The organism is Candidatus Zixiibacteriota bacterium (assembly GCA_016933955.1).
In the GTDB taxonomy this organism is placed as follows: domain Bacteria; phylum Zixibacteria; class MSB-5A5; order GN15; family PGXB01; genus JAFGTT01.
Genome location: JAFGTT010000036.1, coordinates 115,344 through 230,686, shown reverse-complemented (window position 1 = coordinate 230,686; position 115,343 = coordinate 115,344). Strand labels below are relative to the sequence as shown.

Annotated in this window: 104 protein-coding genes, 2 tRNA genes and 2 pseudogenes (1 of these 108 only partly in view); 60 read left to right on the top strand and 48 right to left on the bottom strand. The window is 48.6% G+C overall.

Annotated features, from left to right (window positions below; all coding sequences use genetic code 11):
* The 10 genes from JXQ28_13750 to JXQ28_13705 all read right to left on the bottom strand — a co-directional run.
* Window positions 1-99, bottom strand: partial view of a hypothetical protein gene (locus tag JXQ28_13750; GenBank protein MBN2278797.1) — the start only. Its footprint begins 387 nt before the window's first position; 99 of the gene's 486 nt are visible here — the first part of the coding sequence; the start codon lies at window positions 97-99; its stop codon lies beyond the left edge, outside the window.
* 76 nt (window positions 100-175) lie between these two features.
* Entirely contained in the window at window positions 176-808 is a 633-nt protein-coding gene (locus JXQ28_13745) for a hypothetical protein (protein MBN2278796.1), read from the bottom strand.
* Between the two features lie 112 nt (window positions 809-920).
* Window positions 921-2,372, bottom strand: a complete 1,452-nt coding sequence (locus JXQ28_13740) for an OmpA family protein (GenBank protein ID MBN2278795.1) — start codon at window positions 2,370-2,372, stop codon at window positions 921-923.
* A 158-nt stretch (window positions 2,373-2,530) separates the two neighbouring features.
* Window positions 2,531-2,806, bottom strand: a complete 276-nt coding sequence (locus tag JXQ28_13735; protein ID MBN2278794.1) for a coiled coil domain-containing protein — start codon at window positions 2,804-2,806, stop codon at window positions 2,531-2,533.
* 58 nt (window positions 2,807-2,864) lie between these two features.
* Window positions 2,865-3,278, bottom strand: a complete 414-nt coding sequence (locus JXQ28_13730; GenBank protein ID MBN2278793.1) for a LapA family protein — start codon at window positions 3,276-3,278, stop codon at window positions 2,865-2,867.
* 119 nt (window positions 3,279-3,397) lie between these two features.
* Window positions 3,398-4,099, bottom strand: coding sequence for a hypothetical protein (locus JXQ28_13725; GenBank protein ID MBN2278792.1), 702 nt, complete (start codon window positions 4,097-4,099; stop codon window positions 3,398-3,400).
* Window positions 4,100-4,478: 379 nt separating this feature from the next.
* Window positions 4,479-4,850: an HPF/RaiA family ribosome-associated protein gene (locus JXQ28_13720; GenBank protein MBN2278791.1), complete on the bottom strand. Its 372-nt coding sequence runs from the start codon at window positions 4,848-4,850 to the stop codon at window positions 4,479-4,481.
* A 236-nt stretch (window positions 4,851-5,086) separates the two neighbouring features.
* Entirely contained in the window at window positions 5,087-5,923 is an 837-nt protein-coding gene (locus tag JXQ28_13715; GenBank protein MBN2278790.1) for a PRC-barrel domain-containing protein, read from the bottom strand.
* A gap of 152 nt (window positions 5,924-6,075) precedes the next feature.
* Window positions 6,076-6,306 carry a response regulator transcription factor gene (locus JXQ28_13710; GenBank protein MBN2278789.1) on the bottom strand — a complete coding sequence of 77 codons (231 nt, stop codon included), beginning with the start codon at window positions 6,304-6,306 and terminating at the stop codon, window positions 6,076-6,078.
* Between the two features lie 66 nt (window positions 6,307-6,372).
* Entirely contained in the window at window positions 6,373-6,759 is a 387-nt protein-coding gene (locus JXQ28_13705) for a response regulator transcription factor (GenBank protein ID MBN2278788.1), read from the bottom strand.
* A 375-nt stretch (window positions 6,760-7,134) separates the two neighbouring features.
* On the opposite strand from JXQ28_13705, the gene JXQ28_13700 reads away from it, so the two are divergent.
* The 14 genes from JXQ28_13700 (at window position 7,135) to JXQ28_13635 (ending at window position 18,219) form a co-directional block, all read left to right on the top strand.
* On the top strand, window positions 7,135-7,368 hold the full coding sequence (locus tag JXQ28_13700; protein MBN2278787.1) for an RNA-binding protein: 234 nt from the start codon (window positions 7,135-7,137) through the stop codon (window positions 7,366-7,368).
* A 260-nt stretch (window positions 7,369-7,628) separates the two neighbouring features.
* Window positions 7,629-7,982, top strand: a complete 354-nt coding sequence (locus tag JXQ28_13695) for an antibiotic biosynthesis monooxygenase (GenBank protein MBN2278786.1) — start codon at window positions 7,629-7,631, stop codon at window positions 7,980-7,982.
* A gap of 640 nt (window positions 7,983-8,622) precedes the next feature.
* The gene (locus JXQ28_13690; protein ID MBN2278785.1) at window positions 8,623-8,868 is read left to right on the top strand and encodes a hypothetical protein; all 246 of its coding nucleotides are present in this window, start codon (window positions 8,623-8,625) and stop codon (window positions 8,866-8,868) included.
* 110 nt (window positions 8,869-8,978) lie between these two features.
* Window positions 8,979-9,911, top strand: a complete 933-nt coding sequence (locus JXQ28_13685) for an NTP transferase domain-containing protein (protein MBN2278784.1) — start codon at window positions 8,979-8,981, stop codon at window positions 9,909-9,911.
* Window positions 9,912-9,991: 80 nt separating this feature from the next.
* Window positions 9,992-10,192, top strand: a complete 201-nt coding sequence (locus tag JXQ28_13680; GenBank protein MBN2278783.1) for a winged helix-turn-helix domain-containing protein — start codon at window positions 9,992-9,994, stop codon at window positions 10,190-10,192.
* Window positions 10,193-10,436: 244 nt separating this feature from the next.
* Entirely contained in the window at window positions 10,437-11,075 is a 639-nt protein-coding gene (locus tag JXQ28_13675) for a VCBS repeat-containing protein (GenBank protein MBN2278782.1), read from the top strand.
* A 237-nt stretch (window positions 11,076-11,312) separates the two neighbouring features.
* Window positions 11,313-11,918, top strand: a complete 606-nt coding sequence (locus JXQ28_13670) for a nucleotidyltransferase domain-containing protein (protein ID MBN2278781.1) — start codon at window positions 11,313-11,315, stop codon at window positions 11,916-11,918.
* A complete protein-coding gene (locus JXQ28_13665) occupies window positions 11,893-12,336 on the top strand; it encodes a HEPN domain-containing protein (protein MBN2278780.1) in 444 nt (147 codons plus the stop codon). The genes JXQ28_13670 and JXQ28_13665 overlap by 26 nt, the downstream gene beginning before the upstream one ends.
* A gap of 5 nt (window positions 12,337-12,341) precedes the next feature.
* The gene (locus JXQ28_13660; protein ID MBN2278779.1) at window positions 12,342-12,983 is read left to right on the top strand and encodes a hypothetical protein; all 642 of its coding nucleotides are present in this window, start codon (window positions 12,342-12,344) and stop codon (window positions 12,981-12,983) included.
* Between the two features lie 240 nt (window positions 12,984-13,223).
* Window positions 13,224-13,568 carry a hypothetical protein gene (locus JXQ28_13655; protein ID MBN2278778.1) on the top strand — a complete coding sequence of 115 codons (345 nt, stop codon included), beginning with the start codon at window positions 13,224-13,226 and terminating at the stop codon, window positions 13,566-13,568.
* A 432-nt stretch (window positions 13,569-14,000) separates the two neighbouring features.
* Complete coding sequence (locus JXQ28_13650) at window positions 14,001-15,041, top strand: fibrobacter succinogenes major paralogous domain-containing protein (protein ID MBN2278777.1); 1,041 nt, start codon at window positions 14,001-14,003, stop codon at window positions 15,039-15,041.
* Between the two features lie 224 nt (window positions 15,042-15,265).
* The gene (locus JXQ28_13645) at window positions 15,266-15,742 is read left to right on the top strand and encodes a hypothetical protein (GenBank protein MBN2278776.1); all 477 of its coding nucleotides are present in this window, start codon (window positions 15,266-15,268) and stop codon (window positions 15,740-15,742) included.
* Window positions 15,743-15,783: 41 nt separating this feature from the next.
* The gene (locus JXQ28_13640; GenBank protein ID MBN2278775.1) at window positions 15,784-16,923 is read left to right on the top strand and encodes a hypothetical protein; all 1,140 of its coding nucleotides are present in this window, start codon (window positions 15,784-15,786) and stop codon (window positions 16,921-16,923) included.
* A 99-nt stretch (window positions 16,924-17,022) separates the two neighbouring features.
* A complete protein-coding gene (locus tag JXQ28_13635) occupies window positions 17,023-18,219 on the top strand; it encodes a hypothetical protein (GenBank protein ID MBN2278774.1) in 1,197 nt (398 codons plus the stop codon).
* Window positions 18,220-18,399: 180 nt separating this feature from the next.
* Here the strand turns inward: JXQ28_13635 and JXQ28_13630 are convergent, their stop codons facing one another.
* Window positions 18,400-19,515, bottom strand: a complete 1,116-nt coding sequence (locus JXQ28_13630; GenBank protein MBN2278773.1) for a hypothetical protein — start codon at window positions 19,513-19,515, stop codon at window positions 18,400-18,402.
* 482 nt (window positions 19,516-19,997) lie between these two features.
* Between JXQ28_13630 and JXQ28_13625 the strand changes: the two genes are divergently transcribed.
* Window positions 19,998-20,747 carry a class I SAM-dependent methyltransferase gene (locus JXQ28_13625; GenBank protein ID MBN2278772.1) on the top strand — a complete coding sequence of 250 codons (750 nt, stop codon included), beginning with the start codon at window positions 19,998-20,000 and terminating at the stop codon, window positions 20,745-20,747.
* A gap of 213 nt (window positions 20,748-20,960) precedes the next feature.
* Here JXQ28_13625 and JXQ28_13620 read toward each other — a convergent pair whose 3' ends face one another.
* The 6 genes from JXQ28_13620 to JXQ28_13595 all read right to left on the bottom strand — a co-directional run bounded on the left by JXQ28_13620 (window position 20,961) and on the right by JXQ28_13595 (window position 26,407).
* Window positions 20,961-21,698 (bottom strand): ABC transporter permease, encoded by a 738-nt coding sequence (locus JXQ28_13620; GenBank protein MBN2278771.1) that lies wholly within the window; start codon window positions 21,696-21,698, stop codon window positions 20,961-20,963.
* Window positions 21,695-22,669 (bottom strand): ATP-binding cassette domain-containing protein, encoded by a 975-nt coding sequence (locus tag JXQ28_13615; protein ID MBN2278770.1) that lies wholly within the window; start codon window positions 22,667-22,669, stop codon window positions 21,695-21,697. Before JXQ28_13615 ends, JXQ28_13620 begins: the two co-directional genes overlap by 4 nt.
* A 163-nt stretch (window positions 22,670-22,832) precedes the next feature.
* Window positions 22,833-23,114 (bottom strand): winged helix-turn-helix transcriptional regulator, encoded by a 282-nt coding sequence (locus tag JXQ28_13610; protein MBN2278769.1) that lies wholly within the window; start codon window positions 23,112-23,114, stop codon window positions 22,833-22,835.
* 249 nt (window positions 23,115-23,363) lie between these two features.
* The gene (locus JXQ28_13605) at window positions 23,364-24,029 is read right to left on the bottom strand and encodes a methyltransferase domain-containing protein (GenBank protein MBN2278768.1); all 666 of its coding nucleotides are present in this window, start codon (window positions 24,027-24,029) and stop codon (window positions 23,364-23,366) included.
* A gap of 49 nt (window positions 24,030-24,078) precedes the next feature.
* Entirely contained in the window at window positions 24,079-24,432 is a 354-nt protein-coding gene (locus JXQ28_13600; protein ID MBN2278767.1) for a DsrE family protein, read from the bottom strand.
* A gap of 214 nt (window positions 24,433-24,646) precedes the next feature.
* Window positions 24,647-26,407 (bottom strand): thiol-activated cytolysin family protein, encoded by a 1,761-nt coding sequence (locus JXQ28_13595; protein MBN2278766.1) that lies wholly within the window; start codon window positions 26,405-26,407, stop codon window positions 24,647-24,649.
* 336 nt (window positions 26,408-26,743) lie between these two features.
* Between JXQ28_13595 and JXQ28_13590 the strand changes: the two genes are divergently transcribed.
* Both JXQ28_13590 and JXQ28_13585 read left to right on the top strand, forming a co-directional pair.
* Window positions 26,744-27,331 carry a tail fiber domain-containing protein gene (locus JXQ28_13590; GenBank protein ID MBN2278765.1) on the top strand — a complete coding sequence of 196 codons (588 nt, stop codon included), beginning with the start codon at window positions 26,744-26,746 and terminating at the stop codon, window positions 27,329-27,331.
* Between the two features lie 232 nt (window positions 27,332-27,563).
* Window positions 27,564-27,824 (top strand): hypothetical protein, encoded by a 261-nt coding sequence (locus JXQ28_13585; GenBank protein ID MBN2278764.1) that lies wholly within the window; start codon window positions 27,564-27,566, stop codon window positions 27,822-27,824.
* 306 nt (window positions 27,825-28,130) lie between these two features.
* On the opposite strand, the gene JXQ28_13580 is transcribed toward JXQ28_13585, so the two are convergent.
* Window positions 28,131-28,598, bottom strand: a complete 468-nt coding sequence (locus JXQ28_13580; protein MBN2278763.1) for a hypothetical protein — start codon at window positions 28,596-28,598, stop codon at window positions 28,131-28,133.
* 354 nt (window positions 28,599-28,952) lie between these two features.
* Between JXQ28_13580 and JXQ28_13575 the strand changes: the two genes are divergently transcribed.
* The gene (locus JXQ28_13575) at window positions 28,953-29,600 is read left to right on the top strand and encodes a class I SAM-dependent methyltransferase (protein MBN2278762.1); all 648 of its coding nucleotides are present in this window, start codon (window positions 28,953-28,955) and stop codon (window positions 29,598-29,600) included.
* Between the two features lie 453 nt (window positions 29,601-30,053).
* Here JXQ28_13575 and JXQ28_13570 read toward each other — a convergent pair whose 3' ends face one another.
* Together JXQ28_13570 and JXQ28_13565 are read right to left on the bottom strand one after the other, a co-directional pair.
* The gene (locus JXQ28_13570; GenBank protein ID MBN2278761.1) at window positions 30,054-30,224 is read right to left on the bottom strand and encodes a hypothetical protein; all 171 of its coding nucleotides are present in this window, start codon (window positions 30,222-30,224) and stop codon (window positions 30,054-30,056) included.
* Between the two features lie 47 nt (window positions 30,225-30,271).
* A complete protein-coding gene (locus JXQ28_13565; protein ID MBN2278760.1) occupies window positions 30,272-32,911 on the bottom strand; it encodes a cation-translocating P-type ATPase in 2,640 nt (879 codons plus the stop codon).
* 593 nt (window positions 32,912-33,504) lie between these two features.
* On the opposite strand from JXQ28_13565, the gene JXQ28_13560 reads away from it, so the two are divergent.
* Together JXQ28_13560 and JXQ28_13555 are read left to right on the top strand one after the other, a co-directional pair.
* A complete protein-coding gene (locus JXQ28_13560; protein MBN2278759.1) occupies window positions 33,505-34,047 on the top strand; it encodes a hypothetical protein in 543 nt (180 codons plus the stop codon).
* Between the two features lie 985 nt (window positions 34,048-35,032).
* Window positions 35,033-36,046: a methyltransferase domain-containing protein gene (locus JXQ28_13555; GenBank protein MBN2278758.1), complete on the top strand. Its 1,014-nt coding sequence runs from the start codon at window positions 35,033-35,035 to the stop codon at window positions 36,044-36,046.
* Window positions 36,047-36,389: 343 nt separating this feature from the next.
* Here JXQ28_13555 and nrfD read toward each other — a convergent pair whose 3' ends face one another.
* The 4 genes from nrfD to JXQ28_13535 are packed head-to-tail and all read right to left on the bottom strand — an operon-like array spanning window position 36,390 to window position 41,294.
* Window positions 36,390-38,321 carry a polysulfide reductase NrfD gene (gene nrfD, locus JXQ28_13550; protein MBN2278757.1) on the bottom strand — a complete coding sequence of 644 codons (1,932 nt, stop codon included), beginning with the start codon at window positions 38,319-38,321 and terminating at the stop codon, window positions 36,390-36,392.
* Window positions 38,314-39,117: a 4Fe-4S dicluster domain-containing protein gene (locus JXQ28_13545; protein MBN2278756.1), complete on the bottom strand. Its 804-nt coding sequence runs from the start codon at window positions 39,115-39,117 to the stop codon at window positions 38,314-38,316. The genes nrfD and JXQ28_13545 overlap by 8 nt, the downstream gene beginning before the upstream one ends.
* A complete protein-coding gene (locus tag JXQ28_13540; protein MBN2278755.1) occupies window positions 39,117-39,815 on the bottom strand; it encodes a hypothetical protein in 699 nt (232 codons plus the stop codon). Before JXQ28_13540 ends, JXQ28_13545 begins: the two co-directional genes overlap by 1 nt.
* A gap of 39 nt (window positions 39,816-39,854) precedes the next feature.
* A complete protein-coding gene (locus JXQ28_13535) occupies window positions 39,855-41,294 on the bottom strand; it encodes a (Fe-S)-binding protein (GenBank protein MBN2278754.1) in 1,440 nt (479 codons plus the stop codon).
* 522 nt (window positions 41,295-41,816) lie between these two features.
* On the opposite strand from JXQ28_13535, the gene JXQ28_13530 reads away from it, so the two are divergent.
* The 9 genes from JXQ28_13530 to JXQ28_13490 all read left to right on the top strand — a co-directional run bounded on the left by JXQ28_13530 (window position 41,817) and on the right by JXQ28_13490 (window position 50,135).
* The gene (locus JXQ28_13530; protein MBN2278753.1) at window positions 41,817-42,857 is read left to right on the top strand and encodes a DUF1847 domain-containing protein; all 1,041 of its coding nucleotides are present in this window, start codon (window positions 41,817-41,819) and stop codon (window positions 42,855-42,857) included.
* Between the two features lie 61 nt (window positions 42,858-42,918).
* Complete coding sequence (locus tag JXQ28_13525; protein ID MBN2278752.1) at window positions 42,919-43,455, top strand: universal stress protein; 537 nt, start codon at window positions 42,919-42,921, stop codon at window positions 43,453-43,455.
* A 121-nt stretch (window positions 43,456-43,576) separates the two neighbouring features.
* Entirely contained in the window at window positions 43,577-44,893 is a 1,317-nt protein-coding gene (locus JXQ28_13520; GenBank protein MBN2278751.1) for a sigma 54-interacting transcriptional regulator, read from the top strand.
* 167 nt (window positions 44,894-45,060) lie between these two features.
* On the top strand, window positions 45,061-45,630 hold the full coding sequence (locus tag JXQ28_13515; protein ID MBN2278750.1) for a GNAT family N-acetyltransferase: 570 nt from the start codon (window positions 45,061-45,063) through the stop codon (window positions 45,628-45,630).
* Window positions 45,627-46,229 carry a GNAT family N-acetyltransferase gene (locus tag JXQ28_13510; protein MBN2278749.1) on the top strand — a complete coding sequence of 201 codons (603 nt, stop codon included), beginning with the start codon at window positions 45,627-45,629 and terminating at the stop codon, window positions 46,227-46,229. The genes JXQ28_13515 and JXQ28_13510 overlap by 4 nt, the downstream gene beginning before the upstream one ends.
* A gap of 306 nt (window positions 46,230-46,535) precedes the next feature.
* On the top strand, window positions 46,536-47,291 hold the full coding sequence (locus JXQ28_13505; GenBank protein MBN2278748.1) for a class I SAM-dependent methyltransferase: 756 nt from the start codon (window positions 46,536-46,538) through the stop codon (window positions 47,289-47,291).
* A gap of 199 nt (window positions 47,292-47,490) precedes the next feature.
* Window positions 47,491-48,189, top strand: coding sequence for a DUF4332 domain-containing protein (locus JXQ28_13500; GenBank protein MBN2278747.1), 699 nt, complete (start codon window positions 47,491-47,493; stop codon window positions 48,187-48,189).
* 89 nt (window positions 48,190-48,278) lie between these two features.
* A complete protein-coding gene (locus JXQ28_13495; protein ID MBN2278746.1) occupies window positions 48,279-49,244 on the top strand; it encodes a hypothetical protein in 966 nt (321 codons plus the stop codon).
* A 180-nt stretch (window positions 49,245-49,424) separates the two neighbouring features.
* Window positions 49,425-50,135, top strand: a complete 711-nt coding sequence (locus tag JXQ28_13490; GenBank protein MBN2278745.1) for a DUF4386 domain-containing protein — start codon at window positions 49,425-49,427, stop codon at window positions 50,133-50,135.
* A 35-nt stretch (window positions 50,136-50,170) separates the two neighbouring features.
* On the opposite strand, the gene JXQ28_13485 is transcribed toward JXQ28_13490, so the two are convergent.
* The gene (locus JXQ28_13485) at window positions 50,171-50,926 is read right to left on the bottom strand and encodes a phospholipase A (protein ID MBN2278744.1); all 756 of its coding nucleotides are present in this window, start codon (window positions 50,924-50,926) and stop codon (window positions 50,171-50,173) included.
* 783 nt (window positions 50,927-51,709) lie between these two features.
* Here JXQ28_13485 and JXQ28_13480 point away from each other — a divergent pair.
* From JXQ28_13480 to JXQ28_13470, 3 genes are read left to right on the top strand one after another with little or no spacing between them, the layout of a single operon-like run.
* Window positions 51,710-52,684: a terpene cyclase/mutase family protein gene (locus JXQ28_13480; protein MBN2278743.1), complete on the top strand. Its 975-nt coding sequence runs from the start codon at window positions 51,710-51,712 to the stop codon at window positions 52,682-52,684.
* Between the two features lie 47 nt (window positions 52,685-52,731).
* Window positions 52,732-53,133, top strand: a complete 402-nt coding sequence (locus tag JXQ28_13475) for a hypothetical protein (protein ID MBN2278742.1) — start codon at window positions 52,732-52,734, stop codon at window positions 53,131-53,133.
* Between the two features lie 3 nt (window positions 53,134-53,136).
* Complete coding sequence (locus JXQ28_13470) at window positions 53,137-53,454, top strand: antibiotic biosynthesis monooxygenase (GenBank protein MBN2278741.1); 318 nt, start codon at window positions 53,137-53,139, stop codon at window positions 53,452-53,454.
* Between the two features lie 129 nt (window positions 53,455-53,583).
* Here JXQ28_13470 and JXQ28_13465 read toward each other — a convergent pair whose 3' ends face one another.
* Window positions 53,584-55,224, bottom strand: coding sequence for an NAD(P)/FAD-dependent oxidoreductase (locus JXQ28_13465; protein MBN2278740.1), 1,641 nt, complete (start codon window positions 55,222-55,224; stop codon window positions 53,584-53,586).
* 319 nt (window positions 55,225-55,543) lie between these two features.
* Here JXQ28_13465 and JXQ28_13460 point away from each other — a divergent pair, with 319 nt between their 5' ends.
* The 3 genes from JXQ28_13460 (at window position 55,544) to JXQ28_13450 (ending at window position 58,204) form a co-directional block, all read left to right on the top strand.
* Window positions 55,544-56,017 (top strand): GNAT family N-acetyltransferase, encoded by a 474-nt coding sequence (locus tag JXQ28_13460; GenBank protein MBN2278739.1) that lies wholly within the window; start codon window positions 55,544-55,546, stop codon window positions 56,015-56,017.
* A 54-nt stretch (window positions 56,018-56,071) separates the two neighbouring features.
* On the top strand, window positions 56,072-56,710 hold the full coding sequence (locus tag JXQ28_13455) for a class I SAM-dependent methyltransferase (GenBank protein MBN2278738.1): 639 nt from the start codon (window positions 56,072-56,074) through the stop codon (window positions 56,708-56,710).
* A gap of 156 nt (window positions 56,711-56,866) precedes the next feature.
* Window positions 56,867-58,204, top strand: coding sequence for an MFS transporter (locus JXQ28_13450; GenBank protein MBN2278737.1), 1,338 nt, complete (start codon window positions 56,867-56,869; stop codon window positions 58,202-58,204).
* A 172-nt stretch (window positions 58,205-58,376) separates the two neighbouring features.
* On the opposite strand, the gene JXQ28_13445 is transcribed toward JXQ28_13450, so the two are convergent.
* The 3 genes from JXQ28_13445 to JXQ28_13435 are packed head-to-tail and all read right to left on the bottom strand — an operon-like array spanning window position 58,377 to window position 60,341.
* A complete protein-coding gene (locus JXQ28_13445) occupies window positions 58,377-59,099 on the bottom strand; it encodes a DUF1573 domain-containing protein (protein ID MBN2278736.1) in 723 nt (240 codons plus the stop codon).
* Window positions 59,100-59,108: 9 nt separating this feature from the next.
* Window positions 59,109-59,804 (bottom strand): hypothetical protein, encoded by a 696-nt coding sequence (locus JXQ28_13440; GenBank protein MBN2278735.1) that lies wholly within the window; start codon window positions 59,802-59,804, stop codon window positions 59,109-59,111.
* Window positions 59,805-59,807: 3 nt separating this feature from the next.
* Window positions 59,808-60,341 carry an RNA polymerase sigma factor gene (locus tag JXQ28_13435; GenBank protein ID MBN2278734.1) on the bottom strand — a complete coding sequence of 178 codons (534 nt, stop codon included), beginning with the start codon at window positions 60,339-60,341 and terminating at the stop codon, window positions 59,808-59,810.
* 213 nt (window positions 60,342-60,554) lie between these two features.
* Between JXQ28_13435 and JXQ28_13430 the strand changes: the two genes are divergently transcribed.
* Window positions 60,555-61,091 (top strand): cob(I)yrinic acid a,c-diamide adenosyltransferase, encoded by a 537-nt coding sequence (locus tag JXQ28_13430; protein ID MBN2278733.1) that lies wholly within the window; start codon window positions 60,555-60,557, stop codon window positions 61,089-61,091.
* 109 nt (window positions 61,092-61,200) lie between these two features.
* Window positions 61,201-62,028: a nucleotidyltransferase domain-containing protein gene (locus JXQ28_13425; protein MBN2278732.1), complete on the top strand. Its 828-nt coding sequence runs from the start codon at window positions 61,201-61,203 to the stop codon at window positions 62,026-62,028.
* Between the two features lie 42 nt (window positions 62,029-62,070).
* Here JXQ28_13425 and JXQ28_13420 read toward each other — a convergent pair whose 3' ends face one another.
* Window positions 62,071-63,099 (bottom strand): hypothetical protein, encoded by a 1,029-nt coding sequence (locus JXQ28_13420; protein ID MBN2278731.1) that lies wholly within the window; start codon window positions 63,097-63,099, stop codon window positions 62,071-62,073.
* 348 nt (window positions 63,100-63,447) lie between these two features.
* Here JXQ28_13420 and JXQ28_13415 point away from each other — a divergent pair, with 348 nt between their 5' ends.
* The 5 genes from JXQ28_13415 (at window position 63,448) to JXQ28_13395 (ending at window position 66,564) form a co-directional block, all read left to right on the top strand.
* Window positions 63,448-64,431, top strand: a complete 984-nt coding sequence (locus tag JXQ28_13415) for an NAD-dependent epimerase/dehydratase family protein (GenBank protein ID MBN2278730.1) — start codon at window positions 63,448-63,450, stop codon at window positions 64,429-64,431.
* Between the two features lie 61 nt (window positions 64,432-64,492).
* Entirely contained in the window at window positions 64,493-65,296 is an 804-nt protein-coding gene (locus JXQ28_13410) for a DUF3052 family protein (GenBank protein MBN2278729.1), read from the top strand.
* Between the two features lie 218 nt (window positions 65,297-65,514).
* Complete coding sequence (locus JXQ28_13405; GenBank protein ID MBN2278728.1) at window positions 65,515-65,886, top strand: DUF2089 domain-containing protein; 372 nt, start codon at window positions 65,515-65,517, stop codon at window positions 65,884-65,886.
* 18 nt (window positions 65,887-65,904) lie between these two features.
* Window positions 65,905-66,135, top strand: coding sequence for a hypothetical protein (locus JXQ28_13400; protein MBN2278727.1), 231 nt, complete (start codon window positions 65,905-65,907; stop codon window positions 66,133-66,135).
* 12 nt (window positions 66,136-66,147) lie between these two features.
* A complete protein-coding gene (locus JXQ28_13395) occupies window positions 66,148-66,564 on the top strand; it encodes a hypothetical protein (protein ID MBN2278726.1) in 417 nt (138 codons plus the stop codon).
* A 13-nt stretch (window positions 66,565-66,577) separates the two neighbouring features.
* Here the strand turns inward: JXQ28_13395 and JXQ28_13390 are convergent, their stop codons facing one another.
* Complete coding sequence (locus tag JXQ28_13390; GenBank protein ID MBN2278725.1) at window positions 66,578-71,740, bottom strand: PAS domain S-box protein; 5,163 nt, start codon at window positions 71,738-71,740, stop codon at window positions 66,578-66,580.
* Window positions 71,741-72,083: 343 nt separating this feature from the next.
* Between JXQ28_13390 and JXQ28_13385 the strand changes: the two genes are divergently transcribed.
* The 6 genes from JXQ28_13385 to JXQ28_13360 all read left to right on the top strand — a co-directional run bounded on the left by JXQ28_13385 (window position 72,084) and on the right by JXQ28_13360 (window position 78,781).
* The gene (locus JXQ28_13385; GenBank protein ID MBN2278724.1) at window positions 72,084-73,016 is read left to right on the top strand and encodes a flippase-like domain-containing protein; all 933 of its coding nucleotides are present in this window, start codon (window positions 72,084-72,086) and stop codon (window positions 73,014-73,016) included.
* Between the two features lie 156 nt (window positions 73,017-73,172).
* Window positions 73,173-73,883, top strand: a complete 711-nt coding sequence (locus tag JXQ28_13380; GenBank protein MBN2278723.1) for a hypothetical protein — start codon at window positions 73,173-73,175, stop codon at window positions 73,881-73,883.
* Window positions 73,880-75,118: a glycosyltransferase gene (locus tag JXQ28_13375; protein ID MBN2278722.1), complete on the top strand. Its 1,239-nt coding sequence runs from the start codon at window positions 73,880-73,882 to the stop codon at window positions 75,116-75,118. The genes JXQ28_13380 and JXQ28_13375 overlap by 4 nt, the downstream gene beginning before the upstream one ends.
* Window positions 75,119-75,146: 28 nt before the next feature.
* Window positions 75,147-75,917 (top strand): trehalose-phosphatase, encoded by a 771-nt coding sequence (otsB, locus tag JXQ28_13370; protein ID MBN2278721.1) that lies wholly within the window; start codon window positions 75,147-75,149, stop codon window positions 75,915-75,917.
* Window positions 75,910-77,403 (top strand): trehalose-6-phosphate synthase, encoded by a 1,494-nt coding sequence (locus JXQ28_13365; GenBank protein MBN2278720.1) that lies wholly within the window; start codon window positions 75,910-75,912, stop codon window positions 77,401-77,403. Before otsB ends, JXQ28_13365 begins: the two co-directional genes overlap by 8 nt.
* A 97-nt stretch (window positions 77,404-77,500) precedes the next feature.
* Window positions 77,501-78,781, top strand: a complete 1,281-nt coding sequence (locus JXQ28_13360) for an aspartate aminotransferase family protein (GenBank protein ID MBN2278719.1) — start codon at window positions 77,501-77,503, stop codon at window positions 78,779-78,781.
* A 331-nt stretch (window positions 78,782-79,112) separates the two neighbouring features.
* Here the strand turns inward: JXQ28_13360 and JXQ28_13355 are convergent, their stop codons facing one another.
* The 5 genes from JXQ28_13355 to JXQ28_13335 all read right to left on the bottom strand — a co-directional run bounded on the left by JXQ28_13355 (window position 79,113) and on the right by JXQ28_13335 (window position 83,055).
* A complete protein-coding gene (locus tag JXQ28_13355; GenBank protein MBN2278718.1) occupies window positions 79,113-79,571 on the bottom strand; it encodes a hypothetical protein in 459 nt (152 codons plus the stop codon).
* Window positions 79,572-79,700: 129 nt separating this feature from the next.
* Window positions 79,701-80,948 carry an ATP-dependent Clp protease ATP-binding subunit ClpX gene (gene clpX / locus JXQ28_13350; GenBank protein MBN2278717.1) on the bottom strand — a complete coding sequence of 416 codons (1,248 nt, stop codon included), beginning with the start codon at window positions 80,946-80,948 and terminating at the stop codon, window positions 79,701-79,703.
* Between the two features lie 55 nt (window positions 80,949-81,003).
* Complete coding sequence (clpP, locus tag JXQ28_13345; GenBank protein MBN2278716.1) at window positions 81,004-81,600, bottom strand: ATP-dependent Clp endopeptidase proteolytic subunit ClpP; 597 nt, start codon at window positions 81,598-81,600, stop codon at window positions 81,004-81,006.
* On the bottom strand, window positions 81,601-82,941 hold the full coding sequence (gene tig, locus JXQ28_13340; GenBank protein ID MBN2278715.1) for a trigger factor: 1,341 nt from the start codon (window positions 82,939-82,941) through the stop codon (window positions 81,601-81,603).
* Between the two features lie 32 nt (window positions 82,942-82,973).
* Window positions 82,974-83,055 (bottom strand) — tRNA-Leu (locus tag JXQ28_13335).
* 155 nt (window positions 83,056-83,210) lie between these two features.
* Here JXQ28_13335 and ruvX point away from each other — a divergent pair.
* A complete protein-coding gene (gene ruvX, locus JXQ28_13330) occupies window positions 83,211-83,648 on the top strand; it encodes a Holliday junction resolvase RuvX (GenBank protein ID MBN2278714.1) in 438 nt (145 codons plus the stop codon).
* Entirely contained in the window at window positions 83,620-84,774 is a 1,155-nt protein-coding gene (gene mltG, locus JXQ28_13325; protein ID MBN2278713.1) for an endolytic transglycosylase MltG, read from the top strand. Before ruvX ends, mltG begins: the two co-directional genes overlap by 29 nt.
* Here mltG and JXQ28_13320 read toward each other — a convergent pair.
* The 3 genes from JXQ28_13320 to JXQ28_13310 are packed head-to-tail and all read right to left on the bottom strand — an operon-like array spanning window position 84,771 to window position 88,229.
* Window positions 84,771-85,352: a hypothetical protein gene (locus JXQ28_13320; protein ID MBN2278712.1), complete on the bottom strand. Its 582-nt coding sequence runs from the start codon at window positions 85,350-85,352 to the stop codon at window positions 84,771-84,773. The genes mltG and JXQ28_13320 overlap by 4 nt on opposite strands.
* Window positions 85,353-85,387: 35 nt before the next feature.
* Window positions 85,388-86,764 (bottom strand): sigma-54-dependent Fis family transcriptional regulator, encoded by a 1,377-nt coding sequence (locus tag JXQ28_13315; protein ID MBN2278711.1) that lies wholly within the window; start codon window positions 86,762-86,764, stop codon window positions 85,388-85,390.
* The gene (locus JXQ28_13310; protein MBN2278710.1) at window positions 86,757-88,229 is read right to left on the bottom strand and encodes a hypothetical protein; all 1,473 of its coding nucleotides are present in this window, start codon (window positions 88,227-88,229) and stop codon (window positions 86,757-86,759) included. The genes JXQ28_13315 and JXQ28_13310 overlap by 8 nt, the downstream gene beginning before the upstream one ends.
* 325 nt (window positions 88,230-88,554) lie before the next feature.
* Between JXQ28_13310 and kdsB the strand changes: the two genes are divergently transcribed.
* The 6 genes from kdsB (at window position 88,555) to JXQ28_13280 (ending at window position 94,543) form a co-directional block, all read left to right on the top strand.
* The gene (gene kdsB, locus JXQ28_13305; protein ID MBN2278709.1) at window positions 88,555-89,295 is read left to right on the top strand and encodes a 3-deoxy-manno-octulosonate cytidylyltransferase; all 741 of its coding nucleotides are present in this window, start codon (window positions 88,555-88,557) and stop codon (window positions 89,293-89,295) included.
* Between the two features lie 25 nt (window positions 89,296-89,320).
* A complete protein-coding gene (locus JXQ28_13300) occupies window positions 89,321-91,000 on the top strand; it encodes a CTP synthase (GenBank protein MBN2278708.1) in 1,680 nt (559 codons plus the stop codon).
* A gap of 391 nt (window positions 91,001-91,391) precedes the next feature.
* Entirely contained in the window at window positions 91,392-91,934 is a 543-nt protein-coding gene (locus tag JXQ28_13295) for a cation transporter (protein ID MBN2278707.1), read from the top strand.
* A 219-nt stretch (window positions 91,935-92,153) separates the two neighbouring features.
* A complete protein-coding gene (locus JXQ28_13290; protein MBN2278706.1) occupies window positions 92,154-92,609 on the top strand; it encodes a heavy-metal-associated domain-containing protein in 456 nt (151 codons plus the stop codon).
* Between the two features lie 143 nt (window positions 92,610-92,752).
* Window positions 92,753-93,697: a PorV/PorQ family protein gene (locus JXQ28_13285; GenBank protein ID MBN2278705.1), complete on the top strand. Its 945-nt coding sequence runs from the start codon at window positions 92,753-92,755 to the stop codon at window positions 93,695-93,697.
* A gap of 108 nt (window positions 93,698-93,805) precedes the next feature.
* The gene (locus JXQ28_13280) at window positions 93,806-94,543 is read left to right on the top strand and encodes a CPBP family intramembrane metalloprotease (GenBank protein ID MBN2278704.1); all 738 of its coding nucleotides are present in this window, start codon (window positions 93,806-93,808) and stop codon (window positions 94,541-94,543) included.
* 136 nt (window positions 94,544-94,679) lie between these two features.
* On the opposite strand, the gene JXQ28_13275 is transcribed toward JXQ28_13280, so the two are convergent.
* Together JXQ28_13275 and aqpZ are read right to left on the bottom strand one after the other, a co-directional pair.
* Entirely contained in the window at window positions 94,680-96,176 is a 1,497-nt protein-coding gene (locus JXQ28_13275; GenBank protein MBN2278703.1) for an OmpA family protein, read from the bottom strand.
* 18 nt (window positions 96,177-96,194) lie between these two features.
* The gene (gene aqpZ / locus JXQ28_13270) at window positions 96,195-96,893 is read right to left on the bottom strand and encodes an aquaporin Z (GenBank protein ID MBN2278702.1); all 699 of its coding nucleotides are present in this window, start codon (window positions 96,891-96,893) and stop codon (window positions 96,195-96,197) included.
* Between the two features lie 613 nt (window positions 96,894-97,506).
* Here aqpZ and JXQ28_13265 point away from each other — a divergent pair.
* A tRNA-Met gene (locus tag JXQ28_13265) sits at window positions 97,507-97,583 on the top strand.
* Between the two features lie 201 nt (window positions 97,584-97,784).
* Here JXQ28_13265 and JXQ28_13260 read toward each other — a convergent pair.
* The 6 genes and pseudogenes from JXQ28_13260 to JXQ28_13235 form a co-directional block, all read right to left on the bottom strand.
* On the bottom strand, window positions 97,785-102,431 hold the full coding sequence (locus JXQ28_13260) for a T9SS type A sorting domain-containing protein (GenBank protein ID MBN2278701.1): 4,647 nt from the start codon (window positions 102,429-102,431) through the stop codon (window positions 97,785-97,787).
* A 420-nt stretch (window positions 102,432-102,851) separates the two neighbouring features.
* Window positions 102,852-103,031, bottom strand: coding sequence for a DUF1634 domain-containing protein (locus JXQ28_13255; protein MBN2278700.1), 180 nt, complete (start codon window positions 103,029-103,031; stop codon window positions 102,852-102,854).
* Window positions 103,032-103,034: 3 nt separating this feature from the next.
* Window positions 103,035-103,241, bottom strand: coding sequence for a DUF1634 domain-containing protein (locus tag JXQ28_13250; GenBank protein MBN2278699.1), 207 nt, complete (start codon window positions 103,239-103,241; stop codon window positions 103,035-103,037).
* Window position 103,242: 1 nt separating this feature from the next.
* Window positions 103,243-104,080: pseudogene (locus JXQ28_13245) on the bottom strand (sulfite exporter TauE/SafE family protein).
* Window positions 104,081-104,383: 303 nt separating this feature from the next.
* On the bottom strand, window positions 104,384-106,588 hold the full coding sequence (katG, locus tag JXQ28_13240) for a catalase/peroxidase HPI (protein ID MBN2278698.1): 2,205 nt from the start codon (window positions 106,586-106,588) through the stop codon (window positions 104,384-104,386).
* A gap of 58 nt (window positions 106,589-106,646) precedes the next feature.
* A complete protein-coding gene (locus tag JXQ28_13235; protein ID MBN2278697.1) occupies window positions 106,647-107,099 on the bottom strand; it encodes a transcriptional repressor in 453 nt (150 codons plus the stop codon).
* Window positions 107,100-107,390: 291 nt separating this feature from the next.
* On the opposite strand from JXQ28_13235, the gene JXQ28_13230 reads away from it, so the two are divergent.
* The 3 genes and pseudogenes from JXQ28_13230 (at window position 107,391) to JXQ28_13220 (ending at window position 111,165) form a co-directional block, all read left to right on the top strand.
* Window positions 107,391-108,323 carry a cysteine synthase family protein gene (locus JXQ28_13230; GenBank protein ID MBN2278696.1) on the top strand — a complete coding sequence of 311 codons (933 nt, stop codon included), beginning with the start codon at window positions 107,391-107,393 and terminating at the stop codon, window positions 108,321-108,323.
* Between the two features lie 147 nt (window positions 108,324-108,470).
* Window positions 108,471-109,811, top strand: a pseudogene (locus JXQ28_13225) (IS1380 family transposase).
* A 319-nt stretch (window positions 109,812-110,130) separates the two neighbouring features.
* The gene (locus JXQ28_13220; GenBank protein MBN2278695.1) at window positions 110,131-111,165 is read left to right on the top strand and encodes a hypothetical protein; all 1,035 of its coding nucleotides are present in this window, start codon (window positions 110,131-110,133) and stop codon (window positions 111,163-111,165) included.
* A 313-nt stretch (window positions 111,166-111,478) separates the two neighbouring features.
* Here the strand turns inward: JXQ28_13220 and mfd are convergent, their stop codons facing one another.
* Window positions 111,479-114,898: a transcription-repair coupling factor gene (mfd, locus tag JXQ28_13215; protein ID MBN2278694.1), complete on the bottom strand. Its 3,420-nt coding sequence runs from the start codon at window positions 114,896-114,898 to the stop codon at window positions 111,479-111,481.
* Window positions 114,899-115,343: the final 445 nt, after the last annotated feature.

Genomic DNA, 115,343 nt, shown 5'->3' with positions numbered 1-115,343 from the left:
CGGTCCAATACCGTGGAATCCGGCAGAGCGTTGACCCGCAGTAGCCGTCAGGCCGCAAAGCAGGATGAATAGAAGTGAAGAAAAAATAATTTTAGACATTTGTAATCCTTTCGAATTGAAATTTTGAAATTAACCCAATTGGCTTTTTACTTCATGTTAGTACCTGTATCCGTTATTACAGTGCAATCTGCATTGCTTGACTCGAGTAAAATGTTATCTCACTGCCAACCCCATAGAAGATGTCCTGCTTGCCGGTTGCGGCAGCTAAACCTGTGCCGGCAGCGGCACCCGCAGCGGCGCCGATTTCGGTGCTGCCATCCTTATTAATTATCTTACCGATAATTCCGCCTACTATGGCTCCACCGCCAATCATGGCGACCTCTCTGTTGGTATGTGACCCTTTTGTTTCCGTTATCATAATTGTACCGACATCGATCCAGTGTTCATTGGCATCCTGGATGGCTGTTATGCTGAAGCTTAATTCAGCCGGAGTCTTGAGATGACCGGATTCTACCATATTGTTCAATATCCCTCTCGCCATGGTGCCGCTTGTAAACAGAGTTTGTCCATTCACAACGATGGCATCAATTAATTCAGCGCGGAAGGCTGAGCCGGTCACATGTACATCGGTGTCGATCGAATCGACGAGTCTAACTTTTATCGGAGTACTTGCGGGCATTGTAACAAAAGTAGCGGCCGCTTGAACTGCCGGTACTCCTGCTCCTTTATCGGCATCACCAGTGGCGCCACATGACATTAAGATGAGCGTCAGCGGTAAAATTAATAACAGACTAATATTTCTTAACATGCTTTTCACCTTTTTTTAGATACTTTTAATTGTTCAATTGTGTCATAATGATCGGTTTCTTTTAAATCAGCTCTATATCTCTTGATATAATGGTGCTTGAAACATGAGCAATCTAAAATATGGGTTCGATTACCAAATCAACTCGTCGGTTCTTTGCACGTCCTTCGGGCGTCTCATTGTTGGCAATAGGCAAAGTCTCGCCATAGCCAACGGCATCGATATCGCCTGAATTGACACTCGTCATATTGGCGAGCAGATAGTCGCGGATCGCGTCGGCCCGGTTTTGCGACAATTCAAGATTTGTGATATCACCGCCATAGGAATCAGTGTAACCCTGAATATGTAGGGCGTAATCAGGAAATATGTTGATCGCATCTCTTACGATAGTCAACAGGGCGAAGTTCTTTGGTTCAATCTCGGATTTCCCTGAAGCAAAGTTCAATCCTACCAGTCGAATCAGGATATCGTCACCATGCCGGAGAACGATTGCCTGTTCCGGCTGAAAACGTCTTTCGATATCGAGAAACATATCCCGTATCTTTGATCGCTGCTCAAGCTGGTCGGTCAAGGTGGTCCTTTCTTTGCCCGCGTCTCCCAACTGATCTTCCAGCTCGGTGATCCTGGCAGTCATTGTCAGCATATCCATATCCCGATCGGCCAGAGTTTGCTCGATAATAAGCGCGCTGTCTTGCAGAGATTTGGTTTGCGCGATAATCAGATTTGTCGGATTTGCAAAGCCTTCGTCAAACTCAACGGATAGATCCAAGTTGAGTGCTATCTGTCTTAAATAATCTTCAAAAGACAAATATAAATCCTCAAGTTTCTTGTCGTCCTTTTCTATTTGTCTAATCGTTTTATTCAAATAGAGAGCGTGCTTTGCCTCGTACTGTGCCCCCAAAGCCAGACCTCTGGGTTCATCGGTATCATAGCGGTCTTTGTTCAAGCTGGTTTCGGCCCGCGACATTAAATCCTTTGCCTTTTTCAAAGTCACGGGAGCCTTATCTTTAACATCGCTGTCTTCAGCCTTCGTTAGCAGACTGCGTGTGTTGTCCAGATAGTTGGTTTTAATGGCCACAAGCTCCGCCTGGCGATAAATGTCACCTGCCTCGGCAGCCTTTTTTTGTGCGTCGTTGACATCTCCTTCTTCCAACTTAATTGCGGCTTCCTTGAATTTCTTTTCTGCTTTTTGCCATAATTCACCGGCGTTTTTCTGCGATTCAGAACTTAGCGCATTTGTCCGCAAAGTTAGAACATTCTTGAAAGTTACATTGGCCATATCAACGGCATCTATTGATCTTCCAAAGTATTTCATCGATTCTTTGAGCTTCTCCTTGATACCTTTAATATCTTTACCTTTGTCGTAATCGGATGAAGCTTCAGAATACAGCTCCATAGCTTTCTTAGTACTTTTGGGCGCTAAAAGATCGGCTTGAACTTCATTTGAAACTGCAATTATACTATCAGCTTCATGAAACATGAGAGCCTTGACTTTCTCATCGCCGGCAAATGCCGAGCTGATCATAAGAATAGCCAGGACTGTCATTATTACCATTATTTTATTCATTTTTGGTATCCTTTTCCATTAAACATTTGTTTTATCAAGCTATTTAAGTTGTAATGATGTAATAAGGTTTTTTGTGCTCAAATAACTCTTCAGATCTTCCTTGATTAAATGCTATCTTCATCAGGTTGCATTACATTTAAAACACACTCCGTGGATAACTAAAACCTTTTCGCGGCCGATTTAAGGGCCACACTTACTGAATCCCATGCAGAAGAAATGCCTTCCTTCATATCTTCCCAGGCATCATCGCTGGATTCCTTGAGCTCATTTAGTTTTTCTTTTGCCATTTTGTGCTTCTCCTGCAACACTTCGATCTGTTTGTGATGCCAGGGTTCTTCGGCTTTGTCTGCTCTTGTTTTCAGTCTGTCGATCTCTGCGCTAAATTCGTCAAGCTGTGTCTGCAGTTTCTGTTCATATGCTTCTTTTTGGTTCATAATAAACCTTCCTATTTTTTGAATATCCAATATTTACGTCTGCTGTAAGCGAGTTCCGCTATGCCTTAATTGCAGATCGGAGATCGCTGTCAAGCTGCTCCAGCTTGGCCAGCACTGTCGCTGTTGTTTCAGAGTAAAGGTCTGCCTGTTTCTTGAGCTCTGAGTTCAGAAGTTTTCGTAATTCCGTGAAGCGCGAAGTTTCGGCATTGTCAGCAAGTTCTTGAGTCGCCTGCATCTCCCGCGAATGATGACGTTCCTTGAAGAATCCAGATGTCTTTGAATAGATAACGAACACGAGGAACAATACCGTGAACAGGACCAGCAATGCCAGCATCAGGAACCCGAGAGGCGCCTGAATAGTGGCAACCCCCAGTGAAATAGTTGTCGACATTGTGATTGCGCTCCAGTTGAGTGCTACAAAAGCGGCAATTGCAAATAAGACAATTACCATCAATAAAGTGCGAATTTTCATTTTAACCTCCAACGAGTTTTGCGGGACGCCAATTCGGAAACAGGCTCGCCGCCCGTCGTCCGGACGGCGTTATCCGCTTCAGTTCGGATCCCGCGGTTTTGGTGGCAAAGGCGCCTGAATTACAGACCGAGTTTTGTCTGGGCTTCGTGCAGTTTCATGCGCTGCTCGACAACCTTTTTCTGTTTCGATGCGACCTTCTCAGTTGCGCTTGCCAGCTCTTTTTGCAATTCCAGAAGATCTACTTCAAGTTCACTGAGAACCTGAGAGGCGGTATTCCTGGCCAGATCGCCCGTATTGGCGATCGATGGCCAATCATATTCGGATCGTTTCTGCTGCAGATCGCTTTCGCGCTGGAGGACTAGAATCATCATATCCGCGTGATCCTCCTCGGACTCTGCTAAATCCACTTCAGCCTCACGAAGATCTTTAAGACGCTTTAGCAGGTCGATTGCCTGTTTGTTGGCCTTCTCTTCGATCTTAAGAGATGTCTCCTCGGACTTGTGCTTGCCGCCTTTAGCGTTATCCTTGCGGTCTTTGATATCGTCGATCAACGATTCTCGGCTTTCGATAGCACCGGCGATCTGCTCAAGACGCTCGACGGCCTGCATATTGTGATTGATAGCGAGTTGTCGGGTGACCCTCGCGTTTTCGAGTTCAGTGACGATCTCTTGTGCGCTGCGCGTCGGCACAACGACCATATGCGGGTCGGCCGGCAACGGACGTTGGGGTCCCTGCGCGTATCCGACAATGGCCGAAAGTATAATCGCAAGCAAGACGGATAAAAAACCTATCGTCGTGAACACTCTTTCCCTATATCTCATTGGTCGTACCTCCTGTTGTCCCCACTGGACAACGTTCAGGGGCTTTTTTAATAGTATTAGTATTATTTGTATTGTCAGGTATAAGATAGCTGATTCAGGCAATGTGTCAATCGGCCGGAAGATTGAAAAGGGATCTAACCCAACAGAGCGAGGGGGATATCGCTCCTTTTATGGTTCTGAGCTGAAGCATTGTTGTTTTAAGCCGTTGTATCGGTGCGTATGGCCAGTTGCTGAATACTTGGACGAAGTAATCCCTGCTTTTCATCCAGTTCTCCGATTGCTGGAGCTGTCAGGACTGGCCGTTATGCCTACTGACGAACGACGGATTAGAGATCCCCGTCACCACCATTCCTTCGACGCAGAATCGCGGCGGTGTCACTCATGACTCATCCTGGAGTCCTTGCCCAGGTGGGGGTGGATCGGTTCTATACCTTCTTTGATCCAGTTGCCGCTCGAGGGTGCTCTCAATCAATCTGGTTAACTTTTCTGCAGCTCCATCGACGGCTTGATCTATGGTTGAAGCCCGGTGAGTTATAGCGATGGGTTGGCGTCCTTCAAGACGGGCTTCCAGCATACAACGCAAAGCGTCATGGCCGGTCTTTTTATTGCTGTTTTCATCGCTTAGGTGGATCTCCACTCGTGTGATGTGATCGCTGAATCGGCTCAAGGCACTTTCCACGACACTACTGAGTTCCGTGGCCAGTGCCTCATGAATTGTGATGTTGTGGCCGCTGCCTATTTGAATCTGCATGGTGTTCTCCTCTATTAGTTTTCAATTGCTCAATATCGGTAAATAACGGTCAGTCCTGTCCGCCAAAGTACAACCTTGGCCGGGATGACTTAATCTTGACCACCGCTCTGCCCGACCAGCACCAATATCATCCCCACCGAGCCCTCCGGCTTCGCTGGACCGAACTTATCGGTCGATGCAACCAGTAGGGCATGAACTGACCCGCGCGTATTTAAAATACTGCTGAAGCCTGCAGCTCATCCGTGCGTTTCGTTCCGATTTCGGAAGTGTTTCCCTTCCAGCCTGTCAACTCGATACCCAAACCGTGAATTTCCTGTGAACCATTGGAGTATAAGATTGAGTCGGTTGAGATTCTTGGGAGTGCACTCGGGCGACCGTTTCATGGCCTTTTGCGACAGATTAACGAAGATTTTTGATTCTTCCCGGCTGAACCGTTCAATCCACCGCGGCGAAATCAAGACACGCTTTCCGGCCCACCAGTTCCTGGCATCCACGACCAGATATCGAATCGACCAGGTCTCCTCGTCGATGATGAAGTCTTCGACGTGGCCAATCGCTCCATCCAACGCCTCGATGTAATGACCGATCACATCTTTCGAACTGCGCAGATTGCTATCCCAGGCCTTCTCACGGAGAACCATTTCTTTCCGTGCGTCCGGATCTCTTACGATGTAGGAGCTGTTGCCCCACGCGTATGAACCATACCTGTAATTTGACAAACCATAGAAACTATTGTACTGCGTTTCATACTGGCGAGAAACCGGTTGGTCGGTGTACAGCGATGGGCTTTCCTCGATCTGCTTCTTGGTCAAATGCACCGGAAGGACCCGCTCAGCATCATTAGGAGCAGTCAAAGCATATGGCGAAATGAGAACCTGTCTGCCGCTTAACCAACTTCCTGTATCAGCAACCAGGTAACGCACTGCCCAGAAGCGGTCATCAAAATAAAACTCAATGGCTTTACCAATGTCACCGTCTTGGGCACGGAGCTTGAACCCAATAAATTCTTTGGCTTGTCGTAACATTACAACCACCTCTTTTACTTTATGAAATTGCTGTTTCTGAATACTCAATGTTCATCATTATATTCACCATACTGGTTTTGTGCGGCTTGTAACCTGTATCAGCAGGTAAATATATAATGAAAAGATAACTGAATTAGCGGTTCCCGCAATCGGCCAAAGTATTGAAAAGAGATCTAGTCCCTGTGGCTGAGACTCTGCAGCTACTCTTGCGAGTCGGAGTTCTTAGCCTTCCTGACCATCCCCTCGGTAAGGGCAAAGGAGGCCAGTTCCAGCCGGGTGTGAAGAGCGAGTTTTTCTAGGATGTTATGGACATGACTCTTGACCGTATGAACGGCGATATGAAGTTCGTTGGCGATTTCTTTGTTACTCATTCCCCTTGCAATCAGATTTACAACGTCAAGTTCGCGGCGGGTCAATTTCACGGCCTTCATCAGTCGGTCGGCCTTTCCACTCTGGACCGCATACTCGACTATATGTGAAAAGAGAGAGTCAGTTAATTATGGCGGCAGCACCTTCTTCCCCTCGGCAACCGACCGTATCGTGTTCAGAAAATCGTCAATCGTGGCATCTTTGAGAATAAAACCGGACACTCCGGCCTGGACGAATTCAACGATTTCGCTCTGGGCCGGCATGAGATCCATCACGACAATCTGGGCACGCGTGAACTCTTTCTTGATGAGTCCGGCTATCCGCAGGCTATTCTGGCTCCTCAGACCCAGATCAAGCAGAACGACCTGGGGTTTAAGCTTCTTCGCCTTTTCCATGGCATCGCCATTGCCTGAACTCGATACTGCCCGAATATCCAGCTGCTCATTGAGCATGCCGGTTATACTCTCACGAAGAAGACGATTGTCTTCTATTAATAGAACTCGAATTTTAGACATTTCTCATTATACCACAATCTCGCTGACACGAATTATTCCATATAAAATAAATGACAGGCAAAAAGATGTCAAGCAAAAAACTATCGTCTCCTCTTCACGGAACAAGTTAGGATATATAGTGTTAGACGATTATTGAACGCCGGCAGCATGCCTCTTTTACTCTTGAATGAAAATAAACTCGGTCATTTCCACGATTCAAACGTAAGGTATATATAAGCAACGTTTCCAAGTTGGCTGTTTATCAAGCCTTGCTCTAGCAAATCAATACTTGCCAAATCGCTCATCTGGTGACAATAGCGCTATTATGCGCCAATAACGTCTCCTTAAGTCATTAGCGGTGCAATGCCCCATCGTTACGGTAGAAATGAGTGTCGTATGAACATCAATATCCATAACCTCTCACCGACAACCTCCCGTGAGGATCTCCTTGATTGCTTTGAAGAATATGGTGTAGTATTAGAAGTCAGTGTAGGCACGTACACAGTAGAAGGCAAATCCCGAGCCTTGGGGTTTGTAGAGATGCTTTCGGACGAGCAAGGACAGGCGGCTATCGACGGCTTGCAAGGCAAGGAGCTGGCCGGAAACTTGTTGGTGATTAATAAGGAGTAAGGGGAATGAAAGGAATGAACCAATCATGTGTCGGATGGCATACAAGGGTGAACCTAAACCTGGTCCAGTTCAGGACCTGGCGACTTGTCGAATATACTCCGAAACGACAATGAAAGGCAGGAAAATATGTTAATCGCAGCATGGATAACGATCGGACTTTTTACCGGCTTCATGGGCGGTGTGCTGGCCACTCACAAAATACAAGCGGTGCGAGTTAAGGCTCGCTCTTCACAATAGACACATAAATAGGAAAGGAACCCATGTTAAAAGACAAGAGAAGTAGCTTTGGTGTTCTTGCGCGGATCCGTGGTTTACCAGATTGCACTGACGAACTTCGATATCGCTTGCGTGAATTGGTCAATTTGATTCAAAGTCGATTTGGCTGTCTTTCGTGCGAGTTGATTGAGAATAGTCGTGATTCGACGGAATTCACCCTCCTGGAGGAGTGGTCGAACGAGAAAGCGCATTATGCCCAACTTAGAACCGAACCGATCCAGAAAGTAATGAAGGCGGTTCGCCAACTTATCTCAAGTGAACTGGACAATCGTAGACACGTCCTGCAGTCAAATTCAGTCAGATATGCCGCTAACAGCTATTGCCTGGCGGTTGGGTGACCTGCAACCAGTCCTGACGCCGGGGTAGGAGTTCGATTTCAAATCTCAGCAATGTGTCAACACACAAAAAAGTGAATCCATGTGGATATGTATGTTGGCAATCTGTCGCCCGGGACATCGGGGGGGAAAGCTTCACAAGGATTTCGAGATGTACGGCAAGGTGGACAAAATCACTATTGACGAACACTCACAGGATCAGGGTGCTTTTGGCTTCTGCTTCGTAGAGATGCCTTTCGATATCCGGGCGTTATGGGCGATCCAAAAATCAGACGGTAAGATATTTAACGGAAATTAGTCGATCATCAAGAAAAACGGCCTGAGTCTATGAACCTACAGAACCCGATTGCCTGCGAATTAATCGTTTGCGAACCCTATGTCATCACTTACTCTACGTCATGCGAGCTAGATCCAAAACCACTCCTTAGGGCGATTGACATCTGTGTCTGGAAGGACGTACTTGCAGATGTGAAGAACCAATCTGTACAACGGCAACGGGAGGTGGTATAGTGCACGGTGTAGTTCCGAATGAACGGTTCGTTAACATATTACGTTGAAAATGACACAAAAATAATTTGTACACGATCATGTGTCAGTAAATGAATCAAAATCACATTATAACCCTAAACAAGGAGTAATTATTATGATGGATATCAAGAAACGCTCAGAGAAACAGGAAGAGTTCGCGAGCAAGAAGATTGAGAAATCGATCAGGAGTGCAGGTGCCGACGAGAAAACGGCGCGAAGCATCTCCGAAGGCGTCAAGCACAGAGATGGTATGAAAACCTCGGAAGTGCGCAAACACGTTATCGAGAAACTCACGCACCATGACGCGAAACTCGGCAAGGCCTATGAAGATTATAGGAAGCCGGCTCCTGCCAAGAAGTAAGGTCTAGTTGGATCGATAGGCCTGAAGGGAAATGGACAACCCTTCAGGCCGACTCGATTCCAGCCGCTGCACATCGACACAACAAATGGACCGTTGAGGAGATCTTTACGATGAACAATACGAAGCACTCAAGGAATACCTGGTCGATAATCCTTGCAGGCGGAGAAGGTACCCGGATGCGCGCTTGGATTAAGGCTTCATTTGGCGTCTCAGAGCCCAAGCAATTCTGCGTTCTGCACGGCAAAAGGTCGATGTTCCAGTTGACTCTGGATAGGGCTCGACAAATCGCTCCCGATGGCAAAATAGTCGCGGTAACAATTCGCGATTTTGAACAGATATCGAAGAAACAGATTGAAAAACGCCATGTCGACCTATTGATACAACCTTCCAATCGGGGAACTTCCGGAGCCATCTACTTTGCTCTAAGCCATATTATGTCGCATGACCCCAGTGCCCGAGTGGCGATATTCCCCTCCGATCACTTTGTTGAGCCGGAAGCTACCTTCGTCACATCAATCCGAGGTGCTATCAATTTGAGCGCCTTGATCCCTGATAAACTGATGCTGATTGCAACATTACCCGACAGAGTGGAATCTGATTATGGTTACGTTTTACCTGGTGCTACTATTGCCACCTATGGTGGGAATCGGTTGAGCTCTGTGACAGGCTTCCGGGAAAAGCCATCCGCGGGGGAAATCGGTAGTATCCATAAGGCCGGCGGTCTTTGGAATACATATATAACTATAGGTACCGTGCAAGCCTTCTTCGACGTTGCAGCAATCTGCGTCCCAGAAATTCTGGATGGGTTTTATCATTACCAACCAACCATTGGGGGCTACCTAGAAAAGGAAGCCCAGGTATCCTTATATCAGAATATTTCGCCAGGCGACTTTTCCAAGGACGTTCTACAGAATGTACCGCATCGTCTGGCAATGTATCAACTCAACAACGTGCACTGGAGTGACTGGGGGCGACCGGAACGGGTTGACAGAAGCAGTGTCAAATTGAATGCCGACGATGAACCGATGTACCCACAATTGTGATGCTCACTTTGAAGCCATGACATAATATCATCTCGGTGGTCTAAGACTCAAGTTGTAATTAACCCTTTTAGAAGGATCAGATGAAAGAAAAAATTGGAACATCAGCCGGGAAGGTTTGGCGAATTCTTAAGAAGAACGACGAAGTGGCAATTTCGAAGTTGCCGAAGGTTTTGGGTGAAAGTGAATCTGTAACCTATCAGGCGCTTGGCTGGCTGGCGCGCGAGGGAAAGATAGAGTACCGCTCCGAAGGCCGCGCTACTTTCGTGTCGTTGATTAAGTGATTCGTTGTATTCATTATTCAATGAAAGATGCTGCAAATGAGTAATGGCTCGGAAATCTGACTCTAAATTTGGCAATAAGGCTTTAACAAGTTACTGGAGTCTCCGCGAAAGGTAAAGACGGAAAACACGGCCTTGCGGCCTGTTGCTACCGGGAGGCTTATCGCAGTGGCGATATTTAAAATTATCGCACCGACACAGTGTTTCACGCAGGTTCCGGCAGGACATGTTGGCGTGATTGACGTCTTTGGCGATGTTTGCATCCGATTTTAATGGTGACGACAACATTGATATCGCGATAACGCATGGAGATACTTCAGCGATTTCGATCCTGTTTAATAATGGGGACGGTTCTTTTCTTGGGCCCGTCATGTATCAATATAACAATCCGAATTGGGTCCCTTATTATAGCTGGAGCGCGGTGTCACTTTTTGCGGGAGATTTCGATGGTGATGAAGATAATGATCTGGCCATATGTCATCATGGAACCAACCAGGTTTCGATACTGACCAACGACAGCAGCGGGGTATCTTCCTTTAACTCACTAAAAACGGTCGGGGAATTTCCCTGGCATATCTATGGGGCTGATTTAGACGGCGACATGGATATAGAACTGGTCGCCGCCAACTGGCAATCGGATGATATTACCATTTTACACAATGTTACGGGTCCGTATGATTCCTATATTTGCGGTGATGCTGACGGCAGCGGATCGGTTAATATACTCGATGTAACATGCTTGATATCCTACCTGTATAAAAGCGGCGCCGCTCCGGTAGCTGAAGAGGCTGGTGATGCAAATGGAAATGGGGCCATAAATATATTGGATGCGACCTATCTCATTAACTACCTTTATAAAGGCGGACCGGAGCCTATATGCCCTTAAAGTGATCCAAAATATTTTTAGATAAAATTAGGGCCAATGATAAGTAGAACATTCATTGGCCTTTTTTATTTTGAAAAGCTGCGAAAATCGTCTAATTGCCCCCGCTTTTTATATCCTCTTAATTCACAGTCAGTTATAGACTTAAGAAATCGACCGACCTCACTCTCAGCAAACTTTCAGGCCAATCATATTTTCTTCTTGACAATGTTACCCAATCTGGGTACATTCTTACCCTAAATGGGTACGAAGTCAAAAGACATATCGGCAGTTCTTTTTCCGGGAACGAAACGTAAGATTCTGGCGCTGTTCTTTCTCAATCCGGATCAAGAGTACTATTTCTCTGAAGTTGTCCGTCTGACAGGTACTCGTCAGGGTGTAATTCAGCGAGAGTTAAAGAGCCTTGCTGATGCGGAAATCCTGAATACTGAGAAGCGTGGTCGGCAGAAATTCTATTCAGTGAATCGACGACATCCAATCTTTCCAGATTTACGCAATGTCATTTTCAAGACGTTCGGCGTCATAGGGAAAATCAAAGATGCGTTAGAACCGATAGGGAAGAAAATCGAAATTGCATTTGTATACGGGTCATTCGCCAGAGGACAAGAGGTTTCTGGCAGTGACCTTGATCTCTTTCTTATTGGTAAAGTCCAGCTTGAAGAACTGGTTACAATTCTGTCCAATGTCGAGAATGCCATCGGACGTGAAATCAATCCCACTCTTTTCTCAAAAACAGAGTTCAAGAAGAAGTGGTCACAGAAGAACCATTTCATTAGATCAATAGCCAAAGCCGAGAAGGAATTCATAATCGGATCAGAGGATGAGCTTAGACGACTGGCTGAATAACCGTTGGCTTCACCGGCACGAGACCAGCGCTGAGGAAATCAAGGCGCTGTTGCATAGCGCCGAGGAAGATATCCGCAGTGCACAAATTGAAGGCATCGCGGCCGGATGGCGACTCAACATGGGTTACACTGCGGCATTGCGGTATGCCCGTGCCGCATTATATGCTTGTGGCTATCGTCCTGGGCGGGAGCGCGAACACGAACGAACCATTGATTCACTAACTTACACGGTGCCCTCGATTGAGACTGACACAATTAAGCTTCTGCACAAGATCAGGAAAATGCGTCATGTAGCCACCTATGATTCAGTCGATATGATTTCCGATGCCGAGGCGGAGGCAGCGATGAAGGTTGCTGTGGAACTTGGGCAGATAGTCCGGAAATGGCTCTCCAATGAATATCCGCAGCTCTTAAGCTGAGATCGATGATGACGTCTGACGACATTCCAGTTGTATTTACTCCGGATAATGAACCCTATTTGGGACGGAACTTGCTGTATCACTTCGACCTTATTATCGCTTCATTGATGGAGCAGAATGCCGATACCGCCCCACAAACTCACTTTAGCAAACTGACGGACGAGCAAAAAATGGCCTGTCAAGTCATTCCACAGGCGATCAGTATTGCGCTATCTATTCGCGAACTCATAAGACAAGGATATTTGTTCGGTGCACATGTGCTCAAGAGGGCTTTGATTGAGCGAGCGACCATATTGCTTTATCTACATTTGTGCCCGGATGAAATACAAATATGGAAGAATGGGTGGCATCAGAAGGAGGCACCGAGTCTCGCGAAAATGTTCGACGTTATTCAATCTAAACAGCAACGAGGCTCCATAGTTCGCGGAAAAGATCTGACGGCATCTATGAATTCTCTGTTGCACGCAAAACCGGACTCTGCCCCTTGGAACTTAATCTCACTCAATCAGAATCGAGTGGGTCATGCGGTTTCGAAAATATTGAACCGGCCTGACCTATGCGACGAATTATGTGCTGAGGTGATTCCGTGGATCGCTGTTGTACAGGGAATGATGGCGGCCTATTTCCCCGGAGAATCATCACACTGAGTCGTGCCTATCCGGATTCGCCCTGAAATGTGCGCCGCATAGTGAAAGGGGAATGATCGTGTTTTGGTTATCTCAGGATTGAACCAAATGATTATTCGGCTAACACAGAAGCTCGCTAAGAAGATCAAAGTCGTTCCCGCTCCTGCGCTGCCGCCGCACGACAATCCGCTGCTTGACTGGACCGCGAACCTGTTTATGGTATCGCGCTGGCAGTGTATCATCCTCACCAACTCAGCGAGCTTGTATTCTATTGTTTTTCCCGGCAAAGGTGTTCCCAATGGACAGGCTCTCATGGAGCGGGGCATGAAGGCTCTGGACGACTGTCTCACGCGCGATGGTATTCTCGGTCTTTATGAGTTCGAAATTGCCCCGTCAATAGGCTCGGTCGATTTCTGCAAGGCTAGAGACAAGAGCGTGCTGGCCTCGATGAACCAACTCGTTTTCGATGCGAAGTGGCAATTACTGGAAAGGAGCCATCCGCTCTCTCTTGTAAATCAGAGGCTCAATAGAACACCGATGTCGAAGCTGGGCTGGCGGTATGCTGTCGACGAACTTCTGGCTCTTGCCGACCGGTCGCGAGCGTAGTGCTGCTCGCTTATCGTATTATCTTCCAGCGTGTTCCATTTGCCGTCGAATACTCGATTCTCATGGGAAACTCGAATTCTACAAAAGTTTGGGGAGAGTGATATTGGGGCCGCTTTTTCCAAACCATTATCCATCAATACCTTACAAGCGCCACAAAGCCGACATCGCTCTCCCCATACTTTCTTATTTGCCGACAATATAGTAGTACCAGATATCTCAATTAAGGTTCATCCTTTAAACCGAATTCAGATAGCAAAACATGTGATAGAATTCACTTGCGGGAGGGAAGGCAAATTCAATAAATTAGTGTAGTTATATTTATAGCAAAGAGTCCGCTAATGGCGCAAGTGTACTCTTATTGCAAAGTATCTTAGCCTCGCCGGGCTCTCTTGCCATTGGGTGTGAAAAACTATTAGTAAAGAGGAGAATACCATGTTAAGAAGAACAATTAATGTTTTCCTTGGTTTCTTGACGGCATCAATACTGGCTTTGAACTCCACTTGCGATGGTACTGATAATGGGACCAACCCCGAACCTCCGACTGCGCCGGTACTGCTTACATGTGCTGTCACGTATATCACACAAACAACGGCCGAGTGTTGCGGTAATATCACTTCGGATGGCGGTTCCGCCGTAACTGCACGGGGTGTCTGCTGGAGCATAGATCCAACACCTACGATTGCTGACAGTAAGACCACTGATGGTTCGGGTGCGGGGGTTTTCAACAGTTTGTTAACGGGTTTGACCGCGAACACGCGCTATTATGTGCGAGCTTATGCGGTCAACAATGCCGGCACGGGATATGGAGATGAGGAATCATTCACTACGACAGCTCCTTCAAGTACAGTTACCGACATAGACGGGAATGTGTATGAGACGGTGACTATTGGCTCACAAGTGTGGATGGCTGAAAACCTCAAGGTCACTCATTATCGCAACGGCGACCCGATACCCAACGTGACCGACAGTGCCATTTGGTCAGGCTTAACTACCGGAGCCTATTGCAACTATGAAAACGACCAAGGCCATGTTGCTACGTATGGCAGATTGTATAACTGGTATGCTGTAGATGATGGTCGGAATATAGCTCCTGAAGGCTGGCATGTGCCCAGTGATGCGGAGTGGAAACAGCTGGAAATATATCTGGGGATGAGTCAATCGGAGGCCGATGCTACTGGCTTTCGCGGTACTACTGAAGGCGGGAAGCTAAAGGAGGCGGGCGGAACGCATTGGGCCAATCCCAATGCCGGAGCTACAAACGAAAGTGGTTTTTCCGGGTTGCCCGGCGGCGTCCGCTACGACTATGGATCATTATTCTACAATCTGGGTACCTACGCCGCCTTTTGGTCCTCTTCGGTGGGCAGCAGTGGCCGTGCGTGGGCTCGCTACCTGCATTGGTACCATTCGCAGGTCCAACGTTACGACTACTTCATGCACGATGGTTATTCAGTTCGTTGTGTCCGGGATTATTGACATGTCGGATTGGTAGCCTGTAGTTAGGAGAAAGCGATACGCATGTCAAGATATATTGACTTATATCTGCTTTTCAAAGTGCAGTCCTTACTGTGGATGTTTTGCCGCTCCAGTGGAAGACAGGCATTGCACTTAGTGATGGGGATCGAGCAGATGTTGAACCTGATCACGTCCCCTATTCGGTTGTTACTGAGTGGCCCAGCTGTCTATAAAGGTGTAGTCATATGCTTAGGTACTTGCTAACCTATAGATCTTCGGTAAAGGCAACCGGCTTGGTTTTGCTGGCTTTGGGCATTGGCGGTTCCGCCGTTTTGGTAGTTGTTCTTTGGGGAGAGGAGGCCGGTTTCCTGATGGCAATTGTGCCAGCCCTTATTGCCGTTGTAATTACTGCCAGCATCTGCGGAAACTTCTCGCACTCTTTGCACTGTGACGGCTGTAAATGGGTCGGGAGCCTTGCAGATCTTACACATAACGGAGGGATATGCCCTCTGTGCAAAGGTAGTAGGTTTACGTTCACCGTTCGAATTTCAGAAGAATCGAAAATCAGGTGGTTGACCAACGAAAGAATCACCACGTATGAATACTTTATTATACCCAACAAGACCTACGAGGAGTTGCTGAATGCTGAATCAATGATCTGGAAGTACCCACCAACCTACTGGTGGAAGTCCAAGACAAAAGGTGGGCGTGGCAACAATTGAATTGCTAATCGGAGGTGAAGCACTTTGCAGAATCGGATGATATGATGGAAGAGCATAGACTGACCCCGGAAATACTTGAGTCGCGCAAATTTTACGATACATTGCGTCACGAAGTAGTTCCCTGTATGACTCTGGTTGCAGTGTGTGATGAAGGCAGAGGCTATTATTGGGATGATTTTGTCGCTATCATGATTCTGGTTGGCGAAAATTTTGTGGCTCTGACCTATGGTGGAGATATGCCAACGGCCGATTGGTTACAGATGATTCGCAACTGCTATAAAACTCTGAATGATCCAACCCTGATGACCGAGATTTGCAAATCACTCTGTTATTTTGCATCGATTGAAATCGATACCGAAGAATACAAGCTACATGAGTATAGGGGCGGAGACTGGACCGGCATCTATTCAAAAGCTAAACGTAACGCATTGAAACGCCTTTATTATCTTATGCCTGATTCCTGGCCGCAGTCTTACAGGGAGACTATACAGAAGTTGAATCTAGGGCGCGGCGAAGATGATTATTATGCATCACGACATGAAAAGTTTGTCACCCGCCTGAACCATATGTTGTATAATACGAAGTTTCGCAATACGGCCGGCGCCTTTGATACCCGATATGGCAGGATACTTCCTCCGGAAAATGGACAATTATCGGTATATGAACTCCCGATCGAGACATATAATGTGGGCCACGTTGAACCAATCACCGATAATTCCTGTGCTATAAACCTCGAAGAGGCCAAGGAGTATATAAAGAACCTTCATTTTGATATTAAGGGAGAAAACAGGATTGTTTCACCCAGTGGCAGTGAAACAGTCTTCCCTCTTTATGGCCTTGCTGCGCTGGCTTTTCTGATAAAGTCATTGCCTGGTGTTGCTGAAGACGGCAAGGAATCGTTCGCGGAACTTCTTTCTTGCCTGCCTGAATGCAATTTCGATTTTGCGTCGCTTCGAGATATATACACATGCATTCAATTAGGCTCTGGTATAGTCCTTATTAAGCTGCTTTTTGAAGGTATGCTGGGCCTTGGAGGGGACTTGTTTCCAAGTCATGAGCTAAGGAGATCACTGTGGTACTTTGATCCTTATTTCCACGGCATTATGGTAACTGCTCTGGATGTTCAGCGGAATGTGATCTTGAAACTCATACAATCGGAATCAGGCAAATTGAGTAACTAATTGATAGTGTAACTACCACAAGATAAATAGGTGTCCTGATATTTATACCGAAGTGAATTGGTGGCAAATGGGCTTTTACATTTCTTCGAAAGCAGGTGAATGAAGAAGAGAATACTTTTTATCAGTGGTTCTCTTGGTCTCGGGCATGTCACTAGAGATATCGCCATCGCCAGGGAGATTCGATCGCTTCGCCGAGATGTAGATATTTTCTGGCTGGCCGCGCATCCCGCCAGTCTTTTTCTCAAGGAAAATGGAGAAACGCTTCTTCCCGAGGCATCGGATTATCTCGACGAAAATTTGATCGCTGAAGCGAGCTCTCGAGGCTCAAAGCTGAATCTGTTTCGCTATGGCAAAGCTTTTCGCCGTCAATGGCAGCACAATATTGACTTCATTGACCGTGTGACATCCCGGGATAATTATGATCTTATAATCGGCGATGAAACGTATGACCTGGTGACAGCCTTCAAAAAGCGCCCACACTTGAAAAGGTCACCCTTCGTAATGATTTATGATTTCGTCGGATTTGATGCTATGACACGCAATCCTCTAGAGCAACTAGGGATTTATATGATGAACCGAATGTGGGCATCGGGTTTTCCGGACAAACCTCCTGTTTATGATTTGGGGCTTTTTGTTGGTGAAGTAGAAGATGTACCTGATAAGCGCTTCGGCTTTATGCTACCCAATCGGCGCGCTTTTGCAAAGACGCGATACAGGTTTGTTGGGTATATCCTGCCATTTCAACCGAAGGATTACTTCGATGGCGGAGAGATACGTTCTCGGTTAGGATATGGCAAGGAGAAACTGATCATCTGTGCCATTGGCGGGACATCAATTGGGCGGGAGCTTCTTGAGCTATGCGGGAGATCCTATCCATTTATCAGGGAGAAGATTCCTGATGCTCGGATGATACTCATAACTGGCCCGCGCTTGTCCGGCAATTCAATCCATGCTCCGGAGGGTGTTGAAGTAAGGGAGTATGTGCCATCGCTCTATCAGCATTTAGCTGCCTGCGATCTGGCGATTGTGCAAGCCGGAGGAACGACCACCCTGGAATTAACAGCACTAAGGAAGCCGTTCCTATATTTTCCGATCGAAGGTCATTGCGAGCAGGAGAAATACGTCTCAGGGCGGCTTGCTCGGCATCGGGCCGGTGTAGGGATGAAACTGTCGGAAACCAACCCTCAAATACTCTCAGAGAAGGTGGTTTACAACATTGGCAAAGAGGTAGACTACGTTTCAATTCCCACCGACGGAGCCCAAAAGGCGGCGCGGTATATCGCTCAATTATTCTGATAGTAGTTTATTGTCTTCCAACGAGTTCCATTCACGCTGGAGTAGCTGAAATGCACTCGGAATATGAACTCGACAAAAGTTTGGGGAGAGTGAGGTCGGGGCCGCCATAGACTTTGAAAGGCCTCGGTCGCACCCGAGACCTTTGCTTCTATGACATTCAGAAACTGGTTCGGTTGAATGCTATTTCGGTCCCCAGGCTGCAATATTATTCGCACTCACCCCGCCGGCAGTCGTGAAACTACCTCCGGAAATCAGCTTGTTGTCATAGACGGTAAGACTGCTGATGCCAGCATCCGTGCCCGATCCGAGGGCTGTCCATGACGAGCCATCCCAGGCGGCTATGTGATTGGCGGCTAGACCACCGGCCGTGGTGAAGTTGCCTCCGGCAATCAGTTTATTTTCATAAACACAGAGGGCTGAAATGTCGCCATCAAAACCTGTTCCGAGGGGTGTCCACGATAGGCCATCCCAGGCGGCTATGTGATTAGCGGTTACACCACCGGCCGTGCTGAACATCCCCCCGGCAATCAGTTCGCCGTTAAAGACAGTTAGGGCGAAGACAAAGTCATTTAGCCCTGTACCGAGGGGCGCCCATGACGAGCCATTCCAAGCCGCAATATTTTTGACACTCACCCCGCCGGCGGTGCTGAAATAACCCCCAGCAATCAGTTGGCCGCCATAGAAAGTAAAAGCATTAACACTTGGCTCGGTGCCCAAGTAGGTCATGCCGTCACCGAGCGGCGCCCAGGATGAACCATCCCAGGCCGCAATACGGCCGGCGCTCACCCCACCGGCCATGTCAAAAAAGCCCCCCGCAATCAGTTTGTTTCCAAACGTGGTAAGAGTCATAACACGTGCAACGTCGGTAGTGTAAACCAGTCCTGTCCCAAGGGGCGCCCAGGATGAACCATCCCAGGCTGCAATGGCACTGGCACTCACCCCACCGGCGGTGGTGAACCGCCCTCCTGCGATCACTTTGCTGTCAAAAATAGTGAGAGAGAAAACACCATAATTAAATCCTGTCCCCAGAGCTGCCCAGGACGAGCCATTCCAGGAGGCAATGCCATTAACGGTATCGCCTCCGGCGGTCGTGAACCAGCCTCCAGCGATCACTTTATTGTCATAAACAGTGAGTTCTCTAACGCCAGCATCCACTCCCGTTCCAAGGGGTGCCCAGACATATTGTTCGGATGAAGCCGGATTGTCATCATCTGAACAACCGGAAACCAATATGCCCATGATCATGATTATGAGACAGCAGATCCCTGCGAGAACGGAGTATCCTGATGATTTCATACAAAACCTCCGATTGTAAAAATTCTTATTCCGTTTCCAGCATGTGAAATTTTATCCGAAAACTCAATCGTAATTTCTCATTGATCGCTTTTGATTGTCTTCCAACGTGTTCCGCTTGCTGTCGAATAGCTCATTTTGACCGAAAAGGCGAATTCCACAGCAGTTTGGGGAGAGTGATATTGGGGCCGCTTTGATTGCATTTCAAGCCCTTTGGCAAGTATATCAAAGGGCTTTTTGTATATAGGGCATAATAGGGCTTATAGTGCCTCCGCCGAATCCGGAACCACTCTGGAGTTAGTTTCTAGGACCTTTCCCAATAATCCTCTTTGATTTGGTGTAAGGTAAGGGCGAGCAATGGGTTGGTCTTTTTGACAAGTGGAATTTGTGGTTTCTGGAAAACGGGGAAACTCTCGGTTACTTACCGATTGACAAAATGGTTCTTAAAGTCGTAATTGCTATTTCAATACAAATACGGAGTGGCTTTGGATACTTGGAAGTTCTACGATATTACGCATAAAAAGCACTTGGTCTGCAATCCTACAAGCGAGACCAAACTACTACACCTCGTCAGACTTCTGGACCTCCCTAAAGGGGCCGGAGTGGTCGATATCGCCTGCGGCAAAGGAGAGTTTCTGATTCGACTGGCTGAGGAATATGAAGTCAGAGGGCTCGGAGTAGATATATCCCCCTACTGCATTGAAGATTGTAAAAAGAAAGCCACCGATAGATTGTTCAAGCCTAACATCGAATTCACGCAGATGGATGGTGCCGAGTTCAGGCCCGAACAGCTTGCGAGTCTGCATTTGGCCGCTTGCATTGGGGCGAGCTGGGTGTTCAAAGACCACAATGATACGCTAAAAACATTGAAAAGTTGGGTTGTCCCGGGCGGCTTGGTAGTCGTAGGGGAGCCATTCTGGCTCCATGATCCATTACAGGAATATCTGGATGCATCAGGCAGTCAAAGGGAGACCTTTGGGACGCATGCCGATAATGTCAAGGTTGGAGAAAAACATGGGCTCCAACTTGTCTATACCATTGTTAGCGACAAAAACGACTGGGATCAATACGAGGGCCTGCAGTGGTTGGCGGCCGACGAATACGCCCGTCAGAATCCCAACGATCCGGACATAACCGAACTCATGAACCGAGTTACGTCGAACAAGAACATTTACCTCAAGTGGGGCAGAGACACTATAGGATGGGCGATTTATATTTTCAGACGTGATGAATGAGGTTACTCTCCTTGCTCCATTTTCTTTATCTTGATACCCTCCAATACATTCCGTCTGGAATCGCATTGTCAGACTGCACATCGAAGACAAATTGCACAGAAGTTTGGGGAGAGTGATATTGGGGACGCTTTTTCTGTCCCATTAACTGACAATCGGTTATGGGCTCAGTAAAGCGGCAAACCTCACTCGCCGCAAACTTTCTATCGTCTCGCCTTAGAGAATCCACCGGCGCCTGATGTTCCAGAGGCTTACTGCAAACAGACCAATGCAGAATGCTATGAGCAGGGATAAGTCGAGGGATAACGGCAAGATATAACTGCCATGCACGGCCCCGTGTAACACATCAGCGCCGTAAGTCAAAGGCAGAGCATAAGCCAGCGGTTTCAGGAATACCGGAAGTTTCTCGATCGGAAAGAAAAGCCCGCACAGGAAGATCATGGGGAAGCGGAAGAAATTCGAAAAAGTCTGAGCTTCGAACACTTCACTGACAGATACGGCGATGAAGAGGCCCAGGAAGGTCGAGGCAATAGCAATCAAGATCACGGCCGGGATAAACTCCACCCACACCAGTGTAGACAAGTCCATAAGGAATGCGGCCATGATGATCGGCACAAAAGCATTGGCCACGCCAAACAAGATTGCTCCACTGGTTTTGGCCAGCATGAGCAGCTCGAATGGAATCGGGGCAAGGAGCAATCGTTCAAAGGAACGGTTCTTCTTCTCAAATGTGACCGTTACCGAGAGCATCGAAGTGGTGCCGAACAGGATGGAGATAGCCACCACGCCGGGAAGCAGGGTGGCAATGCTGCCAAGTTCAGCTCCGGATTTGACGAAGAACATTCCTGTCCAGGCCAATGGAAAGATCAGCCCCCAACTGATGTTGGGCGGCTTCAAATAATATGTCCGCATATCCTTGAGCAGGATATTCCAGAAAGCGATCCAGTATCTCACTGCCCGCCTCCCCTCTTTTCCTTTTCTTTTCTCATCGCTTCGGCTTCCAGTCCGGTAATGCGGACGAAAACGTCCTCAAGAGATGGCCGTATTCGGCGGGCCTCCAACACTTCAGTTCCGTTATCTTCAAGAAAGCGGATGAGTGGACCTACTCCGATTGGTTGGTTTGATTCAACCCGGATCATTCCGTTTCCGCTGAGAGTGAAGTGGAGTTCCAGAAACGAGGAAGAAAGCTTGCCTTGAATATCATGTATTGAGTTCGTACATGCCAACTGAACGACATGCCTGGATTGGATAGGTTGGACAAGATTCTCAACCGTATCAATCCGGATAATCCGCCCCGACACGATGAAAGCAATCCGATCACAAAGCCGCTCCGCTTCTTCGATGTAATGCGTAGTCAGGAAAATGGTCGTCCCACTTCGGTGAAGATCGTCGATCAGCTGCCGCAATTGCCGGGCACTGGCCACATCGATACCGGTTGTCGGCTCATCTAAGAAGAGAATCGGCGGTTTGTGTATGATACCGGCGGCAATCGTCAACTTGCGTTTCATGCCTTTGGAATAACCGCCAAACTTGCGATTTGCTGCCTGGGTCAGGCCGAACATATCCAGAAGTTCATGGGCACGAGTCTCTCGTTCTTTCTTTTTAATTCCATATAGCGAGGCGCAGAAACAGAGGTTGTCGAAACCGGTGAGTTCCTGATACAGATTGCTTTCGTCCGGTACGACACCCACCATATGCTGGGCGGCTCGGGGATTCTGAGTGCAGTCGGTGCCGCTGATCGTGATCGATCCGGAATCCGGCCGAGCCAGACCTGTGAGCATGTTGATGGTCGTAGTCTTGCCGGCGCCATTAGGCCCAAGAAAGCCGAAAAGCTCGCCTCTGGTAACCTCGAAAGAAATGTCTGCAACAGCCCGGACTTCTTCGAAAGACTTACTCAGTTGCTCAACTGCGATGGCGTCATTCATTTCTGTTTATTCTCTGGCTCGCATGAATGCTCTTTTACGTCGCCATGACAGTCCTTGATTTGTTCCGGCGTACAGTCTTTTGGTTTGCCTTTGAGTTTCTCTGGCTTCTGACAACAAGTGTCTTTGTTACACATGTTATTTCTCCTTGTCTTTGTTGCGGTTTCTAATCATCCGACTCCAGGAGACCTGCCACTACCGTAGCCCACGAGGCCAGGGTCTCGGTGTTGGCCCGGTAATGAACGAAATAGCCCCGCTTGTCGGCGATGACGGCGTTGGCATCGCGAAGAATGCGAAGATGTTGTGATACTGCCGCCGGAGTAATCTCCAAAGCGTTGGCGAGGGCAATGACACAGAGCGCTCGCTTCTTCAAAAGGTTGAGCATTCGTAATCGTGTTTCAACAGACAGGACTTTGAAAATACGGGCCTGAGCCGAGGAATCAGTCACGGGATCTCCTATAATTAAGTATCATCGCAGATACTTTAATGAATTTACAGGTAAAAGTCAAGAGTAGACGATAGTCTGTTCTTGGATAATGTTTCGGGATACTCGATTAGATCGCAGCTTGTAGTCCTAATTGATTACTCTTCAAAACACTTGATTCAAGCCTGAAAAAGCAAACTGCTCTCGAAACGTGATTTTAACAGAAGCTTTGGGGAGACTGTCTCGGATATGAATGGCGTGAGTTTCTGACTCTCAAGGCTGTTTCCGTGAGTGATCAGATCTTTTCTCAAACAGGAGACCAATAAACCCCGCCTCCGGAATGATCCCCGCCGTTGCATCCGGCTCCGCTGTCGGCTTCTGATCTGGTCGCCGGAATAGTGCACTCGCGGTCCGAATGAGCTCGAATCCTGATGTTTTGACTAATTTCAGTGTCTCTTCCATAGTGCGAAAGCGAGCCAGGGAGTAGATCAAATGCCCCTCACCAGCTTTACGGATGTATTCTCTGCCCCAAGGACTGTCGGAAGGTATAATCCCGAGTAACAGCCTTCCTGAAGGACAAAGAACCCTGCGGCATTCACTCAAGGCTTTTTCGGCATCGTTTACGAAGCAGAGGGTGAGCGCCATCAAAATGCCATCAAATGCGTTTTCAGGAAATGGGATTTGTTCAGCTGTCCCCGGAGTAACATGGATACCACGTCTTTTTGCAATCTCGATCATCGGCGCGGACGGGTCGATACCTTCCTGCATACCCAGTGCAGCCGCAAAGCGGCCGGTTCCAACGCCTATCTCAATCCATCGCCCCTCAAATTGGGGGCTTACTGACCGGAGACACCTGAGCTCGGTTTCGAAGATGGCTCTGCCTTCCGGTGAATCAAACCACTGGTCATATTCCTCGGCGATGGAATCGAATGAGGACATCAAGCCAGGCTCCCCGCCACGAACGCCCCTGGGTTTGGCGAGTGACACATCAGAAGGTCAATATCTTGTCCGCTTCGACTGTCCATTTCGCCAACTGTTCCATATTGCTGATTTCCACGCCATCGATGAGCGGCCGCTTGTTGACTCCACGCGCTTCCGAGCAGCCTCCGCAGGCTTTAACATGGCCACCGTTTTTGATAACTGCCTTGAGCATCCGCTCAATGTTGTAGTAGCCGTTCGATGTTGTCTGTCCGGGCAAGGCGCAGGCAACAGAGTCAGCCATAAGAAACACATAGACCTCGTTATCGCCGGGTTGCTTCTGAACAGCCATCGCCATGCGAGGGGCATTGTATGCTTTTTCAGTGCCGTACGGCGCGTCGTTAATTATAAAGAGAATTTTCATAGTCTGCCTCCCACTGAATCAGCAATCTTTGAAATGCTAAACTTTATTTTGGCCCCCAGCCCGCAATATCATCCGTACTCACCCCGTCGGTGACACATTGATGTATCAGGGCCATAGCATATCTATCTTGATAGGCAGATGAGCATGCCTGCTTTTGAGGCAGCCTCCCCTCGTCTGCCGCATTCTAATTAATGCATATTCAAAATCGGTTCCACTATTTCCTGTATGCCACTCCGAAGCAGAAATCTCTGATCCAAATGTCATTATCGCCCGAATCTTCGTTGAATTTAAACTTCGTTATCGGCACCGCTGAGACCACTCCTATAAAGCCGTCTATATGATTGGGATATTCCGCTATTTTCTGGTCGCCGTAAAAGACTTCCAGCTTTTCCTCAGCAGTATACTCACCGTTGTTCCCGACAATGGTGCCGACGGCAAAGATATAGCAGCTATCCCGAAAATCCGAAGCGACAATTTGAAAGTCATCGTCCTCGCAGTTGCCCACATCTCCGATACTGATGATATTGGAGGGGGCGCCGCTGAACTCGTCGTCATCGAACGTCAGCGGATACGGGCAATTGAGTTGCAGGGCCGTCAGGGCAAACGCAAAGTCATAGCCGGTATTTTCAGGAGGAAACGTAATCGTCGCGTGTCCCAGATGGGCGTTGATCGCAGGTACCCACCATCCCTGGAGTTCGGGAGATAACAACAGGTTGGTGCCGTTGGTTTCGAAATAAATGTTGATGGTGCTGTCAGGTATCACCGAGAAGGCATTCTTCCATTGGGTCCAATCGGTATAAAACGACGCGGTCGCCTGGACACACTCCTTGACTTCGTAGGTAGTGGTTTCGCCGACCTTGGCCACCGAGTTGTCGGCCAGATTGTTCAGGACATAACCGATCGGAAAGGCCGTCACGAGGTCGGGTGAATCCGTGAAATAGGTACTGATGTCGCCGCTTCTGATAAGCGCCAGGGCATCGGCGTCATCGCCACCGAAGGTGACCACTTCCATCTCCGAATTCGCCAGGATCGATTGATATTTGGCATTCATGGTAACCCCAAAAGACCCGTACGTAGCTTTCAGGGCATTGGTCATGTCGACCACCGAAGAATCGGAACTCATGGTCAAAAGCATGATCCGGCCCCACTGAATACGCGCCACATAGACCGGCAGATTATCGGGCCCAATATACCCCAGGCTGACCTGCTGCTGAAGGACATCCTCGGTAAATGCATCAGAAAACATATCCGCGGGGGTCTGCGGTAGAACAATATAGGTCTCGAACATGAATTGCTTGAAATAGGCCATGAGCGTGTTTTTTTGCTGGACGGACGACAAATCAAGCTTGTTTTTGATAGACGCTCCCATGTACTTGGCCGAGAGCCCGAGACTCAGCGCCGCCTGCTCGACGGAATATGTCCGCTTTTGCGTAAAATAGACGCTCGAGCCACCATGGTAACCGCTGTCGACGGCATTGGAAATCAACGTGCCGATAGCCTGCCCGACTGTGGTCGGATCGGGATTATAAACAGTGGTGCTGATACTGTCGCCGGTGAGGAAATTCACGCCGATCTTGAGCGGCGCCCGTTGACGGATTGGCAGTTCTTCCATCGATCCCAGGCCGCCAGCATAGCTGTCGCCCTGAATCAGCGCTCCCAGCCAGAGAATGTTTGAGAAAGTACCGTAGGTCACCACCTGTTCAGGCGTCTGGGTTATCGAACAGGGAGTGGTGCGGCAGAACAGCCCCCCATCGATATTCTCCACCGTTGCGCCGGTGGGACCGTCCGCATCAGCAACCGGCGGGCAAAAATTGTCCCATTCCGGCAGGCTATTCATATATGTGTTCACATCGGCCATCGTCGCACTGGGCCCGGTGGAACTATCATCACCGCCACATCCCGACATGAAAATACCGATGAAGAGAAACACAGTGAGAGCGGTCAGTATGCGCCCTGATAGAAACGCTGAATTCATAATCCTACCCTCTCTGTTAGAGTTTGGTGTAAGAATCCAAGGATGTCGAGCCTTAAGAACTGTATTGTAAATGCCTTAACAGCTTAAATTATATATTATAATTCAAAGAGTCAAGTAAATAAGATGTCAAGTTGTCGGAATGTATTACACCATTTACAGTCAGGCGAGGATCGACATTAAAAACCACCCGTCGTGGAAGTTTTTTGGCCTCCTCGACGCAAGTAAAAAAGCCCGCCCTTTTCCTCAGGCGGGCTTTGACTTCAATGGCAAAAAGAACTTATTTCTTGTACGATTATTTTTCGCACTGAATAACGACACCGCCGTCCCGGAAGTCGAATGTCCTTCCCGATGACCCGCCCCCGGACAGCAGGGTTCGAGACCGTCTTTGAAAACGAAATTAATCAGATAGACGGCATCGCCGACGTTGGTGTTACCGTCGCAATTGACATCGTCTGCTTCGGGCGGTTCGGGATCTGGCCGGCCTTTCAGATGGGTTTCAGGGTAGTTCGCACAATCGTTCGGATTCCACCCCATGGGGCGTGCGACCCCTGCTATAAGGAAAATATCCAAACAATCTCCTGTGCCTTGGCCGAGATTGACAAACTTCGAGGTGTCAGTTTCAAGTGGAAGAAAGACAAATATCCTGAACATGAATTCGATGATAAACCCCAGTTAGGTCTGATTGCCCAAGAGGTCAAAGAGGTGTTCCCCGAGTTGGTGATGCAGGACAATGACGGATATTGCTCTGTGGATTATGTCAAGCTTACTCCGGTGCTGATCGAGGCGGTGAAAGAACTGAAGATCGAAAATGATGCTCTTAAGGTCCGATTGACCCATTTGAGGTCACTGGTGGAATCGATTCTGGCACAACAGGATGGCAGTAATGGCGATGGAGCAACAATAGCGGGCGAAATTTCGAAATAATAGGCTTAATATAGCATTACAAGCCAATAGGTCGTAACGACAGCCCTCGTTAATGCAATATCTTCCAACGACTTCCGTCGATAATGGCATAGCAGGCTTTAAGTCGAAACCGGAATGGACACAAGTTTGGAGAGAGTGAAGTGGGGGCCGCCATTTGTATCCCATTGTTTGCCATTAGATTACGGCCACAGCCGACTCTCTTGGCAACCATGGGACAGATGAAGGAGGCAAGTTGAAGGAAACTGATACGACGCATTGGCGTAGCCCCAATACCGGGGCTACCAATGAGAGTGGCTTTACAGCGCTACTTGGTGGCTGCAGAGACGCAACAGCTGACTTCCTCATTTTATATGAATGCTCTTTTTTCTGGTCTTCTACAGAGTATAGTGCTGGTAAAGCATTGTACCGAACCATGTGGTACGATGAATCATATATCAGCTGCGACCCGTACGATAAGGCTGCCGGGTTCTCGATTCGGTGTGTGAAGGATTAGGTTAACCATCATTACCGAACTCAATGATCATACAACGACCTCCACATGCTGTAGAGCAGTAAGATCTCACCGTAAATGTGAACTCAACCGGAGTTTGGGGAGAGTGATATCGGAGCGGCTTTATTATTCCGGTTCTAGCCTGCTCTTATAAGTTCTGCTTATTGAACAGTCAACCCCGCATATTTTGATAAACCGATGCATTGCATCGGTTTAATGCTTTTCGGGAAACCTTCCCAAAAGATGGGTTGCCCGGCTATAGCCGGCAGTCACTCAAAAAGTTCTCAAATCGCAAAGCTCCGGGCGTGATTATCGTCGTGTCAACGACACCACAAACTGGCCCTGGTTATCGTCAAACACCCAGTCGTTAATCAGGAGTTGAAGATCATCACCGGTCGCGAACGTACTGTCGAAGTCTATACCGATCAGGAAATAGTCTTCTCCCATATATCCGATGAGAGCCATGAACGGCAGATTGCGGCAGCTGGGTTCGGTCGTCACGTATTGACACGTCGCGATACCATCGGCGTCGGTCCACAGGTCGCAGTCCAGGACCACTCCGCCCGGATTGGAATTGACCGAGTCAGTAGTCGTGATCTGAATGCGTTCACCATCGGAAACGGTAATCGTGACGCCCACCGAATCAGTGGCGAGGATGGTGTAGACAGACGGTGACGGATCATTGTTACCGGAGGAGCTTGGCGAATCATCGGAACACGCATTCATAAGCAGTCCTGCCACAATCAGACAAAGTACAACGGCCCAGTACCGTTTCATCATAACCTCCTTCTGTTTCGTTAAAAGATAGATCGTGAAATGAAAATTGTTGAAACCTTTCAAATATTATCGATTAAACTATAAGAAATACTTTTGATCATATCAAGTTGTTTATGTTATAGATTCAATATATTTTTCAGATTGTGATATTTTCTTAATTTCAAAGTCTCACGTTTAATCTTGTCCCGTTTGATAAGGATCTTCCGAGTATAAATCCTCAGTGGAATTGCCTGCCCGGGCTCAGGCCGGTTTTTTTTGTAGCGCAATTCAATTAGCCATCATATATTAGGCAAAAGACAGCTCTGTCTTTGCTCAGGCAGGAGTTCGAAGTTGATTATGTTGGATGGGTATTAAGTGATAGACAATAAGCATAGTGCGCATATCGACGCCAAAGACCGCTTCATGCATGGCACTATTTACCACATGCTCTGGGATCGACCGTTGGCTGTGGCTCGCAGGAAGGTAATTGACATGATACCGAGTGCGTCATCTGTACTGGATATTGCATGCGGCACCGGTGAGCTTTGTTTTGAGCTCGCCGCACAGAAGAATTGCCGCGTCCTCGGCATCGACCTGTCTCTAAGGATGGTCAAATTCGCCCGGAAACGCAACCGATATGACACAGTCCACTTCCAATCCTGCGATGCCGCTGATCTTGCCTGTTTCGAGCCACGCGATTTCGATTTCGCTACGATGCTGTTTTTACTCCATGAGGTTCCCAGGCCAATTCAGATCGCAGCTGTAAAGGAGGCGTCGCGTGTTGCAAAAAAGATGGTCATTGTCGATTCGCTGGCCCCTCTTCCTAAGAATATCCACGGGATGGCTTTGCGTATGGTGGAGGTTATAGGTGGACCGCAGCACTACAGGTCGTTCGCCGACTATCTGGAAGCCGACGGCATTGGCGGCATTCTAAAAGATTCCTCTATCAAGGCAACAATCACTCACCGTTCCGTTTTCTGGTATGGGTGTCGGGAAATGGTTATACTTGAGAGTCGGAATTAAGAACGGAACCGAAATCTGCAAAATAGTGTATCCCTGGCATAAGCAGACCATGCATAATGGCCAGTAGACGAAACAAATAACTGGACCACTAATGCAATACTTTCCTACGACTTCCCCCGATTCTGGCATTGAGAAGCCCGATTGGGGAATAAAAAACCACAATATTTGGGGGAAAATGATATTGGGCCAGCTTTTTTATTCTATTGCAGATCAATAGGTTACAACCTGCAATCCCTTGCAAACCTCACTCTCCCAATACCCTCGGCCTTGCTTGCTGCCGAATGTCAATGGTCCCTCACAACATTCTCTGTTTTTGACTTGACGACTTTACTTGATCCTTTCACACGGATGATTCTACCTGAAGTGTTGTACATCCGAACTTCCTGAGGAGCACTCGTGAATCCCAGAAAAGCAGTACCGAAGAATCTGGAGGTGTCTCCTTCATCTACCGCGTCAATCCTCTGGACCTTCGGTTTTGGATTCGAGTGGGTCGGACTCGGCATCCTCGTCCGCCCTATCATCTCCAGTGTCGCATTGACCGCCGGTGGTGTCATCATCTCGAATTTGAGTTGCCGAGGTCTTATCCTCCACGTCTTCTTTTTTCTCGTTAGCACATCCAAGCATGAGGCCCGCAGCCAAAGTCAAACAAATGAGCAAGAGCAGTAACCTCTTCATCGATTCCTCTCTCTTTTGCTAATGTATTTGATAACTACAAGCTTCTTGAGTTCCGCGGCAAAGAAGACTATCGCGGATAGTCCAAAGGTAATCAGCACTTCGGTAAGGCTGAGCGGGGCCGTGTGGAACACGGGGTTCAGCAAGGGGATATAGATAACGGCCAACTGCAGTGCGACCGTCAGCACAATAGCAGCCAGGAGCGCTTTGTTGGTCAGGATCCCTCGCTTGAGAAGGGATTCTTGTTCGGATCGTATCGAGAAAGCGTATCCCAATTGGCTGAAGCAGAGAACAGTCAATACCATCGTCTGCCAGTTTTCGATTCCAGCCATAATGGCCAGCTTCTGAGTCGTGATGGTGACGAGCCCCATGAGCAGTCCTATCCAGATGACGTCGACTGCAAGCCCTTGGGCAAATATGCTCTCATCGGGAGGCCGTGGCGGCTTCTGCATGATACCCCGCTCGGCCGGTTCGGATGCCAGCGCTAATCCCGGAAGTCCATCTGTGACGATGTTTATCCAAAGAATGTGGATCGGCAAGAGTGGAATGGGCAGTCCCAGAAACGGGGCGATAAATAATGTCCAGAGTTCGCCGGAATTGCTGGTCAAGGTGTATTTGATGAACTTACGGATATTGTCGAAAATGCGACGACCCTCCCGGACGGCCTTTACAATGGTTGCGAAGTTGTCGTCCAGAAGGATCATATGAGCGGCCTCTTTGGAGACGTCGGTGCCCGTAAGCCCCATTGCGAGGCCTATGTTAGCACGTCGTAAGGCGGGAGCGTCATTGACACCATCGCCGGTCATGGCCACATATTGTCCTTTGTTCTGAAGGGCCTTAATGATCCTCAGCTTCTGTTCCGGGGCAACCCTGGCGTAGACTCGAATATCCTCTACTCGCGATTCAAATTCGTCCGGGGAAAGGCGGTCCAGCTCTGCTCCGGTTATGGCAATACCGGGCTGTTTTTCGGCGATGCCGACACGTTCCGCAATCGCCAGAGCCGTCACCGGATGATCACCGGTAATCATGACAGGTGTAATGCCTGCTGATTTGCATAGCTTCACCGCTTCAGCCGCCTCGTCCCTGGGCGGATCCATCAAGCCCGCCAGGCCCAAAAAGGTCATCTCGGCTTCTACATTCTCGGCGTTCAAATCTTCCGGAAGTCGGTTCCACAGCCGCAGACAAATTCCAAGTGTTCGTAGTCCTTCGCTCGCCATGCGCTCGGCGGTTTCCATTACCCGATCACCGTCCAATGGCTTCGTTTCGGACGATGACTGGCGGTCGACGCAAAGATCAATCATCGACTCCACGGCGCCTTTGGTAAACGAAATGAAACCGCCGTTCTCCCAGCGATGGAATGTTGTCATCCGCTTGCGTGCGGAGTCGAAGGCTACTTCGGCCACCCGCGGATAACGTGTGACCAGCTCGTCCTTGTCGAAGCCGGCTTGTCGAGCCATCATGTAAAGAGCTGTCTCAGTTGGATCCCCGATAAGTCCGCCGTCTTTATCAACCGAAGCGTCATTGCTCAGCGCCATGGCAGTCATCAGTAGGTGATGTTTTTCGAGGCCCCGCATTTTTTGATCGGGATCGGCGGCCGAGAGGACTTCGTTGTCCACGAAGAGGGCCTCAACGTGCATTTTGTTCACAGTCAGGGTACCGGTTTTGTCCGAACAGATATACGTGACCGATCCAAGCGTTTCGACAGCCGGCAGTCGTCTGATCAGTGCATTTTGTTTGACCAGTTTGCGGGCTCCGAGAGCGAGCGATATGGTCACAACAGCGGGCAGGGCCTCCGGGATCGCCGCAACCGCAAGTGAAATGGCGGTCAGGAGAATCAGCAGTGGTTCTTCGCCACGAAGAAGCCCGGCAATGAAGAACACTGCACACAGAAGCAGGACGACGATGGCGAGGTTTCGGCCAAACCGCGCCAAGCGTTGCTGGAGCGGCGTTTTGACCTCCTCTTCGCTTTGAAGCATCCGGGCAATCTTACCAAACTCCGTGGCCATGCCGGTCGCAACGACAACACCAATCCCTCGACCCAAAACGACGGGCGTACTTTTGAACGCCATGTTGGTACGGTCAGCAACAGGCAACGAATCGTCGAGCAATGCGTCAGAGATCTTTGAAACCGGCGTCGATTCCCCCGTTAATGCTGATTCATCGACTTTCAGACTAATGGTCTCTATCAGCCGTAAGTCCGCGGGGACAATTCTGCCGGTTTCCAGGATTACAATATCTCCCGGGACAAGTGATGAAGCCGGAACGGTAGCCGTGGCGCCGTCCCGCAGGACGATGGCCTCGGGGGCCACCATCTTTTTGAGAGCGGCCATGGCCTTTTCAGCTCGGATCTCCTGCACAAAACCTATCACCGCATTCAGGATTACTATCACGATGATCGCAACGGTATCGCCGATATCACCCGTCAAGCCGGCGACGATCGCTGCACCGATGAGTACGGTGATCATGAAGTCCCTGAACTGATCGAAAAACATAGCCAAACGCGTCCTTTTGGACTTTTCAATCAGCTCATTTCGACCCGATTCGGAGAGCCGCTCGTTTGCATCCTGAGAAGTGAGGCCCGTTCGGGATGTGCGTAATCTCTGAAATACCTGTTCTTCGGCGAGGTTAAACCACGCTATGGAGGTGTCGGGTTTGTTCGTTAATCTGGAATTCACTTTGCTCCTTCTTCAGTTGACCGTTCAAGCGGCTCGTGTCCCGCCATAAGCGGCTGACGGTATGCCGATCTGCGACATCGTGCTGGTCAGTTAGATAGTAGTCGACTACGGGCCGAAGGTCAACAACTAATGCAAGCTAGGGCCAAGGCCCGCCCGTTTTGGCGCAGGACGTGTCGCTGACTATGTGATTGTTTTCCAACGGGTTCTACTTACCATGGAATAGCTCAGTTTGACCTGAAAGATGAATTCCACAGAAGTTTGGGGGGAATGAGTTCGGGGCTGCTTTTTATCATGTTATATATCTATAAGTTACAGTATTACAATAAAGAGTTCTTGTTCCGAATAGCATAATAGCCAATTATTGAATCGAGTATGCGGTGAATAATGAAAAACAATTATGTTAATATTACTGCCATCCCCCGCTTTTGTTAAAAATCCGTTTAGAATACATTAGTTGTTGGCAAAATCCAAGCCAAGCTACGATCTGCCGGCAACTACTCTTATCAAGACTCGTATTAACAGGTAAAAGAAGAAATTATGACACGAAAGGTTTATGTATGAAGATGATACCAGACCAACCCGGAACGGTCCTGCAATGGAAACGTTTGAAGGGAATTTCTCCTGCCGCATACGAGCTTTATCATGGACATGATTTACTGGCTCGCCTGTGCTGGACAAAGCCATGCGGCTCATTGGCAACAGGAGAATCGACAAATGGTACATGGTCACTCAAACGCATAGGTTTCTTCGCAACACAGGTTTCGATCAGGAGGGAAGGGTCCGAATCCGATCTTGGTCTGTTCACCCCCAACTGGAAAGGGGATGGAAATGTTACGATTGAGGGCGGCAAGACTTTTCACTGGAAATCGGATTCATTTTGGAAGGCTAATTTTACTTTGACAGATGAAGCCGGGAATGTGGTTCTGTCGATGGGTCACGGGGGTTTTGCCACTCTTGAGATGGCACAAATTACTATTGGATCTTCAAAGATAGATAATTCGACTTTAACTCTTCTGGCAATCCTTGCGATGTATGTTGGCGTGCTGGCTATGGAAGACGGAGCCTCTATGACAGCAATAATAGCCGCCTGCATTTCCTAATGGGATCAAAGTCCTTTTTAATTTAACCGGTGTAACCGAGATAAGCGGAAAGCCCTTTCACTGTGCTTCAGTTGATCAACTTCCAACGCGTTCCGTTTTCTGTTGAATACGACGTCTTTACTCCAAAGTCGAATTCCACAAAAATTTAGGGAGAGTAATATTGAGGCCGTATTTTTGTACATGTCCCTTTGGCGAAGATATCAAACGGATTTCTGCAGGTGGGATAAAGAGTCGTGTCTTTTAACAGACATTTTGATGGCAAAGAACTGAGTCCTCTTCGGCTTTGACTGGAATTTCTTTTAATGGAATAAACATTTAAAATTGTATCAAACGACGACCGAAATAAATTCCCAACCCGGTACCTACCATACTGAGAATAAGGGCGGTCATCAACCCGATATGATCACCAATCCACCAGCCCAACCAACTACAAAGAATTGTTATTAATGTCAATATAATCTTCTTCATACTATTGACATTCGGATTTTGAAAAGGAAAACTTTAAAGAACAATATGTTGAAAACATTCACAGGCGACATAGCCACCCTCCCACCATTTGCTTTTCATCTGATTATCTTCCAATGACTTCCACCGCTTATCACATAGACTGACAGTGTTGTAAGCTCAAAGCTCACAACGTTTTTCCGGGAGTAATATTGGGGTTTATTACAATAGGACTAATATGCTATTTGAAAACGATATTGCCACCGGTTTTCTCAAACAATAAAAAGTTGCGGAATCCGTCAAATTGCCCCCGCTTTTTGTCCCAGGCTGAATTCAAGGCAGAAAGTACTGTCTATTGAGCTGTCAACCCCGCTTTTATTATGTCCCCCTGATCATGATATTTTTTTATTGTAAAATATTCGATAATTTAATATACTTTGAGAGGTATCAGCAACTCGTTTTTTATACATTAGCTGGTCAATAAGTGGAGTAAGGGGCAGACTAAGGCGTTTGCCAGTCACAAATTGGATGGAGTTTTCTAATGCCGGAGTTCTCCGAAGCCGAGAAACAACTATTAATCGGGATCAGGAGCATCGTGCTCAGAAGGGAGCCGCCCAATAAATCTGTCCTCGATGATTTTGGAAAGCAATTCTTCGGCGATGATCTTGTGGATTGGACCGAAGCCTACGATAGCCTAATGGCTAAGGGTCATCTTCAATTCGACAATGGTCTCTATTCCTTATCGGACGAGGTCGCCCAACTGGCGGCGGAGTTTCGCAAAAGGAAGATGAGTTCCGACTTCGATGAATGGATGATTAAATCTTATGAGTGCAAAACCTACTCGCGTTTCTGTGAACTGGTGTATGGCATCGATCTCTGCCAGTGCAGCATAGTCGACAGGAAACAATTGGACATACTTATAGAAGTACTTGATCTGACTCCCGCTAACAGCGTACTCGATCTTGGTTGTGGAATCGGCAGAATTACCGAATATTTATCCGACATGACAGGGGCGAGGATCATGGGAGTGGATTTCGCAGAGGGTGTTATTGATCGAGCCAACAAACGAACCGCGATGAAACGGGACCGATTGTCTTTCTGCGTCGGTGATATGAATGATCTTAATTTTCCTTCTAATTCGTTTGACACAATCGTTGCGTTGGACACGCTCTATTTCGTTGATGATCTCGATAAGGCAGTAGGAGCAATGAAGAAAATTATTGGCAATGCCGGACAGATGGGCTTGTTCTACAGCCAAATTATCAAGCCGGATGAATCAAGAGATTTTCTCGATGCGGATTCCACCAGGCTTGCAACGGTTCTGCACAATAATGGGCTTTCATACCGGACGTGGTGTTTCACGGAAAATGAGTATGAGATCTGGCGCAAAGAGAAGAAAATAGCTGAGGAATTGAAAAACGATTTTAAGAGGGATGGATATATGGATTTATACGAAAGTCGAGCCAACGAGGCTGAACAACTGGTCGAGATAATTAAAGACAGGCGGGAAAGCCGACACCTTTACCACATAAAATCCATCGGCTCCGAAGATTAGGCTGATACTCACACGAACATATGTGTGATCTATTTCCTTCGGCAGGACAATGGACATGCTCCCAGGATGATGTATTTCTGATAGCGCTTCTCGGTGGTTCGGATTATCCAAATGGCGCAAGGCTTTCGACTTGGGTTGAGACTATTGATCGTGGGTGTGGCATAACTGGACATAGAACTCAAAACCCACAAAAGTTCAAGGTGAGTGATATCGGGGCCGCTTATTAATCTGAGATCGCCTGACAAATCCTCCCGCAGCCCCAAAATCAACCTTGGAACTTTTTACCCGCATATATAATCAATAAAAAACCCTTCTAATATTTGGAAGGGCTTTTACGATCCGATTATAAAATCCTGGGTTCCGGTAGTGGTCGTGATCGCAAAGATTCATGACATGTTTGGCAATCACCAAGATGCGGTTTGTTGAGTTTGGCCGCTTCCTTCTTGTGACATTCCACACAGGTCAGGTGCATTGCCTCCATAAACGAATTGGCCTGTTTCAGGTCTGTATCCGGGAGCGGATGATCTGTCAGGAACATGTCTTTATCGTGACATGACATGCAGTCTTTGACGTTAGCCGCCGTTTTCGGGCTGTCGTCCGGGTGACATTGCAGGCAGGAATGATTTTCAGGGTGCCACCCGGCCAACCGGACGTCCTCGGCCACGAAAGCCAGGTGTTCCTCGTGGTTGAAAATACACGAGGGCGCGTTCATGTGGCGATGACAGCGCGAACAGGGTGTCGATTTATCATTCGGAAGGGAGATGTGGTGGCATTTTTCGCACGAGGTGGAATCCCCCAGGCGTTTTTGATGTTCGGCGTGGGCAAACTCGGTTTTCAAACCACTGCGATTTCCATCGATATTCAAGACCTTCCGTTCCATGTCAACCCCTGCCGCAGGACGGACCAATTGAGGAGTATCGTTATAATACGGGGGATACATCAGGACAAAGCCCAGCGGGATAATGAACACGGCAATCAGTGAAACCCGGTGCAGGCTGTCGGTCAGCGCCGTGTTCCATAACTGCCGCAGGTTCCCGAAAGACAGTCGAAACAAACCCGCCTGACTTCGTTCGGCCGGAGGATGTTCGCTGAAAATAGAAAAATGCTCGGCGATAAAAAAGAAAACCAATCCGGCCGCGGCTACAACGCCCAACGTTACCGCCCATTCAATCAGAGACGGGAAATAAAGCTTGGCGGCACTATGGAAATAGCCGAAAATGCCGACATCGAGACGATTCAATGCCAGACCCAGCGCGGCCGATCCCGCCGCGATACCGACCCCGACCGGGGATCTGCGGGTAGCAGGCAGGACCATCAGTATAATCGGAATTACGGCGGCCAGGCTCAACTCGACCAAGTACAGCCAGCTCTCCCAGGTTCCGGCCAGAAGCGCCTCCCAACCACCGTGGGCGAACAGATCAATGATTTTCAACCCGAGATAGAGACCGAGAATCCCTGCGGCAATACTTGCCAGGGAACGGATATGCGGCATCTCAGAACCCTCGGGACCCTGCCGGAGTACACTGGTGGTCAAACCATTGATGACGCTGATAACAGGTGTCGGTTTGTCGACTTTGGGACCGAACACCGCATCGCTGTCGTACCATCGCGCCCAGAGAATTCTGATCAACACCACCACCATCAGCCCGGCGCCCATAGTTGAGACAATAAACAGAAACGGCAGCCAGGGAGTGTACCAGAGCGCGTGCAGGCGTTGCGGCGTTACCAGAAAGAGCGAACCGAGGGAGGAATGGTGCAGGCTCGAGAGCGAGATACCGATAACGACCACAACAAAGGCAATACGATGTAATATTTTTACGATTTTTTCAGTGTTAAAATGTTCAAATATGGTTGGGGCCAGTTCGATAGCGGTTACCGTGAAATACAGAAGAACACACCAGAAAACCTCAAAGAGAAAGGAGTTGATATTCCACATGAAAATGGGATGCCAGAATCGGTGCGGAAGTCCGATATCGAACAAAAGGGCCAGGCAGGAACAGCCATAGCCGAGAAAAGCGATTAAAATAGCCGGTTTCACGTAAGGCCGGAAACGTTCCAACCGCAGGACATAAACCAATAAGCCAACCATGAAACCGCTGGTGGATAGAGCTACCCCGCCGACCATATTGAGAATTTTCCAGAAACCCCAGGGAAGCGAATCGGAAAGATTGGTGGTCGCGCCCAGCCCGAACCAGAGCCGGAACGCGGCCGCGACCAGTCCTGCGAGGGCTATAATCCAGAGGACGTCCTTAAACACCCGGGTGCGCTTAGTCACGGTCCACCTCCTTTGTCGACTCGTCGGATGATTGCCGTCGGCCGCTCTTGTCATCTTGTTCCCCGGCCAGTTTATTACGCCGCTTGATAACCCAGTTCAGGCTGACCAATCCGACCGCCACTCCCAACCCGATAAACGGTGTTTTGTGAACGAGCGGTTCGGTTAAAGACGGAATCGACTTCGGCTCCGCAGTCGGCCAGCCAAGTGAGGCCAGGTCAACATCGGAAATATACATCACCGAAGTACCCCCGAACTCCTTTTCACCCCAGATATGATTTTGATAACGATCCGGGTTTTCTCTGATTCTTTTTTCAGCCTCAAGGAGAAGTTTGTCGCGGTCACCGAAAATCAGCGCACCCTCGGGGCAGGCCTCGACACAGGCTGGTTGCCGATTTTGTTCCAGGCGGGCAGAGCACATGTCACACTTGACCATGAAGGGCAGGGTTTTTTCCCACTGGTAGCGCGGGATCTGGAAGGGGCAGGCCAGCATGCAATAGCGGCACCCGATACATTTGTCGGCGTCGTATACCACCGGACCCTCAGGTGTTTTTGTAAGTCCGCCGACCAGGCAGGCTGAGACACAGCTCGGCTCCAGACAATGCATACAACTTTTACGCGCGAACCGGCCGTCGTCAACCTTCAACACGGTCGAGAGGCGATGAGCCGAGAGACCGTCGGGAGTCACGGCCCGGTCCCTTTCGGCGAGTCGTAAATCGAGTTTATTCTGTTCAATGCAGGCGTAAACGCATTTCTCGCAGGCGGTACACCGAGTAACATCGATTAATATACCATACATCAGACTTTTGCCTCCTCACCAAAAAGGGCCTCTGCCACTTTGTCGCCGGCGCCGGGTCGAAGTTGCCAGTGGAGCCCGGATATGCGGTCAAAAAAGAACAGCACGATATGCGCCAGTTTCGTGAAAGGGATCACGAGAAAAAGCAGTTCCGCGCTCAAAATATGAAGCAGGAACATCGCCTCCCACGAAATTGGGTTAAACGAGGGATGCGAAGCCAGGAATCCGCTTACGAAAGGAATGAAAACCAGAATTAAAATATTGTAGTCCGAGCGCATGCTCATCGAGCGAATCCTCTGCGAAAAAGTTCGATAACAAAACAGGAAGATTACGCAGGCGATAGTGAAGACAGTCAAAAAGTCAGCCAGATCGTATCCGATTTCCGGCAGGTTGAAACCGAAAAACTTTTCCCAGAGAGCGATATGGTCGGCCAGAAATAACGGCACCATGATTATCCCGATATGGAACAAAAACGAAACCGTCGAGAAGAACTTGGTGCCGGGAATCAGGTGTTTTACCGGGACCACCCAGCTGGCGGTCTCGGTGAGAATTTTGCGCCAGGGGGCGTTGCGCAGGCGCCGCCCCTTACCGGTGATGAGGGTATAGACCTGAATCACCACCAGGCGCAAGAGGCCGAGAATCATAATCATAAAAGTTAAGGCGAACAGGGGACCCTTCGCAAAATCAATCCATGGTTCCATAGGTATCCTTTCAATATTCACAGGCCGGCATAGCGCCGCTCACATTTCAAACATAGCCGCTTCTTCTTTACGTTCCTTCGGGGATTTCCCGCCGGGAACGTGTATGGCCTTGAGTATCAAATCGTGCAGGCCCATGATCCGGCAAGGTATCTCGTAGTACTCGACCAGTTCTTTTAACTGCTTTTTGCAGTTGGCGCACGGGGCGATACAGATATCAGCACCGGTAGCGCGAAGCTGTTCCGCCTTGACCTTCCCCGCGACACTCATACGGAATTCATGTATCTCGTCAACCGATACAAGTCCGCCGCCGCCGCCGCAACAGTAGTTGTCGCGGCCGGAGGGCGTCATCTCGACAAAATCTTTCACGAAGGAGCGAAGTATCTCGCGCGGTTGATCGACTATCCACCCGGAACGGGCAATATTACATGGGTCGTGATAAGTAACCCGCTCTGTTATAACGGAATCATCGAGCGTTATTTTTTTCTTGCGCAGGCAGTCGAGGGTGTATTCCATAAAATTCGTGACCGGGTAAGCTTCTTTTCCGCAGTATATCGGCACAAAATCATGCGCCGAGCGGGAAGCGTGACCGCATTCGCCAATGAGGATACGTTTACCCTTGAGACGAGTCACCTCCTCGACCAGTTGTTTGATGATGTTTTCGAGATGCCAGTCGGAATAAAAAAGGCCGTAATTAATACCATCGTAATTACCCGTACCGATTGTCCAACGGTCCCAGTCACCAGAGGCGTACAGGACCAGGGCGTTGCCCATAAGCGTCTCCGGTTCCATGAGATAATCGCTGACGGCGCAGAAAAAGACATAGTCACGCTCGGCTTTATCAACCGGGAAATCGAGCTTAACCCCAACCATTTCCTCAATTTCCTCCGAGAGAAACTCCAGCGTGTTCAACATGGCGACCTTGGGGACCTTCGAGGTATTATGCGTCTCACCCTCGAGCTGTTCCCGGACACTCACCTGGAGCGCTTTGGGGACGATGCCCAGAATACTGAGGATATATCGTCCCAATCTCGTTATCAGGCCATGGTCAACCCCCATCGGACATTCCAGGGTGCAGCGGCGACAAGCTGTGCAACGGTAGAAACCGTCCGCCATATCGTCGATAATTTCGTCGGTCAGCTCAAAACCATATGTGAACCGGGATTTGACCCAACCGCTGATAGTGAAATATCTTTTGTAGGTATCGAGTAAAAGATTGGTGCGATAGCAGGGGATATCGCGCGTATTGCCGGTGGCCATAAAAACCGGGCAGGCAACGGCGCAACGGTTGCATTTCGCGTTTGACGTACAGTACGAATCAAGCAACGGCCGGTAGTCGCTGTACTTGAGAACTGCCGCGAAAGCCTCGAGAAAACGCTCCACACGGTTTTCTTTGACCGGGTTCTCTATATAATAGGGATATTGCCGCGCCGGGGTCAGCTTCGCTTCGACTGTGGTTGCCGGAATAGTTTCTCCATCCATACTAGTACTTCCCTTATTTTCAGGTTTTGTGATTTTTGCATGCAAAGCGCGTACCGATTTGATGAAAGGCGTTCATAAAGAACCGTGTGAAAGACAGAATGGAGGGGGATTAATTCCCCTTGTCCCTTAATCAACAAGTCCTTGAAGAAATTTAAAAGGTGCTTTACCGGATTGATTTCTCAGCCACACGGCACGAAAAATAGGATGTAAAGAAAGCAAAAACGAAAATATGGTGTTGCGTATGATGCAACATAAGTTGCATTGGGAGACATGATGCAACGTTTGATTGCAAATGCGGTATAATGTGACATGACTTTTTAACAGTATCTTTGAATAAAATTATTCTGCCTGTTAAGTGATTGTTATTTATGGGGATAGTGTTTCAATGTGCCTCTTGATAGCAATATGAGTTGTTGCATGAGAGGCTTTGTTAAGGCATCACAACCCTTGGCGCAGAATCTCAAATTATCAATAATGCGTTTGGCACACCAATTGCCAGCAGTTTTGGCAGGAGGAAAGACCATGAGATATGGAATTCCAATACTGGGTGATCGCATTGCGCCGCGTTGTACTTTTGCGGACTCTGTTCTGCTGGTGGTCCTCAGGCGCAACCAGGCCAAGCGTGAAAACCGGGTGATCCTGGCACATCACAGCATGGCGGACCTGGTTGATATCCTTTCGGAATACCGGGTCGATACCCTCATTTGCGGCGGTATCAGCCGCGAATCCCGTGAGTTTCTCGATTCCCGTGATGTTACAATAATCGAAAATGTTGTCGGCACAATTGACGAACTGATAGCGGCCCTTTGTACCGGTAACCTTCGCAGCGGTTACGGACTTGAACATACACGTGATACGGCCAACCGACCGGATGGGGCTGATAAAAAAGCTGAGGCAGGCACGAGTCCCGACGATCATACCGGTTCAGTCAGTGAAGGAGAAAGACGAGGAATATCGGAACGGGAAGCCGATTGTCTGGTCTGTACCGACCTTGCCTGTCTTCGAGGAAAATCCTGTAAATTATCAAAAAGATTTAACGGCGGCCCGGTCGTGGACCAGGAAACAGCCAGGATGCTGGAGGCCTCGCTGGATATATCGAGCGAACGGGAGCGCACGCTCTGTCGTCTTTCCGAGTTGATTTATTTTTGTCTGGAGATGCGATACCGGCGTATTGGTGTCGCTTTCTGCGAGGATTTACGCGAGCCGGCCGAGATTCTGGTGCGGGTCCTAAGACGTTTTTTCGAGGTTTTCCCGGTGTCGTGCAAGGTCGGTGGAAAAACCGATCCGGCGACATCAACAGCGGAAACCAACCCGAATGATAAACAGCAGTATGTAATCTGCAATCCGAGGGGGCAGGCGGATATCTTAAACAGCCTTGATACGGACCTGAACGTCATTGTCGGTATCTGCATGGGCGCCGACTGTGTTTTTACCCAGGCCAGCGAATCACCTGTCTCGACTCTTTTTGTCAAAGACCGCTCGCTGGCGAACAATCCTATCGGGGCGGTCTATTCCGACTATTATTTGAAGGAAGCGGTCCAGGCCTCGGCTCGGACTAAATGATAAGTATGATTAAGAAAAAATATTTATTTTTTAATCACCGAATTATCGGTGGGAGGTTTATATGGCTATTCCAACATTGAACGCGGTCGGTTTTTGTGCTCATTACTCGGAACCCGGCGACTGGGCTTTCGATTACGCCCTCCGTCTTTCGCGCATCCACCAGATACAACTGAACGTCTTCCATTTCCTGAGTGACCCGTACAACCCGGCTGACAACAGTGTTGATTCCCTGCCCGATGCCGAGCGGATAAAACTGGCTATTGAGCGCGAGAAGGAACTGCGGCTGTATTACGACCAGCGCGCCGGGGATTATCTCGATGTCGGTTTCAGGTTGTGCGAGCATGCCGAATGGGTCGAGCTGCATCGCTGTTTGCTGGTGCGTGAGTTCCAGGTCCTGGTGCTTGGATACGTGGGTGACAAAGCGCATTTCGGCAAGAAATCAATCGAAGAATTCGCCGAGTCGTTTATCTGTCCCGTGGTTCTTGTCGGTCCGGACCGCTCGGATCGCTACCATCTCAACAGCCGGGCGGCGTTGATTGCCGATTCTCTCGGACTGAAGGAAGAGAGCTGGTCGCCGATTAAGTCAATCTCGGCCTGATATCCAAGTGGCCGGGAAAGGCGGAGTTGCGATACCGGGATTATTTTCCAAATACTCTTGTGTCGACCTGTAAATGATATATATTGTATGAAGCGAATGGATTAAAATCGTGCCGAACGGGATTAACGTGGAAGAATCACTGAGCCGTCTCATATTTGACAGTATCAACGACGGAGTTTTCACCGTTGATCAAAATTGCGTGATAACCTCGTTTAATCGTTCGGCCGAGAGAATTACCGGCTTTCGCGCCGTGGATGCTATCGGCAAGCACTGTTTCGATATTTTTCGGACCGAGGTTTGTCATCGCCAGTGCGCTCTCAAGGATACCCTGAAAACCCGCGACCCGGTGGAAAATGCCCGTGTCACGATTATCACCCGCGAAGGCAACGAACTGCCTATTCAGGTAACGACCACCATGCTCAAGGGCGATGACGGCGGCCTGATTGGAGCGGTGGAGTTTTTCCGCGATATCTCCGAGATAGAGCGACTTCGCCAGAGTCTCGAACAGAAACAGGCGCTTGAAGATATCGTCAGTGTCAATCACCAGATGCACAAGCTGATCAATCTCTTACCCGATGTGGCCAAGTCCGAGTGCAATGTTCTTATCCAGGGACCGAGCGGCTCGGGGAAGGAACTGTTCGCACAGGTTATTCACAATCTCAGTCCGCGTCGGTACGGACCGTATATCAAACTCAACTGCGCGGCACTGCCGGCCAACCTGCTGGAATCGGAGTTGTTCGGGTACGAAAAAGGGGCTTTCACCGACGCCAAGAAAAACAAGCCGGGGCAGTTCAGTCTGGCCAACGGCGGGACCCTGTTGCTTGACGAAATCAGCGAGATGGATGTTGCTCTGCAGGTGAAATTACTGCGGGTACTCAACAACGGTGAGTACCGGCCGCTGGGTTCGACCAAGATGCTGCATACCGACGCCCGCATTATAGCCGCCACCAACGCGGATTTGGAGCAAAGTATCGCCGAGGGACGGTTTCGCCAGGACCTTTTTTACAGAATCAATGTTGTCAATATCATTATTCCTCCGTTGAAAGACCGCCCTGAGGATATCCCCCTTCTGGCGAACCATTTTCTGAGGCTTTACCGCAAGAAGAGCGGCAAACCCATCGAGCGGATAGCGCCCAACGCCGTTGCGGCCCTGCGCCGGCATCCCCTGCCGGGCAATGTCCGCGAACTCGAAAATGCAATCGAGCATTCATTCGTAATGTGTCACGGGCCGGAAATATTACCGGAACACCTACCGCTTCACATTTCCTCGCAGGTGGCCCCCCGAGGGACAGGGAACGGAAGGGAGCAAAACGAAAAGGAAATTATCCTCGAAGCCCTGCGTCGATACAACGGTAATCGGTCACAGGTTGCACTTGAGTTGGGGATGCATCGCACGACCCTCTGGCGTAAAATGAAAATGCTGGGAATCGCTCCGTAATTCTTATCATCTTCAAAACATGATAGAATAACGTAAATTAGCGAATTTGGTTTCGGTTTGTCCGAGTGCTGTTTCAGGGGGGATTCAAATATTTATGATATCACCCGCTTAATCAATCATTTATATCTGCTGTCCCCGCTTTCAAGCATTGACTTTTCGGCAACAGAATGGCAAAAAAAGACGTATCCAAAGATATGATTGAAACTGAGCGATTGATACTGCGAAGAATGAGAGAAGATGATGCGGGAGCTTTTTTTGAGATTTTCTCAGATCCGATTGCTATGCGTTACTTTGGTGTGACATTCGATCGGCCAAGGATGGACAAATGGGTACGAGACAACCTCGAGCACGAGCAACAGCGCGGCTTTTCGCTACTTTCAGTCGTCTTGAAAGACAATGGTGAAATCATTGGCGATTGCGGTCTGGAAACTGATGAGATCGACAGCAGACTTATAGTCGGCATCGGATTCGATTTCAAACGTTCCTATTGGGGCAAGGGATATGCGACTGAGGCTGCAAGGGCGGTAATGGAGTACGGATTTACCAACCTTGAGTTTGACAGTATCTTCGGTTGGATCGACCCCAAAAACGGACCCTCACGGCGTGTGGCTGAAAGAATTGGCATGAAGATGGAGAAATTCGTCGTGCGCGGAGGTAAGACGTACGCGCTGTATGGCATTAAGAGGAAGGAATGGGATACAGCGAAATTGAAGAGTAACGGAAGTCAGTTATTATGATGCCGAGAAATCATCCGGACATTCCAACATCCTTTGAATCTCGACGCCTGCACCTCAGATCATATTGTCCCGGGGATGGACCCTGTTATTACGCAGTTGGTCTTAGAAATCGAGAGCACCTGTTACGTTACGAATCAGACAATATTGTCATGCAGCTCAGGAGCGAGCAGGATGCCGAGGATACCGTTCGCGAACTGGCAGAGCTGTGGGAGAAACGCAAGAGCTTCTTTATTGGCGGCTTTGACAAGTCGAATCAGCAGTTTGTGGTGCAAGTATATGTCGGTCTCATCAATGGCGACCTGCCGGAATATCAGATCGGATTCTTCGTCGATAGAGGCTACGAGGGACAGAGCTATGTAACAGAAGCGGTCAGGGCGACACTCGAGTTTATCTTTCACTACCTGGAAGCACATCGCGTGAGCGCGGAGTGTGATGAGACCAATACTCGAAGTATTCGCGTGCTTGAGCGATGTGGAATGGTAAGAGAGGGCAGTTTACGCGAGAATAGGCGGAATGCCGATGGGAGTATCAGTGGGACTCTTCATTACGGATTGCTCAAACAGGAGTTTGATGATCTGCACCGCCAGATGACCATGTGATCGAAACTATTACCAACCACGTTCATGCGATTATCTTCCATAGGCTTGCTCTAATCATAACATGGCCGAGCCGCAGCTAAAGCTGGAAGTTCACAAAAATTTGGGGAGAATGATATCCGGACAGCTTAATTTCTCCATCGGTCCGGATTTTTTTATTGAAGATTATCAATAATGCGATTAATTTTGCCAAACAGGCTGGCGAGCCGGGTTTCTGCCCGACGCGAGCTTTATTGAAAATATTACTCGGAGGGTTGGTTACCCGTAATCGTATTCATCCTTTTGGGAGTTCATATTCAGGAGTCTCAGATGCAGGCATATGGTCGGGATTTCGCTTATATATACAATTTAAAGTGGTCGGGCTTTATCAACCAGGTGGCGCCGCGTATTCTCGATTTCTATGCTTCCACACCAATAGGTCAGGCCAATAAATCAGTCTTGGATCTATGCTGCGGTGCCGGCCATCTTGCTGTGCATTTTCTGGAAAAAGGATATAAGGTCGTTGGTATTGATCTGTCGGAACACATGCTCCACTATGCCAGAGAGAATGCCGGCCGATTTCTTGAATCCGGTCAGGGCCGGTTCGTGAATGCCGATGCAAGCGATTTCACATTGAATGAACGTTTCGGGCTGGTTGTTTCCACCTATGATTCGCTCAATCATCTCGATAATGAACAGGCTTTGACCAGTTGTTTTCGTTGCGTTCACGCGGTCAGTGACGGTTACTTCATTTTCGACCTCAACACCCGAAAGGGTTTGAGACGCTGGAATAATATCCAGGTCGATGAAAGCAGCGATGATACTTTGATAATCACGCGCGGTATTTATGACGGACAGAGTGATAAAGCCTGGACCAGAATCACTGGTTTCTTTGTTATGCCGGAGGGATTATATAAACGATTCGACGAAACCGTATCCAACACCGTCTTTGATATGGAAAGGGTACGAAAGGCGCTGCTTGAGGTCGGTTGGAAGAATATCTATTTTGCCCGAATTCAGGACCTATCGACCTCGCTGGCTGAACCTGAGGAGGAGGGGCGAATCTTTATAGTCGCCGGCAAATAATCCTTATTATCCGGACAGGGATTTTAGATTTGAAATTATGCTAAAATAATCTATATTTAACAGGCTGGATAGAGGTTTGCTAAAATCTTCCGAATGTCACCGGGCGATATTGGCAAGAATGATCAGTTTCCCCGACATCTGGAATTGACGCGGGTCATAGGTAGCTAAGAATTAATTTAACTATCGAGGAGATAGAACCATGGATGAAAAAGGTTTCCTGCAATATCTAAAAAGGAGGGGGAAAAAGGAAAAGGTCGCCGGGGGGTTGGCCGGTCAGGTTCAGGCATTTGAGGCTTACCTGTCAGGGAGACGAAAGGGTGGAGCGGATAAGGCAACAAAGCAGGATATTCTGGCATATGCGGAAAGCCTTGATAAAGCCGAGGCCAAGAAACGGATGCGGGGTCTGGCCTTATACTACAGGTTTATTGACAATACTCCTTTGGCTAATCTGGCGAGTCAAATGCGTGAAAAGGAGATTGCCGGGACCAGAAAGGCCTTTAAGATTGGGGATTTTCGAGATGTGGATGAAGAAAACATCGCAAAACTGGAAGCCATCGGGATTGTAACCGTTGACCATATGCTGGCGGCCGGTAAAACGCCCGAAGACCGTCGTCGTTTGGCCGAACGGACCGGTATTCCCTCGAAGGCAATCTTGGAATTGGTCAAGCTTTCTGATCTGTCGCGTCTGGGGGCAATTAAAAGCGTGCGCGCTCGGCTATACTATGAAGCCGGATTGGATACGCCTCATAAATTCGCCAAATGGGAGCCGGATGCATTGCGGCAGATGCTGATTGATTTCGTAAAGAAAACCGGATTCAATGGTATCGCTCCCCTGCCCAAGGAACTAAAGAATGCCATTGAAAAAGCCCGGCAATTGCCGAAAGTTGTACAATATTGATAAGGCCTTTGGTATCAAAATGAAATTCAAATACCTTGAATCGGGTTACGAGTAATTCATATCATCAGGCCGGGGAAGGAGAAATTATTATGTTTGAAAGAAAGCCAAAGGCGGCGGCTCCATTAGGTTGCCTGATTTGTTTATTGATTTTATCCGGTGTGATCGGAAAAACCGAAGAAATGCGGGATAAAATATCTGAAGGGCTGACTGAAGTTGCCGCCGGCAATGAAGAACAGAAAATGTCGGCATCCGAACCTGAGGATATATACAAGCCGACTTATTTCTTTCCCAATATGTACGACTCCGGTATCGATGATGGCAATCCATATATTCCGGAAACATATTTTCACCTGCTCTCGATCCCGTTCCAGGGCAGTTTCAAAATACTGCGGGTGTACTGCAAGAATCCGTGTTTTTCAAAACCTGTAAATGTCAATCAGTACAGTTTTGGCGTTCAATTTCTGGATAGATGTCAAAATGATGAGATCCGTCTTGCCGTTTATGACCCTTCCGACAGAGTATCGACATATCTGGGTCTTATTCGAATGAAGCATGGCTCGAATCATGGCGGCATTTTCATGCCTTTGGCTCTCACCGGCGATAATCGCCATATCGTCCTGCAGGCCTGGATGGGTTCTCCGGCCGCCGGCGGAGGCCGATGGGATTACGGTTATGCCATGATGCCGATCAAAGAAGTGGCTGATGATACGACCTGTCCGGAGATTAGCGTAATTGCCACCCCGGGCGCTCAATTCTATGATAATTACAGCAGGGTTGTTTATCTCGACAATAGCGGCAATATGCCGCAGTATGCACAACCCGGCCCGTTACATAACAGTGGCGCCCTGTTTTTCCGTGATCTTATTGCCGATACAAGTTCCATAATCCTCGAGGAGGAAAATACCAACTATCAACTGGATAGAATCGATACCGTTAAGCAGATTATAAATTTGACGGCGACATTGTACGAATTCAGCGACACCTGCCCCAAAAATGAAGTGGGTTACTCCTGCGCCCGGACAACCACCTCCGCCAGGAGTATCCCGTTACCCTGATTGTTACGGATCTTGCTTGAAATACCTGAATCTCAAACGGGTTTGGGTGACCATGTAACAGAAGGTTTTTGCGAGCATAAAAAAACCTCTTGCACAACTCCCGTTTAAAAATATCCCTATCCCTTTTCATTTATTGACGTAGGGCTTTTTAAAAAAGGGTAAGAATGGGAAGCGATAAAAATGACTGATTATCTTAATGATATTTCACCCCGAATGGCCGCAAAAATCGCCGGGGCAGGGTATCTGGTAATCATATTATGTGGTGTTTTTGCGGAATTCTTTGTCCGTTCCAGACTGATTGTGCCGGGGGATGCGGCCGCCACCGCGAGCAATATTATGGCTTCGGAATTTTTATTCCGCATCGGTATCGCAGGGGATCTGATAATGCTTGTATTTGATGTGGTGGTGGCTCTGGCGCTTTATGTATTACTCAGGCCGGTGAATAAGAGTCTGGCGCTGCTTGCGGCCTTTTTCAGATTGACACATACTGCGATTAATGGAATCAACCTGCTCAATTCTGTATTTGCTTTATTACTTGTGAATGGCCCCGGTTATTTGACATCATTTCGCCCGGATCAGCTGTATTCCCAGATGTTACTGTTTCTCAATGCTCATAGTTATGGATATCTTATTGCTCTGGTATTTTTCGGTTTCCATTGTCTTATCCTCGGTTATTTGATTATAAAATCAGATTATATTCCCGGAGTTCTGGGTATTTTGATGATAGCGGCTTCTTTCGGCTACCTGATAGACAGCTTTGCCAATATTCTTTTATCCGGCTACGCCGATTACAAAACGATATTTCTGATTATTGTCGCCGTGCCTGCAATCGTTGCGGAATTATCGCTTTGCCTGTGGCTTTTATTCAAAGGCGGGGAAATCCGGATATAAAAGACAATGTATTATGCTGTTAATCGATCCGAGGTTCATCTGGAAAACATGATGCCAAAGCCGATTCTGGTCAAAGACCTGTTGTAATCCACCAGACTCTCACCGTAACCATGAGATATCCTCACGATAAAATAACTCATTTCACTCCTGGGCACCGGCACTCCATAACTAAGGATAAGGCCCCCCTTACCTGTATTAACATTGCCCCGGAGCATCAGGTGCAATAAGTGATGCCATGAGAATCTGTAGAATAGCTGAATGTCGCTGTAGCCGAGAAAATCAGTGATATCCGGATTGTCATCGCCAACAGCCGCCTCCGGATATTCCTTCTTGTCTTCAGGAATGCGGTAACGAAATTTGAGATATAAAAGCAAATTGGAACAATAATAATAAGGCGATATGTATAACAAATTCCAGCTCCGTGAAATGGGAGGCTTCTGACCGTTCGATTCGTGTTCGAAACCTATATCCGCACCTACCTGTCCGGAATGGAATGGAAACCGTTTGGTGCGATAGAATAGTTCCGGGTTATAATTAGTTTCGCGGAATGGGGCGGAATTATTATGATCATAGGCCTGCCAGAAAGAAATCTGGGTATAAGCGAAATATACCGGTAAGTCGAATATGCGGTGTTTTGCACTCATTTGAAATACCGCTTCTGTTCTTGCCCCGTTGTACTCGTCGGAGAAGGTAGCCGGCAACATAAACATATCTTTATGTAATGACAGGCCCGGTCCGGTTCGAATCAACTGGAAACTCTCCGGCAGTTGCTCGGCGTGAAAAGGTTTCACAAAAAAAATGACCAGCAAAAAAGAACAGGAAAGAATAGACGTGCACCTGGTTATAGGCATTGTTACAAGACCTCTTCTCATGCTCAATTCTGGTTTACGGCAATTGGCCCGGTCGAAACTTATCGATACGGAATGTGTTATTCCGCACTTCCATATTGATAATGCCGAGCCTTATACTTGGTCATAGAAAAAAACCTCTCCCGATCAGAAATTCCAGACAAAGTCGATATACGGGATCCAATCGACTGCATCATCCAATGTGTTGCCATATATATCTTCTTCATCGCTTCCGTCGTCGTAAGAAAGTCCGATCCCGATATCGACGGTCATTTGTTCCCCTAATAATCTTATCCCGGCCATACCGATCATTTTTTGATCTGCTTCGCCCGGAATCCCGACCCTTCCTTCACAACTCTACCCGCAATTTTCATATGATTTTAAATTTAAAAATCATAGGCTATTTTATTCAAGATGTCAATCGAAATTAGTCATCAGTCATGTTCGATTATCATCCGTTTGCTTCCATCGAAAAGGCTATAGTTTAACCGAATCGGGGGAAAGAAGCCCGGGGAAATTAATATTGGTATTGTCATGGGCTTTAAGATAGCCTCAGTATTAACAAAGGTTTTTTCTTTGGAAGTCTTTAACAACGAATTAACTTTGCCATTACCGGAGGATGGATATGATTCAGAATCGAATCGAGCGACTGTCCTGTCTCTAAAAAAGGTCATAGTTATTTCAGGCTGACAGATTTCCTGGAAATGTTATTTGGGGAACTCAGAAATGGCAAAAGAGCTACGTGAAATCTGGGAACTTATACCGATTGAATGGCTGCTTGGCAGAGAGGCTTTTGTCAAATATCGAACCATGACTGACCTTCTGGGCAGAAATGAAAATGATCGTGAAGTCCTCGAAACCAAAAATTCAATCATTAGATGTAAGCCAATCAGGCGAATATTGGAGAGACAGAACACCGATGAATATTGGGGTAAGCCAAACGATATTTATAGCTGGTGGCCCAAAAAGGATACTACCTTCTGGATTCTGGGAGTCCTGGGGGATTTTGGTTTGGATCGGGATCATCCCCAAATAGCCGCCGCTTGCGAATATGTTTTCAGAACTCAACTCCCCGGTGGGGGATTTGGATGGGCGCCGCCGCCAACTCCAGCCGATTGTTTTACCGGTATATTGACCGAGTCCCTGGCAAAACTGGGCTATGTCTCTGATCCAAGGTCGCAGAAAGCCTATGCATGGCTTCTGAACCGACAACGACTTGACGGCGGCTTCTGGTGCAAGAATACCGGGCTTCCGGGAGGTTCCCGGGAGAGAGAGCCAAGTTGCGCCTTTGCCACTCTGTGTGTGATGGGAGCCTTCGCCCGAAATCCGGATCTCGCCGATGGCGAGTCAGTCAGAAGAGGTTTAAAATTCCTTTTAAAATGCTGGGAAAACAGGGGGAAAATCAAATATGCCGGTCATGATTCGGAAATCGGCCGGGGCTGGGAAAAACTGAAATATCCTTATACTGATTATAGAATTCTGAAATATCTTGAGGTCCTTTCACAATTTGAATTGATAAGAAATGACCCCAATGTACATGAAATGATTGATTTGCTTCTTGGCAAGGGTGATACCTCCGGCCGTTATTTTGCGGAGTCTATCCATAAAGCCTGGTCTGATTTCGATTTCGGTCAGAAACGTATACCAAGCAGGTGGATAACATTTCTGATGTACCGCATTATAAAGCGGTTTATTACCTAATTCTTAATATTTCTGACTGGTTCTAAAAACACTATATTTGATCCGATATGAATCAATCGAAGGCCCATCTTTATTGGTACCTGATTCTTCTCCTCCTGCATCTGGCTCACATAATCGAGGAGGTCTGTGGTAGATTCCGGGCCATAGATATCCTGGGAAGTATGGCAATATTTGTAGCGGTTAATGTCGTCCTGTTCATCGTGCCGATAGTGGTTTTCATATTTATCTGGAGAGGATACCGCCGGGCGCTGTATGCCGGGTTGGTCTATGCCATTCTGATGACCCTTAATGGCCTGGGGCACATCACAGGTTATCTTGTTACCGGCAGGTATTTCGGCGGTTTTGCCGGAGCTATCAGCGGGATCGGTTTTATATTGGTAGCTCCTTTGCTGGTGGCCAGCCTGCGCCGTGAACTGCATTGCCGGGCCGATAAAGCGAGAAAGGAGTAAATTATGATCGGACGCATCTGGCATGGGTACACCACTCCTGAGAATGCCGATGTCTATTTCAATGTGTTGAAAACCGAAGTCCTCCCGGGAATTGCCAAAATGAAAATCCCGGGTTACCGGTCAATTCAGGTATTGCGGCGGCGACTGGATAATGAAGTCGAATTTATAACCGTAATGTGGTTTGACTCGCTGGAAGATGTCAAATCTTTTACCGGCAATGATTATGAAGTCGCCCATGTTCCGGCCAGAGCGCGAGAAGTGCTGAAACGCTTTGATGAGCGTTCTCAGCATTACGAATTGATCGAGGAACTTCATTATTAAGGCCGGGATGGATAAATCCCGGCCCTGATATTTATCGGCACACATCCAATCGATATGGCAATTTGATTGAAAAGCGCTTTATCAAATCTTGTCCATAATAGAATAAGCGAATAGCATCCCGAAATCGATCTATCCCCAGTTCTTCATGATTTCCCCGAAACAACTCAAGCCGCTCCAGATCACTCCGCCATAACCGCCTCCCGGTTGTGTCCAGGCGCCCGACAGGTACAAATTTTTGATCGGGGTTATCTGAGGCAAACGATTGGGCATGGCGTTATTAAGAGTCTGATCCCAGCCATATATCCCGCCGCGGTAATTGGTGGTGTAACGGACATTGGTCAGTGGGGTTCCGATTTCCTTGACCTCAATTGCCTCGCGTAAACCCGGCATCAGGGTCTGTTCAACCCGATCGATCAGGTAATCGGCAATTCGTTCCTTATCGGCCTTATAGGCCTCCTTGCGATTGTTGAAATAATCGGTTTCGTATTTTTTCCAGTAATCGTACCCCATCAGGGAGATGATATTGACGGTATTCTTGCCTTCCGGCGAATAACCCTTATAGAGGTTATCGTAAAGAGTCAGGCCGTACCCGCCCTCATCTTCGATTCGCCCCTCGACCATGGCGTTGAATGCGGCTTCATAATCATAGCCGGTCATATAAAAAATCTCGGTATCTTTTAATCCCAGCTCGCCGACCAGGTCCTTTTTGAGACCGAGCCATACCTGAAATGATGAAAGCGATACCGTATATCCGGATATCTTTTTAAGATAATCGGTCAAATTGTCTCCGGGTGTCATGAGTTTTTTGAAAGTGTCGGGGACATTGACATTGGAAATGACGGCCCGGGCATGATAAGTTTTATTGTCGGCCGTGCGGACACCATATGCGGTGCCGTCTTTAATAAGTATTTCATCGACGGCGGTGTTAAGGATCACTTTACCGCCATGCCCCTCGATAAATTTAACAAAACCGTCCGAAATCACCTGCGAGCCGCCTCTGGAATAGTAGCCTCCGTTTTCAAGATATCCCATAAACGGAAGGGCATAGTAAATGGGGGATAGTTTCGAAGGCGGGAGACCATAGTATCCCCATTGAACGTTTATGATACCGCGGAGTTTGATATCCTTGATATAAGAATCGACTATTTGTCCCCAGGGCTGGCTGTAGGCTTTGAACAGGCAGGGATAATCGAAGGGGAATTTCCCATAGTCGATCTCTCCTTTCTGACTCTGGAGTTTGCCTATATCGCTGTTGATGCCCCGCATGGTTTCGAACAACGAATCGATACCCGGGGCTTCATCGGGAAAAAGTTTCTTGAGTTGATTGATATATCCGTCAGGATCACATTGAGGGCAGGTGATATCATAATCGGGGAAAACGGCGCGAAAGGTGCTGGGATGAGGAACAAATTCCACTCCGGTGATTTCAGGGAATCCCTGAATATACCGCCGCCCGTCTTTCTGCGGTACTGACGTCGAATGCAGCGATACATCGAACTGAAATCCGCCGGGGCGTTTGAAGGTGGTGGCGTATCCTCCGGCGCGGGTATGTTTTTCCAGCACCAGGGCCCGAAATCCCTGCCGGGCGAAAGCCGCCGCCGCCGACAATCCGCCCAGTCCGGAACCGATTACGATTACATCCCAACTTTCGGGATCGCCATCCGAGGCGAATGATCCAAGCGGAAAAACCGACCAGTCAAAAGCAATGACCGGAGCGCTCGCGAGAATCATTTTAATAAAATTCCGTCGTGACTGATGTTCGTTTATCATAAAAACCTCCCGAATTAGTTTATGAATTGATTTTTATACTACTATGGTATCAGTCTATTTTACGATCAGGCGATTAACAATGTTACAATACCGCAAAACCTGAATATAAATTAAGGTGTATTTATTAATTAAGACAACCTGTAATTTCAATAAAGAATATTATAATATTTAAACCTGCCACTTCACTTCGGGCAGATGATTATCCCCGCCACATATTAATTGACACTTTTAAGCCCCCCTTTTATCTTGTTCGCATAACCTATCACTGAGACTGAATTGGAAATTACCTATTTAGAGCTCTATATTTTATGGAGATAGAATGATATCAATTCGCGAATTACAGCCCGGCGATGATCTGGCGGAAGTTCTGAGATTATGCCGGGAGTTCTTTTTGGAATATGAGAACCATCATAAGGAATTTTTCGATACCGATAATCTCTGCGATGACGATATCTCCGGGAGATTTCTGAAATCTCTGGAGTCCGATGACAGTGCCACTCTTATCGCCCTGGACGAAAATAAAATCATTGGTTATGCCTCGCTTGCCATCGGCAATCAACCCCGGTTTTACAAAGTCAAACGAGTCGGCCATATTTCGGCTCTTATGGTGGCGAAAGAATATCGGCGCCGGGGAATCGCTACCCGGATTTTGGAAGAATCCGGGAGCTTTTTCAGGCGGCACGGTATTAAATATTACACTTTTTATACATCGGTTGCCAATCATGATGCTATCGGGCTTTATGAGAAAATAGGCCTGGAACCGCTTCATATATCATACTTAGGGGAAACATAAATTCCAATAACAGGCGGCGGGTAGTCCGAACTGACCATTTTTTAGGAATAAGTTATGTCACATGATCAGGATCCATTTAAAGGCCGGGCCGAAAATTATGACGCCGAAAGTATCAAATGCCAGTGGCATGGCCCCTCGGTTATATTCGGGATGATGTATCCTCATGTTAATCCCGGCGAATCTTTGCTCGATCTCGGTATTGGTACCGGTCTGGGCGCGCGCCTGTTCCATAAGGCCGGCCTGAAAATATATGGCCTGGACAGCTCCGATTCAATGCTGGTAGTATGCCGAAAGAATCATTCGTCGTTTAATCTGATGAAGCATGATTTGCAGGCTATGCCCTGGCCATATGATAATAGCAGTTTCAATCATGTTATTTCTGTCGGGGTTATTCATTTAATTTCCGATCTTCATGCCGTTCTCCTGGAAATTAGCCGGATTATGAAACCTGGCGGTTTCTTTGGATTCGACTATTACCCCTATTATTCCTCCAATCCAGATAATTTCCTCGAATTGAAAAAAGGCATCTATGAATACTATAATGCGGAGTATGATCATTATTGCTACCGCCATTCCCCCGACTATATCGCACGTCTACTCACGGAACTCCGTTTTAGTATGATAACAGAAACGGAATTCCTGGCGTCCAAGGATCAGAAGAAATACTTCAAAACCGTAATATCCCGGCACTGAATATGTTTTCATCACCTGCTGATAATCGGCCCGAATGGTCAGTGAAAGGTCATCGGCACCTTATGGTTTCATTATTTGATTTCCTTCTGATCATTAACAGCTGTTTTTCGGGCGGCTTTATTAGTATAATAGGCAACTTGAAAAAGACGAAAAACCATGAGTAAACAGGACAGAAATCTCGGTCCCAATAATAAATCGGGTATCAGGTTTATCCTTCGCGCTCTTGACTCGCGCAACTATCGTCTTTACTTCGGTGGTCAGGGGATCTCGCTGATCGGCACCTGGGTTCAGCGGATTGCCCAAAGCTGGCTGGTTTACCGTCTCACCGATTCGGTATTCCTTCTGGGTGTGGTCGGATTCAGTACCCAAATTCCGACCTTTTTGGCGGCGCCGTTTGCCGGCGTAATCGTCGATCAGAGAAATCGCTATCATATTCTAATTGTCACTCAGATTCTGGCGACCATCCAGGCTATGATACTGGCCATTCTGGTATTAACGAATTATGTTCAGGTCTGGCATATTATTGCACTGGGAGTGATTCTTGGATTAATAAACGCCTTTGATATGCCATCGAGACAATCTCTGCTGGTCGAGATGATTGAACGCCGAGAGGATTTAAGCAATGCGATTGCCCTCAACTCGACCATGGTCAATGGCGCCCGCCTGATCGGGCCAACCATAGCCGGATTGTTGATTGGAGCGGTCGGTGAGGGTATTTGCTTTTTAGTGAATGCCGGCAGTTTCTTCGCAGTGATAATGGCGCTTCTGGCCATGAGGTTAAAAACGGAAAATATAAAAATACGTAAAAGTAATATACTCGTGGATTTCAAGGAAGGTTTTAAATATGCCTTTGGCTTTCCCCCGATAAGGTCTATCCTGATATTGCTGGCATTGGTAAGTATAATGGGAATGCCTTATACTGTCCTCATGCCTGTTTTTGCCAAAGATATTCTTCATGGCGGACCACATACGCTCGGTTTCCTGATGGCTTCGGTCGGAACCGGCGCCTTGATAGGGGCATTATATCTGGCTTCGCGGAAAACCGTTATCGGTCTGGAAAAAGTCATTACCTTCGCCGCAGGGACTTTCGGGATCGGGCTGACACTTTTTTCATTTTCACATTACCTGTGGCTGTCGATTGGTCTTCTGTTTTTCGTCGGTATGGGAATGATGATGCAGATGGCCGCCAGCAATACAATTTTGCAGACTATCGTCGATGATGATAAGCGCGGCCGGGTGATGAGTTTCTATGCCATGTCATTCTTCGGTATGGCGCCCCTGGGCAGTCTCCTGGCAGGAAGTCTGGGCAGCAGGATCGGAACACCGGTCACGGTTATGATCGGTGGAATATGCTGTATTATCGGCGCCCTGGTTTTTCTGTATCGACTGCCTGCCTTAAGAACGCTGGTGCGCCCGATTTATTGTAAGAAGGGAATTCTACCCGAATTGGCAACAGGTCTTCAGGCCGCCAATTCCATAAATGAGCGGCCCTGACTGTGTTTTGCTGTGGAATAAAATTATCGCGGAACTTTTTGATATATCATTAGGGAAATATAAAAAACGCCGAAATAATCCGTCTTACACCGAGCGAATCATACCTGAAATAAAAAACCTGCCGATGGTATCTCCATCGGAAGGCTTATACTGATTACATGTTAATTGTTTATTAATTCTCTGTCTGTGAACTCAACTGCCGGATCGACCGCTTGATCGGAATCGTGAATCTCGATTTGACCCTATCGTTCAGTTCGATCGTCATCGATTTCTCGAACTCCTGATCGATGTACGCTTTGAGTATCTCGATTTCACCCTTCTTTGATTCCCCCGGTCCGATTTTCTTCGGCAGATCGACCTTGAACATCCCCGGAGCGATATCGACCAGCTTGACTTCGAGGGGTTCGTCGGAAACATTGGTGATGGTGAAATCGAGGCTCTTCCTCTCTTTGTCATCGAACTGGGAGATATCGAACTTGTATGGCGCTATTTTTATCGGGGTGGTTTCCTCGGGATTGATGATTACCTCGGCGGTGAAAACGACATTAACAGCATCGGGTCCCATATTGGTGGTCAATGACGGCCTTTTTTTCTGGGGACCACTGTAACTTCGTGTCGAAAAGATAACCTCAAGATTGGTACTGTCGCCCGGAGCCAGCTTACTTTTCTGCAGCGGGGCTTTGGTGCATCCGCACCCAGGTTTGAGACTCAGGATCTTAAGGGTATCGGTCCCGGTCGATAGAAGTTGATATTGGTGGCTTATTGCGGCATGCTGGGGAACATAGCCAAAATCGAAATGGTTTTCCGGTATGGTGAGTTTTGGCTGGGCCATGACCGCCCCGGACATTAAAACTACCCCCAAAATCGTGACAAATATTCCAATCATTCTGATCATGACAGACTCCTACGAAAATAATTTCCTGGTTGCGTGCCCTAACAGGCTGGTTGACTCTTTGCGATAGATGGGTAAAACATTGTCTATTTCACAGCAGCCCAGTTCAATAATGGCCTTTATTATCAACTGAACATCTTTTTCGGTTTTCAGATCGGAAATACTCAGGTGGCAGGTTTCATTGCACTCCCCGACTTTCAACTGAATTTCCTTCTTTTCGATGGAATTAAGTAAAGTGGCGGCTTTGTCTTTTTCCATCCCCAGGGCATCAAGCAAAGGCACAATCCCCTTACTGTCCATAGCAATACTCCGGTCAACCCCCGAGATGGATATTTCATATCCCACCTTCTCCCGGAAACTGAATGGTACCAGCGCCAAAAAAGCCAGTAATACTACGGCAACACCCAAACCCAGCTTCCCGAAGCCGATCTTGCCCAAAAATCCTCCGGCCCCGCTTCTTTGCCGAAACACCCTTGAACCATCTCCGGTTTTTACAACCATTTCACGGAGACTGCCAATCGGCATCTCGAGTTCCGGCCTCATCCGGCCGACCGCCTCGATATCCCGGCGAATCTCCTGTTCGGCCCGAACCAGATCGGAACATCGGCAACAAACCTTCAAATGTTCCAGTAATTCATTATCGTTCTCGTACCGGTCGGGTTGCCAGTCAGCCTCGGTCAGTTTCTTTTGAGCTTGACGACATCGCATAATTTACAGACTCCCTTTTAATATCACCGGCCGCTTTTTCCGATAAAGACTCCCCAACCGCCGGCGCATCTTCGCCCTGGCCCTTATCAGCCGCATCTTAATCATCCCCTCGTTTTTTTTCATCATCGCCGCCAGTTCGGAAATTTTCCATCCCTCCAGATCAGCCAGTACGACAATCATCCGATCCTCGGCCGAAAGAACCTCAAGAGCAAACTCCAGCCTTCGCCGGGCATCATACTGCCCCGAGGGATTCTCCGACCAATCACAATCGTCGATATTAACCGACATAGCGATAACTCTTTTCCACCAGGGTTTGCGGAATCGACTTTTGAAATTATTACCGATTATCCGGAAAAGCCAGGGGCGGAAAGACTCGGTTTTTTTGAGTCCTGCAAACCCGCCGTATGCTCTGACTATCGATTCCTGATAAAGATCATCTCCATCATCAATATTTCCGGTCAATCGAAAACAATATGCTCTGGCCTCCACATGTTCCTTCTCCACAAGCCGCCAGAATAGATCTTCAAGTTTTCCCATCTACCTAAACAGATGCTTTTAAGGGTTCCTGAGTAACAAAAATTTTTTTCTTTTGAATTTTACCCCGGATTTGCCAAATAGTTCTTAAATGGTCACTTGGGTGTCCATGTGATTGGATATAATATGTGATCCATCTTGCCGAACATCCGTCAATCTGATATATTGAACTCCGGAATCAATAATTTTAAATCCAATCCGGGAGAGTGACCGATGATGACCGATAAGGGTTCCTGGAAACGCGGTTATATACAGGTTTATACCGGGAACGGCAAGGGAAAAACAACTGCGGCCCTCGGTCTGGCTCTTAGAGCCGCCGGTGCCGGTTTGAAAGTCTTTATCGGTCAATTCGTTAAAGGGATGAAATACAGCGAAATCGATGCCCTTTCGAAATTCTCCGATTTGATCACGGTCAGGCAATACGGACGGCGATGTTTTATCCGGCAGGAACCTGAAGAGGAGGATATCCGGCTGGCGCGCTCCGGTCTCGAGGAAGTCGGCAAAATCATCGCCTCCGGGGAATATAAGCTGGTTATCCTCGATGAAGCCAATATCGCAGTCTATTTCAGGTTATTCCCGGTCGATGATTTATTAAAACTAATCGACTCCAAACCGCCCGACATCGAGCTGGTCATAACCGGGCGTTATGCTGATCCGCGGCTTATCGAGCGGGCCGATCTGGTTACCGAAATGCTGGAAATCAAACACTATTACACTGGCGGAGTCGAGGCGCGCAAGGGTATTGAAAGCTGACCGGCGGTAATTCGGGATTGAGTTTGGTCCGACCTTTAAGATATTGTCTGTCATCGTTGGAATGGATTAATAATATTCCTGCTTATTATCATAAAGGAGGCGATCATCAATGCCATATAAAGGAACCAACCGCTATCAGACTTTTTTGAAAGCCGGGCGGACAATAACCGATAAGATTTCACGCCTCAATGGAGTGGTCGGTATCCTCGGAACCGGTTCCATCGGTCGCCGTTTTGGAGACAGGCATTCCGATCTGGATCTCATCGTCTATGCAAACAGGGAGCATGTTAAAAATATCGACCGGCTGGTGAGTATCGGCTGGATTGAGTACAAAGGCATTAGCTATGATATTGTGGTGAGAACATATGAAAAAGCCCTGAAGGCCAAATCGCCGTCGGCCTACTGGACCCAGGTGATGCGATGGGATCGCCAGAATTCGCAAATCTTATATGATTCCGACAATCGAATCAGAGATCTTCTTAAAAGCAAACTCGTTTATCCGGATCGGGAACAGAAAAAGCTGATGGCGCGTTATCACCGTGAGATCCACGAATACCTGGTTTTCTTTCCGGATATGTGGGCCACCCGGGGAAGCCTTTATAATGTGGTCGACGCCCTGGGCCGCGCCGTCCAGTCTATAATCCTCTGGATTTACGCCAAAAACAAGGTTTTTGAGCCATTCATTTCTAAATGGCTTTTCTACCATCTGGAAGAAAAAACCATTCCGGAGCATATTTATCTGAAGACTCTTACCAGAGTGTTTTCCGGCCGTGTGAGGAATCTGGAAGATGCTTTAAGATGCCGGGATGAGTTGCTGAATTTATGCAATCGGATAGGTCTAAACTGGGAAGTTTATAATTTAAACGAAGTCAGCGAACGGTGCCAAAAAAACTGGGTAAAAATCTCGCCTGAAAGCCACCGTTTGTTGACATGGTAACCAGGAATCCATCCGCCGAGTCTTTTAATGATTATCAGGAATTTATTTTCGACCGAGACGCTCGGCCAGCCAGGCGATTTTCCCCGGTGAGCCTTTCAATTTCGAGGCCCAATCCGGATCCGGATCGCGAAAATAAACATCATAGCGAAGGGTGACAATCCCTTCAATCGACTCGAATTCTCCGGCCGCCTCGAACATACGATGGAAAAACAACGGATAGTTATAGTCTTCCGGCAGTTCCATCATCTGTTTTCGGTCCAGTAATTTGAGAGCTCCAACCAGGGCGGTTTGATGCAGGAAAATGCGATGAGTGACATTGTTGCGGCACATCTCGGCCAGAATCGGATCGCTGTAGAGAATTTTAAATCCGGTCGCCCAGTTGCGGAGAATACCATGTTCGGGTCTGACTACCAGCAATCCCGCGTTGAAATAAGCCCGAATGGTCTGTTTGTCGGCCGGAGTAACCATGGAAAATAACAGGCTGTCATCGATTTCCAGAAGCCGGTATATCCTTTCCCAGAATTTATCGGGCGGTTGGGAATAAGGCGAGCCGGAACGATTATGCATGACCGGCCGGTAAGCAAAACCAATTTGCGGATCAAGCTTGAATTTCTCCGGTTCCTCCAGAACAATGGTATCCTCATCCATCCAGATCAGGACTTCGGTTTTCCCGACCGCCTCCGTTTCCGCCCGGGCGGCGGCGTATACTTTACCGGCATAATAAAACCAATGCGATTCCTTCGGGACTGAGACGGTTTTAAATTCAATCCCGAGTGAGGACAGTTTATTCTTCAGGGTGGAATCGGTCATTGTGGTGTTATCGGGCGTATATACCCGGATCGGCGCCTCGCGGAATCTCCCTCCGAATTGACGGATACTTTCGGCGAGGTAACAAATATTATTCAATTCTTCATCATTGGCGGCAAAGACGGCAAAAATAATGGTCGCTTTCGGCGGTTGTTGCTTTTTGACCGGTTGATCCATGAGTCCCTCTCCGGTTTGTGGTTGACCGACTGAGGCCGTAATGGCCATCATTAACAAGGCGGCAAATAACATCCTCGGTGTGCTCATGGGGGAACTTCCGCTTAAGTTCGATTTAAACGACCGTTCATTACCTTTTATATACCTGTTGATACGCCCTGTCAACAGGTTTGTTGCAGAGTGATACCATTCCATCTTAAAATATATCCCCCAATTCCCTGAAGCGTTTATATTCTAATCCACCCACCGCAAATATGTGGGCTTTTTTAGCATGATTTTGTAATTGCCATTTCGCCTGATATAATCCATCATGTGTTTTGTATTCGGATTTCGATTGCTAATAGGAATTTAATAATTATCATAATGGGTATAATATCAGCGGCTGTCTGACGGCAGTTCTCCGCAACATGAAAACCACTCACCCGGATCGGAGAGATTTTGAAAATACTCGTCACAGGTGCAACGGGATTTATTGGCACTTGCCTTATACGCAGATTAATCCCGAAAGGATACCGTCTGCGCTGTCTGGTTCGAAAAACCAGTCGGACCAGGGCTTTGGCCGAGCGCGAAATTGAATTGTTTATAGGTGATGTTACCGATAAGGATACTCTGATAAAAGCCATGACCGGGTGCAACCGGGTGCTCAATCTCGCCAATGTGTACTCCTTTTGGGAACGCGACCCTCGAATATACTATGAAGTGAATGTCGAAGGTACGAGAAAGGTTATGGAAGCGGCGCTGGAAATGGGGATTGACAAGGTGGTTCATGTCAGTACGGCGGGCATTTTCGGCCGACCGTCCGAAATTCCTTTTTCCGAGGAAAGCCCGGTTGGTCCGAAACGCTTTTCCGAGTACTTCCGGACTAAGTACGAAGGGGATTTGATCGCCTGGAAGCTGTATAAGGAGCGACATCTACCGCTGGTCATGATCTATCCGGTGGCGGTCCTCGGCCCGGGTGACACCAAAGCAACCGGGCAATATATTGCACGCCTGATAAATAAAAGGCTCCCGGCCACGGTTTTCGAAAATAAAAGATTCACTTTTGTGCATGTTGAGGACGTGGCCGAAGCCATTATTAAGGCGGCGGAAAAAGAAAATAATTTTGGCGAGAAATATATAATAGGAAATCAATGTTTGACTTTCGGCGAAATAAACCGAATGGTAAGTGAAATTGCCGGTGTGGCCTTACCCGGAATACGAATGCCTGATTTTCTGACAATGATCAACGCCCGGTTGCTGACTATTCTGGCGAATATTATCAAAAAGCCGCCGTTATGGGGAATGGCCACGGACCAGATGCGAGTGATGAAGGCGGAATTTGTAGCCGATGGATCAAAAGCCGAAAAAGAACTGGGGATCACCTATACGCCAATAAGAAATGCAATTGAGGAAACCATAATTTCAATTCGCAAAAATACTTGAAATTATAAAAGAATCATCGGGATCGAATAACATAGAAATCTTCCGGCCAAGTTCTTGTACCATGAAAAAAAAACCGCCATACAAAGTCCGTCTGATACACTGGAACAAAGAGGAAGCCCAAAAGAAGATTCAAATATTAAAAAAGGCCGGTTATGAGATCGTTTTTAGACTGATCGATCAGGCCGAATATCGAAAACTGCTGAATGAGCAGTATGATGCCGTCTTGATCGACCTGACCCGGATGCCATCGCAGGGACGCGATCTCGGAATGGCCTTAAGGCAGAAAAAAACCACACGGAATATCCCCCTGATTTTTATCGAAGGCGAACCATCCAAAGTCGAGAAAATCAAAACTCTCCTGCCCGATGCGCTCTATTCTTCCTGGGATAAAATCAATGTGGCCATTGCCGGGGCGATAGCCTCGCCGCCCGAGGATCCGGTTAGACCGAAATCCATCATGGATGCCTATATTGGAACACCGCTGGTCAAAAAGCTGGGTATCAAATCGAACTCAACCCTGGGTTTGATCGATCCCCCTGATGATTTTATATCCTCCCTTGGTAAACTTCCGGATAATGTCAAAGTGAAAAAACGGCTCGGCCCCGGAAAATCTGATCTGATCATCTGGTTTGTCGCCGATAAAGCAGTATTATCGAATGACCTTGTTAAAAAAGCTCGCTCCATGTCGGAAAAGGGCGGCCTCTGGATTGCCTGGTCCAAAAAGGGAACCGGGGTAGCCGGTGATCTGACCCAGAACGAAGTTCGTAAAATAGGCCTTGACTCCGGCCTGGTCGATTATAAAATTTGCTCCATCGATAAAACCTGGTCAGGATTGCTTTTTACTCGTCGGAAGAAAAATAAATAAAAAACTGCCGCATATCAGGCAATTCCGGGAAAATTAATCTATATTACTGCCAGACAATAGAATAACCGATATCAAGCCATTTTTCACAATAAAAACGAATAAATATTATCAATTATTATTGACAATAATATTAAATTAATTAATATAATGATGAAACAATATTAATTATATTTAGTATAGAATGGTGAGAATAAATGAAAATAAATGAGGGAAAAGAAATGATAAAAGACTGGCAGGAACTACAAAGAATGACCCGGGGCGAGGCGGTGATTATCGAACGGATACGACTTAAAGAAAGCGGTATTGCTATCGAAGGGGAATTCGAATTACCTCCCCTGGCTTGTTTGACCGACGAGGATCAGGTTTTTGCGGCGGCCTTCGTGCGCTGCCATGGTTCTATCAAGCAGATGGAAGAATTTTTCGGGATAAGTTATCCGACTGTTAAAAACCGTCTTAACCGGATTGCCGAGAAGCTTGATTTTGTCAAAATCGAATCGGCGCCGGCCCGAAGTGAAACTCTCGACCGTCTCGAGCGCGGCGAAATCACCGCCGAGCAGGCTATAAAGATGCTTCGGGAACAAAAACGATAACAATGGGGAGTTGATGCAATGTCAAACAGTAAAATGCTTGCTCTGGAACTTCTGGCTTGCGGCCGAATCGATGTGGCTACAGCGGAGATGTATTTGCGGGGAAACCTGACTATGCCGGTGGAATGTGTGCTTCCGCCGAACCGGGAAATCAGTCACCTGCTTTATTCGGTCCGGCCAATTTGGGAATCCGATAGATCGTTCCCACCCCTCCGTGAAAATAGTTTTGACATATTAAACCCATTTTTATGAAAGGAGACAGAAATGTCAGAAGAACGCCGTCAAATATTGAACCTGCTGGCACAGGGAAAAATCAATGCCGATGAAGCCGAAAGATTGATTGAGGCGCTGGGCGAAGGGGAGACAAAATCGGACAACAAAAGCTACTCGGGCTGCCGGGCCAAATACCTCCGGGTGCTGGTGGAGCCCAAAGAAGGGCACGATGGAGAACATGTCAACATAAAGATACCCCTTCAAATTATTCGGGCCGGTGTCAAACTGGGCAAAATTATTCCAGGTGATGCCAAATCCAGTGTCAGCCGGGCTCTAAGTGAAAACGGAATCGAGATCGATCTGAATGAATTGAAATTGGATAAAATCGAGAAGATACTGGCCGCCCTCTCCGATACCAGTATCGATGTCGATAGCGACCGGGAGCGGGTTAAAATTTCGACTGAATGATCTTGGCGATTGATCAGGAAACCGGTTCCGGCACTTTTCGATCCAATTCGTTGCGGATCGCCCCGGCCAGGGTATCACGCGAGTATGGTTTCTTGACCAATTCTCCGGCTCCAAGCTCCTGCATTTGTTTAACCCGCTCGGATGGAGCATAACCGGTGACCATGATAGCCTTCTGATCGGGATTAATGGCCTTTATCGATTTGAAGGTGTCCAGTCCGTCCATTCCCGGTTCCATAATCATATCCATAACCATCAAATCGACCCGGTGATTTTTAAGATATTCCAGGGCCTCTTTGCCGGATGATACTGCGCTGACCCGGTAACCCATACTTGCAATCAACTGCACCGTTATTTCCCGGTGCTCATCGCAATCCTCGACCAGCAGGATAGTCTCATCTCCGCCAAGATCTTTTTTCTTTGCGTCGGTTTTATTCACGTATTCACGGGTAGCGGGAAAATACAGAGCGAATTCGGTGCCATGACCAACTTCGGAGATAATATCATAATGGGCATTATGGTCTTTTAATATCCCGTAAACCACCGAGAGGCCCAGACCGCTTCCGGATCGGCCGATTTTTTTACTGGAATAGTACGGTTCGAATATTTTATCGACCAGGTTTTCCTCGATTCCCATTCCGGTATCCTTGATCCGGACAACGACATAATCGCCGTCGGGAACACGTTCATGCACCGTCCCGTGATCATCGACGGTTTCGAGTCCGGTCGAGATATGTAATTCCCCGCCATCGGGCATGGCATCGAAAGCGTTGACCACCAGGTTCATAATAATCTTGGACAGATGCGTCGCGGAGCCGACTATGGCCGGCAGGTTCTCCTCCAGCAAATGCCGGAATTCTATTTTAGGGCAGTCTTCACGAAGTCTGATGAAATTAGGTGAATCGAGGTAATTTTTAACTACTTCATTGAGATCGGTCGGTTGCATGATGTAGCGCCCGCGGCGGGCCAGAGTCAAAAGGTCCTGAATTACAGCCACCGCTTCCTGCGCCGATTTTCCCATCCGCTGAACCTGTTTAACGGCCGGGCTGTCGGGCGGCAACTTGGGTAGAATCAGATCGGGATAGGCTACGATCGGTGTCAGGATATTATTCAGATCATGAGCCACGCCCCCGGCCAGAAGACCGAGAGATTCCATTTTTTCGGCCCGGCTGAGTTTCTCCATCAATTTCTGCTTCTGTTCCTCCTCGAATTTACGGTCGGTAATATCGACATGGGTGCCGACCATTCGAACCAATGAACCTTCGGGATCGCGCTCAACCACCTTACCACGGCTGAGAATCCAGCGATATTCATCGGATTTGGTTTTCATCCGAAATTCCATATGAAAACCGTCATTATTCCTATCCACGCAATCACGGATCGTTTCATTGACCATATTCAAATCATCGGGGTGAAGCATATTACTCCAGGAATCATAACTTGGAATGAATTCATAAGGTTCATAACCGAGCATGGTATAGAATCGCGGGGCATAATATATTTTGCCGGTTTTAATATTCCAGTCCCAGAGACCGTCCGAAGTCGCCTCGAGCGCCATGGCCAGCCGTTCCTCGCTTTCCTGCAGGGCCTGGTCGGTCCGGCGTCGTTCGCTGATATCGAGTACGGCGGCGAAAGACCCGATAAATTTGCTGTCTTCATCGAATCGCGGTGAGGCTGATACCATGATACTTTTTTCGTTTTTCAGCCCGGTGGTGATATCGATAATATACTGGGATTTCTGATTCTTCCGGCGGATTTCGTTCTGAGCCATTATAAAATGACGGCTTTCCTCGGAAAAATAATCCAGCAGGCATTTCCCGATCATTTTCTCCGGCGATTCCTCATCGAAAATCCTGGCAAAGGCCGGATTGCAGTACTGAATGACCTCGTTCTCATCGGCCGCGCCGATACCCTCCAGAACCCCCACGAAAAGTTGCTGATACCGTTGCTCGGATTGCCGAATTGCATCCTCGGCCTCTTTGCGACCCGTGACATCGTGCATAAAGCCTTCCAGATGCATCAACCGGTTTTCGTTAAAGATTCCCTGTCCGAATTCCTCAATCCATCGCCATTGCCCGGATTTATGGCGAATACGATAAACCAGATGATACGGCCGGCATTTTTCAAGAGCCCGGTTGATTGTCTCATAAACGGAATCGCTGTCATCGGGATGGAACAGGTCGGTGATACTGACCCGGTATTCAAGGAAATCCTCCTTGGAATAACCGGTCAGGTCTTTTATGCGGTCATTCAGATACATCATGGTGTACTTGGAATCGTTGTGACACAAATAAGCCGCCCCGGGTAAATTCTCGGCCAGCATCCTGAAACGGTTTTCGCTTTCCACCAGCGCTTTCTCGGCGATTTTACGTTCGCCGATATCCCGGACCACCCCGGTTATCTGGATTATCCGGTCACCCTCCCTCACAATTCTGGCCCGCTCTTCAACATAATGCAAATTGCCGTACTTATTTACCAGGCGAAACTCGGAGGGAAACTCCTGACCGGTTTTGATCATTTCCGAAAAATCGTGCATCACCCGCTCGATATCATTGGGATGAATGAAATCACTCATTTTGTGTCCGATAACTTCCTCGGGAGTATAACCGTAGCCGGCTACCTGGGGACTGACAAAAGTAATGATGCCTTTGGAATCGCAGGAGAATATTAAATCGAGGGTATTGGAAACGATCGTCCGGTATTTTTCCTGGGATTGCTTTAAAGCCTCCTCGGCCTTCTTATGAATGGTGATATCCTGGAAGATACCGACCATACGCAGAGGCTGATTGTTATTATCGCGGCCAACGATTTTACCATTAATCCTGATCCATTTATATTCACCGTCTTTCCTTTTCATCCGGTACTCGTCCTCATAATGGGATGTTCGCCCCTCAAGATGGAGTTTGAGAACCGCTCCGGACATCCGGGTATCATCCGGATGAATCAGGCTGTTCCAGAAGCCGGGCGTATTGATGAACTCCTCCGGTCCATAACCCAGTATCCCGGCTGTCCGATGGTCTATTTCCATTCTCCCGGTCGATAAATCCCAATCCCATAAGCCCAGATTAGCGCTGGCCAGGGCCAATTCAAGTCTTTTTTCGCTGGCTTGCGATTTGTCCTCGGCTTGTTTTCGGTCGGTAATGTCGCTTAAAAAATTGAGGCTGGCCGGACGCCCCGCCCATTCGATTATGACGGCCTTGTTTTCGATCCAGTGAATCTGGCCATTTTTATGCACGGAACGGAAAAAATAGGACTCTTCTATCTTGTCTCCCGCCAGCCGCCGTTGATGGCGGTCAATAACCATCGCACGATCATCGGGGTGAATAAGATCGGCAAGCGGGCGATCGGTCAATTCCAGTTTGCTGTATCCGGTAATTTCCATTAGCCGCCGGTTAAAATATTTCAGGATATTGTCCTGAGCCACGATAATGGCGTCGCTGGCATTCTCAACCAGCAGGCGGTATTCCTCCTCGGATCGCCTGAGCGCCGTCTCGGCCTTTTTCCACGGCGTAATATCATAAGCCGTTCCCAGAGTGGCGGGGCGGTCATGATATTGCATATTGTCGGCCCTTAAATCGAGCCATAATTCGCCTCGTTTGGGATTGACAATTTTGAGTTCATAGTGAGGGGGCATTTTCCGGCCCTGTTGGCGAGCCTGACCCCGCTCCTTTACCATTTGCCTGAAATCGGGATGAACCACCTCCCAGAATGGAATCTTTTCCAGTTCCTCCCAGCTGTATCCGAATAGATGCAATCCGGCCGGGTTGACATAACGGAAGTAATCGTCCTGAATGACAAAAATGGCCGACGAGGTGATATCCGTCAGAGTTCGGAAAATAATCTCATTTTCCCTCAATATCTTTTCTGTTTTTTTTCTTTCGGATATATCGCGGACAACGGCCCATGTACCCGAAGGATTTCCATAATCGTCCCGCAGGAATTGGGTGCGGATTTCGACCGGGAAGACGGTTCCGTTCTTATGAATATATTCTATTTCGTAGATCTCAGATAGCCGATTTCCCCGGCGTCCGTATGATATTCGCTCCTTTTGCCGGGTATGCCATTGCGGCGGGATCAAATTGAGATAAGACATGCGAAGGAGCTCCTCGCGCGAATAACCGAGCATTTTGCAATAGGCCTGGTTGCATTCGAAAATATTCCCGTTGGTGTCGGTCATGACGAATCCGTCGAGCATGGTTTCATACAATTGCCGATATTTTTTTTCCGAAAGACGGAGAGCGTCATCGGCCCGTTTCCGGTCCGTTATATCACGGGCAATGGCGAGAATATGAATTTTTCCCTCTATCCGAATGGGTACTGTGCTGATTTCCAGGTCCAGTCGGGATCCATCCTTCCTTCTGAGGATAAATTCGTCGGGACCGGTGGCCCGGCCGGAAATATTTTTGGCCATCAGAATTGCGGCCCGGGTAACTTCGAATGGAGCCAGAAGATTGGATTGTATATGTTTCTTTCCGATCAAATCCTCTTTTTTATATCCGATCAAATCCTCGGCCCTCTTGTTTCCATCTATGAAGGTTCCATAAATGTCCGTAACATACAGGGCATCGGGAGCATGTTCAAAGATCAGCCGAAATTTGGTCTCGGAATCGGCGATTTCTTTTTCGCACAGGTTGATTTCGGTGACATTTCGGAAGACCCCCAGGATCCCCGTAATTTGATTATTTCCATCGCGAATCGGAGAAAATGTTCCCTGAATCTCTATCTGGCTTTTATCGGCGGCGATCAGGAAGCATTCCCCTGAGAAGGTGACAGTTTCACCACTGCCAAGGATTCTTTCAACGATACTTTCAATAGTCAGATTCTGACCACGGTCAATTATATTTAAAACATCGATCAGGCCTTTTCCCAGGCTCTCCTCTTCGGAAAGACCGGCCATTTGAAGGGCCGCCGGATTTATGATGTCGATTAATCCCTGAATGTCGGTCAGGACAATGCCCTCTTCGACCGTATCGATAAGGGTCGTCAGCCGGAAATGGTCACCGGACAATGGTTCATCGGGAATGAAATCCTCAGTCCGGGAAACCGCAAGATAATGATCGTCTTTCTCTACCCGATCGGGACCCGGCTCCTCGACGATTGTGAACCCCGATTTCCGCAGAATCTCCCTTAAATCGCTAATATTATTATTACTGGTCTTAATTTTGATTTTCTTTTCCATGGTAGTTCCGTACCTCTGTGATATCTGGAGATATCCGCGACCTTTGTCGGTTCGCCATCTTCGATATTTTTCTCCCTATCTATCCTTATCAGGAGGATTTACACTCCTCATATAAAACTATTAATAATTTTACCTCACATTACGATCCATTATTGTTAAAACAGGCATCAGGATTTCATCGGCCCCCGTTATCCCTCTGATATAATGACGGTATCGGCAAATATGCCCTTTTTTTTCACCAAAAGTAGACCGCTTCGGAAGAGGTTTTCATTTTTAATTCGATCCGGTCGGGCGGAAATTCCCTATTGCCAATCGGCCGACAATATCCGATAGTATGCTGACCATGATTTACAGAAAGACCCTGCGGCATATAATCGGCTGGCTGATAGCCGTAATAATTATTGTTATCCTGGCGCGGACCATTTATATCAACCGCGAGGAACTTCTTGCCTGGGATTGGAAATTCAACTGGTATTATTTACTGCTGTCGATGATTCTTCTGATGGGGGCTTATCTCACCGCCAGTCAGGCCTGGCGGACGATTATAACCGGGTTCGGGTTTCAGCTCAGGCTCCATGAGGCTTTCCGGGTCGTCTACCTGGCCAATCTGGGACGCTATATTCCCGGTAAAGTCTGGCAGGTCTTCGGCATGGTCGGCCTGGCCAAAGAACTGGGAATCCCGGCCCCGACCTCGCTGGCCTCTTTTGCTCTTGTCCAGGGGTATATGCTCCCGGCCTCATTTCTGCTGGTGCCGATTCTACTCGGACGGGGGGAAGCCCTGAAATCGCTTATGATTTACCGCGATTTGACATATCTCGTGATGGGCCTGGTGTTGCTTGTCTTTCTGATTCTGTTTTTCCTGCCGGGAGGACTGAACTGGTCACTTAACCGGATTCTCAAAATTTTCAGGCAGGAACCGGTTAATTATCGTCCCCGTTTTACCAACCGGATCGCCATTTTTTTCTGGTACCTGGTGACCTGGCTCCTTTTCGGTCTTTCTTTCCATGTCTTTCTGGTTGCCCTGATACCGCAATCCGGGATCAGCCCCGATTTCTCCTCAGGGGCTTATATCGCCGCATATAACATGGGCTATATTTCGTTTATCTCGCCGGGCGGCCTGGGAGTTCGCGAATGGGTAATGAAAATCCTCCTGGCGCCCTATATCGGCGTTCCGCTGGCCGCCTCGATTGCCCTGACCCATCGCATCTGGATCACCATCGGGGAAGCCTTCATGTCCCTTCTGGCTCTCCTGACCTACCGGATAAAATCGAAATAGTCTCCCGATGCAGGGCATGTACTATTGTCAACACAGCTCTTAGCTTCCATGATTGTTATCATATGGCTTAATTGAGATGCTTCCTCGCCGATAGAAAACATAAGGGGCATTAAATATAATGGAAACCTTGACGTATCTTTAATGAATGCTTACTCTATGAATAAAGGGACAGAAATTACAGATGAGAAAAAAACGGGAGTCTCCGTGACACCCTTTGAAATCAAAGACTGTGCGCTGATTGTCCGGATCAGCGATATTATCCCGGCCATTAACCTTCGGGAACTCAGGGAACGGATATCATCCTGCCCGGTTGATTCCCTGTATCATCATTTTTGCGAAACGGTCGTGAGGCCGTCTTTCGATGATCCCGAGTTTCATAACGATTTTGCCATCTGGGCCAGGCGGGCGCTTCATGATCATATTCTCACCGAACGCCTGGAAATTCTCGATCCCTACGCTTTTTCCAACATTGAGGAACTCCGGAAAGAACTGCTGGATATAATCGGCGACCGTTTAAGCGAAGTCCCTTTTATCCCCTGGGCTTTGAATGAAAACGCTTTCTTCTTTCACAGCGCTACCACGGTCATTTTCAACACCAATATTACCATCGAGCGGCCCGAGGATCTGGGCCAGGCTATTTCCCGGATGACGACCAGTTCTCTTTATTATCATTTCTGGGAGGCCCGGAGACGGACTCCCGACCAGACCGATGATTTTTCTGTCTGGCTCCGCGATTGGAACGATCGGGGGGAACCGCTGATAGCAGCCTATTCCGAAGTCGATTTCTACTTCATGAGCCTTCGGGAGCTTCAAGACAAACTGGTTCGCATAACCGGCAGAATCCTTAAAAACGGCGGTGACCGATGAGGTCTCTTCAGGATTATATCCCCATTGTCGGTGAAGCCGTTATCAACCAGCTCTGGCAACTGGCCGGGAATCTGGAAGGCCTGAAGGTGATCCATGTTAATTCCACCAAGGCCGGGGGAGGCGTCGCCGAAATCCTGTCCTGGATGATTCCCTTCATGCGCGAACTCAAAATCGATGCTTCATGGGAGGTCATCACCGGTAATGACCCCTTTTTCGGGGTCACCAAGATGTTTCATAATGCGCTCCAGGGCAACCAGGTCAATTTGATGCAGTCCCATGTGGAGGCTTACGAGAGCACCAACCGCTCCAATGCGGAACGGTTGCGCCCGGTTCTTGAAGCGGCCGATATTGTCTTCATCCATGATCCCCAGCCGGCCATGCTTCTGGAACTCTGTTCCAATCGGCGAGGGAAATGGATTTGGCGCTGCCATATCGACGCCAGTCAGCCGTACCGCCCGGTCTGGAAATATCTGCGACCCCGGGTGGAAAGGTACGATGCCAGCATTTTCTCCATGTCGGAATTCTCGCGGACATTGCCTCATCCCCAGTTCCTGATCGCCCCCAGTATCGATCCTCTCAGCGAAAAAAATATTGACCTGCCCGAAAAGGAAATTAAAGAAACTTACCGGCGGTTTCATCTGGATCCACGACGGCCCATTTTAACCCAGGTTTCCCGCTTCGATCGGTTCAAAGATCCGCTGGGGGTTATTTACGGTTACCGGTTGATTAAAAAATCCGTCCCCGTCCAGCTGGTGCTGGCGGGAGGCGGGGCCGATGATGATCCCGAAGGGGCCGAAGTCCTGCGCGATGTCAAACTGGCGGCTAAAGATGATCCCGATATCCACATATTGCTCCTGCCGCCCGATGCCCACCGGACAATTAATGCCATCCAGCGACTGTCGACGATCATTATTCAGAAATCAACCAGAGAAGGATTCGGACTGACCGTAACCGAGGGATTATGGAAGGGCAAACCGGTGATCGGCGGTTCGGTCGGCGGAATCGGATTACAGGTTATCAATCATCATACCGGATTTCTGGTCAATAGCCCCGAGGGCCTGGCCCAGAGAGTCCGCTATCTGCTCAATCATCAGACCAAGATCAGGTCGATGGGCGGAAAAGGACGTGAATTCGTTCGGGAAAATTTCCTTTTGACACGCCACCTCCGGGAATATCTGACTCTGATGGTCGGATTAAGACGAGGCTTTTCCAGTCGTTTGGCAGCGGCGGAATAATCATATTTTTGGCTTTTAAAATATCATTTTGAACAAAATAGTCGAAAATTTTTTTAAGCGTCTGGCCCAAACCACATCACGAAGACTTTTTCTGGATTACGATGGCACCATAGCGCCGTTTCGACAAGAACGCGACCGGGCTTATCCCTATGATGGTATCGAACAACGACTGGACCGGTTGATAGGTTTGTCGAAAACAATCGTCACTATTGTCACCGGCCGGGCCATAAAAGATATCAAACCGCTTCTCCGTCTGAAAAAATATCCGGAAATCTGGGGTAGTCATGGATGGGAGTATCTGGATACCGCGGACGATTACAGGATTATGGAGCGTTCACCCGAACAACTCGATGACCTCCAAAAAGCCCACCAATATATTTTGAAACATCAACTGGGACAATATCTTGAAGAGAAGCCCGTATCTCTGGCAATCCATTTTCGCGGCGTCGATCCGGATAAAATCCTTGAAATCAGGTCTAAAATTTTGTATAATTGGGATAGTCTGGTGGCCGGCGGCAACCTGATTTGGGATTCTTTCGATGGCGGGATGGAATTAAAAATCCCCGGTTTCGACAAAGGTAACGTTGTTGATCGAATTCTTCGCAATTCTCCTTCAAAGACGGTTTCGGCCTATCTGGGTGATGATCTGACCGATGAGGATGCTTTCAAAGCCCTGCCGTCGAATGGCCTGGGACTCCTGGTCCGGGATAAATACCGGAAAACAGCGGCCGCGGCCTGGATTCAGCCACCGCATGAGTTGTATAATTTTCTGGATCGCTGGATTGAAATAGATGAGTAGAAATACCAAACTTAACCACCTGAGACCGATTATTGTCTCCAACCGCCTTCCGGTTAAGGTGGATGAAGTCAATGGCGTCCGGAAAGTCCTCCCGGGCACCGGCGGTTTAATTACCGCTCTGGCCCCGGTCCTGAAGAATAATGCCGGCGTCTGGGTGGGCTGGCCCGGAGCCCCGGTTACCCAGGAATTGCGACAACTACTAACCGATAGTACTCCGGATTTGGGTTTTGATCTGGATATTGTGGATCTCTCCGAAACGGAAGTCCAGGGGTATTATCGCGGGTTTTCCAACGAATCCATCTGGCCCCTGTTCCATGATTTGCTGGATCATTGTAATTTCGATGCCGGGCATTGGGAAACCTACCAGAGAGTCAATTATAAATTCGCCGCCGCGGCGGCCTTTATTACCGGCGATGATGATTTTATCTGGGTTCAGGATTATCATCTGATGATGGTCGGTCATTTTTTAAAGGAGATGGGTTTCCGGGATCGGAGCGCCTTTTTCCTTCATATTCCGTTTCCGCCCAAAGATATATTTATCCGTCTGCCCTGGCGCCGGGAAATTATCGATGCGCTTCTGTCCTACCGTTTGCTCGGGTTTCAAATCGAGCGGGATCGCCGTAATTTCATCCAGTGTGTCCGTTATCTTAAACCGAAAGCCGCCGTCAGCCATCACACCCGTTACCCTTATATTAAACACGGCAATAGCTTAACGCGCATCGGTTCTTTCTCGATAAGTATCGATTTCAGTTATTTCAATCAGGCCGCCAGATCCAAAGAGGTTTCCGATGCCGCCTGGTATATCCATGAGCGCTTTCCGCGCCAGAAAATCATGCTGGGAATCGACCGGCTGGATTACACCAAAGGAATAACTCACCGACTGCTGGCCTTCGAAAACTGCCTGGAACGATATCCCGAATTGATTGAAAAAATAACCTTGGTGCAAATTGTTGTTCCCAGCCGGACCGGAGTCCCGGAGTACCAGTATATGAAAAGCCAGATTGATGAGATGGTCGGCCGGATCAACAGCCGGTTTACCAGGCGCGGATGGGTCCCGATTCATTATATCTATAATACTCTGGACCAGGTGGAACTGATTGGCTACTACCGGGCCTCCGAAATTGCTCTGATTACGCCTCTCAAGGATGGGATGAACCTGGTTGCCAAAGAATACTGCGCCTCATGTGTCGATGATATAGGCGTCCTGATTCTCTCCGAATTCGCCGGAGCCGCCAGTAGTCTTGGCTGTGGGGCGATTCTGGTTAATCCCTATCATCTTGAAGAAACAGCCGATGCCATTAAGACCGCTTACCATATGAATGAGGATCAGCAGCGGGAACGGATGAGAAAAATGCGGGCTTCAGTAGCTAAAAATGATGTCTTTCGGTGGGTTGACCAGTTTGTCAATTCCTTCCATTTCGGCGATGAAAAAAAAAGAGATCAAAATAAGGCCGAAACGGCCTTTTCCGGTATGTTTGATCGCTGATTTTGTTAAATATTTCACAAAATTGCTATTTCCGGGGTTGAAAAACCGGCCAATTATGTTATATTAAAAGGCTCTATCTGATGGAAGGAGGTGTGATATGACTGTTATAACAAATAAAAAAGATATCATCGGATACTCCAGCATACCTGATAACGAAATTCTCGAAATTGATGGCATATACGGGGCCAGGCATTACCGGCGGCTTAAAACCATTGTAAGAAAAACTAAAGGAGCCTGGTTATATACACAGGATGGCCGAAAAATTCTGGACTGCCTGGCTGCCTACAGTGCCGCCAATGCCGGGCACCATCATCCCAAAATAGTCGAGGCGCTGGTGACAGCCCTGCAGAAAGGCTATGGCTCGGTTATCTCAAACGTTGTTTATACCGACGTTCTCTCCCTGTTTTTGAAACGGGCCTGTGAATTTGTCCCGCAACTGGGTCTCAAATTCGGCAACAACGGCAACAAGGCCCTTCCCAAAAACGGCGGAGTAGAATCGGTCGAAACAGCTATCAAGCTGATGCGCTATTACGGATATAAACATAAGGGGATTACCGATGGCCTGCAGGAGATAATTGTCTTCTCCAATAATTTCCACGGTCGCATGATTACGGTCATATCGTTCTCCTCGAGTAAAAAGTACAAAGAGGGTTTCGGACCCCTGACACCCGGTTTCAAAGAGGCCCCTTACGGCGACCTCAAAGCCGTCAAGAAACTGGTCAACAAAAATACCTGCGGTATTCTGGTGGAACCGATGCAGGGCGAAGGCGGCATGTTTATCCCTCCGGCCGGTTTTCTCATAGGCCTGAGGGAGTTATGCGATAAGCACGATATGCTTCTGGTCTTCGATGAAATCCAGGTCGGCATGGGCCGCACGGGTAAAGATTTCTGCTTCATGCATGAAAATATCATCCCCGATGCCATCACCGTCGGCAAGGCTATCGCGGGGGGACTGGTGCCGGTATCTTTGATGATAACCAACCGGCAGTTGATGGATGAAACCTTTACCCAGGGACGCGATGGTTCGACCTTCGGCGGTTACCCGCTGGGCATGGTGGCCGGTCTGGCCGCTCTCGATGTCCATCAGTCCGAGAAGCTGTCCGAACGTTCGGCCAAAATGGGTGAGATTCTCAAAAAGAAGATTATGGATATAGCCGTGCGGTCAAGTCATGTCAAGGAAGTCCGCGGCAAAGGATTGTTTATCGGGATCGAGGTGAAAAGCGGCGATGCCATGCAGTACTGCGAAAAACTGCTCGGCCTGGATATGCTGGCCAACGACAGCCACGGCCACACCATCCGTATTTCTCCGCCCCTGATTATCAATGAGGAGGAAGTCGATTACATTGTCGACCGGCTTGAAAAAGTGCTGATCGATTGATATAGATTTATCCCCATCTCGGTTTAAGGCGTGCCAATCCCCCCTCTGGTGCGCCTTTTTTTATGCGGTTACATTATGGGAAAAGCTGTTTATCGGCGAAGTGCCGGAGCCGCAAAAAGCAGCCGACCGGCACTTCCGATTGGGTGACTGTTAAAGCCCAGCGAAAAATACTACGCGAATAACCGTCGCCATGATTTTCCACTGTTCCGGTTGTTGTACGCCGGATATAAGAGATGGTTCCCGAAATGAAACCGGCAACCGCCGCGACGACTATATATTTATTATTTGGATCGGCAGGAAAATGCCCGCTATGAGGCCGTGGTTCAATGCCTTATTCTATTTCAAACCAGAATAAATCTTCGAAACTGCCGGCCGTGAAATCCAGACCATAAATACCCGGATCATAAGAATCGGTCGGAAACTCCAAAACGTGAATACCGGCTTCAGCCGAACCGGAAAATTCCTCGACCGTTACCCCATCATCATCGATCAGAGTAACCCGGTAATCTGATGCCGCCGGCAGTTCCAGGACGGCATTGATGATTTCCGGATCGGATTTGTCATAACAGGCATAACAGCCGAATTCTTCGGGAATAACTTTGGCGGGCTGAGAAGAGGGGACGGTTTTCGTTATAATTTCGTATTCACATTCTGAAAGGACCTCGAGGACATCACCATCAGTATATTTTTTCGAACTGACGCCGTTATCGTCATCACCGCATCCGTACAATAATATCATGACTGAGATTGAAGTGAAAACAATTAAGACTCTGAAAATTCGAAAACTCATGACGACACCTTTCGCTTTTCTGAATTATTTATATTAATATAATCCAAGGTAAAAATTTGTCAATTTACTTTCGGCAATAAAAAAGCCCGACTTTTATCGGTCGGGCCTGAATGATTTAATCGGCTTTATCTAAGCGGTTTGTTTCTGGGATTTGCGGATTACTTTCGGTTCTCCTGAACGCGTAATCACTTCGGGGGTTATAATAATTTCCTCGATATCGTCTTTGGAGGGTGTGTCGAACATGATATTGAGCATGGCTCTTTCGAAAATGGAGCGCAGGGCGCGGGCCCCGGTTTTTTTTCGTTCGGCGATAGCCACCGCTTCCCAGAGAGCCTCTTTTTCGAAGGTCAATTTAATTCCTTCCATTTCGAACAGACGGCTGTACTGTTTGACAATGGCGCTTCGCGGCTCCGTTAAAATCGAAAACAGAGCGTTTTTATCCAGCAAACGAAGCGGAGCCACCACCGGCAGACGCCCGATCAACTCCGGGATCAAACCGAAATTGAGCAGATCCTCCGGCTCGGTGTAATCGAGAATATCCGGTGTTTTCTCGCTGATATTGAGATTCTCGGCATCGAATCCGACCTGCTTTTTCCCGATCCGCCGTGCCACGATTTTTTCCAATCCCTCGAATGCCCCCCCGCAGATGAACAGGATATTGGTGGTATCGATCGGAACGAATGACTGTTCGGGATGCTTGCGGCCGCCCTTGGGGGGAATATTGGAGATCGTCCCTTCGAGAATTTTCAGCAACCCCTGTTGCACCCCCTCGCCGGAAACATCACGGGTGATCGAAGGATTCCCCTCGGTTCGGGCGATTTTATCAAGCTCGTCGATATAGATAATACCCCGTTCCGTCAGCGATTGGTTGTAATTGCTGGCCTGGTACAGCCGAACCAGAATATTCTCGACATCTTCCCCGACATACCCGGCCTCGGTCAACACCGTGGCATCGGCGATCGAAAAGGGTACCTTCAGGTATTTCGCCAGGGTTCTGGCAATCAGCGTCTTGCCGGTTCCGGTCGGGCCGATCAACAGGATGTTCGATTTTTCCAGTTCAATACTGTCATCCTGCTCGCCCTTCTGAGTATTACGGAGAGAATTGATTCGCTTGTAATGATTGTACACCGCCACAGATACATTTCTCTTGGCCTCATCCTGACCGATAACGTACTGGTCCAGAAAGGCCTTGATCTCGGTTGGCAGGGGAAGCTCAAAAACAGTATCCTGATCCTCCTGGATAGGCGAAGATATCAGGATATCATGGCACAGGGTGACACAATCATTGCAGATAAAAGCCTCGTATCCGGCAAACAGACGCTTGACTTTCGAGGCCGACTTGCCGCAGAAATTACAGCGATGCGGCGAGCCGTTCATCCCATTGTCATCCGATGATCTTCTTTTGTTTTTGTCAGTCAATGATCAAACCTGTTTATTTTTTTTCTTTGCGTTTGAACTCGTAAATCTTATCGATCAGACCGTACTCAACTGCCTCGGCCGAGGACATGAAGAAATTGCGGTCGGTATCCTTCTTTATTTTTTCGATCGGTTGACCGGTATGGTGCACCAAAAGCTCATTCAAGCGTTGCTTGGTATTCAGAAATTCTCTGGTCATGATTTCGATATCGGAAATCTGGCCCTGGGTCCCGGCCATTGGCTGGTGAATCATAATTCTCGAGTTGGGTAGAGCCGCTCTTTTGTTTTTGGTCCCGGCCGCCAGCAGAAAAGCCCCCATCGAGGCCGCCAGCCCCATACAGGTGGTGGCGATATCGGGCTTGATAAACTGCATGGTGTCGTAAATCGCCATCCCGGCTGTCACCGACCCACCCGGGGAATTGATATAAACGAAAATATCTTTCTCGGGATCTTCCGCTTCCAGAAAAAGCATCTGAGCGATAACCAGGTTGGCGATATTGTCGTCAATCGGCGAACCGATAAAAATAATCCGATCTTTGAGCAGGCGGGAATAAATATCATAAGCCCGTTCACCGCGACCGGTCTGCTCGACCACCATCGGTATTAACGTCATCTATTTTTCCTCCGTGATTGGACTTCCCTTGGCGTCCGTATCTTTGGTTTCATCGTGCTCCGGCTCGCCGCCGATCGTCACCTTGTTGTCCATCACAACATGGCTGGCTTTGCTCAAAAGAAAATCACACACCTTGTCTTCCTTTATGGTGTCCCGGATTTCTTCTATTCGTCCCGTTCGGGCCAGAAGTTTCTTGGCCTGATCGATTTCCATCTGGTATCCGGCGGCGAATCCTTTTATCCAATTTTCGGTATCTGAAGGCAAAACTTCAATCTTTTCAAGCTCCGCGAGGCGATTCATGATCAAATTCCAGCGAAGATATTCAATTGCATTGGGGCGGTACTGCTGGCGGATTAGAACCTCGTCGAATTCCTGTTCTTTCTGTTTCATGTCTTCGATAATCGAATCGAGATAATGATCGATCATGGCTTCGGGAATCGGAATCTGGTTCTTCAGATTAATCTGACGCATCAATTCCTGTTTTTCCCAGCTCCGGTGATCCAGTTCTTTCTGTTTATTCAAATCCTCGCGGATTTTCAGCCGCATCTCGAGCATGGTTTCAACACCGCCCTGGGCCTTGGCGAAGGCATCGTTGGCCTGGGGGAGAATCTTCTCTTTCACCTGCTTGATGACACAATGATAGACCAGCTTTTTCCCGGCCAGATTCTTGTTGGAGAAATCCTCGGGATAATCCACCGTCACATCTTTTTCCTCACCGGCTTTGATCCCGACCAGCGCTTCCTTGAATTCCCCGACCGTCATCCCGCTCGATAAATCCAGCTCGATATCCTTGAATTCTTTACCCTCGAGAACGTTATCGGAATCTTCCTGCGCCTTGAGATCGATCACCAGGATATCCCCGGCCCCGGCTGGCCGGTCCACCGGCCTGATTTCCGCCTTTTTGTTGCGCAAATGCTCGACCACCGTATCGACCTCGACATCGCGAACCTCGATTTCCTCTTTCGGCAGTTCCAGCCCTTCATAATCGATTTTATCGATATCGGGCATGACCTCCACCCGGGCGGTATATTTCAGCGGCTCCCCCTCCTTTAGATTCATTTCCGGGAAATCCGGGGGGGAGGCGACCTGAAGAGCCTGCTCCTGGACGGCTTGGCGATAGGTTTTGCTGACCAGGTCCTGAAGGACTTCATCGTGAACCGCATCCTTGAATTTGGATTTAATGACATTCATCGGTACCTTACCCGGCCGAAATCCCTTAATTCTGGCTTCTTTGCGGTATTTTTCGTACAGTTCGGAATAAGCGGCGTCAACCACGTCGGCCGGAACCTCAATCTCAATCTCTCTGACCAGTCCTTCGGCTGCTTTAATAACCGATTTCAATTTCAGACTCTCCTTTCAGTCGATAAGTATTATGCGAAAGGGGGGACTCGAACCCCCACCCGGTAAAGGACTGGATCCTAAATCCAGCGCGTCTACCAGTTCCGCCACTCTCGCATTAAGCAAAACAATATATATTCTTTAAAAGCCCAAGTCAAGGATACCCGAGCCGCAAATCTCCATTATCAGTTTATAAACGATCCGCCGCCCGCAAGGTTCAATCGCCGAGTAATTTGTTTGACATGAGTCCCCGGCCGGGGTAGATTCGGGATATGACAAATGGACCCTATCTCGGGATCGACTACGGCGAACGGCGGATCGGCCTGGCCCGGTCCGATGCGACCGGATTGATCGCCACGGCGTATAAAACCATAACGTTTAAATCGATAAAGAAGGCCATCAAGGAGATTGTCGCGGATATTAACGAATTCGAAATAGTCGGGGTGGTGGTCGGTTATCCCCTTTCCCCGGATGGAGGCCAATCGGGGGAGCGATGCCGGATGGTCGATGAATTTGTCACCCGGCTGGAGAAAAATTACCACGGGCCGATTTATCGCTATGATGAGCGTTTTTCATCGGCCGAGGCCGGGGACATAATCCATCGGCATAATAAAAAAATCGGCCGGGATAAAGCGCGCGTTGACCGGCTGGCGGCGGCGATAATTTTGCAGAGATTTCTGGATGAACAGCCCCGACCGGAAAAAGGTTAAAACCGGACTGCATGAATATTTTCTGTACTGGCTGGTTACGATTATCCTCTTTATCCTGGCTTTGCCGGTTCTGATTTTTAAAACAGGAGTTTTTCTGGTGGGAGCAACCGGAGCACCATTGAAATCGATAAAGAACCTGCTCGGATTCGTCCTGGTCCTGGCTGTCCTGGCCGCCGGATTTACCGCCTTCGAGATCTTTTATCCCTACGACATCGGCGCCGAAAGGCGCTCGATCACCATCGAAGAACACGACAGTTTTGTCCACGTATTAAATCAACTTCAGGATAACGGTATTATCAAAGGAACCTTTATTTTCAAAACCGCCGCCGTGATCTCCGGCGTGGATAAAGTCCTCGCCCCGGGCCGCTACGATTTCGCCGGGAAAATATCCCAATACGCCGTCCTGAAAAAACTCAAACATCGCGATATCGCCACCGTGATGGTAACCATTCCGGAAGGGTTGACCGTTTATAAAACCGCCGGTATCCTGAGTCGCAACCTGGGGATAGATTCCGCCATCTTTGTCGGACTTTGTTTTGATACCGCCGACACCCGGGATAAATACGGTACCGATGGTCTTGAAGGGTATCTGTTTCCGGAAACCTATCGGCTGTGGTACGGCATCAAACCGGAAGATATTATTGCGGTCATGGTGGCCGAGTTCAATCGTCAGACCGCCGGGCTCTTCGACAATCCACCTGAAAAACTCGCCTCGAAAAATCAGATAACGACTTTGGCCTCGATTATCGAGGCCGAGGCCGTTCTGGATGAGGAAAAAACGAAGATCTCCTCGGTTTATCACAATCGCCTGCGGATCGGAATGCTTCTGCAGGCCGACCCGACCGTAATCTACGCCCTGGGTGGGCTGGATCGGCCGCTGTACTATGCCGACCTGAAGTATGATTCACCTTATAACACTTATAAGTACAAAGGTCTTCCGCCGGGACCGATCAATTCCCCCGGCCTGGCCGCTATTCGCGCCGCCCTTAATCCCGAACAAACCGATTTCCTTTATTTCGTGGCCGATGGCAGCGGCGGGCATGTTTTTTCCACCACCCTCAATGAACACAATCGGGCCAAATATCGGATTAAGAAGGCCAGAAAAAGCGGGAATAAAAGTACTTAGATAAGATAGCGATCAAGTTCCCGGCTGAGGGATAGACCGAATTCCTCAAGGATACCATCCAGAATTCCATCCTCGAACATCGAAAAAGCATACAGGATCGGAGATGCCAGACAGATTAATCCCCGGACCGAACCATCGGAGGTGATCGGGCAGACGGCGATGGAATTGGTGCTTTCCTGAAAAAGCAGTTTTTTCTCCACGAAATTACATTCCACCTCGACGGGAAAATTGCGGGTGTAAATTATTCCGCGGCTGAAAATGGAGTACAGCAATGAATCCTGTCGGGGGAGAGTCAAAGCCAGGCCCAGGTGAGTGCGTTTTTTCCCTTTCATGGCGATAACCTTGAGGCGGTCATCATGTTCGGAATGGATTATCAGGATGGCATGCGATATGGAGAAGAACTTATTCAGCTTTTTGGTCAGAGAGAAAAACAGGTCGTAAATATTTTTCCTGTTTTTAAAAACGGAACTGAAACATCGGGAAAATATCCGGGCCAGCCGATGACCGGACCCGCTCAGTTTTTTCCCGACGATACGGGTCGCTTCATTCGATCCGGATAATATTGTGCTCTTGTTCACTGCCTGCCCCTTTTTAACATTAAATGGCGGTTCGATTACCCCGCCGGAACCTCTTTATTTTTCCTGATGTTGTACTTTCTGATTTTTCGCCAGAGCGTCGTCCGGCCGATCCCAAGGTGTACGGCTGTCCGGGTCAGGTTCCAGTTATTGGCGCTGAGAGTCGCCTCGATCCGTTCCTTAAGGCTGTCCTCCAGTGTCCCGGCCGCGATGGAGACCCGGTTTTCACCGGCCCGGGCGGTTTCCGGGGTTGTCCGGGAATTGATGAAAATGATATCATCCGGTTCGATCTGACGGTTTCGGCAGAGTGCTATCGCCCGGCCGATGGTGTTTTCCAGCTCGCGGATATTCCCCGGCCAGTCATAGTGCAAAATTTTCCCCATGGCTTCCGGGGTCATTGCCACCCGTCCGGCATCATCGGCTGATTTCAGAAAATGATCGACCAGGACGGGGATATCTTCGGGCCGTTCCCGAAGAGGCGGAATCTTGATCGGCAGAGTGTTTATCCTGTAATAAAGATCCTCGCGGAATTGACCCTCTCGCACCATAACCCCGAGATCCCTGGCGGTGGAACCGAGAAGACGGATATTTGGCCCGGGTGAACCGTCCGCTTCTTTCGATGTCCGGAGAATATCCATAAGGCTATTCTGGAATTCCATTGATAACTCCCCGATTTCATCTATGAAAAGCGTTCCGCCATGGGCTTTGTTTATTAAATCACCCGGTTCGGGGACTACTTTATCGGCTGTTGTGCGGCTGATTCCGATTAAATCCGGTAAATATTGGGAAAGAATGGTTCCATCAATGGCGACAAAGCCCCGTCGTCGGCGGGCGGAATGATAATGAATGGTTCGGGCCAGCAACTCCCGACCCGTTCCCGGTTCCCCGGTAATCAGTACCGTCAGGTCGGTGGCCGCCACCCGCGCCGCCAGTATTTTAATTTGCTCCATTGCCCGGGATACGCCGATCAGGCTGTCAAAACTGTGCCTCCAGGCGACTTCTTCCCGCAAAGAATACAGCTCTTCACGAATATCCCGGTATTCCAGAGCCTTCTCGATTAAATGGAGCAGTTCCTCATCATGCGCCGGCTTGGTCAGGTAATGACAGGCTCCCTTTTTCAATGTCTCCAGCGCCTCATCGATTGAGCCGTGTCTGGTCTGGATAATCACCGCCGTTTCCCGTCCGTACTCCCGTGCGCGAGTGATAATATCCAAACCGCTTCCGTCGGGCAGATGCAGATCGGTGATGATCAGGTCGATTCCCCCGGAGTTTATGATTTTAATTGCCTCATGACACCGCCCGGCAGAGATAACTTCATAATCACTCTGTCTCAAAAGTTTCTCAACCGAGATTCTTATATCGGCGTCGTTATCGACTAGCAGGATGCGGGCGGATTTGTCGGAGGCTCTATGCATTGGTATATATATGACTCCCTGTAAATGATGCGGGCAGGGTCAGGCAGGCCCGAAATTCACCATTGTCATGATTGATGACCAGCCGCCCGCCGTACGTTTCAACCACCCGCCCGGCGATTAACAGGCCCGGACGGTCGCCGACCGAACCGGATTTTTCAAATGTCTGTTCGATTTCGCCCGTAAGATCGCTTCGATTCGGTAATAATTCGGGACAGATACGGCAGTTGATATGAATTTCCATGGATTCACCGGAAACCTCTGACTGGATATTGACTTCCCCGGCCCCGAATGAAAGCAGGGTCTCGAGGATTTCATTCATTGCCAGATTGACCAGATCCGGATCGGTTTTTATACCGGGCGGGTCATCGGTCAATTCCATCTTGATCCGGCATCCCGGCGCCCTCATCTTGGTAAATTCTGCAGTCTTTCGGCACATCAGTTGATTAAAATCAACCGCCGATATTCCCGCCACCGTTCCACCGTTATAAAGTTCTATCCATCTGGCCAGCCGCCCGATTTCTTCGGCGGCCCCATGGATTCGATTCATCAATTCCAGGTCTTCCTGATTGAAAGATATTCCCGGCCGATTGTTCAAATTACCGATCGCCCTTTCGATTATTTCCAGCCGGTTGCTCAGGGTTTGAGAGAATCCCTGAATCAACGTGTCATGAGGGCCGTGGGTTTCCATTCGGGCAATTTTCATGGCAACCGATATCAGGGTGAAAGCGGTATCGAGGATAGTGCAATTTTTTATATCGAGATTTTTTATCCGGTTATCGGGAATGATTTTATCATCGGGAATCATACCAAGATTAGGAAGTTCGGAAAGCACCAGCGAATTCAATCGGTCGACAGTCAGTTCCATATCCGACTGCCGGTCGGCCTCGGTCGGGGGCAAAGACTTGATAATTTTCCGTGAATCGGACCGGATGGCGTAGCGGTAAGAAGAATTGTCGTCGAGAAATTTCTGAATCGCCCCGGAGGCACTAAATTCATCGTAGAATCTTCTCAGCAATCCGATCGTCTGATAAAAAATCTCGCTGTCATAATCCCGTTGCCGCCAGTTTTGCCTGATAATTACTCCGGCTGAAATTTCTTCGCCGAATCGGTCCCGGCCCAGGCGGGCGGCGCATACCCGGCCGTCTGATCCTGACGGACCATGCCCCGCCGCAATCTGGCGATAAAACAGGCATGACGGATCATTGCTGATAGTCTGCCGGATGAATTCCGGACTGACCAGTTGCACGCCTTCCGGATGAATATATTTGTTGCCCGCCAGAAGAAAAAAAAGACTGTTGGGCGGGGTGGTTCTTTCAATCGCGTCTATATCTTCAGGCGATAGAGATCGACCCATGTAAATATCGACCGCCAGTGAGAAAAGTCGTTCATGATCCGGGATTTGGTTATCCGGTTGTTGTGCTACGACCGGAGTGAATTCATGGAATCTTGAAATTATGGTATCCATTCCTCAGTCCTGTTTCAATTTGATACATCTATTATTTTTATCGGTTCAGGATTCCGAAGCTTTACCCGGCCGGCCGAAACCATAAATAGCGATTCCCCGGAATTTTTTTAAACTTGACAGCCGTGGTCGCGGCGCCTATTTTCACTTGTGCCTGTTTCAAAGGATGAAATTCGCCGTCTGTCCGGGCCGGCAGGTCTGGATTCAGTCCCCGTAAAAATGGGAAAGTTGTCTCCGGAAACGATACGGATTTGCAATGATATCAGTCATTCCGGTTGGGCAGGGACCGATGGGGAATATTTTGTCATGACCGGGGGTTTTAACTGATATGAAATCGCAGATAGTAGCCGTTATTCCCGCCCGTCTGGGGTCAAGACGTTTTCCCGGCAAACCGCTGGCCCCGATAGCCGGAAAACCTCTGATTGAGCACCTTTACCGGGAGGCCTCGCGGGCCCGGTTGATCGACCGGGTGGTAGTGGCCACCGATACCACGTTGATAGCCAAAGCGGTTCAAGGATTCGGCGGAGAAGCGTTCATGACCTCCCGATCCCACCGGACCGGGTCCGACCGGACCGCCGAGATGGCCGGTAAAACCGGGGGAGAAATATTTTTGAACATCCAGGCCGATGTTCTTGGCGTCAAAGCGGCCGTTTACGATCGAGTCCTAAAAGCCATGCTGGCTGATAAAAGAATGAATTTCGCCACCCTCGCACGGGCGGTCGAAAGCGATGAGTGTCTTTATGATCCTAACCGGGTTAAGATGATTATGGATCCTGATGATTATGCTCTCTGGTTCTCCCGGTATCCTCTGCCGTTTCTTCAGGGCGTCAAAGGCAGCCGTCTGAAACATTTCAAATATTACTATCATATTGGAGTATATTTTTTTAGAAAGACCGGTTTGAAACGGTTTACCGCCTGGAAACAAACCCCGATGGAAAAGGCGGAATCATTAGAACAGCTCAGGATACTCGAAAATCGCGAAAAGATTAAGATTTTTAAAATAAAAAACAAATTATATTCGATAGACACACCTGAAGACTTAAAGGGAGTTGAGAGGTATTTTTCGTAATTCATTTAAATAAGCGGAGAGTAACGTGCCTGAGAAAAAGACCAAGTACATCTTTATCACCGGCGGGGTGGTATCCGCCCTGGGTAAAGGGATAACCTCAGCATCACTCGGTCTCCTTCTGAAAAAGCGGGGCTTCAATGTTGATATTATCAAATGCGACCCGTACATAAACGTCGATCCGGGAACCATGAATCCGTTTCAGCACGGGGAGGTGTTTGTCCTCGATGATGGATCGGAAACCGACCTGGACCTGGGGCATTACGAGCGTTTTCTCGACAAGAATATGACCAAGGACAACAATGTCACCACCGGCCAGGTTTACCATACCGTCATCAGCCGCGAGCGGCGGGGAGATTACCTTGGCGCAACCGTCCAGGTGATTCCCCATATTACCGAGGAAATCAAGGAATCGATCAAGCGCCCGGCCAAGAAAAATCCCGAAACCGATGTGGTCATCGTCGAGATCGGCGGCACCGTCGGGGATATCGAATCACTTCCGTTTCTGGAGGCCATCCGACAGATGGCCCTCGAAAGCGAACCGGAAGATACCATTTTCATCCACCTGACCCTGGTACCCTATATTCCCACCGCCGGCGAGGTGAAAACGAAACCGACCCAGCATTCGGTCAAGGCCCTCCGTGAAATCGGAATTCAACCGAAAATCCTGGTTTGCCGGACAGCCAAAGAACTCGATGATTCGATCCGTAAGAAAATCGGTCTGTTCTGTAATGTCCCGCCGAAACACGTTATCACGGCCATCGATGCCGAAACGATTTATGAAATCCCGATCCGGTTTCACAGCGAGGGATTCGATCGGGCTGTCTGCGAACACCTCCATCTGACCAACGGGGACCCGGACCTGACCGACTGGGAAGAGATGGTCTCGAAAATCAAACACCCTTCGCACAATGTCAAAATCGCCATCTGCGGAAAATATGTTTATCTTAAAGACGCCTACAAGTCGATTATCGAATCGTTCATTCATGCCGGTCAGGCCAATGATGCGCGGGTCGATCTGGTCTGGGTTTCATCGGAGGATATCAAGCAAAAAGGCGCCGACCAGTTTCTCTCCGATGTCGATGGACTCCTGATCCCCGGCGGTTTCGGTGAGCGAGGTGTCGAAGGGAAAATCGAATCGATTCGTCATGTCCGTGAAAATAATATCCCCTTCCTGGGAATTTGTCTCGGTATGCAGTGCGCCGTGATCGAGTACGCCCGCAATGTCTGTGGACTCGAGGGTGCCCACAGCTATGAATTTTATGCCGACCTGAAAGACCCGGTGATTCATTTGATGGCCGATCAGCAGGGTGTGGCCAATCTCGGAGGAACCATGAGACTCGGGGCCTACCGGGCCATCCTCAATAAAAATTCGAAATCCTACGAGGCTTATGGAACCGAGGAAATCTCCGAACGACACCGGCACCGCTACGAGTTCAATAATGCCTACCGGAGCCTGTTCGAGAATACCGACCTGGAACTGATCGGGCTTTCTCCCGATGGACGGTTGGTGGAAATAATTGAGGTTAAAAAGCATCCCTGGTTTGTGGGAGTGCAATTCCACCCGGAATTGAAATCGCGTCCGACCAAAGCCCATCCACTTTTCCGTGATTTCATTGCGGCCGCAGTTGATTATCATTTGAAAAAAAAACTCAATGAGAGCAGTTCGGTGAGTGAAGAGGATAAAGCCCATCAAAAAGTAGGTTGATCAGTTAAGAGCAAACATTTTAAAAAGGCGGACATTCATGGTTCGTCTTTCTTTTTTATAAAAATTAACCATTTCCGGGGATAAATTATGGGGAATAGCTCAAAATCGCTTTCGAGATATTCCCCCGGTTAACGAACCCCCCTCTGTACTGTATAGAGTAATAAATCAGGGATTTGATACAGAAATTCCCCATCTTTTATGTTTCAGTATTCGGGGTTTTATCAAAAAATCATAAAAATTATAATTTCGGGAACTTTCCGGACAGCCGGGCTGTTTAACTCAAAAAAGAGGAGATAATAAGTCCTGATTAGACAGCAGAGAGTCCGATAAAATTGAATGAAACAAGTAAGCCTAATTATAACATAATGTTACACAACGGAGGAAACAGGTCATGAGAAAAGCATTGTTTTTCAGCACAGCGATTTTTCTGGGTTTGACTATGATCGGTTCACCGACTACCTCTTTTGCCTGCGGTGGCGGAAAGGACAGCGGCGTCAAGATGAGCAGCAGTTCAGGCACCAACGCCACCCTGGCCTGCGACAAAGCCCCATCCTGTTTCGGCAACTGCGATAAGGCCGTCTGCGGCGCCAAAGGGATCAAAACCGCCGCCGTTGAAAACACGGAAATCGGTTTGGCCGCAATGGCTAGCACCGATCCGCACAACACCATGGTGACGTTTGCGGTCGAGGGAATGACCTGTAGCGGATGTGAAAACCAGGTTAAAACCGCCCTGATGAATACTGGCGGTGTCAATGAAGTTGTTAAAGTAAGCTATCAGTCCGGGGCCGCCATTGTTAAATACGACTCCGAGAAGGTCAAAGCCGAGGATCTGGTCAAGGCTGTTAAAAATCTCGGCTATGAGGCTTCCTTAATGACGGCTTCGATCGCACCGATCGATAAGACCGACGCCAATCAAAAAACCGAAAAAATGTAAGTAAAGCAACCTCTCATAGCAGTTAGCATTAACAGCAGCCCTATAGTCCCATCCTAAGGCGGGTGTTCAGCCCGCCTTTATTTTTTAAATATTGAGATTTTTCCCGGCACCCGACGCCCCCCCCTAAGTATATAACCGATATAAAGAACTTGACAAACACGACAAAAAGGGTATTTTTTTATATCAGATTTAATCAACTAACTGTTAAAGGAGTGATTTGTGAAAAAAATTCTCGTACTCGCCTCACTGGGTTTTCTACTGGTTATCGTTTCGACCTCCTTATCTTTGGCCGGACCGGGTTGCCCTTCCGGCAAGACCCCGGCCGACTGCAAGATGGCTGGAACGCCCGCCTGTCCCTCGATGATTAAGGCCGAGACCGACAAAAAGGTCGAAGAGAATGTCCAGTGCGCCGATGTGACTCTGACTATCGAAGGCATGAAAGATGCCGAAAGCGAGGCCGCGATCAGCAAAGCCGTGACCGCTATGGAGGGAGTCATCAAAGTCCAGTCGATTTCCGCCTCCGAGGGTAAAGCGGTAGTTTGCTTTGATCCGAAAAAGGCCGATGCCGCCAAGATTGCCTCGGTGATCGAAGGTGCCGGATTCAAAGCCCGGGTAACCGGTGAGACCAAAATCTGTAATCCGGCCGTCAAGGCCGAATGTACCGGCCACAAGTAGAAAATTATTTTTGGTTTATAAGGGCGGGATGAATCCCGCCTTTTTTATTGATTCGACAGGCCAATAGGAATCTTTATCTTTAGTTTTTTTGTTAAAAGAATAGTTGCTGTTGCCTGAGGAGCCGGCCGATAATATATTGTAACATGCGATCAATATTAATAGCCTTCATATCACTTCTCCTTGCCGTTACTTCCGTGCGGAGTGCCAAGTATGCCGGTGAAACATTCTCGCTCGGTGTCAGCGCGCGGGCGCTGGCGATGGGCGGCGCCGCTGTGGCCGGCCCGTTCGATGCCTCGGCCGGTTACTGGAATCCGGCCGGACTTAACCTGGTTGACGGACGGAATATTATCGCCATGCATGCCGAGACTTTCGGTTCTCTCTTAAATCATGATTTTATCGCCTACACCTACAATAATCCCGGCGCTCCCGGGCGGGTTCGGGCCTATGGCTTTTATTTTTATTACCTGGGTGGCGGCGGAATCAAAATCACCGATTTCAACCCGGCCACTCAGCGGCCCTACGTGGTCCGCGAGGAATCCCACGGCGATTATCTTCTGGCCGGTTCTCTGGCCGGAAGAATCATAGACAAATTTGAGGTCGGTCTCACTGCCCGCATTATTTACCGCGATCTGGGGACTGTCACCGGTTATGGATTGACTGTCGATATCGGAGGATTATACCAGATCAAAAAGTACGCTCGAATCGGACTGATGGTAACCGATCTGACCTCAGGATTCATCCGCTATTCAGGCGGCAACACCGAATCGATCCTGCCGACTGTCAAACCGGGTCTTCTTCTGACTCACAGCTACCGCGATTTTACCGGGCGGCTGGCTTTCAGCGGTGATATCAAGTTTGAGGGCATCCATGAGGCGGCTCAGTTCTGGATGGGCGAAATTTCGCTCGACACCCACTGGGGGGCCGAGCTGTCGTACCGCGAAATGTTGTTCGGGCGGGCCGGTTTCGATATCGGTAATTTCACCGGCGGAATCGGAATTGATATCCGGCGTATAAAAATCGACCTGGCCTATCTGCACAACTCCGAACTTGATGAAACCTTCCGCATCTCCGCCGGATATTCTTTCTGATTATCAGGCAATTGCCCGGGGCGGCCTCCTTTAATTCCATCCCTGAATCCCGAATATTTTTATTGTATCGGTTTCATAAATCCGGTAATTTGGTGATGAAAGATCATTATGACATCGATCAACCCGACTCGAATAATTATCACCCTCCTGGTCGGGACGGTTATCGCCGTCGCGGCTATTCTATTGCCGAAATATTTTATGCCGTCCGGGATTCCTTCGCTGGTCACAACCCAATCCCTGGAACTGGTATTGTCCCTTCTGGCGATTATCATCATGGGAAAAGGAAAATTTTCGGAGTACGGATTCCGTATGCCGAAAACCGGGACTTTCGGAGCCGACAGCTTTCTCCACTGGCTCGGAATCGGTCTGGCGGCACTGGCTATTGGCGCCCTGGCCACCGGCGCAATACTGCTTTCCGGCGCCGGAGGAAATCCTCTGGCCAAGCGGTTGAGTTTCCCTCAGATCGTGCTTTTTGTCTGGATCTTATCCAGCCTCATCGAGGAAATCTTTACCCGCGGTTTTCTGCAGGGTCATCTGGAAAAAGCCGCCGATATCAAGATCCGCCTGATGTTCTTCCGGGTGGATTTGGCGGCTCTATTGAGTGCCTTGTTTTTTGCCTGCCTGCATCTGGTTTTGATTAAGACAGGCGCCGATCCAATCACTATCGTCATCACCCTTTTGTTCACCTTCTCGCTTGGTCTCCTGGCGGCCCAACAACGTTCGATCACCGGAAGTCTTCTGCCGGCTGTCGGGGTGCATCTGCTGGGAAATATAGGAGGCGTGATAGGTGGAATGATTTACATGATTATCAGTTTCCTTACAGGCGGAACCCTGCCCAAAATGTAACGCCCGTAATACCTCTATCAGGAATGATCTGCGCCGGTGCAGAATAGAAAAGGGAACGGCCGCGGGACCGTTCCCATAGTCATCATCAGGTATGCACCTGCCGGGCGATTAAATCGTCAAGAAAACGGAAACTTGTCTATTTCACCGATTCAATTTCCACCCGTCGATTTTGCCGCCTTCCATCGGAAGTGCTATTGTCGGCCGCGAAATACTTCGGATCCTCGCCGAATCCTTTGGCGGTCATTTGATCGGCCTTGACGCCTTTGGATTCCAAATAGGCCATAACACCCTCGGCCCGTTTCCGGGATAGTTCCAGGTTATAGGCTTCTGCGCCCTGGTTGTCGGTAAATCCCCGAATCTCCACTTTAGTATCCGGGTAAGCCATGATTCGATAGGCAATGCTATCCAGTTGCTTTTTCGAGATATCATCCGGCTCGGCCGAATTGCTGGCATAATTAATATGGAGAGTAATCTTTTCCGCAATTTCCATTTTCTTCACCAGCGGACACCCGGCGGCATCGACAGTGACCCCAATGGGAGTCCCGGGGCAGACATCGATTCCATCATACACACCATCCCTATCGGAATCCATGGGGCATCCCTGTGCATCGACTTTAACCCCCTTGGGCGTATCGAGACATTTATCCAGACCGTCGTGGACGCCATCATTGTCCGAATCGAAAGGGCAACCGAATTCATCGACTCTCAAACCCTTCGCGGTACCGGGACAACGGTCGATCCCGTCGTACACACCATCATTATCCGAATCAAGCGGACATCCAGCAGCATTGACTTTGGCTCCTTTGGGTGTATCGGGGCATTGATCAAGACCATCATAGACACCATCGCCATCGGTATCGATCGGACATCCGTTTTTGTCGACTTTGGCGCCGAGAGGGGTGCCGGGACAATTGTCTTTATTATCATTTACCCCATCTTTATCGGAATCCCTGGTTCCGCCGAAGGCGATCTGGAGGCCGATTGATGGTTCGAAATAGCCGCGAAACGGTCGATCCGAGAATTCGGACCAGTCGCCCGGACCATAAAATCCATCCGGGACGGAGCTGGAGAGATTGATTTGCTCAAATGTGAGCTTGGCCTGAAGGTCAATGGAGATATTGTCTTTAATCGGGATCAAAAGGCCGGTTCCGATTTTAATTCCCATATCGGTGGTTCCGTGCGAGTCATCGCTTGCCAGGTCCTTGACTTTCCAGAAATCGATCCCCAGCCCGGCCAGCAAATACGGCTGAAAGACAAAATCTTTGAGGTAATAGTACTCCGCATTGACTCCAAACAGGATACCGGTCAATTTGGCCGAGGCATTGTCTTCTTTACTGGCGACATCGCCCCGGTCATCGAATTTAGAGGTGTCATCATAGGCGGACGTATAACCGGCCGTCAATCCGATCATGAAATGATCGCTGATTCCTTTTTTGGCCTCAAAAGTAAAGTCCCATCCTCTCATAAATGGTTGATATTCCGAGCCGTTCAGGGAGAAATTATTCCCTTCCAGAATCGGAAGCATAAAGGGTGCACGAATCCCGATCACGGTGCGGCCCTTCAATTCTTCAGTAAATGCCATGGTCGAGGCCATCAGTATTACCAGAAGAATCAAAACTGCAGACTTTTTCATAATCGTTTTCCTCCGAGATTAATTAGCCTGTTGAGGTTGTTTATGTTTATTAAAAATACCTTGCCAGACGAGCGCGGCGAGGATGCCGCCCAAAATAGGTGCCACAATAAAGAGCCATAACTGCGAAAGAGCCTCACCGCCGACAAAAACCGCCGGTCCGAAACTGCGGGCGGGGTTAACTGATGTTCCGGTGATGGGGATGCCGACCAGATGAATCAATGTCAATGATAGACCTATCGACAGTCCGGCGAATCCCTTGGGAGCGCTGACATGAGTGGATCCGAAGATGACAAAAAGAAACATAAAAGTTAGAACAACTTCGGCAATGAAGCATGAGAGTAATGAATAATGGTCGGGTGAGTGCAAACCATATCCGTTTTGTCCCAATCCGACCGTGGCGATATCATAACCCGGTTTACCGGAGGCAATAAGATAGAGTACGGCCGCGGCGATAACGGCTCCCAGTAATTGGGCGACTATATAGCCAATAGTGTCTTTTCCGCTTATCTTTCGAGCTACCAGCATGGAGATCGTGATAGCCGGGTTAATGTGACAGCCGGAAATAGACCCGATACTATAAACCATAACCATAACGGCCAGACCGAAGGCAAGGGCGATTCCCTGGAATCCAATATGTGGTCCGGCGATAACGGCACTCGCGCATCCAAAACCCACCAATGCAAAAGTACCGATTAACTCCGCCAAATACTTTATCATCCCCTCTCCTCCTCAAATTTATATTGTTTCAGATGATTGATGAAAATCCAAAGATTAAATATGCACCCCCCCAATTTGCCGATTTCTCTCACCTCATTATATACCTTTTGGCATCCGGAAGCAAGGAGAAAAAATATACCATGTAATTCTCCACAAAAGCAAATATTATAGTATTCTGTATAAATAGCAACAGGTTACAAGGATTTCACGGGACTGGATATGTCCCTATTTTATCCGGGTTTGATTTATTTTATGGATATCATGTTGCCAATCGATTTACCCGCCTGACAATATCAATTACAACGCCGCCTTCATGATTCGTATTTCAGTCGGGATATTTAATATCCTCGGACAGAAAATAAGGACGCTTGCCGATGAAATCCCGTGGGCCGGGGAATACTGAGTGACTTGGGATGGTTGTGATGAGAGGGAGGAGGCTGCTTTGTCTGGTTTTTATTTCTGCCGTTTTTGTGCCGGAGATTATATCGAAACCGGAAAAAGGCTTCTTTTGAAATAGGCAAGATTCTGGCCGGCCGATAATTCGGCGAAAATGGCTTTTATTTTTCCACGCTCTTGACAAACGAATTAAAACATATATATTGCAAAATCTGATCGCGGGGTGGAGCAGTCTGGTAGCTCGTCGGGCTCATAACCCGAAGGTCGGAGGTTCAAATCCTCCCCCCGCTACCAAATTTAAGCTCCTGAAGTTGAACGACTTCGGGAGTTTCTTTTTTGGCGGGAATTCCTTCAGATGCCGGATTTTCTAATCCCGGTCGGAAGCGTTATGGAAGTATCGACCTCAGTGGACAGATTTTTGCCAAATTCCAGATACATGATTAAAACTGATATAATACCCCCCAATCAACTATATCCGTATTTATACTCGTATCCCTATTTTATCAATAGCATCTTTTTTGTCTCTACATATTCTCCGGCCTGGAAACGATAGAAATAAATTCCGGTTGAGACTTTTATGCCACTATCATCATTACTGTCCCAGATAATCCGGTATTCTCCGGCCGGCTGGCTTTTATCCACCAGCGTCCGTACCTTTTGGCCCAGAATATTATAAATATCAATATTGACCTGAGAACGAGTGGGAAGAGAATACTCAATATTCGTCTGCGGATTAAACGGATTTGGATAATTCTGGCTGATATTAAAGGTCGCAGGAAGCAGCCCGCCCGAATCATCATTGACATCCAGAAGAATATCATTGCTGACAATCAGGGAATCGTCAATAGAGCCATCGATATCGGTATCTATATATATTTTAATTTCATTAATATAATCTTTGCTCCATTCCGGATAAATATAATGAGCCGTATGGCCGTCAATATGTGCTGTGGAGTCAACAAATTCAAGGTTATACAGGGTATCCAGTTTATTCAGTTTTAGAATATAATCAGATGCACTGCCATGATTTTCAATCAAAAAACCAAACTGGTGAATAAATTTGAAACAGGAGGAATCATTGGCTGAAGTTTCAATATCTTGGCACTGCATCAGATACTCACCCCCATCCTCATAATAGCACATCCTGACGCCAAAGGTCCGTTCGATGTCGGTCCCGTTCATTATCCACAAGGTTGAATCATCGCCGGGATAGACAATCCGTTCGGACTCGTCAAGGGCAATACCCAAACGGTAATAAGTCATAAAACCTTTATCCGACATTAACGATATTCGTGCCAACCCTCCCTGGGCCCCGGTTAATCGGCAGTCCCATTCGCCGTTAGGCAAATAAAAGCCATAAGGCGGAGCGCCCAATTTATCATTGAAAATCAAGGGCATTCCGTTTATCAGGGAATCGTCAACCGAATCGGCGAGAGTATAATAGTGCCCCAAATCCGGCGATTCCAAACGAAGCGAATCGGCTTGAGAATAAAATAAATAAAAATCTGTCGAGGCCTTATTTTTATCGCCTCCCTCTATCCCCGGAATGGTCGGTCTGTTTAAAAAGGAACTAAGGGGTTGTTCGACCCAGATTTTCATGTAGCTGTCCCAATTGAGGGAATCATAGGTCCAGAAATTCAAGGCGGTATCGGCCAGAATCCTGGTGGTTGAATCGGTCGGGATATTGCAGTCATAGACATAAATCCAGAATTTGTCCGGGTCCGAAATATGTTTTTCGAGCTTGTATGGCACCACATTATGGCAACCGCGACGATTCTGGTCAGGATGATCCAGATCACAAATGGTCAAAGTATTGAGGTCGCCGAGTGATTTATTATTGCCCAAGATATCCGAAAGTTGTCGGATCAAAGTCGGCAGAGGTGTCGATTGAGCCGTTGTGGCATGAGTAATGCGTTCCTTTCCGAATTGAGAAACCATGAATCGGTTTATGGTCACTCGTCGGTCATCATTCATCGTGACCGGATAAAGATCGGTAAAGGCACCAACAGCGGGATATTGATTTTTAAAGACGGCCGAATCGCCGAAAGCCATCATGGCGCTGTTGGAGAGACCGTAGCAGGACCCGCCCCAGCTACCCTTTATATTCATCCAGTATTCCAGGGCACGTTGACGATATAAATATTTGCCGTCAATATACATATAGCATTGGTCGGTTCCGAAAGTACCGACAAACAGACCCCAGTTTGGAAAATCGGAGGAATAGGCATCAATGGGAGGATGAATAAAATAGGCCGGGAAATTCTCTCCGGTATAAACATCAAGGACTGTGTAATCAAACTGAGTGTACCAGCTAAACGGCCACATATTGGCAATAGTATTGGCAAATTGCCAGTTATCCTCTGTTATCCGAAATCGTTCATAGGTACTATCGGGCAGGACTCTGGTCAATACCCTTGGTTTGATATGGAAGACCCCACTCTCTCCAAAGATATCGCTATGGGCGGCATCCTGGACCAGTATTCGACATCGGTATGAAATAGTATCCGGGACCTCCCACTGGCAATGTCCCGAATCGGGATCGAACATCAACTCGATTTCGTGCCAGTCGGAGGAGACATAGCCGTTATAATCAAGTGCATACATGATATGAACATAATCGACTTCCTGAGCCAGCCAGGTGATATCGACCGTCTCGCCGGGGCGAAAGAGACTGTCCTCGCGCGGAGCAAAAACGATTATCGCTCCGTTGCCGCCGACCGTTCCGGCTTTATATTCATCGCCCCCGATATCGACCGAAGCGGTTCCGTTCTCATCGGCATCGATAATCCGCTCGTCTCTTTCAAAATCATATGCGGAGGTAACAATATCATTATAACCGGAATCTACCAACGGCGAGGTGAACGACAGGTGCGGGTCGACAACGAGAAAAGTATCGAATGAAGTGGCAACATCACGAACCTGTCCGGCCACATAAAGGGTATCATCGGTATTATCCAGTATAAAATACCAAACCGTATCGTAGATATTCGGCCTTATCAGACGGTCCTTATAGGAACGACCTTTAAGATTGAAATTCTGTACTGACAGGGCGGAAATAGCCTTAATACTGTCATAGTTGATAAAACTAATAACACCGGTATCGGCCGGGATAAAGACCGGATCATAATTTTTATTGGTGGCCGCAATGCCGCCAAGACCGATTAATTCTTCAAAGGTATAAATCGTCCCGGTCGGGGTTGGCAGATAGACATCCTCGTCTCCATCAATATCGTTATCATAGAAATTATTATAGGCAACCAGCTGATCGCCATTGTCCGATACTTGCTTGTAGCCACTATTGCCGTTATGGGCAAACAGATTATTATAAACCTTCTCCGTATAATCTACCGTAGAAGAATTATATAGGCCGAACCCCTTACAAAAGAGAATGCTGTTATTGATAAAATCCATCTTGCCGGTCCGGACATGCACGAAGATCTGATTCACCGATTCTCCTCCCCCGGCAAAAATATTACTTTCCAAAAGTATGGTACTACTGTCGCCGTTTTTATCGCCCAATGCTAACGCGGCTCCACTGCTGGCGGCAATATAACATCCTTTGATAGACAGGGTATCGAGAAGCGGCATTAATTCGATAGTCACGGGGGCCGAACCGAATTTACAATTTTCAATAAAAATATCTATCGGTTTAGGATGGTACATATTGTCATCAATATTAAGACCCAAACCAGAGCAGTTGACAATATCCATATTGCTCACGGTGAATCTTTGCGGGGTTTCATCTTCACGGCTTATTTGATAAGTAATACCGTTGCCATAATCACATCCACTGATATATGAATTCTGGATTATCTGCTCTCGACCGTTTTGTGCCACAATATTTATCGCATACCCTACATTATTTTCAAATATACAACTATCAATGAAAAGCGGGCCTTCAATGTTAATCGGTTTTTGGGCCAGACGAAGTCGGCTGTTTTTGATATTCACCGAGCCGCTGTCAGACGCATAGATGCCATACCATGTCGGATACTTATAACCGGAGTTACTCATCTGATAACCATAATCGCGATCATTAATACCGGTTAGAACGGCGCTATCAACAATCAGGCGACCGTAATCGCATTTTATGGTTCCACTAATTGTATTGTCATACATTTGAAAGACAGTCCCCTTATCAATTACAAGAACTCCGCCGCTGTCGATATTCGTCCCCCCCGAATTTAAAATCGGAATATCTGACTGGATATAGGCCGAATCATAGACATACAGGTGTCCAAATCGCAAAAATGGCAGGCGACAATTTGAAGCGGATATATTTTTAATACTTCTATTAATGATAGCGCTGGCCGGACAATAGATTAAACCGGGATTAAGGGATGGTTCAACGATACCAATGCTATTAAAATGAATACTTTCCAATTCAAGCGCTCGAACTCCAAGTATCTCTATCGGCGCCTTATTATAAAAATGGCTGGAGCTGAAGAGACAATTTTTAATAGACAGGTCTTTGTTTCCCTGATAAAACAGACAATAATTTTCTCCACCGTCAAAATATTTAAAATTACAATTTTCAAACGTGGTATTACCGCCTAAGAAATCAAGCGCCGTGGTCCCGCCCGTGCAAATGTCATCACGTCCGGTAAAATTGCAGTGCAGAAAGGTATTGGAATAATCTTCTAATTCACCGCTGTAATCCGAGCTTGAGGCAATGCGGTAGCACCCGCCAAAAATGATCGGATCGCCCGCTTTGCCTTTACACGTCAATAGGCCGCCATCATTGGAAATCGCGACTGTTCCACTTAAACCCCCGCTTTGAAAAACGAGAACAAAAGCCTCATCGGGGTTCTTATCACCATCGTCGGCTTTTATATAGCTGTTGTTAATGGTAAAGGAGCCATAATTGAGGACGGAACCATCATCATTATATTCATTACTGATCATGATCGGCATTTCAATAATAAAAGGCGGCCCGGGAGAATCGCCCACGCAATCGCCGTATTCGTTGTGAGTATCCCGGCTGATTGTCATTCCCTCGCCGATTAATTCAATAGGTTCGACGACATAGGTCAACGGCTCACATTCTATAAGTCTTCGATTCAGATAAACCAAAGCGTAGGATTGAGACGCCATTAATAAAAAAAGCAATAACAATGTTGAATAAAATAGCACCTTATTCATAAATAAACCCTTTATCTGATTTAATTAATTGTAGGCAAGTAACTCTGATGTATCCGTATCACTATATATAGTGTCCGATCGATTTAATTCGTTTAACTATAAGAAAGTCAATAATAATATTATGTCAATAGAAAATGTAATATTCAATACTGATTACATCCTGTTATCGGTATATATTTAAAGACTTTATTTGTTGTTGTTAGGATCGATTGCAGTAATTTATATTTAGATAAATATATCTATATTCTATTGGCTCTTTCTAACATTATCCCTCAAATCAGACCAAAACATGTCATAACTCGATTGTCGCAGGTTCAAATCCTGCCGCCGCTGCCAAATTTAAGCTCCTGAAGTTTTGCAAATTCGGGAGTTTTGTTTTTGGAGGGATTTCCTTCAGAAGCCGGATTTTCTAACAGTTTTCTATGTTTTGGCGAGGAAAAGGCTGAATAGTAGAATTATGAGAACTATCAGGGTGATGAGAGTGTACAGATAATCACGCTTGCGGAAAAATGCGAAAACCGAAAAGAAAACACGGGCAATAGGAGTGGCGATTAGAAACAGAAGACCGAGTTGAATTATTCCATTGCCGGTGAAATGCAGGGCCTAATTGATGATACCGGCCGGCCGTCTTAACAATGGCGAGGCCATTTTGAAATCGGTGTAATCAGGGATTTCCGTGCCATGCTTGATCAAATACACAAGCGTCCCGATAAGGACAATCGCAACGAAAAAAAAGACACCATAACGGAGCAGGCGGCCGATGGTCAGGTCCAGTTGTTCATCCGGGTTTTTAATTCGAGAAATAGCCATATTATATTTTCCCCATCAGGCCATTATAGATCATTTCGATGGCCATTAGGAGGATCGCCGGGCTGAAAACCAGGCGAATTATCGACGATGGCGCCCGGACCAGCACTCGAGCACCCAGCAGGGCACCCAGGGACACACCCAGCATGACCGGCATCGCCAATCCGGGATGGATGTAGCCCCTGGAAAGATAAACTCCGGCGCTGGCCACGGCTGTGACACCAATCATAAAATTACTGGTGGTCGTGGAAACTTTGAACGGTACCTGCATTACACGATCCATGGCCAGTACTTTCATAGCCCCGGAGCCGATTCCCAGAAGCCCCGATACGACGCTGGCGATATACATCAATCCAAATCCCTGAGGAATATGGTGAATATGATATTCAACCCGGCCCTCGGGACCAGGATAAGAGCTGTCGACGCGAAGGAATTCAGCCAGCCGGTCACGGTGCTCCGCAACATCTTTATTGTGTTTTGGTCGAAACGAGATAGCGGCCGAAATTAATGAGAACAACGCCGAGAATAATTCCCAGCAGGCCAGCCGAAAATTTGGGATGAAGGTAGGCCCCGCAGATGGCGCCGATAGTCGTGGCGATCTCAAGGAACATTCCCACCCGGATATTGGAAAATCCTTCTTTGACAAAGGCCGCCGCGGCTCCGGAGGAAGTGGCAATGACCGAAATCAAAGAGGCCCCGACAGCCAATCGGATATCGATGCCAAGAATCAGGGTCAGCATAAGGACAATGATTATCCCGCCCCCCAGACCGGTCAGGGCGCCCAGAAATCCGGCGACCAGAGAACCTGCACCTATAAGAACTGTAAATTCGATGGTATTCATACTGGCTTATTATCGATTCCCCTGTGATTACAATAATATTTCATTATTCAATTATCAATTGAAGAGAAAACTACTCCCGTCCCCGGTGCTTGGTCAACGCCAAAAAATGACTGCATTACCAATGCCTCTTGTTGAATTGTCTGCAATTGGGATATTTGATTGATGGTTTAATCAACCTCATTGGAACATTCAGACAGTAACATCCCTTATCAAAAACATCCATAAACTTGGTAGCCACTTATTGACAAAATAACAGGAGGTCGAAAATATCGACCTCCTGTCTCTAAAAGCTATTCATCGAGTTTATGCGAGATCGAAGCGATCAAGATTCATCACCTTGCTCCACGCGGCCACGAAGTCATGGACAAACTTCTCACGCGAATCGCCACTTGCATAAACTTCTGCGATTGCTCGAAGCTGGGAATTCGAGCCGAAGATGAGATCAACCCGGGTCCCGGTCCACTTGAGTTCGCCGCTTTCGTAATCTCGTCCCTCAAACACGTTTTCGGAAGTGGAGGATTTCTGCCACTTCGTATTCATATCGAGGAGATTTACAAAAAAGTCATTTGTCAAAGCTCCCGGCTGTTTGGTAAAGACACCATGCGCGGACTTTCCAAAGTTTGTATTCAAAACGCGCATGCCGCCGACAAGAACCGTCATCTCGGGAGCGGTCAGCGTCAGCAATTGCGCCCGATCAACCAGCAGTTCCTCTGCCGATATGGCATATTTGGTTTTCAGGTAGTTGCGGAAACCATCTGCGGAAGGTTCGAGTACGACGAATGATTCCGCGTCGGTTTGCTCCTGCGAAGCGTCCATACGCCCGGGTGCAAACGGAACCTTCACATCGTAACCGGCTTTCTTTGCGGCTTGCTCAACGCCGGCGCAACCGGCCAAAACAATCAGGTCAGCCAGTGAAACTTTCTTACCGCCAGACGGGGCATTGTTAAATGTGTTCTGGATGCCCTCCAGAGTATTAAGCACCTTCGCCAACTCGGCCGGCTGGTTGACTTCCCAATTCTTCTGCGGTGCCAGGCGAATACGTGCGCCATTCGCTCCGCCCCGCATATCGGAACCACGGAACGTCGATGCCGAGGCCCAGGCGGTCGAAACCAGTTGCGAGACAGACAGACCGGAAGCCAGAATCTTGCCTTTGAGGGAGGCGATGTCCTGCGCATCTATCAATTTGTGATTGACTGCGGGAATGGGATCTTGCCAAATCAACTCTTCGGCAGGTACTTCCGGACCGAGATAACGCGAACGGGGACCCATATCGCGGTGTGTCAGCTTGAACCACGCCCGGGCGAAGGCGTCCGCGAATTCCTCGGGATTCTTCTGGTAACGCCGGGCAATCGGCTCGTAGATTGGGTCGTAGCGAAGGGAAAGGTCCGCCGTGGTCATCATCGGCCGGTGTTTTTTGGACGGGTCATGCGCATCAACCACCATGTCTTCTTCGGCCACGTCCTTGGCCAGCCACTGATGCGCGCCGGCCGGGCTCTTGACCAGCTCCCATTCGTATTTGAACAGCATGTTCAAATAGCCCATGTCCCATTTGGTCGGGTTCGGTTTCCAGGCGCCCTCGATGCCGCTGCCGATCGTATCGCCGCCTTTGCCCCTGCCGAAACTGCTCTTCCATCCGAGCCCCTGCTCCTCGATGGGGGCGGCCTCGGGTTCCGGACCGACATGCACCGCATCGCCCGCGCCATGACACTTGCCGAACGTATGCCCGCCGGCAACGAGCGCGACGGTCTCCTCGTCGTTCATGGCCATGCGCGCGAAGGTCTCTCGAACATCACGGCCGGAGGCGACCGGGTCCGGGTTGCCGTTCGGGCCTTCCGGGTTCACATAGATCAGGCCCATCTGCACGGCGGCGAGCGGATTTTCGAGATCGCGGTCGCCTGAATAGCGTTTATCACCAAGCCACTCGGCCTCGGAGCCCCAATAGACATCCTCTTCCGGCTCCCAGATGTCCTCGCGTCCGCCGCCGAAGCCGAAGGTCTTGAATCCCATCGACTCCAGCGCGCAGTTGCCGGCGAGAATCATGAGGTCGGCCCAGGAGATCTTGCGGCCGTATTTCTGCTTAATCGGCCAGAGCAGCCGGCGCGCCTTGTCGAGGTTCACGTTGTCCGGCCAGCTGTTGAGAGGCGCAAGGCGCTGGTTGCCGGACCCCGCACCCCCGCGGCCATCGCCCATACGGTAGGTACCGGCGCTGTGCCAGGCCATCCGGATGAAGAGTGGTCCGTAGTGACCGTAATCGGCCGGCCACCAGCTCTGTGAATTGGTCATCAATGCATAAAGATCCTTTTTCACGGCCTTAAGATCGAGGCTTTTGAACTCCTCAGCGTAGTTAAACTTCTCACCCATCGGATTGGACAGGGGAGAATGCTGGTGAAGGATATTCAGTTTCAATTGGTTTGGCCACCAGTCTTGATTCGAAGTTCCTTTTGCCGGACTGCTTGCTCCGCCCGTTACCGGGCATTTGCTATCACTATTTGCATTCTTATCAGTCATAACTGCTCCTTATAAGGATTTATGTTGTACATTTTACCATTATCTTATATTATCAATATTATTTATTTTTCTTACTACAACTTGAACATAAACCTTCGATTACAACATGTTTGAAACCTGTTTTACCCCAGTGAGAGACAGATGCCGGCAGTTTCATCCGGTCAAAATCGGGCCAATAAAAATCTTCCATTCTTTTGCATTTAGAACAAACAAGATGATGATGATTGGATATATTAATATCAATACGCGTCGTATTATCGATATGGTGGACTTTTTTAATCAGACCATATTTTTCGAAAATTCCGATCGTCCGATAAACAGTATCCAGAGAAATCGTTTTCAGATGCCGGCGCACCTGATTGAAAATTTTTTCGGTTGTGGGGTGATCGGGATTTTGAATAAGGGCTCGAAATATCTCGGTGCGTTGATGAGTAATCCTTAATCCCCTGGATTTACAGACTTTTTCGAATCTGTCCATCATTTCGGCGACATGATCCCCGGTCTTTTTCATATGAATTGTAACATCCTTATTGTAGAATTGTTCCTATTTAGGAATAATTATAATAAAATATTTTAGGTCAATTATAAAAGTGCGAATTTTGACATACACTCCTTTCCCACATTTTCCCGGCAAAAAAAGCCTAAACACGCCATAACCCCGAAGGTCGGGACTCGCCCCCCCCTGCGCTACCAAATTTAAGCTCCTGAAGTTCAATGGCTTCGGGGATTTTGTTTTTTGGTGGTTCTTATCTGTCATATTGGTATATTTCTACATTATATAAGCAGATAGGAAAAGCAGATAATGAATATTGTCAGCAATGTTCTGAGCGCCATCGGAAACACGTCACTGGTCCAATTGCATAAGGTCGTTCCACCCGAATGTGCGAGAATATTCGTAAAACTCGAATGGGAAAATCCGACCGGGAGCATGAAAGACCGGACCGCCCGGGCCATGATTGCACGAGCCGAGGAAGACGGCCGGCTGAAACCCGGGGATACCATCGTTGAGTACACCGGCGGCAGTACCGGTATATCGCTGGCTCTGGTCTGTATCGCCAAAGGATACCACCTGCATATCGTTTCCTCCGATGCTTTCAGCCGGGAAAAACTGAAACATATGTCGGCTCTGGGAGCCAGACTGACTCTGGTACCGAGTGAAGGCGGCCTGACCACCAAAAAACTTATTCTGGATATGATCGAAACCGCCCGTGAAATCAGCAAAGAGCCGCATACTTTCTGGACCGATCAACTCAATAATCTCGACAGTATTACCGGCTACTACCCGCTGGCCGAGGAAATCTGGAACCAGACCGGCGGCAAACTCGATGCCTTTGTTCAATGTGTCGGCACCGCGGCTTCCGCGCGCGGCGTAGCTACCGTATTGAAGCGGTACAATCCGAAGATTAAGATAATCATCGTGGAGCCGGCTGAATCGGCGGTATTGTCAGGCGGCCAGGCCGGACCTCATAAAATCGAGGGAGTCGGTATCGGCTATACTCCGCCGCTCTGGGATCCGGATCTGGTCGATGAAATCATTGCGGTCGGGACTGATGATGCCAAGGCGATGGTGCGGCGTCTGGCCAGGGAAGAGGGGCTTTTTGCCGGAACATCATCGGGAGCCAATGTTATCGCGGCTATTCGGGTGGCCGAGCGCTTGGGGCCTGAGGCCGCGATTGTTACCCTGATGGTTGATTCCGGTTTGAAATACCTCAGCACCGATGTTTTCGGGAAATAGAAGATTCCTTTGTTCTCCAACCGATCAACTGCTTATATAAACCCGGATTTCCCATTTGAATCTGGGTTCTGGGATTGAGATGCGTTAATATATGGCGTATGGAAAGGGATTTGATGGACATTTGATCATCGAAAGTGGGAGAACCCGATGGGTGAAGGATGCAAGGACGCTCTCAGGCTCAATTTTGATCGCAAATTGAAGCTCGAATTTCATGGAACCAAGGTTACCAGTGATGCCGGTTTGCTGGCATACCGAGAGCTTGATGAGACCTTGGGATTGACGAGGACGGCGGTGGTTGAGATCATTGACAGTTGAACCGGGGGTAGCACCCGGCACAGTATTGTTGCTTTACTGAGGCAGTCGCTATACAGCCGATTGGCCGGCGATGAAGATACCAACGATGCCGAGCGACTGTGTGTTGATCCTGCGATGCGGCACGTGGCCGGCGGCCGGGCCACCGAACACAGGGTCGCTTCGACGAGCCAGATCGGTCGCTTTGAGACTGAGATACTGACTCAACCGAAGAACCTTGAGTTTCTGATGAATCTACCTGGCAGATGGGTAGATCAGGTTCTTGAGAACCGGCCGCAAAAGCAGATTATCCTCGATATGAATAATTCCGTCAGCCCGACCTTTGGTCATCAGGAAGGTTCGGCCTACAGCGGCTATTTTGAATGCACGTGTTATCATCCATTGTTCTGTTTCAACCAGTATGGCGACGTCGAGCGGGTGCATCTACGCCACGGTATTGTTCACAGCGCCGATGAATGGCGGCATGTTCTGGAGCCAATTGTCAATCGTTATCGAGGCTACGACATCCCACGGTTTTATCGCGGCGACGCTGGTTTTGCCAATCCGGATTTGTACAGCTATTTGGAAACAGAAGGATACTTCTATGCCATACGTCTGAAAGCCAATGCCATTCTGTACAGCGAGGTTGAGCATTTACTGACTCGTCTTGTTGGTCGTCCGCCTAAGAAACCGATTGTTCAGTATTACAGTTTTCGTTATCAAGCCGCCAGTTGGGATACAGTCAGAAGAGTCGTCTCCAGGGAGGAATGGCATGCGGGCGAGTTGTTCCCACGGATTGGTTCCATCGTGACGAACCTTCGCTGGAAATCTGCGAATGTAGTGAAGTTCTACAACCGGCGTGGTACGGCCGAGCAATGGATCAAGGAGGGCAAATACGCCTTGAACTGGACGCGGCTTTCCTGTCATGATTTTGTGGATAATCAGGTAAGATTGCAATTGTTTGCTCTGGCATATAATCTGGGAAACTTTCTGAGGCGGCTGGCACTGCCCAAATCAGTCAAAGTGTGGTCACTGAGGACACTCCGAGAGAAACTGATCAAGATCGGAGCCAAAGTCGTTCGTCACGCCCGTTATGTGACATTTCAGATGGCTGAGGTATTGGTATCGAGATCGTTGTTTTATGAAATCCTTAAGCGGATTGGCCGCTTGAAACCAGCCCCGGTCAGCACAGACTAATATGGCAGGCTACTGCAAGATATGGTGTTCTGGGAGTGTAAACGGGGAGAGTCTGCCCAGAGACGGTTTCCGGAAGGCTGGCAACACCACAAGGCCGTCATTTTTGTGCTCATTGGAGCGATCACTCAGGGAAACGAGTAAATTCTTGACCATTCGGGGATGTTTTTGCATATTCAGAGTAACGGAAAGGACAAATTATGTTTTTGAAAACTCTATCTGGGAAATCTCAGTTAAGATATTCTACAAGCCAATCGATCCGCGGATAGTCTGAAACTATCTGCCGGAAATCTACGTAGCACCAATATAGAAGGAGTACGTAGTGATCGTTTCCTCGCCTTCATCGCCTGCCCAAGGCAAAACTCAAACCGGGATTTTTGGTCGCATCCCGCCCTGGGTGACCCTGTTGGCGCTGGCCCCGATTCTTGGAGAACTGGTCTCCAGCCACCAGACACCGCTTGAATTTGTTAACCCATTCAACCTGCTTATTCTCTCTCTACCATACGGATGCGGGGCGTTGATCTGTCGGGAACTGCTGATTCGGTGGTCTGGAAGTGCGCTATCCCTGCTTTTGTTGGGATTAGCCTTCGGAGTCTATGAGGAGGGAGTTGTTGTCTACTCGCTCTTCGATCCAGATTGGTCGGAACTCGGCCCGTTGGCGACATACGGGTTCCGTGTGGGCGTCAATTGGACCTGGTCGATCATGACGATACAGTTTCACGCCCTGATCAGCATCGGTTCCAGTGTTGTACTCGCTCATATCATTCATTCCGACCGCAGAAATCAAGCCTGGCTGGGGAAACGGGGATTGATCGCCTGCGGCGCTGGCCTGCTGGCCTGGATTCCTGTGTTGGGTCTGATCATGAAGTACGACATGCATCGTCCCTTCCCTCAGCTGTATTTGTATCTCCTGGCCTGGGGCGTTGTACTTGGGCTGGTATTCGCCGCCTACCGCCTCGCCATCCGGCAAGTCCCCTCAGTTAAAACGGTTCGGGCCAGACCATGGTTTTTCTTTGTTCTCGGTTTGATCAACATCACGGTTGTATTTAGCTGTGTATTCATAACCGCCGAGTATGGCTTTCCACCTCTGGGGGTGACCTTGCTGTCATTGGTCCTGTTTGACGCCATCTCGCTCGCGTTGGTGTGGCGCTGGTCCGGACATACACGCGGTTGGGATGACCGTCACCGTCTCGCCCTGATTGCCGGTCTCTTGGTATTCTTTGTCTTTTTTGCATTCACTAAAGACTTCGAATCATGGCATGGTACGAGCATTATCGGTATTCTGACAATTATGGGCCTTTGGCAACTCGGCCGCACGGTTCATCGCAAGCGGCAACTCTCGGGTTATACTTCCTGATCAATTCCATTGCATTATTGAGGGTCAGGGTAATAATTTGTCGAACCTATTCAGGAGAATAAAGCTATCTTTTTCAGCGCATTACCGAAAGCCTATAAAGCATTCCTTCGGGCGGGCGTGGCAGTATCGTTTCTGGGATCATATCATTCGAAATCGGGATGATTTGAATAATCATATTGATTATATTCATTATAATCCTGTCAAACATGGAAAAAACTTATTGCTCTTTTAAAGGCATATAATTTTACAGGAATATGGGGGATATGAGGAAAAATAATGGGCATTGTTTTCCATGTACAGTGCTTCCCCCCCTTCACACCCGGTTCAGCAGTGTCCGGAGGCAGGCCAGGCGGCTGTTTTTATCCACCTGCGATAAATCCACCCGGATAATCGCCCCCTCGGCCAGCGCAAACTCCATCGGATACTCCACCGCCCGGCGCCAGTTCTCCACCTCCTTGCGCTCAAACCTCTTCCGGCAATTAAACATAAACTCCACCCGCCCGGATTTGATCCTGATCCGCTCGATATCATGCGCAAAGGCCGAAATCCGCACCGCCGCCGCCTCGAACAAGTTGTTCACCTCGACCGGCGGTTTGCCGAACCGGTCCTCGACATCATCGCGAATCTTTTCGATCTCATCCAGCGACCGCGCCCCCGCGATCTTCTGGTAAATCTCGACCTTCTGTTGCCGAATATCGATATAATGCTCCGGTATCATCAGTTCCACTTCGGCCTCGATCTTGGTATCCGGCATCCGCGGTACCTCCTGGCCTTTCAGCTCGGCTACCGCCTCCTCGAGCATTTTGGCATACAGGTCGAACCCGACCTCCTCGATAAACCCCGACTGCTGGGCCCCGAGAATATTCCCGGCCCCGCGTATCTCGAGGTCTTTCATGGCCAGCGCGAAACCGGATCCCAGGTCGGCATGAGCCTCGATCGCCCGAAGCCGTTTGCGGGCGTCGTTGGTCAGCAACTTGTACTGCGGTGTCAAAAGGAACGCCCGCGCATGCACCGATGATCGTCCCACCCGGCCGCGCAACTGGTACAACTGCGCCAGCCCGAACCGGTCGGCGCGGTTGATGATAATCGTGTTCACCGACGGGATATCCAGTCCCGATTCGATAATGGAGGTCGACAGCAAAACCTGGAACCGGCCCGACAAAAAAGCCAGCATGATCCCTTCGAGCGATTTCTCGTGCATCTGCCCGTGGGCCACCGCGATCTCGATCTGCGGCAGGATTTTCTTCAGGTAACGGTACATCGCCTCGATGGTTTGCACCCGGTTGTGCACGAAATAAATCTGCCCGCCCCGGTCCACCTCATGCAGTATCGCCTCGGCGATAGCTTCCGGTTCGAACTCCGTGATCTGCGTCAATATCGGCCAGCGGTCTTTGGGCGAGGTGTTGATCAGCGACATATCCCGCGCCCCCATCAAAGACATCTGCAACGTCCGTGGTATCGGTGTTGCCGTCATCGCCAGCGTGTCCACCGTCGTCTTGATCTTCCTCAGTTTCTCCTTGTGCCTGACCCCGAACCGCTGCTCCTCGTCGATCACCAGCAGTCCCAGGTCCCGAAACTGCACGTCCTTAGATAACAGCCGATGCGTTCCGATCACCACATCGACTTTCCCCTCGGCCAGCTCCTTAACGATTTCCAGTTGCTCTTTCCGCGTCTTGAACCTGGAGAGCATCTCCACCCGGACCGGAAATCCCGCCAGCCTCTGTGAGAAGGTGTTCAGATGTTGTTGCGCCAGGATTGTCGTCGGCACCAGAATCGCCACCTGTTTGCCGGCCTCGATTGCCTTGAAAGCCGCCCGAATCGCCACCTCGGTCTTGCCGTACCCCACATCACCGCATACCAGCCGGTCCATTGGCATCGCGCTCTCCATATCCCGCTTGATATCCTCGATCGCTTTCAACTGGTCCTCGGTCTCATCGTGCGGGAACGAGGCCTCCAGTTGCCTCATCCAAGTGGTATCGGGTCCGAAGGCAAATCCCGGGCGCGTTTTCCGCTCGGCATAAATCTTGATCAGCTCCTCGGCCATATCGGCAATCGCCTTTTTGGTCCGCTCCTTGATTTTCTCCCAGCCCGTTCCGCCCAGGGCCGAAAGTTTCGGGGCGGCATCCTTCCCGGAATACTTCGACACCCGGTTAAATTCCTCGATCGGCACATACAGCTTGTCCCCGCCGAAATAATTCAGCAACAGGCAATCCCGCGACCGTCCGTCCACCGCGATCGTCTGCAACCCCTTGTACTGCGCAATCCCGAAATCGGTATGCACCACGTAATCGCCGTCGATCAGGCTGGTGTAACTCTGGATCGCCACCCCTTCTTTGAATTTTCTGCGTTTGGTGCGGCGGTAATGACGGCCGAAAATCTGGTGGTCGGTAAGGATCGCGATCCGGTTGCCCGAGGAGACGAATCCCCCTTTGAGATTGGCCACCTCGATCGGAAGCGGTGTCTCGGTTTCCAGCTTGTCGGTCAGGAGTTCATTCAGGCGGGCAGCCTGCCCGGGATTGTCCGCCGCAATAAAATACTCGATCCCCAACTGTTCGAAATCCCCGATCGTCGCCGCCAGCAAATCCAGCCGCGATCCCAGCGCCGGATGTTCCCGGCATTGAAAATCGATAATATGTTCCCGGCCGCCCTTGAACGGTAACCAGTCGATCTTCTGTTCCGCCGCCAGATACCCTTCGAGTTTGTCCCGGTTGCGGAAATATTCTGATACTGTCGGCGGCTGTTCCAGCCGTTCCCGAATCCGTACATAGCGCCGCTCAGCATCGGTCATGATTTCCTCGATCGTCCCGGTCAGATTCCCGACCCCGTTTATAAAATAGAGCGGTCTTGGCGGCAAATAATCCAGCAGGCAACCCGTCTCCACCCCGAATGTTACCGCCAGCCATTCCAGTCCCGGCAACTCCGGGTCGTTGATATACCGCGCCCGGATCAAATCCCCGTCCCGTTCCGGCATCCCGGATATATACCGCTCCACCGTCTCCTGCGTGATCGTCACCTCGCGGCGGGGGAGAAGCTCCACTGCTTCCAGACGGGCCGTAGTCCTCTGCGAGGAAACCTCGAACCGCCGGATCGTCTCGACCTCGTCGCCGAAAAATTCCACCCGCACCGGGTACTCCAGGCCGGGGGAGAAGAAATCGATCAGCCCGCCCCGAAGCGCAAAATCGCCGACCTCCTCCACCAGCGCCACTCTCCGAAATCCCATCGCGATCAACTTGACGGCGAATTTCTGGATATCGATCTCATCGCCGATCCGCACCATCAGGCTGTTCTTCTCGAAATCCTCGACCGCAATCGTCGGCTCGATCACCGCCGCCACCGGCGCCACCACTATTTTCGTCCCGTTGTTTTTCAGGCGGGCTATGGTCGATAACCGGCTGCCGACTATCTCGGCCGAGGGAGGCCGGAATTCGAACGGCGGCGACTGTAGCGACGGGAAATGGCTGACCGCCTCATCACCCAGCAAAAACCGCAAATCCTCGTAAAGTGCCTCCGCTTCCTCCGGTGATGAAATCACCGCCATCACCGGCCGCCCGGTCTGCTCGACCGTGTTGGCCAGGAGGACCGCCGGCGATGAACCCGCCAGCCCGGTGATACTTATTTCTTTTTCGATACTACTGCCGATCCGGTTGACCAGTTCCGTAAAGGGGGGCGTATTACCGAACCTATCCAGGATTGACTTTATCCGGCTGTCTTTTTTAATCGTGACGCTGTTCATAAAAATCTTCTTCCAAGCACAAAAGCCCCACCCGAAATTCGGGAGGGGTATCACGTTTTTATATTTTATCGGTTAGTATTCTAATACATTCACACCCGCAAATCAATCACTTTTTCAGAAATTTGCTGACTTCCCCGTCTGCCACCTATACCTTTATACTTCCGCCCCCCGCCATTTTCAACATTTTCCCTTCCATTCTTTGTTTTTGTTTTTCATGTCATTCCATCCCTTTTCTTTCATTCATTCCTGTTTTATCATTCCCGGCCTTTTTTTCATTCCCGCTTCTTTTCCCATCATTCCCGACCCCCTTTTTTGTCATTCCCGACCTGATCGGGAATCCATCTTCATCCCTTCTTGAGAGGGGTGGATCCGCCGCAGGCGGAGACGGGGTGTGTCATCCAATCTGCTTTTTGTGGGCGGCAAACGCCTCGTCCGCCCCCATTAG

Excerpts from the sequence above, each read along its gene's own strand:
- JXQ28_13395 (MBN2278726.1), top strand. The coding sequence starts at position 66,148 with ATGTCAGAAGAACGCCGTCAAATATTGAACCTGCTGGCACAGGGAAAA.
- JXQ28_13680 (MBN2278783.1), top strand. The coding sequence starts at position 9,992 with ATGAAAGAAAAAATTGGAACATCAGCCGGGAAGGTTTGGCGAATTCTT.
- JXQ28_13640 (MBN2278775.1), top strand. The coding sequence starts at position 15,784 with ATGATGGAAGAGCATAGACTGACCCCGGAAATACTTGAGTCGCGCAAA.
- JXQ28_13295 (MBN2278707.1), top strand. The coding sequence starts at position 91,392 with ATGAGAAAAGCATTGTTTTTCAGCACAGCGATTTTTCTGGGTTTGACT.
- JXQ28_13475 (MBN2278742.1), top strand. The coding sequence starts at position 52,732 with ATGAATCAATCGAAGGCCCATCTTTATTGGTACCTGATTCTTCTCCTC.
- JXQ28_13315 (MBN2278711.1), bottom strand. The coding sequence starts at position 86,764 with ATGCATAGAGCCTCCGACAAATCCGCCCGCATCCTGCTAGTCGATAAC.
- JXQ28_13510 (MBN2278749.1), top strand. The coding sequence starts at position 45,627 with ATGATGCCGAGAAATCATCCGGACATTCCAACATCCTTTGAATCTCGA.
- JXQ28_13430 (MBN2278733.1), top strand. The coding sequence starts at position 60,555 with ATGACCGATAAGGGTTCCTGGAAACGCGGTTATATACAGGTTTATACC.
- JXQ28_13440 (MBN2278735.1), bottom strand. The coding sequence starts at position 59,804 with ATGCGATGTCGTCAAGCTCAAAAGAAACTGACCGAGGCTGACTGGCAA.
- JXQ28_13690 (MBN2278785.1), top strand. The coding sequence starts at position 8,623 with ATGATGGATATCAAGAAACGCTCAGAGAAACAGGAAGAGTTCGCGAGC.
- JXQ28_13615 (MBN2278770.1), bottom strand. The coding sequence starts at position 22,669 with ATGAATGACGCCATCGCAGTTGAGCAACTGAGTAAGTCTTTCGAAGAA.
- JXQ28_13660 (MBN2278779.1), top strand. The coding sequence starts at position 12,342 with ATGATGACGTCTGACGACATTCCAGTTGTATTTACTCCGGATAATGAA.
- JXQ28_13670 (MBN2278781.1), top strand. The coding sequence starts at position 11,313 with ATGGGTACGAAGTCAAAAGACATATCGGCAGTTCTTTTTCCGGGAACG.
- JXQ28_13230 (MBN2278696.1), top strand. The coding sequence starts at position 107,391 with ATGAATATTGTCAGCAATGTTCTGAGCGCCATCGGAAACACGTCACTG.
- JXQ28_13470 (MBN2278741.1), top strand. The coding sequence starts at position 53,137 with ATGATCGGACGCATCTGGCATGGGTACACCACTCCTGAGAATGCCGAT.
- JXQ28_13380 (MBN2278723.1), top strand. The coding sequence starts at position 73,173 with ATGAATAAAGGGACAGAAATTACAGATGAGAAAAAAACGGGAGTCTCC.
- JXQ28_13310 (MBN2278710.1), bottom strand. The coding sequence starts at position 88,229 with ATGGATACCATAATTTCAAGATTCCATGAATTCACTCCGGTCGTAGCA.
- JXQ28_13735 (MBN2278794.1), bottom strand. The coding sequence starts at position 2,806 with ATGAACCAAAAAGAAGCATATGAACAGAAACTGCAGACACAGCTTGAC.
- JXQ28_13700 (MBN2278787.1), top strand. The coding sequence starts at position 7,135 with ATGAACATCAATATCCATAACCTCTCACCGACAACCTCCCGTGAGGAT.
- JXQ28_13645 (MBN2278776.1), top strand. The coding sequence starts at position 15,266 with ATGCTTAGGTACTTGCTAACCTATAGATCTTCGGTAAAGGCAACCGGC.
- JXQ28_13570 (MBN2278761.1), bottom strand. The coding sequence starts at position 30,224 with ATGCTTGGATGTGCTAACGAGAAAAAAGAAGACGTGGAGGATAAGACC.
- JXQ28_13695 (MBN2278786.1), top strand. The coding sequence starts at position 7,629 with ATGTTAAAAGACAAGAGAAGTAGCTTTGGTGTTCTTGCGCGGATCCGT.
- JXQ28_13710 (MBN2278789.1), bottom strand. The coding sequence starts at position 6,306 with ATGAAGGCCGTGAAATTGACCCGCCGCGAACTTGACGTTGTAAATCTG.
- clpX (MBN2278717.1), bottom strand. The coding sequence starts at position 80,948 with ATGAACGGCTCGCCGCATCGCTGTAATTTCTGCGGCAAGTCGGCCTCG.
- JXQ28_13635 (MBN2278774.1), top strand. The coding sequence starts at position 17,023 with ATGAAGAAGAGAATACTTTTTATCAGTGGTTCTCTTGGTCTCGGGCAT.
- JXQ28_13540 (MBN2278755.1), bottom strand. The coding sequence starts at position 39,815 with ATGGAACCATGGATTGATTTTGCGAAGGGTCCCCTGTTCGCCTTAACT.
- JXQ28_13360 (MBN2278719.1), top strand. The coding sequence starts at position 77,501 with ATGACTGTTATAACAAATAAAAAAGATATCATCGGATACTCCAGCATA.
- JXQ28_13740 (MBN2278795.1), bottom strand. The coding sequence starts at position 2,372 with ATGAATAAAATAATGGTAATAATGACAGTCCTGGCTATTCTTATGATC.
- JXQ28_13285 (MBN2278705.1), top strand. The coding sequence starts at position 92,753 with ATGCGATCAATATTAATAGCCTTCATATCACTTCTCCTTGCCGTTACT.
- JXQ28_13280 (MBN2278704.1), top strand. The coding sequence starts at position 93,806 with ATGACATCGATCAACCCGACTCGAATAATTATCACCCTCCTGGTCGGG.
- JXQ28_13630 (MBN2278773.1), bottom strand. The coding sequence starts at position 19,515 with ATGAAATCATCAGGATACTCCGTTCTCGCAGGGATCTGCTGTCTCATA.
- JXQ28_13400 (MBN2278727.1), top strand. The coding sequence starts at position 65,905 with ATGTCAAACAGTAAAATGCTTGCTCTGGAACTTCTGGCTTGCGGCCGA.
- JXQ28_13495 (MBN2278746.1), top strand. The coding sequence starts at position 48,279 with ATGTTTGAAAGAAAGCCAAAGGCGGCGGCTCCATTAGGTTGCCTGATT.
- kdsB (MBN2278709.1), top strand. The coding sequence starts at position 88,555 with ATGAAATCGCAGATAGTAGCCGTTATTCCCGCCCGTCTGGGGTCAAGA.
- JXQ28_13560 (MBN2278759.1), top strand. The coding sequence starts at position 33,505 with ATGAAGATGATACCAGACCAACCCGGAACGGTCCTGCAATGGAAACGT.
- JXQ28_13450 (MBN2278737.1), top strand. The coding sequence starts at position 56,867 with ATGAGTAAACAGGACAGAAATCTCGGTCCCAATAATAAATCGGGTATC.
- JXQ28_13355 (MBN2278718.1), bottom strand. The coding sequence starts at position 79,571 with ATGAGTTTTCGAATTTTCAGAGTCTTAATTGTTTTCACTTCAATCTCA.
- JXQ28_13515 (MBN2278750.1), top strand. The coding sequence starts at position 45,061 with ATGGCAAAAAAAGACGTATCCAAAGATATGATTGAAACTGAGCGATTG.
- JXQ28_13590 (MBN2278765.1), top strand. The coding sequence starts at position 26,744 with ATGTCCTTCCCGATGACCCGCCCCCGGACAGCAGGGTTCGAGACCGTC.
- JXQ28_13705 (MBN2278788.1), bottom strand. The coding sequence starts at position 6,759 with ATGTCTAAAATTCGAGTTCTATTAATAGAAGACAATCGTCTTCTTCGT.
- JXQ28_13445 (MBN2278736.1), bottom strand. The coding sequence starts at position 59,099 with ATGATCAGAATGATTGGAATATTTGTCACGATTTTGGGGGTAGTTTTA.
- JXQ28_13385 (MBN2278724.1), top strand. The coding sequence starts at position 72,084 with ATGATTTACAGAAAGACCCTGCGGCATATAATCGGCTGGCTGATAGCC.
- JXQ28_13730 (MBN2278793.1), bottom strand. The coding sequence starts at position 3,278 with ATGAAAATTCGCACTTTATTGATGGTAATTGTCTTATTTGCAATTGCC.
- JXQ28_13600 (MBN2278767.1), bottom strand. The coding sequence starts at position 24,432 with ATGAAAATTCTCTTTATAATTAACGACGCGCCGTACGGCACTGAAAAA.
- JXQ28_13275 (MBN2278703.1), bottom strand. The coding sequence starts at position 96,176 with ATGAAAAAGTCTGCAGTTTTGATTCTTCTGGTAATACTGATGGCCTCG.
- JXQ28_13365 (MBN2278720.1), top strand. The coding sequence starts at position 75,910 with ATGAGTAGAAATACCAAACTTAACCACCTGAGACCGATTATTGTCTCC.
- JXQ28_13685 (MBN2278784.1), top strand. The coding sequence starts at position 8,979 with ATGAACAATACGAAGCACTCAAGGAATACCTGGTCGATAATCCTTGCA.
- JXQ28_13425 (MBN2278732.1), top strand. The coding sequence starts at position 61,201 with ATGCCATATAAAGGAACCAACCGCTATCAGACTTTTTTGAAAGCCGGG.
- JXQ28_13455 (MBN2278738.1), top strand. The coding sequence starts at position 56,072 with ATGTCACATGATCAGGATCCATTTAAAGGCCGGGCCGAAAATTATGAC.
- JXQ28_13490 (MBN2278745.1), top strand. The coding sequence starts at position 49,425 with ATGACTGATTATCTTAATGATATTTCACCCCGAATGGCCGCAAAAATC.
- JXQ28_13465 (MBN2278740.1), bottom strand. The coding sequence starts at position 55,224 with ATGATAAACGAACATCAGTCACGACGGAATTTTATTAAAATGATTCTC.
- JXQ28_13435 (MBN2278734.1), bottom strand. The coding sequence starts at position 60,341 with ATGGGAAAACTTGAAGATCTATTCTGGCGGCTTGTGGAGAAGGAACAT.
- mfd (MBN2278694.1), bottom strand. The coding sequence starts at position 114,898 with ATGAACAGCGTCACGATTAAAAAAGACAGCCGGATAAAGTCAATCCTG.
- JXQ28_13505 (MBN2278748.1), top strand. The coding sequence starts at position 46,536 with ATGCAGGCATATGGTCGGGATTTCGCTTATATATACAATTTAAAGTGG.
- JXQ28_13545 (MBN2278756.1), bottom strand. The coding sequence starts at position 39,117 with ATGTATGGTATATTAATCGATGTTACTCGGTGTACCGCCTGCGAGAAA.
- aqpZ (MBN2278702.1), bottom strand. The coding sequence starts at position 96,893 with ATGATAAAGTATTTGGCGGAGTTAATCGGTACTTTTGCATTGGTGGGT.
- mltG (MBN2278713.1), top strand. The coding sequence starts at position 83,620 with ATGAACAGCCCCGACCGGAAAAAGGTTAAAACCGGACTGCATGAATAT.
- JXQ28_13535 (MBN2278754.1), bottom strand. The coding sequence starts at position 41,294 with ATGGATGGAGAAACTATTCCGGCAACCACAGTCGAAGCGAAGCTGACC.
- JXQ28_13665 (MBN2278780.1), top strand. The coding sequence starts at position 11,893 with ATGAGCTTAGACGACTGGCTGAATAACCGTTGGCTTCACCGGCACGAG.
- JXQ28_13375 (MBN2278722.1), top strand. The coding sequence starts at position 73,880 with ATGAGGTCTCTTCAGGATTATATCCCCATTGTCGGTGAAGCCGTTATC.
- JXQ28_13725 (MBN2278792.1), bottom strand. The coding sequence starts at position 4,099 with ATGAGATATAGGGAAAGAGTGTTCACGACGATAGGTTTTTTATCCGTC.
- JXQ28_13260 (MBN2278701.1), bottom strand. The coding sequence starts at position 102,431 with ATGAATAAGGTGCTATTTTATTCAACATTGTTATTGCTTTTTTTATTA.
- JXQ28_13410 (MBN2278729.1), top strand. The coding sequence starts at position 64,493 with ATGAAAAAAAAACCGCCATACAAAGTCCGTCTGATACACTGGAACAAA.
- JXQ28_13595 (MBN2278766.1), bottom strand. The coding sequence starts at position 26,407 with ATGAATTCAGCGTTTCTATCAGGGCGCATACTGACCGCTCTCACTGTG.
- JXQ28_13420 (MBN2278731.1), bottom strand. The coding sequence starts at position 63,099 with ATGAGCACACCGAGGATGTTATTTGCCGCCTTGTTAATGATGGCCATT.
- clpP (MBN2278716.1), bottom strand. The coding sequence starts at position 81,600 with ATGACGTTAATACCGATGGTGGTCGAGCAGACCGGTCGCGGTGAACGG.
- JXQ28_13650 (MBN2278777.1), top strand. The coding sequence starts at position 14,001 with ATGTTAAGAAGAACAATTAATGTTTTCCTTGGTTTCTTGACGGCATCA.
- JXQ28_13480 (MBN2278743.1), top strand. The coding sequence starts at position 51,710 with ATGGCAAAAGAGCTACGTGAAATCTGGGAACTTATACCGATTGAATGG.
- JXQ28_13460 (MBN2278739.1), top strand. The coding sequence starts at position 55,544 with ATGATATCAATTCGCGAATTACAGCCCGGCGATGATCTGGCGGAAGTT.
- katG (MBN2278698.1), bottom strand. The coding sequence starts at position 106,588 with ATGACTGATAAGAATGCAAATAGTGATAGCAAATGCCCGGTAACGGGC.
- JXQ28_13500 (MBN2278747.1), top strand. The coding sequence starts at position 47,491 with ATGGATGAAAAAGGTTTCCTGCAATATCTAAAAAGGAGGGGGAAAAAG.
- ruvX (MBN2278714.1), top strand. The coding sequence starts at position 83,211 with ATGACAAATGGACCCTATCTCGGGATCGACTACGGCGAACGGCGGATC.
- JXQ28_13405 (MBN2278728.1), top strand. The coding sequence starts at position 65,515 with ATGATAAAAGACTGGCAGGAACTACAAAGAATGACCCGGGGCGAGGCG.
- JXQ28_13555 (MBN2278758.1), top strand. The coding sequence starts at position 35,033 with ATGCCGGAGTTCTCCGAAGCCGAGAAACAACTATTAATCGGGATCAGG.
- JXQ28_13525 (MBN2278752.1), top strand. The coding sequence starts at position 42,919 with ATGGCTATTCCAACATTGAACGCGGTCGGTTTTTGTGCTCATTACTCG.
- JXQ28_13390 (MBN2278725.1), bottom strand. The coding sequence starts at position 71,740 with ATGGAAAAGAAAATCAAAATTAAGACCAGTAATAATAATATTAGCGAT.
- JXQ28_13605 (MBN2278768.1), bottom strand. The coding sequence starts at position 24,029 with ATGTCCTCATTCGATTCCATCGCCGAGGAATATGACCAGTGGTTTGAT.
- JXQ28_13580 (MBN2278763.1), bottom strand. The coding sequence starts at position 28,598 with ATGAAACGGTACTGGGCCGTTGTACTTTGTCTGATTGTGGCAGGACTG.
- JXQ28_13530 (MBN2278753.1), top strand. The coding sequence starts at position 41,817 with ATGAGATATGGAATTCCAATACTGGGTGATCGCATTGCGCCGCGTTGT.
- JXQ28_13745 (MBN2278796.1), bottom strand. The coding sequence starts at position 808 with ATGTTAAGAAATATTAGTCTGTTATTAATTTTACCGCTGACGCTCATC.
- JXQ28_13235 (MBN2278697.1), bottom strand. The coding sequence starts at position 107,099 with ATGAAAAAGACCGGGGATCATGTCGCCGAAATGATGGACAGATTCGAA.
- JXQ28_13250 (MBN2278699.1), bottom strand. The coding sequence starts at position 103,241 with ATGGCTATTTCTCGAATTAAAAACCCGGATGAACAACTGGACCTGACC.
- JXQ28_13720 (MBN2278791.1), bottom strand. The coding sequence starts at position 4,850 with ATGCAGATTCAAATAGGCAGCGGCCACAACATCACAATTCATGAGGCA.